Here is a 110,498-nt window from a genome sequence, read left to right on the forward strand (position 1 = left end):
ACCGCGCCGCAAACGGCCGCGCCGCCGCGCGCGGCACCGCCCCGTCAGGCCGCTCCGCCCGCGGCGAGCCCGCCGCGCCAGCGCCAGGCGGCGATCACGCCCGGCGGCGGCTCGGTCGCCAGCGAGTTCCGGCGCCAGACGGTTGCCTATAACGGCCCGCACGGGCCCGGCACGATCGTCGTCGATACCCGCCGCAAGTTCCTCTACCTCGTCCAGGAGGGCGGCACCGCGATCCGCTACGGCGTGGGCGTCGGTCGCGAGGGCTTCTCCTGGCGCGGCACGGAGCGGATCACGCGCAAGGCGGAATGGCCCGATTGGCGCCCGCCCGAGGCGATGCGCCGGCGCCAGCCCGACCTGCCGCGCTTCATGCCTGGCGGCCCGAACAACCCGCTCGGCGCGCGCGCGCTCTATCTCGGCAACACGCTCTACCGCATCCACGGCACCAACGAGCCGGGCTCGATCGGGCGGGCGATGTCGTCGGGCTGCATCCGCATGATGAACGACGACGTGATCGACCTGTACGATCGCGTCCGCGTCGGCACGCGCGTCGTGGTGATGTGAGCGCCCGCGCTCGGGAGCCGTTGCGTCGGCGTGAGATCTGACGCAACGGCGAATGGTAATACATCAAATCGACGAATCTTTTACGCATCGCAGCGCATCATCGACGCAACGAAACTCGTCGACATAGGCGTTGCGCATGCGCGGTTCCCCCTCCTCGCCCATTCGCCGGACCTTCGGTCTCGGCGCCGTGATCGCCGGCACGATCGGCGCCGTCGCCCTCCTCGCCGCCGGCCTCGTCGGCTATCTCGCCTTCGCGCAATCGCAGGCGGCGCTGCTCGAGGCGGCGCGGGAGCGACTGGAGATCGTGGCGAGCGCGCGGGCGCAGGCCTTGCAGGGGCGTTTCGACGGGGCGAGCCGCGACATCGAGGCGCTCTCGGCCAACGCCGCCGTGCGCACGGCGCTGCGCGAGCTCGCCGACGCCTTCCGGCTCAACGCCGAGCAGCGCGCGGGCTTCGTCGCCCATTTCACCGCGCCCGGCGACCGGGAGGAGCGGCTCGCGCGCACCGGCGCGGGGGACACGAGCCTCTATTCCTGGCGCCACGACGACATCCACGGGTCGTTCCGCGCCGTGATCGCCGATCGCGGCTATGCCGACATCCTCGTTCTCGACACGCGCGGCAACGTCGTCTACTCGGCGGCGAAGGGCGCCGATTTCGGCGCCAACGTCCGCGACGAGATCCTGGCCGGCAGCGGCCTCGCGCAGGCCTTCGCGGCGGCGTTCGACCATTTCGAGCCCCAGACCCTCGTCGTCGGCTTCGCGCCCTACGCCGCCGCGGGCGGGGCGCCGTCCGCCTTCCTCGCCCGCTCGGTCTTCCTGCCCGACGGCGTGGGCGACGTCGACGGCGTGCTCGTCTACCGCATCGACCTCGATTTCGTCGCCGCCGAGATCGGCGCGCGCGACGGGCTCGGCACCACCGGCCGCAGCCTGCTCCTCGGTCCCGACGGCGGGCGCATCATGCCGCAGGGCGAGCCCGCGGCGGCGCGCGGCGACACCCTCGTCGAGACCCGCGCCCTCTCCCTCCTCGACGAGCGCTTCACCCTCGTCGTCGAGCAGGCGGCGGAGGAGGCGCTCGCGCGGATCGACCGCACCCGCGACGCGATCCTGTGGGCGACGCTCGGCCTCGTCCTCGCCGCGCTCGTCGCCTCCCTCTTCGTCGGCCGCTCGATCGCCCGCCCCATCGCGGCGCTCGCGGCCGACCTGCGCGCGACCGCCGAGGGCGCCGAGGCGCAGGGCGGCGCATCCGGCGACGAGCGCCACGCCGCACGCCGCGACGAGATCGGCGAGATCGCGCGAGCGGTGGCGACGATCCGCGCGCGGGTGGCCGACGACGCGACGCGCCGGGAGGCGCAGGCCCGCGAGGCGCTCGCCCGGGAGACGCGGGCCCGCGAGGAGGCGATGCGCGCGCTCGCCGCCGATCTCGAGGCCGCCGTCGGCGCCGCGCTCGCCAATCTCGGCCGGGAGGCGGAGGCGCTCGCCCAGGCCGCCGGCGACATGGCGCGCCTCTCCGACAGCGCGCGCGGCAGCTCCGAGCGCGTGGCCGGCGCGGCCGGGGAGGCCGGCCGCTCCGTCGAGGAGGTCGCCCGATCGGCGGACGAACTCTCCTCGTCGATCGCCGAGATCGCGCGGCTCGTCGAGCGCTCGGCCGCGCTGTCGGGCGAGACCGACATCCAGGCGCGGGCCACCGGCGGCGTCGTCGCCACCCTGTCGGAGAGTGCCGCGCGGATCGGCGAGATCGTCGGCCTCATCGAGGCGATCGCGCAGCAGACGAACCTCCTCGCGCTCAACGCCACGATCGAGGCGGCGCGCGCGGGAGAAGCGGGCCGCGGCTTCGCCGTCGTGGCGGGCGAGGTGAAGGGCCTCGCGAGCGAGACCGCGCGGGCGACGGAGGAGATCGGCGCGCAGATCGCGGCGATGCGCGCCGCGACCGGGGAGGCGGTCTCGGCGATCGGCGGCATCGAGACGCGCATCGGCGAGATCGCCCGCGCGATGGGCGCGGTCGCGAGCGCGGTGTCCCAGCAGAGCGCCGCGACCCGCACCATCGCCGCCGGCGCCGCCACCGCGCAATCGGGAGCGACGGGGGTGAGCCGCGAGATCGAAGGCGTTCGCGCGGTCGTCGTCTCGACCGACGAGGCGGCCGAGCGCGTCGTCGCGGCCGCGCGCGTCGTGCGCGACGAGGCGGGCGCCGTCGAGGCGCGGGTGCGGCGCTTCCTGCAGGAGGTGAGCGCCGCGTGAGCCGAGGGCTCGCTCGGCTCGCGCGCGACCGCCTTCGGCATTGACCTCGCGCGCGCGATCCCTATTCCTGCATCGGCGCCGTCCCGGCGCCGCCGGCATGAAGGAGGCTTTCGCGCGATGTCGACCGTCTGGCCCGTCCACGGAGAGATCACCGGCCCGATCGTGATGATCGGCTTCGGCTCGATCGGCAAGGGGACGCTCCCCCTGATCGAGCGCCATTTCACCTTCGACAAGGATCGGTTCACGGTCGTCGATCCGGACGATGCGGATCGCGCGCTGCTCGACGATCGCGGCATCGCCTTCGTGCACGAGGCGGTGACGCGCGAGAATTACCGCGCGCTGCTGACGCCGCTCCTCACCAAGGGCGGCGGGCGCGGCTTCTGCGTGAACCTGTCGGTCGACACCTCCTCGCGCGACATCATGGAACTCTGCCGCGAACTCGGCGCGCTCTACATCGACACGGTGGCCGAGCCCTGGGCGGGCTTCTATTTCGACAAGAGCGCCGGCCCCGCCGCGCGCACGAACTACGCGCTGCGCGAGCGCATCCTCGACGCGCGCCGCGCCGCGCCCGGCGGGCCGACGGCGGTGTCCTGCTGCGGCGCCAATCCGGGCATGGTGTCCTGGTTCGTGAAGCAGGCGCTCGTCAACATCGCGACCGATATCGGCATCGCCTTCGAGGAGCCGACCACGCGGGCCGAGTGGGGCGCGCTGATGCGCCGCGTCGGCGTCAAGGGCATCCACATCGCCGAGCGCGACACGCAGCGCGCCCGCAATCCGAAGCCGCGCGGCGTGTTCGTCAACACCTGGTCGGTCGAGGGCTTCATCTCCGAGGGCCTGCAGCCGGCCGAGCTCGGCTGGGGCACGCACGAGAAATGGCGGCCGGACAACGCGCGCGATCACGACACGGGCTGCGGCGCGGCGATCTATCTCCTCCAGCCCGGCGCCAACACGCGCGTGCGCTCCTGGACGCCGACCGCGCAGGCGCAATACGGCTTCCTCGTCACCCACAACGAGTCGATCTCGATCGCGGACTACTTCACCGTTCGCGAGGGCGACGCGGTCGTCTACCGGCCGACCTGCCATTACGCCTACCACCCGGCGAACGATGCCGTGCTCTCGCTGCACGAGATGTTCGGGCAGGGCGGCGTCCAGCAGCCCGAGCACCACATCCTCGACGAGCACGAGATCGTCGACGGCATCGACGAGCTCGGCGTCCTGCTCTTCGGCCACGAGAAGAACGCCTATTGGTACGGCTCGCAGCTCTCGATCGAGGAGACGCGCAGGATCGCGCCCTATCAGAACGCGACCGGCCTTCAGGTGTCCTCGGCGGTGCTAGCCGGGATGGTCTGGGCGCTCGAGAATCCGGACGCCGGCATCGTCGAGGCCGACGAGATGGATTACAAGCGCTGCCTCGAGATCCAGATGCCGTATCTCGGCCCGGTGATCGGCGTCTATACCGACTGGACCCCGCTCGCCGGCCGCCCCGGCCTCTTTCCCGAGGACCTCGACGAGAGCGATCCCTGGCAGTTCAGGAACATCCTCGTCCATTGGTGAGAGGGCGGGCGCGGGCGCCCGCTCTCCTTTCCCTCAGCGGCTCGCCTTGTCGGGCGCGGCGGAGCGCTCGGGCGAGCGGGGGCCCTTGCGGTGGGGCCGCTTCTCGCCGGGCACGCCGTCCTTGCGCTTGAAGGGCGGGCGGCCCGGCTTCGCGCCGGGGCGGGCGCCGCCGGGGGCGCGCGGACCGGGGGGGCCCTCGGCCGGACGGATCGCGACGCCCTCGTCGTTCTCGCGCCGGGCCGCGCGGGCGAAGCGCTCTGCGTGCTCGCGGGCGATGCCGACGCGGGTGCGGTCCGCCTCGATACGGATCGGCCCCACCTCGTCGCGGGTGACGTGGCCGAGCCGGCAGATCAGCGGCAGCAGCCATTTCGGATCGGCGTTGTCGGCGCGCCCGACATTCAGCTCGAACCAGACGAAATCCGTCGGCCCCGCGCCGCGGCCGCGCCCGCTCTCGCGCGGCACGCGCTCCTCGCGGACATAGTCGCGGTCGCGATCGCGCTCGCGGCGCGGACGGTCGCCGGGATCGAGCGCCTCCTCGGGCGCCGGCAGACGGGCGCGCCACAGCCGCACCAGGGCGGCGGCGACCGCTTCCGGATCGCGGCTCTCGAGCAGAGCCCGTGCGGTCTCCCGCTCCTCGGGGCTCGGCTCCTCGGCGATCACGGGATCGGCGAGGAAGCGCGCGTCGTCGCGCTCGCGGATTTCTTCCGGCGTCGGCGGTCCGGACCATTCCGGCGCGATCCGCGCGATGCGGATCATGTCCTCGGCCTTGCGGCGGCGATTGACCGGCACGACGAGAACGCACATGCCCTTGCGCCCGGCGCGACCGGTGCGCCCGGAGCGGTGGAGCAGCGTCTCGGCGTCGTTGGGCAGATCGGCGTGGACGACGAGGCCGAGATCCGGCAGGTCGATGCCGCGCGCGGCGACGTCGGTCGCGACGCAGACGCGCGCGCGCCCGTCGCGCAGGCTCATCAGCGCGTTGGCCCGCTCGGCCTGGGTCAGCTCGCCCGAGAGCGCCACCGCCGCGAAGCCGCGCTCGAGCAGCGATCCGTGCAGGCGCTTGACCGCCTCGCGCGTCGCGCAGAACACCATCGCCCCGCGCGCCTCGACGAAGCGCAGGACGTTGACGACGGCGTGCTCGACCTCGCCGGGCGCCACGCGCACCGCCCGATAGGCGATGTCGGCATGCGCGCGGGCGCGGTCGATCGTGTCGATCCGCCAGGCGTCGCGCTGATAGGTGCGGGCGAGATCGGCGATCGATTTCGGGATCGTCGCCGAGAACAGGAGCGTGCGGCGCTCCGCCGGCGCCGCCTCCAGGATGAAGGCGAGATCCTCGCGAAAGCCGAGATCGAGCATCTCGTCGGCCTCGTCGAGCACGATCGCGGCGAGCCCGGAGACGTCGAGCGCGCCGCGCTCGAGATGGTCGCGCAGGCGCCCGGGCGTGCCGACCACGATGTCGGCGCCCATCTGGAGCGCGCGGCGCTCGGCGCGCGGGTCCATGCCGCCGACGCAGGAGACGACGCGCACCCGCGCCGCCGCGTAGAGCCAGCCGAGCTCGCGGTGGACCTGGAGCGCGAGTTCGCGCGTCGGCGCGATCACGAGGGCGCGCGGCGCGGCGCCCGGCTCGCGCGCGGTCTCCTGCGCGATCAGCATGTCGCCGAGCGCGAGACCGAAGGCGACGGTCTTGCCGGATCCGGTCTGGGCCGAGACGAGGAGGTCGCGGTCGCGCGCCTCCTCCGCCAGGACGGCGGCTTGGACGGGGGTCGGGTCCTCGTAGCCGCGCGCGGCGAGCGCCTCGGCGAGGAGCGGGTGGAGAGACGGGAACGGCATGGTGGCTCGTGCTTCCGAACGGTCGACGGGTGGCCTCGCGGGGACAAGCCCGAGGCGCGACGAGACGTTCCGACGCGGATGAAGGGCGAGGTGGTGCGAGGGGGCGGCGCTTCGGCGCACGCCCGGAGCGCGCGTCATAGCGCATCGCCGCCGCGAAAGCGAGGAGAATGCGTGGACGGGGCGAAGCGCGGCGGGTGACAGCGGCGCGCGCGTCGACTAGTCAGGGAGAGGCCGATCCGCAGGCGCTCTCTCGGGAGCGCATCGCGAGCCCCGATCCACGAGCCACGAGCCCACGAGCCCCGAGCCAAGAGCCCACGATGCCGAATCAGCCCGCGCCTCTCGTCGTCTTCGATCTCGACGGCACCCTCGCCGACACCGCGCCCGACCTGATCGGCACGCTCAACGTGCTCCTCGCGCGCGAGGGGCTGCCGACGATGCCGACGCACGAGGCGGGCGCGCTGATCGGCGCCGGCGCCCGGGCGCTCATCTCCCGCGGCTTCGCGGCGGCGGGGCGCGAGCTCCTGCCCGAGCGGCTCGACGCGCTGTTCGAGGATTTCCTCGTCCATTACGGCGAGAACATCTGCGTCGGCACGCGTCTCTTCCCCGGCGTCGTCGCGGCCATGGACGCGCTCTCGGCGGACGGCTTTCGGCTCGCGGTCTGCACGAACAAGATCGAGCGCCACTCGGTCGCCCTGCTCGAGCGCCTCGCCATCGCCGATCGCTTCGCCGCCATCTGCGGGCGCGACACCTTTCCCTGGTTCAAGCCGGACCCCCGCCACCTGACGCTGACGATCGAGGCGGCCGGCGGCGATCCGGCGCGCACGGTGATGATCGGCGATTCGCTTACCGACATCGCGACCGCCAAGGCCGCACGGGTGCCCGTCGTCGCGGTGCCCTTCGGCTATTCGGACCGGCCGGTGGCGGAATACGAGCCCGACATCCTCATCGACCATTTCGACGAGCTGCACGGCGCGATCGCGCGGATGATGCGCGCGGCCGCGTGAGCCGGCTGCGGACGATCGCGATTTCGGAGGAGATGATGGTGGGCGCGACAGGGATTGAACCTGTGACCCTTCGCGTGTGAAGCGAATGCTCTCCCGCTGAGCTACGCGCCCTCCGAGGCCCCGTCATTAGGCCGGCGCGCCGCGCGCGTCAAGCAGGCTGCTGCGGGAATCGCGCATGCGACGGCGCGGGCTTGCGCCGCGGCCCGATCTTCGGCTCTACGTGCGGGGCGCCGCGCCGATCGCGCGCGGGGAGAGGTCGGGCGCGGATCCCATGGCGGCACCGGAGCGGAACGACGACAGCGCGGCGGGCTTCGGCTTCGCGGTCTCCGCCTATTTCCTGTGGGGCTTCCTGCCGCTCTACATGAAGGCTCTCGCCCATGTCCCGCCGGTCGAGGTGGTGGCGCATCGGGTGATCTGGTCGATCCCGGTCGCGGGCGCGATCCTGTGGGCGACCGGCCGCACGGGCGATCTGCGCCACGCGCTCGCCTCGCCGCGCACGATGGCGATGGCGGCGCTGACCGCGGCCTTCGTGAGCGTGAACTGGGGCGTCTACGTCTGGGCGATCGGGGCGGGCTACGCGCTCGACGCCGCGCTCGGCTACTACATCAACCCGCTCTTCTCGGTCTTCCTCGGCGCGGTCCTCCTGCGCGAGCGGCTGAGCGGGCTGCAGATCGCGGCGATCGCGCTCGCCGCTCTCGCCGTCGCGGTGCTGACGTTCGAGAGCGGGCGCGTTCCCGTCGCCGCGCTCGCGCTGACGTTCTCGTGGGGCGGCTACGCCTATTTCAAGAAGTCGCTGCCGATCGGCCCAAACCAGGGCTTCCTGCTCGAGGTTTTGATCCTCTCGCCGGCCGCGCTCGCGATCATCGCGCTGATCGTCTCGCGGGGCGAGAGCCATTTCTTCGTCACGGGCGCGGCGGACGGCTGGCTCCTCCTCGGCACCGGCCTCGTGACCGCCGTGCCGCTGATTCTCTACGCCTACGGCGCCAAGGGCCTGCGCCTGTCGACGATCGGCATCCTGCAATACATCGCGCCGACCATGATCTTCCTCACCGCCGTGTTCGTGTTCGGGGAGGAATTCGGCCGCGCCGAGCGCATCGCCTTCCCGATGATCTGGACGGCGCTCGTCCTCTACACCGCCTCGCTCGTCCTCGCCGCCCGCCGGGCGCGGTCGTCGCGGGAGGGGTGAGGGACGGCGGCGTTCACAGGAGCCGCGCGATCATCGCCGCGGCGCGCGCGGCCCCGCCATCGTCGACGGGCGCCGGCGAGCGGGCACGGCCGAGCTCGGAGAGCATCGCCTCGGCGATCGCCTCCGGATGCGCCGTCGCATAGTCCATCCGTCGGCCGACGCCGTATCGCGCGAGCCGGTGCGAGACGTGGAAGCGCTGCTCGAAATGGCTGCGCAGCGGGAAGAACAGGAACGGCGTCCCGGCTGCGGCGAGCTCCATCGTCGTGCTCAGCCCGCCCTGCACGACGGCGAGATCGCAGGCGGCGAGATGGCGGTCGAGATCGGGAACGAAGGCGCGGATCTCGACGCCGGGCGGCGCCTCGAGCGCGGTCGTGTCGATCCGCGGTCCGGCGACCACCAGCATGCGCAGGTCCCGCGCCCTCTCCCGAACGAGCGGCCACGTGCGCAGGATCGTCGCGACGAACGGCGCGCCGACGCCGGACCCGCCCGCCGTGACGATGCACACGCGCTCGTCCGCCCGGTAGCCGAGCGCCTCCCTGAGCCGCGCGCGGGGGCCGAAGCGGCTCGGATGCGCGCCGATCACGTAGCCGGCGAACGCGAAATGCGCGCGCGTCCAGTCGGGGATCTCGGGCAGGCCGGGGCCGAAGGCGCGCGGCACGACGTCCTGCGGCTCGCCGACGAAGATCGCGACGTCGCGGACGCAGGGACGGGTCTCGACGTGCTCGATCATCTCCGCATTGCAATCCGCCGTCAGGGCCTCCTCGGCGCGCCCGCCCTCCGGCATCGGCAGCCAGCCGACGAAATCGGTCAGCCAGGCGAGCGGCGCGCGCTTGAGATCGGGGTGCTCGTGCCAGAAATGGTCGACCTCCCAGGCCTCGTCGGCGACGACGAGGTCGGTGCGCGTCTCCTCGACGACCTCCTGGAACTGCATGAAATTGGCGACGAGCACCTCGTCCATGCGTCGGATCGCCTGGAAGGCGTGCAATTCGTGCTCGCCGGCCTCGAGCTCGATGTGCCGGACCTCGCTAGCCAGGCGGGCGCTGCGCGGATGGATCCGCTCGCCGCTCGCGGCAAGGAGCCGGGTGACCGGGTCCTGCGCCAGCCATTCGATCTCGAGACCGGGGCAGGCCTCCCGCAGTGCCCGCGCGATCGCGATGTCGCGCCGCGCATGGCCGAGGCCGATCGGCGAGGACACGAACAAAGCGCGCCGCGTCGGCCCGGCTCTGCGCCGGCGCGGGCGGCGCCCGATGCGCAGCCGCCGCTCGAGGAACTCGGCGATCGCGGTATTGCAGCGCGCCGGGTAGCGGCCGAGCGGATTGTGCCCGCCGCCTTCGATCGTGAGGAGCTCGCCCCCGGTCGCCTCGACGACCGCCACCGCCCGCCCGTGGGGCTGGATGCGGTCGTCGTCGCCGTGGATCGCGAGGACCGGGCAGGCGATGCGCCGATACATCTGCGCGCTCGTGTCGAAGGACGGCGCGATCGCGCGCGCCTCGATCGTGCGCACGAGAACCTCGCCGCTCGTCTGCGCCGCCCAGCCGAGCGCGTCCTCGATCTGCTTCGTCGCGTGCGGCTCCGAGCAGATCTGGCGGACGAAGAAATCGGCGAAGTCGGCATAGTCGCGCAGCCAATGGTCGCGGTTGTACTTGTCCCAGCCCGAGGGATCGATGCGCTGCGCGCGGAAATGCTCGGGGCGCATGTAGGGATGGGAGGGGCCGATCGTGGCGACGGTCCCGACCAGGATCGCGGCGGCGACCCGCTCTGGATGGTGGGCGGCGAGCATGCAGGCGACGAGGCCGCCGAGCGAGAGCCCGACGAGGACGGCGCGCTCGGTTCCCGTCGCGTCGAGCACCGCGAGCGCGTCGCCGACGCAGCGCTCGAGGGCATAGGCCTCGACCGCCTCCGGCCGGTCCGAGCTGCCATTGCCCCGCGGGTCGTAGGCGATGCATCGGAAGCGCTCGCTGAAATACGGCACCTGCCCCTTGTAGATCCGGGAGTGGACGATGCTCCACGGGGGAACGAAGAGCATCGTCTCGGTGCCGGAGCCGTAGATCTCCGCGTGGATGCGCACGCCGTCGCCTGCCACGACGCTCATCGTCGCTTCGGGCTCTTTCGCGCGCATCGGACCTCTCCTTGCGATGGCGGCTCGAGGCGCGTTCAGAGCGCCCCGTCGGCACGGGGTCGGTCGTGCGCATCGGTGCGCCGGCGCAGGGGGATCAGCATCCGCACCTCGCGGCGATAGCGGCGATAGGCCTCGCCGAACTGCCTGACGAGATCGCGCTCCTCGAGCCGAATGCCGAGGAGAATGTACGCGGTCGTCGCGATCGCGAAGACGAGATGGCCGAGGCTCATCGTCGGCGTCGCCCAGAACGCCACCAGGAAGCCGAGATAGATCGGATGGCGCACCCGCTTGTAGAACAACGGCGTCCTGAGTTCGGGCTTCGGCAGGACGGCTCCGACCGCGTGCGCATGAACCTGGCGCAGGCCGAAGAGCTCGAAATGGTTGATGAGGAACGTGCTCGCGAGCACGATCGCCCAACCCGACCAGAACAGCCCGACGAGCATGGCGGCGGCGAGCGGATCCTCGACGGCCCAGACCGGCTGCGGAAGCGGGCGCCATTGCCAGAACAGCAGCGCGAGCGCGAGGCTCGCGAGGAGCACGTAGGTCGATCGCTCGATCACGGGCGGCACGACGCGCGTCCACAGCCGCTTGAAGCCGCCCCGCGCCATCACGCTGTGCTGGAGCGCGAAGAGGCCGAGCAATGCGAGGTTCACGGCGAGCGAGCCGACGAGAGGCCCAGGCGCGCCGCTGTCGATCGTCTTCGGCACCGGGAGGTTTCCCACGAAGGCGATCGCATACAGGAAAACGCCGAGAAAGAGGACGTAGGCGCCGACCCCGTAGGCCAGGGCGGCGAGCGTGGCGACGGTCTTGCGCATCTGCGTATCCTCCCTTAGAGAGAGAACGCCCCCGTTCGGTCGACCGACCGATTGACGTAGGGTGAACCTGTCGTGAAAGGATGTCAATCGTGACGGAGAGGGACCTCGCCGGCGTCGGCGAAAGCACGGACGCAGGCCCCGGCGGCGCGGGGGAGCCGGGGGCAAGGACGCGCGGGCACCTCCTCGCCGCGGCCCAGACATGCCTGCGCGAGGATGGCTATGCCCGCTTCTCGACGCGGCGCGTGGCGGAGCGCGCGGGCGTGCCGCTCAGCCAGATCCACTACCATTTCAAGTCGAAGCGCGGGCTGCTCCTCGCCGTTCTCGACGACCAGAACGCGCGCCTTCTCGCCCGGCAGGCGGCCACCTTCGCGGTGGACGCGCCCCTCTCCCGCAAATGGGATCTCGCCTGCGATTATCTCGACGAGGACCTCGCCTCCGGCTATGTCCGCGTCCTCCAGGAATTGATCGCGGCGGGTTGGTCGGACCCCGACGTCGCCGCCGCCGTGCGCCGAGACCTGCGCGGCTGGTACGAACTCCTGACGGCGCTCGCCGAGGAGGCCGGTCGACGCTTCGGCACGCTGGGCCCGTTCTCGCCGGCTGAAGTCGCCGCGCTCGTCGGCCACGCCTTCATCGGGACCGAGGCGCTCGTCCTCCTCGGCCTCGACGACGAGTCGGTGCCGGGGCGTCGGGCTCTGCGGCGGGTGGCCGACCTCGTCAGGCGCGCGGAGGCGGCGGAACGCGCGGCCGGCGAGGGCTCGGACGAAGACGGCGGCTGAGATCGGAAGTCGTGTCGCCCGCAGGAGCCCGGTCTGCACGCTGTCGGCAGCGACTCGAGCAGGACCTCGGGAATTCCGGAAGGATGGTGGGCGCGACAGGGATTGAACCTGTGACCCCTACGATGTCAACGTAGTGCTCTCCCGCTGAGCTACGCGCCCGTTCCGTCCGGCGTCTCGCGGGTGGTCGCCGCCGGTGAGGAGGGCCGTATAGCGGACCCTCGGGGGGGATGCAAGCGGGAAAACGCGACTTTGCGCAGCGCTTCCCGCAAGGTCGCCTCAGGCGGCGAGCAGCTTCTCGACCTCGTTGACGAGATCCTTGAGATGGAAGGGTTTGGAGAGGACCTTGGCGTCCTTCGGAGCCTGGCTGTCGGGGTTGAGCGCCACCGCCGCGAAGCCCGTGATGAACATCACCTTGATGTCCGGGTCGAGCTCGGTCGCGCGCCGCGCGAGCTCGATGCCGTCCATCTCCGGCATGACGATGTCGGTGAGGAGGAGCTCGAAGGGCTCCTCGCGGAGCCGATTGTAGGCGGACAGCCCGTTGTCGAAGGAGGTGACCTCGTAGCCGGCGTTCTGGAGCGCCTTGGCGAGGAACCGGCGCATGTCGTTGTCGTCTTCCGCAAGGAGAATCTTCATCTCGTCTGGTCTCGGCTGGCCCGCTTCTGCGCGGCGCGGGTTTGTCGGCGATTCGCGCGCATTCTTCATCAATGCCCGGGCGCGGTAAACAGGGCATGAAGGCGATGTCTCGATTTGACGCGATCGCCGGGCCGCGGGCGGCGCTCACGAGGCCGCGACGGGGCATGGACAGGCGGCCTCGCAGGCCCCACATTCGTCCGGCACGGCAGGCGGCATCCGGCTGCGCGCGCAGTCGCACGAGCGCCTTCTCGGCCGAGGGATCGGCCGCGGGCGGGTCGCGACCCGATGGTCCGCAACACCCAGGGTCTTCAACACCAAGGTCCGCAACATCAAGGTCGGCAACGCAAAGGTCGCATGTCCGCAAGCCTCCCTCCCGATCTCGCCGCAGAGGCCGCGCTCGATCCGGATTTCGCGCCGGCCTTCGTGGTCGAGGCGCCCGCGCGGCTGCGCACCCCGTTCGTCTTCAACGCGCCCCATGCCGGCGCGGTCTATCCGGAGGGCTTCCTCGCCGCCGCGCGCCTGTCGGGCCTCTCGCTGCGCCGCTCGGAGGACGCCCATGTCGACGCGCTGTTCGCGGACGTGGTCGGGCTCGGCGCGCCTTTGATGCGCGCGCGCTTTCCTCGCGCCTTCCTCGACGTCAACCGCGAGCCCTACGAACTCGACCCGCGCATGTTCGACGGGCGCCTGCCGGGCTTCGCCAACACCCGTTCGATGCGCGTCGCGGGCGGGCTCGGCACGATCCCGCGCGTCGTCGCCGACGGGCACGAGATCTACGCCCGCAAGCTCGCCGTCGCCGAGGGCCTCGCGCGCATCGACACGCTCTACAAACCCTATCACCGCGCCCTGCGGCGTCTCGTCGAGGCGACCTGGCGCGGTTTCGGGGTGGCGGTGCTGATCGATTGCCACTCGATGCCCTCCACGAGTCTCGCGCGCGAGCAGGTCGGGCTCGCCGACGTCGTGCTCGGCGACCGCTACGGCACGAGCTGCGCCGGCGTGGTCTGCGACCTCGTCGAGGAGGCGCTGCGGCGGCGCGGGCTCGTCGTGGCGCGCAACAAGCCCTATGCCGGCGGCTTCATCACCGAGCATTACGGCGAGCCGCCCGCCCGCCGGCACGCGCTCCAGGTCGAGATCAACCGCGCGCTCTACATGGACGAGCGCACGCTCGAGCCCCGGCCCGGCTTCGCGCGTCTCGCCGCCGATCTCGTCGGCGCCTTCGAGGAGGCGATGGGGCCGATCACCGCGGCCCTGTGCGCAGCGCCACGGCCCCAGGCGGCGGAATGAAGCCGGGCGTCGGCGCCCTCACTTGAGCCGCTTGCGGATGCGCTCGCTGAGGAAGTCGCGGGTGTCACGATAGGCCTCGAGCCTCTGGCTGCGCGAGCCCGTCGCGAGCGTCGGATCGGGGGTCGGCCAATATTCGACCTCCGCCGCGATCGTGCGCGTCAGCTCGAGGGCGGCGTGGTGCGCCTCCGGGGTGAGGGTGACGATCAGGTCGAAATTGAGCCCCTCCCATTCCTCGAGCTCCTCGAGCGTCCGGCATTTGTGGCGCGAGGCGTCGATGCCGATCTCCTCCAGAGCCGCGATCATGAACGGGTCCGTCTCGCCCCGGCGCACGCCCGCCGATTGCACATAGGTCGAGCGGCCGAAATAATGGCGCGCCAGCGCCTCCGCGGTCGGCGAGCGGACCGCGTTGAAATTGCACACGAACAGGACCGAGTGGACGCGCGCGCCGTCCGCCAAGGGCGTCAGCCTTTCCAGTGCAGGGCGAAGATCAGCGTGAAGATCCTGCGCGCGGTGTCGAAATCGACCTCGACCTTGCCGTCGAGCCGCTCGCGCAGGAGATGGGCCGCCTCGTCGTGCAGCCCCCGCCGCCCCATGTCGATCGCCTCGATCTTCTGCGGAGAGGCGGTTCGGATCGCGGCGTAATAGCTTTCGCAGACGGTGCGGTAATCCTTGATCACCTGCTTGAAGGGGGTGAGCGAGAGGTAATGCGTCATCACCGCCTCGCCGGTCTCGCGCTGGATCTCGAAGGCGAGCTTGTTCTCGACGAGGCCGAGCCGCAGGGCGTAGGGCCCGCCGGCATCCTCGGGAATGGCGAAGCGATTCGCCTCGACGATGTCCCAGATGGCGATGGCGCGCTCGTGCTCCTGATCGGGATTGCCGCGCCCGATCGAGGCCTCGTCGAGCACGACGCGAACGAGCCTGTCCTTGGTGTCCTTCGGCATGCGGGCAAACGCCTCCCCCGGCGCACGGCGCGTCGCGTGCCCCCCGAGCTTACGGCATTTGCGCTGCGATGCGAGAGGCCGAAATGGTCTCAGCGCCCTTCCGACATCGGATCGGACACGCCCCAATAGGGCGTCGCATTGTAATAGCGGTGCACGTGCTCTTCCCATTCGCGCTCGAAGGAGGGGTCGGTGCGCTCGCCGCCCTCGCGCGGGGCCTCGCGGAGCTGGTCGTCCGTCAGGTCGAGGCGGTAGGCGTCGAGGTCGGGGTCGAAATGCAGGACGCCCCAGGGAAGCGTGAATTCCTTGTGCGAGAGCCCGAGCAGGCTGCCGACCCCCATCACCGCATAGGCGACCTTGCCCGAAAGCTTGTCGATCATCACCCGCTCGATCGTGCCGATCGTCTCGCCGTTCGAGCGACGCACGGGCGTGCCCTCGACGCGGTCGGAGGCGATCAGGCGGTGCTTGGTTCGTCCGGTGCCGGTCTCCATGGCGCGCTCCTCGCGTATCCCGATGCTTCGTCGATCGTGGCCGAACTCGGCCTCTGGCGACGAACGCGGCGCGCGCGCCGAGCGTTCCGCGACGCCCCTGTGGAGGAGCGGTGGGCGGCGGTGGAATCGCGGTTGACGCGGGCGATCGTTCCTCTATTGTTCTCTCGCGAGAGCGCCATCGGGGCGTGCTCGTCGCGAACGGGAAGGGGGAGGCTTTGGCGCGCGTCTTGTCGATACCCCCCGGCGCGCCCGTCCTCGCGACCCTCGCCGACGCCCTCCTCTCCGGCCGCCTCGTGCCGGGCTTCCCCGCCCATGCGGGACCGGACGCGCTCGCGTCCGCGACCATCTATCTGCCGACGCGGCGGGCCGCGCGCGCGCTCGCCGCCGAGATCGCCGAGCGCAGCGGCGCGGAGGCGCTCGTCCTGCCGCGCATCGTTCCGCTCGGGGAGGCGGACGAGGCCGAACTCGCGCTCGCCGCCGAGGAGGGGCTCGCGGGGGAGGGCGAGGGGGCGCTGCCGCCGCCGATCGCGCCGCTCGAGCGCCGCCTCCTGCTCGCGCGCCTCATCCAGGCCTGGTCGCAGGCGATCGACCGCGATCTCGCGCGGCTCGACGCCGGAACGCCCTTCCTCGTGCCCTCCTCGCCGGCCGACGCCGTCTCGCTCGCCGGCGATCTCGAGCGGCTGATGGACGATTTCGTGCTGGAAGGCGTGCCCTGGGAGCGGCTCGGCGCCGCGGTCGACGGCGATTTCTCCCGCTATTTCGCCCTCACCCTCGATTTCCTGAAGATCGCCTTCGAGGCCTGGCCGGCGATCCTCGCCGAGCGCGGCGCGAGCGATCCGACGCGGCGCGCGAGCCTTCTCGTCGACGCGGAGGCCGCGCGGCTCGCCCGCGATCCGCCGCGCGGGCCGGTGATCGCCGCGGGCTCGACGGGGTCGATCCCCTCGACCGCGCGCCTGCTTTCGGCGATCGCGCGCCTTCCCGCCGGCGCCGTGGTGTTGCCGGGGCTCGACCGGGATCTCGACGCCTCGGCCTTCGCCGCGGTCCCGGGGGACGGCGTGCGACCGCCGCTCCACAATCATCCGCAGGCGACGATGGCGCGGCTCCTCGCGGGTCCGCTCGGGATCCGGCGCGAGGACGTGGCGATCCTCGGCGGCGAGACGCTGGGGGAGGGCGCCCGCGCGCGCGAGCGGCTCCTGTCGGAGGCGATGCGCCCGGCCGAAACGACGGATGCGTGGGCGCGCATCCCGGCCGCCGAGCGGCTCGCTCTCGCCGCGGCGGGGACGGACGGGATCGCGCTGGTCGAGGCGGCGGACGAGCGGGAGGAGGCGCTCGCGGCGGCGGTCGCCTTGCGCGAGACGCTGGCGGAGCCCGGGCGCATCGCGGCGCTCGTGACGCCCGATCGCGGTCTCGCGCGCCGGGTCTGCGCGGAGCTCGGCCGCTGGGGCGTCGTGGCGGAGGATTCGGCCGGAACGAGCCTCGCGGACGCGCCGGCCGGGCGCCTCGCGCGGCTCGCGGCCGAGGCCGTCGCCGAGGATTTCGCGCCGCTCGCCTTCCTCGCGCTCGTCGAGCACCCGAGCCTGCGCCTCGGCTTCACGGCCTCCGAGGTCGCGCGGGCGCGCGCCACGCTCGAGATCGGGCTCCTGCGCGGGCCGGAGCCGGGCGCCGGGCTCGCGGGGCTGCGCGCGGCGCTCGATCTGCGCCGGATCGAGAGCGGGCGCAGCCGCCGGGTGCCGCGCCCGCGCCGCCGCATCGCGGCCGAGGACTGGGCGCTCGCGGACGCGTTTCTCGCCCGCATGGCGGAGGCCTTCGCCGGCTTCTCCCCGAATGCGGCGGATCCGGAGGCGCGGATCGGGCTGTGCGCGCTCGCGGCCGCGCATCGCGTCACGCTCGATGCGCTCCTCGCCCGTGCGGAGGGCGAAGGAGAGGCCGAGGGGGCCGGGGACGACGACGGCGGCGATTCCGGGGAGGAGGCGCTCGCGACCCTCTTCGACGATCTCGCCCTCGTCGATCCCGACACCGCGCCGGCGGGCCGCTTCGCCGACTACCCCGCCTTCTTCGCCGCTCTCGCGCGCGAGCGGCGGGCGGACGGGGGGACCGGTCGCGCCCATCCGCGGGTGAAGATCCTCGGTCTCCTCGAGGCGCGTCTCCTGCGCGTCGACCGCGTCGTGCTCGGCGGTCTCGACGAGGGGATCTGGCCGCCGCGGGCGAAGGACGACGCCTTTCTCAACCGGCCGCTGCGCGTCGAGCTCGGTCTCGCGCCGCCCGAGCGCCGCATCGGCCAGACCGCGCACGATTTCCTCCAGGCGCTCGGCACGCGCGACGCCGTGATCACCCGCGCCGCCAAGCGCGAAGGGGCGCCGAGCGTGCCCTCCCGCTTCCTGCAGCGCATCGAGGCCTTCGCGGGCGAGACGGCGCACGCGGCGATGCGCGCGCGCGGGGAGCGCTTCCTCGCCATCGCCCGCGCGCTCGACGCCGCCGCCCCGGCGCCGCCCCTGCCGCGCCCGGCCCCGCGGCCGGACCCCGCTCTGTTCCCGCGCCGCCTGAGCGTCACCGAGATCGAGACGCTCATCCGCGATCCCTACGCCATCTTCGCGCGCCACGTGCTCGGCCTCGACGCGCTCGAGGCGATCGCCGCCGAGCCCGGTGCGGCCGATCGCGGCACCATCGCCCACGAGATCTTCAGCCGCTTCGTCGAGGAATACCCGCTTGCGCTGCCCGAGCGCGAGCGCGCGCGGGAGAGCCTGCGGCGCATCGCCGAGGACGCGTTCGCGCCCATCGCGCGCGCCTATCCCGCTCTGCACGCCGAATGGGAGCCGCGCTTCGAGCGGATGGTCGACGGCTTCCTCGATTGGGAATACGAGCGGCGCGCCGGGCTCGCCGAGATCCTCGTGGAACGGGCGGGCGCGCTCGATCTCCTCGTCGGCACGCAGACCGTCACCCTCTCCGCCCGTGCCGACCGCATCGAGCGGCGTCGCGACGGCGGCGCCACGATCGTCGACTTCAAGACCGGAACGCCGCCGTCGAAGAAGATGGTCTTCGCCGGCTTCTCGCCGCAGCTGACGCTCGAGGCCGCGATGCTCGGCGAGGGCGCGTTCACGGGCGCGGCGCCGCCCGCGGGCGAGACGGATCTCCTCTACGTGCACGCCTCCGGCGGAGCCAAGCCCTTCGTCCCCTGCCCGATCGATCCGCCGCGCGGCGATCCGCGCAGCGTGCCCGAGCTCGTGGCCGAGCACCGCGCGCGCCTCGTGGGCCTCCTCGCGCGCTTCCTCGGGGGCGAATACGCCTATCTCTCGCGCCCCTTCGCCCAATACGCGCAGCGTTATTCCGATTACGACCACCTCGCGCGCGTCAAGGAATGGTCCGCGTCGGGCGGCCTCGACGAGGGAGGCGAGCCGTGAGCGGCGAGACGGGAGCGGGCGGGCCGGTGCCGCCGATCATCGCCGAGACGACCGCGCGCCAGCGCCGCGCGGCCGATCCCGCGCGCTCGGCCTGGGTCTCGGCGAATGCGGGTGCGGGCAAGACCAAGGTTCTCGTCGATCGGGTCCTGCGCCTCATGCTCGCGGGGACGCCGCCGGGGCGGATCCTGTGCCTCACCTTCACCAAGGCGGCAGCCGCCAACATGGCGATCCGCGTCTACGAGACGCTGGCGCGATGGGTGGTCGCGGAAGACGCGGCGCTCGACGCCGCGCTCGCCGCGCTCGACGGCGCCGCGCCCGATCCCGAGCGCCGCGCGGCGGCGCGGCGCCTGTTCGCGCGCGCCGTCGAAACCCCGGGCGGGCTCAAGATCGAGACGATCCACGCCTTCTGCGAGCGCCTCCTCCACCTCGCCCCGTTCGAGGCGAACGTGCCCGCGCGCTTCTCCGTGCTCGACGACGCGCAATCGGACGAGCTCGCGGCGGACGCGCTCGGGCGCGTCCTCGCCCGCGCTCGGGGCGGCGACGCCGCGCTCGCCGACGCGTTCCGGACCGTGAGCCTCGTCGCCTCCGGCGACCGGCTCGCCGCCATTCTCGCGCAGGCGCGCCGCCATGCCGGGCTCCTCGGCGACGAGGCGGCGCGCGAGGCCGCGCTCTCCGAGATCGCGCGCGCGCTCGGGCTCGCTCCCGGCGAGGACGAGGCGAGCCTCGTGCGCGCCATGCTGGACGAGGGCATCCCTCGCGCCGAGCGTCTCGCCATCGCCGAGGCGCTCGCCGCGACCGGCAAGGCGATCGACGCCGAGCAGGCGCAGCGCCTGCGCGAGGCCGCGAGCGCGCCGGACGACGTTGCCGCGCTCGGCTTCTATCTCTGCGTCTTCTTCAAGGAGGACGGCCGCGGCGAGCCGCGCGCCGACAGCCGATTGGCCACCAAGGCCGCGGGCGCCGCGACGCTCGAGCGGCTGCGGGCCGAGCAGGCGCGGCTCGTGGCGCTCGCCGACAAGCGCAAGGCCGCCGCCGCCCTCGCGCGCACCCGCGCGCTCTTCGGCTTCGCCGCGGCGATCGAAGCCGAGATCGCCGCGGGCAAGAGACGCCTCGGCGCGCTCGATTTCGACGATCTGATCGGTCGCACCCTCGCGCTCCTGCGCCGCGGCGACGGCGCCTGGCTGCTCTACAAGCTCGACCGCGGCATCGACCACGTGCTCGTCGACGAGGCGCAGGACACCAATCCCGAACAATGGGAGGTCTTGCGCCACATCACCGCCGATTTCCACGCGGGTGCGGGCGCGGCCGGGGAGCGGGTGCGCACCATCTTCGCGGTGGGGGATCCCAAGCAGTCGATCTATTCCTTCCAGGGTGCCGACCCCCGCGCCTTCGAGGCGAGCCGGTTGCTCTGGCGCGCGCGCACGGCCGCGATCGGCCACCCCTTCGACGAGGTGCCGCTCACCGTCTCGTTCCGCTCGACGCCGCGCGTGCTGGAGGCCGTCGACGCGGTCTTCGCGCGGCCGGAGCACGCCAAGGGGCTCGATCCGAGCGATCGGCCCGTGGGCACCGTCCACCAGAGCGCGCGCCCCGGCGCGCCCGGCCTCGTCGAGCTCTGGCCGGTGGTCCGCCCGGCGGCGCGCGAGGAGCCCGACGCCTGGACGCATCCGGTCGATGCGGTCGAGGACAGCGCGCCCGCGATCGTCGTCGCGCGCACCCTCGCGCGGGCGATCCGCACCTGGATCACGACCGGGGACGCGAACGGGCGGGTGCGTCGGCCCGGCGACGTCCTCGTCCTCGTGCGCAAGCGCAACGCCGCCTTCCTCGCCACCATCAAGGCGTGCAAGGATCTCGGCATCCCGGTCGCGGGCGCCGACCGTCTGGTGATCTCCGAGCACATCGCGGTGTCCGACCTCTTGGCGGTCGGTCGCGCCGCGCTCCTGCCCGACGACGATCTGACGCTCGCCTGCGCCCTGAAGACGCCGCTCGTGGCGCTCACCGACGACGACCTCGTGCGCATCGCGGTCGGACGCGGCGAGACCTCGCTCGCGCGCGCCCTCGTGCGTGCGGCGGAAGCGGGGGACGAGGCGGCGGCGCGCGGGGCGCGCGCGCTCGCGCGCTGGCAGGAACTCGCGCCGCTCGGCCCGTTCGGCTTCTACGCGGCGCTCGTCGGGCCGGAAGGCGGCCGCCGCGCGCTCGTCGCGCGCCTCGGCGCGGAGGCGGGGGACGCGATCGACGCCTTCGTCGGCCTCGCGCGCGATTCCGAAGCGCCGCTCGCCCCGTCGCTCGGGCGTTTCCTCGCGGGCTTCGAGGGCGTCACCCGTGAGCTCAAGCGCGATCTGGAGAGCGGCGCGGACGAGGTGCGCGTGATGACGGTCCACGGCGCCAAGGGCCTCGAAGCGCCCGTCGTCGTCGTGCTCGACGATTGCGGCGCCCGCGCCGGGAGCCTCCCGGGGCTCCTCTCGGTCGCGGGCCGCGACGGGACGCCGCTGCCGGTCTGGTCGCCGGGCAAGGACCACGATTGCGCGGCCCTCGCCGCCGCCCGCGCCGCCATGCAGGAGCGACAGGCGGAGGAGACGAACCGGCTCCTCTACGTCGCGCTCACCCGCGCCAAGGACCATCTCGTCGTGGCGCCTTTCCTCAACCGCGCCGAAGGCGACGAGCCGGACGCCGCCTGGGCGGCCATGGTCCGCCGCGCCCTCGTCGAGACCTCCCTCGACGGCGCCGCCGCGGAGGAAGCGACGCTCGCCTACGGCGAGGCGCTCCTGTGGCGCGACCCTCCCGGCGCGCGCTCCGCCGCCGGCACGCAAGCGCAGACCGGCGCGGGCGGAGCGAATTCCGCCGCTGCCGATGCCCGCACCGAACTCCCGGCCTGGGCGACGCGACCCGTCGCGCCCGAGCGGGAGCCGGCGCCGCCGCTGCGTCCCTCGAGCGCGCTCGCCGCTGCCGATCGACGACCGCGGCCGGCCGATCGCCCGTTCGTCGCGCAGGCGCGCCTCGCCGGCACGCTGACGCACGCGCTGATCGAGCGGCTGCCGCGGCTCGATCCCGCCTCCCGCGCCCGGGCGGCGCAGGCCTTCGTCGCCGCGCGCGCGCCGTCGCTGCCGGAGGAGCGGCGGGCGCGCATCGTGGGCTCGGCGCTCGCGATCATCGCGGAGCCCGCGCTCGCGCCGCTCTTCGCCCCCGACGCGCTCGCCGAGGCGCCGGTCGCCGGGCGCGTCCTCCTGCCAGGCGGCGCCACGCTCGCCATTTCGGGCCAGATCGACCGCCTCGCGATCACGCCGGAGGCGGTCCATTTCGTCGACTTCAAGACCGCGGCGCGCCCGCCGGCCGAGGACGCGCCGATCCGAGAGGGCACGCTGCGGCAGATGGCGCTCTACGCGGCGCTTCTCTCGCGCGCGTTTCCGGGTCGGCGGATCGAGGCGCTGGTCGTGTGGACCGCAGGCCCTCTCGTGCGCCGCATCCCCGATCGCGCGCTCGCCGAGGCGCTCGCCCGGATCGCCGCGGACGCCGCGTGAGCGCGTCGCGTCGTCGCCCGTCTTTGCGCAGCGCCCGCGACACCCCACATCGGACGCCATGGTTCGTGTCCTGACCTACAACGTCCACAGTTTCGTCGGTACCGATCGACGGCGCGATCGCGGGCGGGTCGCGCGCGCGATCGCCGAGAGCGAGGCGCGGATCGTCGCCCTCCAGGAGGTGCGCTTCCGGGAAGCGGGCGAGGACGCGCACGCGCTCGCCCGCCTCGCCGACGATCTGAAGATGGATTTCGCCTTCCAGCGCACGGCGCGCTTCGGCGAGGACGAGTTCGGCCTCGCGATCCTCACCGATCGACCGATGCGCCTCGTCAAGGGCGGGCCTCTGCCGCGGCTCGGCCCGGCAATGCCCGAGCGGCGCTGCGCGCTCTGGTGCGCGGTCGACGTGGACGGGCGCGAGGTCGACGTCTTTTGCACGCATCTCGCGGTCCTCTCGGCGCGAGACCGGCTGGCGCAGGCGCAGGCGCTCCTCGGCCCCGACTGGATCGAGGCCGCGAGGAACCCGGCGATCCTCATGGGCGATCTCAATGCCGGCCGCAGCGCCGCCGCCTATCGCCGCCTCGCCGAGCGGCTCGTCTGCGCGCGCGCCGCGACGCCCGAGCGGCACGCGACCTTCCCCTCCTGGATGCCGCTGACCCGGATCGACCACATCATGGGCGCGAACGGCGCGCGCTTCCGCGAGCCGCAGGCGCTGCGCACCCCCACCGCGCGCGTCGCCTCCGACCATCTTCCCTTTGCCGCGAAACTCGCCTTCGAGGATCAGGACTGAGACGCGCGCGCGGCGCTCACGCGAAGAGCGCGAGCTGTGCCGGGTCGGCGGCGCGGGCGCTCGGACCGCGGGCGGGCTTCTCGAACAGGTCGGTGCGCAGGCGCAGCCGCTTGTCGCGGGCGTTGAGGCCGAGCCGCCGCGCGGCGGTCTCGAAGCGGCGCCCGATCATCCACGCGTAAGGCCCCTGGCCCGTCTGCCGCGCGCCCCAGGCGGCGTCGTATTCCTTGCCGCCGCGCGTGTCGCGCACGAGGGAGAGGACCCGCTCGAGCCGGTCCGGGCGGTGCTCGAGGAGCCAGTCGCGGGCGAGATCCTTGAGCTCGTGCGGCAGCCGCAGGAGCACGTAGCCCGCCTCCCGCGCGCCGGCCGCATGCGCCGCGTCGAGAATGCGCTCGATCTCGTGATCGTTGATCGCCGGGATCACCGGCGCGACGAGCACCGTCACGGGAATGCCCTCGTCGGTGAGCCGGCGGATCGCCTCGAGGCGCTTCTGCGGAGACGCGGCGCGCGGCTCCATCGCCCGTGCGAGCGCGGGGTCGAGCGTGGTGAGCGAAATTGCGACCTTGGCGAGCCCCGCTTCCGCCATCGGCCCGAGGAGATCGACGTCGCGCGTCACGAGGGCGGATTTCGTCACGATCCCGACCGGGTGGCGGGTCCGCGCCAGCACTTCGAGCACGCCGCGGGTGATCCGATAGCGCCGCTCGATCGGCTGGTAGGGATCGGTGTTGGCGCCGAGCGCGATCGGGCGCGGCTCGTAGGATGGCGCGGCGAGCTCGCGCGCGAGGAGCTCGGCCGCGTTGGGCTTGGCGAAGAGCTTCGTCTCGAAATCGAGTCCCGCCGAGAGGCCGTGATAGGCGTGGGTCGGGCGCGCGAAGCAGTAGAAGCAGCCGTGCTCGCAGCCGCGATAGGGGTTGATCGAGCGATCGAAGCCGATGTCGGGCGACGTGTTGCGGGCGATGATGGTGCGCGGGCGCTCCGTCGTCACCTGCGTGCGCAGCGCCGGCACGGGCTCCTCGTCGAGGGGGGCGCGCGGATCCGCGCCGTCCTCGAGGAAGGCCTCGCGCGAAAAGCGCTCGAAGCGGCCGGTCTCGTTCGTCGAGGCGCCGCGCCCCCGCCGCTCCCGCTCGGCGAGCGCATCCGGCCGCCCGTGGACGAGCGCCTTGGCCCGCCGATCGAGCTCGCGCTGGCCGCCGATCAGGACATGCCGACCGGTTCCGGTCCCGTGGGCGGGCGCACGTTGCGCGGTCTGGGCGATCGGGCTCATGCTCTCGTCTCCCTTCTGGAGAGGTGCCGCTTCTGGAGACGTCCTGCGGAATCGCGCTCCGATTCGGTTACGTTCCGCCTTCGTTCCGGGTTCCCTTCTACGAACAAAAAGGGAACTGCGCAAGTCTCATCCGGAGATCGCCCCATCTTCCGTGCCACGCGCTGCCCCAGCGGCATCGACCGCGCCGCATTCTGTTGCGCCGCAGCATCACCTCTTCACGCCGATTTTCGTTTATGAAGAGGCATGATCACGGCTCTCGTTCACCATCGCGGCGGCAACGTCGCCCTGCTCGGCGCGACGTTGTCGGCGCTCGTCACCGGCGTGGCGCAGGGCGTCGTCGCGGATGCGGTGGTGATCGCGCCAGAGGCGAGCCCGGACGTCGCGACGATCGCGGACGCTGCCGGGGCTACCTTCGTCGTCGCCGCCTCCGAGCCATGGCGGGCCGGGGCGCAGGCCGCGCGGCGGGATTGGCTCCTGTGCCTCGAGGCGGGCGACGTGCCGATCGACGATTGGCCGCGCACGCTCGACCGTTTCTGCGCGCTGGCGGGGAACGGGGCCGCGATCGGCCGCCTCGTGCGGGTGCCCGCGCGCCCGCGCGACTGGCTCGCGCTGCCCTTCGCGCGCCTCGGCTCCGGCCCGCGCGCGGGCGATCTCGCCCATCGGCGGCATCTGGAGGAGGGCGCGAGGCCGCGGATCGATCGCGTCGCCGTGCGCCTCATCCGCGAGCGCGATCTCTCCCGCGAGTAGAGGGCGCACTCAGCCCTGCGCCTTGCCGCGCCTCAGATGCTCGTCGAGGCGGGGCATGATCTCGACGAAGTTGCAGGGGCGGTGGCGATAGTCGAGCTGCAGGGCGAGAATGCCGTCCCAGGCGTCCTTGCAGGCGCCGGGCGAACCGGGGAGCACGAACAGATAGGTCGCGCCGGCGACGCCCGCGGTCGCCCGCGATTGCAGCGTCGAGGTGCCGATCTTGTCGTAGCTGATCCGGTGGAAGATCGCCGAGAACCCGTCCATCCGCTTCTCGAAGAGCGGCTCGATCGCCTCGGGCGTGACGTCGCGGCCGGTGAAGCCGGTCCCGCCGGTGGTGATGACGACGTCCACGCCCGGATCCGCGATCCAGCGGCGCACCACGCCGCGGATCTCCTCGACGTCGTCGCGCACGATGGCACGATCGGCGAGCGCGTGGCCGGCCGCCTCGAGGCGCGCGACGAGGGTGTCTCCCGAGCGGTCCTCCGCCAGGCTGCGGGTATCGGAGACCGTGAGCACCGCGATGCGCACGGGGATGAAGGGCAGGCTCTCGTCGATCGGCATACCAGGGGCTCCGCGGGACTGCGTCCCTCGCTTCTAGCCGGTTTCAGCCCGCGCCGGAACGGGCGCGCGCGTCGCGGGCGAGGCGGCGGCGGACGCGCCGCCAGATCCCCTGCTCGCGCGAATCGAGCTCGGCCCAGGCCGATCGCTCCCGCCGCGCCGCCTCGTCCTGCGCCCGGGCGCCGTGGCGCGCGCGCAAATCGTCGGCGCGGCGGCGGATCTCCTCCTCCGGCACGCGCGCGGGCGCGAGCCAGTGATCGTGGGCGAGCCATGCCGCCGCAGCGAGCGGGACCGCCCCGATCAACAACCAGAGGATAGCCGAGTCGAACATTTTCTCGCAATCAGCTAGCGAATACGCCGTGAATCAGAACTATAGTTCATCCGGCCTCACCTTCGGAACCACAGTTCATGTTCGCGGGCGCGGCAGAGCGTCACCCTGCGTCAGCATACAACGAGATGGTGTCCCGTGTCCCTCGCTGTGGTTTTCGGCGCGAACCTGAGGAACCTGCGCAAGGCCAGAGGCCTGACGCAGGGCCAATTGGCGGAGCGCGCCGCTCTGACCGCGGAGATGATCTCGAAGATCGAACGCGGCGTCGCCGCGCCGTCCTTCCCGACGATCGAGCGCCTCGCGGACGCGCTCGACCAGCCGGAGGTGGCCTTCTTCGGCATCGACCAGAGCGGGGCGCGCGGCGGCTCGCGCGGGCGGCTCGTCGTCAAGATCCACGCCACGCTCTCGCGCATGAACGAGGACGAGCTCGCGCGCGCCTCGAAGATCCTCGCCGTCCTCGCGAGCTGATCGCAACACGTGCGTCCCTCACCCGTAGGTGTGATCGCGCCATTGGTAGTGCCGCGGGGCGTGGAGCGGCCAATCGGGCCGCGCCTGGCGCACCATCATCACCTCGGCGAGGTTCTCGCGGGTGAGGAGGCCCATCAGCCGCCCCGCCCGGTCGAGCACGAAGAGCGCCGGCGCCCGGCTCGTCTGCAGGAGCGCCATGCCTTCCGCGAGCGGCAGGTCGGCGCGGATCTCGGGCACGTCGCGGATCATGATGTCGAGGACGGGCGTGTCCGGATCGCCCTTGCGCAGAGCGGGGATGAGCACGTCGCGGGTGACGAGGCCGCGCGCCCGGCCCGCCCCGTCGACGACGGGGAACTCGGTCTGCGTGGTCCGGATCAGGCAATCGACGGCGTCGTCGAGGCGGGCATTGGGCGAGAGCGTCTCGACGATGGAGATCGTCGCGGCGCCGACGCTCGTGTCGTCGGTGGCGCCCTTCATCTTGGCCTGCTCGACCTCGGCGCCCGCCGCGAGATAGACGAAGATCGCGATGACGAGCAGGATCGGGTTGTAGAGGAGGCCGACCACGGCGAAGACGACGGCCGCGAATTGCCCGATCCGGCCCGCGATCTGCGTCGCCTGCGCGTGGGGGCGGCGCATCGCGATGAGCGCGCGCAGCACGCGCCCGCCGTCCATCGGGAAGGCCGGGATCAGGTTGAAGACGACGAGGAGGACGTTCACCGCCGCGAGCCGCGCGACGAGCGAGACGCCCGGATTCTCGATCGCCATCAGCTCCTCGGGCTCGACGGTCGCGAGATCGACGCTCGCGCGCAGGATCAGGAACAGGACGGCCGCGATCACCACGTTCACGGCGGGTCCGGCGAGCGCGATGATCAGCTCCTGGCGGGGGTTCTCGGGGATGCGCTCGAGGCTCGCGATGCCGCCGATCGGCGAGAGGATCACCGAGGGGGTGCGGATGTCGTAGCGGCGCGCGGCGAAGATATGGCCGAATTCGTGGGCGGTGACGCAGGCGAAGAGCAGGATCACGAACACGACGAGATCGAGCGCGGCGAGCGGGCCGCCCTGCTGCCAGGCCATGCCCGCGAGCCAGATCAGGAAGAGGACGAAGGTGACGTGGATCTTCACCACGGTTCCCCGGATGGTGGCGATCGGAAAGGACCAGATCATCGTCGTTCGTCTCCCAAGCGCCCGCGCCCACCCGCGGCAAGGCAACGTTCTCTCGCGCGGAACCGTTGCGGAACCGTACTGGGCGAGAGCGTCGCAGCACGGCGCGCCGATCACAACACCCGTACCGCTGAAAGCGCCATAGGGGACGATCCGGATCGGACTTGCGGCACCCCGCCGCGCCTCCCATCTCAACGGCGGGCCGGTCGCTCGTGCGAGGGCCGGCCCTCACGCGTGGCGCGGTCGCGCGGGCCTCGATGGAGGACGTCGACCGTTCGGCTGGAGGAGTGCGTCCCATGAACATCGAAAAATTCACCGAGCGCGCGCGCGGGTTCCTGCAATCCGCCCAGACGCTCGCTCTGCGCGAATCCCATCAGCAATTCGCCCCCGAGCACATTCTCAAGGTGCTGCTCGACGATGCCGAGGGCATGGCGGCGGGGCTGATCGCGCGCGCGGGCGGCGATCCCAAGCTCGCCCTCCAGCTCACCGAGCAGGCGCTTTCGCGCATGCCGAAGGTCCAGGGCGGCTCGGGCCAGCTCTATCTCCAGCCGGCCACCGCGCGCGTTCTCGACGCCGCCGAGAAGGCCGCGGAGAAGGCGAAGGATTCGTTCGTCACCGTCGAGCGCCTCCTCCTCGCGCTCGCGATCGAGAAGGATTCGGAGGCCGGCCGCGCCCTCGCGAAGGCGAACGTCACGGCGGCCTCGCTCAACGAGGCGATCAACGCGCTGCGCAAGGGCCGCACCGCCGACAGCGCCACCTCCGAGAACGCCTACGAGGCGCTCAAGAAATACGCGCGCGATCTGACGGAAGCCGCCCGCGAGGGCAAGCTCGATCCGGTGATCGGCCGCGACGAGGAGATCCGCCGCACGATCCAGGTGCTCTCGCGGCGCACCAAGAACAACCCGGTCCTCATCGGCGAGCCCGGCGTCGGCAAGACGGCGATCGTCGAGGGGCTCGCCCTGCGCATCGTCAACGGCGACGTGCCCGAGAGCCTCAAGGACAAGAGCCTTCTCGCGCTCGACATGGGCGCGCTCATCGCGGGCGCCAAATATCGCGGCGAGTTCGAGGAGCGGTTGAAGAGCGTACTCCAGGAGGTCACGGCGGCGGAGGGCGGCATCGTGCTCTTCATCGACGAGATGCACACCCTCGTCGGCGCCGGCAAGGCGGACGGGGCGATGGACGCCTCGAACCTGTTGAAGCCCGCCCTCGCGCGCGGCGAGCTGCATTGCGTCGGCGCGACGACGCTGGACGAGTACCGCAAGCACGTCGAGAAGGACGCCGCGCTCGCCCGCCGCTTCCAGCCGGTCTTCGTCTCCGAGCCGACGGTGGAGGACACGGTCTCGATCCTGCGCGGGCTCAAGGAGAAGTACGAGCAGCATCACGGCGTGCGCATCACCGATTCGGCGATCGTCGCGGCCGCCTCGCTCTCGAACCGCTACATCACCGACCGCTTCCTGCCCGACAAGGCGATCGACCTCGTCGACGAGGCGGCCTCGCGGCTGCGCATGCAGGTGGATTCGAAGCCCGAGGAGCTCGATTCGGTCGATCGCGAGATCGTGCGCCTCAAGATCGAGGCCGAAGCGCTCAAGAAGGAGACGGACGCCGCCTCGAAGGACCGGCTCGCCCGGCTCGAGGGCGAGCTTTCCGGGCTCGAGCGGCGCTCGGCGGAGATCACCGAGCGCTGGCAGGCGGAGAAGTCGAAGCTCGGCCGCGCCGCCGACATCAAGAAGCGTCTCGACGAGGCCCGCACCGAACTCGCCCAGGCCCAGCGCCAGGGGCAGTATCAGCGCGCGGGCGAGCTCGCCTATGGCGCCATCCCCGATCTCGAGCGCGAGCTCGCGACCTTGGAAGCCAAGGGCGAGGCGGCGTCCGGGCTGATGGAAGAGGCGGTAACGCCCGATCACGTCGCCTCCGTCGTCTCCCGCTGGACGGGCGTGCCGGTCGACAAGATGCTGGAGGGCGAGCGCGAGAAGCTCTTGCGCATGGAGGAGGCGCTCGCCAAGCGCGTCGTCGGCCAGGCGGAGGCGGTCAAGGCCGTCTCGACCGCGGTGCGGCGCGCGCGCGCGGGCCTGCAGGATCCGAACCGGCCGATCGGCTCGTTCATGTTCCTCGGCCCCACCGGCGTGGGCAAGACCGAGCTGACCAAGGCGCTGGCGCAATATCTCTTCGACGACGAGACGGCCATGGTCCGCATCGACATGTCGGAATACATGGAGAAGCACTCCGTCGCCCGCCTCATCGGCGCGCCTCCGGGCTATGTCGGCTACGAGGAGGGCGGCGCGCTCACCGAGGCCGTGCGGCGCCGGCCCTATCAGGTCGTGCTCTTCGACGAGATCGAGAAGGCGCATCCGGACGTGTTCAACGTCCTCCTGCAGGTGCTCGACGACGGGCGCCTCACGGACGGGCAGGGCCGCACGGTCGATTTCCGCAACACGCTCCTGATCATGACCTCGAATCTCGGCGCGGAATATCTCGTCGCTCAGCCGGAAGGGCAGGATTCGGAGGCGGTGCGGGACGAGGTGATGGGGGTCGTGCGCGCCTCCTTCCGCCCCGAATTCCTCAACCGCGTCGACGAGATCATCCTCTTCCACCGGCTCAAGCGCTCGGAGATGGGGGCGATCGTCGACATCCAGCTCGCTCGCCTCGCGCGGCTGCTCGAGGATCGCAAGATCGTGCTCGACGTCGCGCCCGAGGCCCGCGACTGGCTCGCCGAGAAGGGCTACGACCCGGCCTACGGCGCCCGCCCGCTCAAGCGCGTGATCCAGAAATCGGTGCAGGACCCGCTCGCCGAGCTGATCCTCGCCGGCACCGTCAAGGACGGCGAGACCGTCCCCCTCTCGGCGGGCCCGCTCGGCCTGACGATCGGGGCCTACGCGGTGGGCGAGGCGAGCGGCGACGCGAAGCCCGCGAAGGGCGCGCCGCTGCATTGACGGGAGAGCGGCTCCTTCCGCTGAGGGGGCCGCGACGACGAGGCGACCTGCGCCGCCGCTCTCCTTCCCCTCAGGGGAAGGTGGCCCGGCGGCGGAGCCGACGGGTCGGATGGGGTCATTCGACGCGGAACGCGGCGAAGGGGCGTCGTCCTAGAGCGCCTTACGTTAGGAGAAGCCCAACGCCCCTTCGCTCCTTCGGAGCGAATAACCCCATCCGTCTCCGACCCCTGTTCGGGGTCGGAGCCACCTTCCCCTGAGGGGAAGGAGAGCGGCGCGCGACGCGTGGGCGGCGATTTGGTATCGTTCTTGCAAGACACCTTGCCCCATTCCGGAACCGGAGAGCATCAGCAGCGTTGTTCATCTGCCGTTCATGAAGGAGGAGCCCATGCAGTTCCGGCTGCCGAACCGAGACTACCTGCCGTTCCTGAGCCTGTCCTTCGTGTTCACCGCCGTCGGCGTCGCGGCGGTCGTCGCGCTCTACGCGTTGCCCACGCCCCAGCTGAGCCTCGCCGCTCTGCTTCCCTGAGAGGCAGACGCCGCGCGCGATTGCCGAAAGACGAGGCGCCCCACGGGGCGCTTTTTTTTTGCGCGGCTCGCGCTCCCGCCGCGACCTCACTCGTCGTCCGGCTTCCGAAGGTCCGGCTTGGAAAGCGTCCGTTTCGGCTCTATGACGGCCACGATGGAAGCCGACAGCGCCCGCGCGCGCGACGAGAGAGCGAGTAGAACGATGGCCGCGAAGTCCAGCCTGTTCCCCCTCGGCCCCGACGAGACCCCCTATCGCAAGCTGACCTCGGAGGGCGTGCGCGTCGAGCGCGTCGGCACGCGCGAGATCGTGGTCGTCGAGGAGGAGGCGATCCGGCTTCTCGCCGAGCAGGCCTTCGTCGACATCAACCACCTCCTCCGCCCCGGCCACCTGCGCCAGCTCGCTCACATTCTCGAGGATCCCGAGGCGACGCCGAACGACCGCTTCGTCGCCTACGACCTGTTGAAGAACGCCAACATCTCGGCGGGCGGCGTGCTGCCGATGTGCCAGGACACCGGCACCGCCATCGTCATGGGCAAGAAGGGCCGCGCGATCTGGACCGACGGCGAGGACGAGGACGCGATCGCCAGGGGCGTCATGGACGCCTACGAGAAGAAGAACCTGCGCTATTCGCAGCTCGCGCCCGTGTCGATGTTCGAGGAGAAGAACACCAAGACGAACCTGCCCGCTCAGATCGAGATCTATGCGAGCGGCGAGGATGCGTACGAATTCCTCTTCGTCGCCAAGGGCGGCGGCTCGGCCAACAAGACCTTCCTCTACCAGGCGACGCCCTCGGTGCTGACCAAGGAGCGCCTGGCGGCCTTCCTCAAGGAGAAGATCCTCACGCTCGGCACCGCCGCCTGCCCGCCCTACCATCTCGCGGTGGTGATCGGCGGGACGAGCGCCGAGCAGACGCTCAAGACCGTCAAGCTCGCCTCGACCCGCTATCTCGACGCCCTGCCGACGCAGGGCTCGGAGGCCGGGCACGCCTTCCGCGACCTCGCGATGGAGGCCGAGATCCATGCGATGACGCAGGCGCTGGGCGTCGGCGCGCAGTTCGGCGGCAAGTATTTCTGCCACGACGTGCGGGTGATCCGCCTGCCGCGCCACGGCGCCTCGCTGCCGATCGGGCTCGGCGTGTCCTGCTCGGCCGACCGTCAGGCGCGCGGCAAGATCACGCGCGAGGGCGTGTTCCTCGAGGCGCTCGAGACCAACCCGGCGAAGTACATGCCGGAGGTCGACGAGGCTTCGCTCGGCGGCGACGTCGTGCGCATCGACCTCACCCGGCCGATGTCCGAGATCCTCGGCGCGCTCACCCGCCACCCGATCCGCACGCGCCTCTCGCTGTCGGGCCCGATGATCGTCGCGCGCGACCTCGCCCATGCGAAGATCCGCGAGCGGCTCGAGCGCGGCGAGCCGATGCCGGACTATTTCAAGAACCACCCCGTCTATTACGCCGGCCCCGCCAAGACGCCCGCGGGCTATGCCTCGGGCTCCTTCGGCCCCACGACCGCGGGTCGCATGGATTCCTATGTCGACCAGTTCCAGGCGGCGGGCGGATCGATGGTGATGCTCGCCAAGGGCAACCGTTCCAACCAGGTCCGCGAGGCCTGCCAGAAGCACGGCGGCTTCTATCTCGGCTCGATCGGCGGCCCCGCGGCGCGCCTCGCGCAGGATTGCATCAAGAAGGTCGAGGTGCTCGAATATCCCGAGCTCGGCATGGAGGCGATCTGGAAGATCGAGGTCGAGGACTTCCCGGCCTTCATCGTCGTCGACGACAAGGGCAACGACTTCTTCCGGGAGCTCAACCTCGGATGAGCGAGACGAACGCGGAGCTCGAGGCTCTGGCGCAGGACGAACGGGTGACGCTCTCGCGCGACGTCCTGCGCTTCAACGATTGCGATTCGCTCGGCCACGTCAACAACGTCGTCTACGCGACGTTGTGCGAGTCCGGTCGCGTGCGCTTCCTCGAGGAGCGGCTGCGGCCGGTGCTGGGGCCGAGCCGGCTCTTCGTCATCGTCAAGCTCGCGATCGATTTCGAGGCCGAGTTGTTCTATCCCGGCGACGTCGTCACGGCGACCTGGGCGAGCCGGCTCGGCACCACCTCCTTCACGATGGACCAGGCGATCTTCGGCGCGGGCAAGCGCGCGGCCCGCGCGCAGGGCGTGTGCGTGACGCTCGACCCCGCGACGCGCCGCCCCGCGCCCGTCGAGGGCGAGGCCCGCGCGGCGCTGGAGCGCCTCCTGCGCGTCTGATCGTCGGCGCGGCGCTCCCGGAATCGGGGGATGGCGGCGTTCGGAGAAATCGGCGGGCCGAGAGCGCAACCGCGCACCGGCTCGCGCGCCGCCGACCCCTTTTCCTTCGCCGCCGCTTCTGCTTGATGGCAGGACAACGAGCGGGAGCCGAGATGAGCGACAAGACCCCCTTCTCCGTCAGGAGCCGCGTCGCCCAGGCGATGGGCCGGGTCGAGCCGACGACGCGGGCGATCGTGCCGCCGATCCACGTGGCGACGACCTACGAGCGCGACCCGGACAATTCCTATTCCTCGGGCTACGTCTACGGCCGCCCCGACAACGCGACCGTGCGCGACGCCGAGGCTATCGTCGCGGCCCTCGAGGAGGCGGGAGCGGGCGCGCTCCTCTACGGGTCCGGCATGGCGGCGGCGACGAGCGTGTTCCGCGCGCTCGAGCCGGGCGACCACGTCGTCGCGCCCAAGGTGATGTATTGGGCGCTGCGGGCCTGGCTGCTCGGCGACGCGCGCCGGGCGGGGCTCGAGGTCGAGCTCGTCGACACCGAGAACCTCGACGCGCTCGCTGCCGCGATGCGGCCGGGCCGGACCAGGCTCGTCTGGGTCGAGAGCCCGGCGAACCCGCTCTGGGGCGTCACCGACATCGCGGGCGCCGCCGAGATCGCGCATCGGGCCGGCGCCCGGCTCGCGGTCGATTCGACCTGCGCCTCGCCCTACCACACCCGGCCGCTGACGCTCGGCGCCGACATCGTGATGCATGCGGCGACGAAGATCCTCAACGGCCATTCCGACGTCGTCGCCGGCGCGCTCGCGGGACGCGAGCCGGACGCGTTCTGGGAGCGGCTCGTCGCGATGCGCAAGAGCGGCGGGGCGATTCTCGGACCGTTCGAGGCCTATCTCCTGACGCGGGGCCTGCGCACCTTCCACCTGCGCGCCGCCGCCCAGGCCGCCTCGGCGATGGCGCTCGCGCAGCGCCTGTCGGCGCATCCCCACGTCGCGCGCGTGCTCTATCCGGGCCTCCCCGACCATCCCGGCCACGCGCTCGCCGCGCGGCAGATGGAGAACGGCTTCGGCTACATGCTCTCGATCCGGGTCGCCGGCGGCGAGGCGGCGGCGGTCGCGACGGCGGCCCGCGTACGGCTGTGGACGCGCGCGACCTCGCTCGGCGGCGTCGAGAGCCTCGTCGAGCACCGCGCCTCGATCGAGGGCCCCGACACCCCCTGCCCGCCCGATCTCCTGCGCCTCTCCGTCGGCATCGAGGACGCCGAGGACCTCCACCGCGACCTCGACGAGGCCCTGCGCGCCGCGCATGCGGGGTGAGGGGGGAGGGGCGGCCTCGTGTTCCCCGTCATGCCCGGGCCGCCGACGAGGCGGCTCGTCGCCGCCGCAACAGCTTGCTACGCAAGCGTCTTACCGTGCTGGGTCCCCTTCCCCTGCGCGCCTTCGGCGCTCCGGCCGGGGATGACACGGTTGGAGCCACGAAACCGTGTCATCCCCGGCCGGAGCACGCGCAGCGTGCGCAGGGGAAGGGGACCCAGCACAGGAAGGCGCGTGCGGAGCACGCTCCCAATGCCGCCGACCAGGCGGCTCGCCGCGACCCCTTGGACGAGCCCGCGAGGACCCTGCTTGTCGCAGTCGGCGCGACCGACCCGACGACCCGCGCCGTCTCGCTCCCCCTCAATCCCACGCCCCGATCGGCGCGTCGTGGCGGGCCTCCTCAGCGCGGACGGCAGGGTCCGGGGAATGCTCGGCGAGGAACTTCTCCGCCTCGAGCGCGGCCATGCAGCCGAGGCCCGCGGCGGTGACGGCCTGGCGGTAGACGTCGTCGGCGACGTCGCCCGCGGCGAAGACGCCGGGCACGGCGGTGCGGGTCGAGCCCGGCTCCACGACGAGATAATTGCCGGCCTTCATCGGCAATTGGCCCTCGAACAGCTCGGTCGCGGGCTTGTGGCCGATCGCGACGAACACGCCGTCCGCCTTGAGCTCGGAGATCTCGCCGGTCGTGGTGTCTTCGAGCCGCACGTGCGTGACCCCGGGCGGCATGCCGCCGCCGCAGATCTCGGCGATCGTCGCGTTCCAGCGCACCGCGATCTTGGGGTGGGCGAGCAGCCGCTCCTGCAGGATGCGCTCGGCGCGCAGGCTGTCGCGCCGGTGGACGAGCGTGACCTTGGCGGCGATGTTGGCGAGGTAGAGCGCCTCCTCGACCGCCGTGTTGCCGCCGCCGACGACCACGACCTCCTTGCCGCGGAAGAAGAAGCCGTCGCAGGTGGCGCAGGCGGAGACGCCCATGCCCTGGAACTTCTGCTCCGAGGGCAGGCCGAGCCATTTCGCCTGGGCGCCGGTGGCGATGATCAGGGCGTCGCAGGAATAGGTGTCGCCCCCGTCGCCGACGAGGCGGAAGGGCCGGCTCGACAGATCGACCGAGGCGATGTGGTCGGAGACCATGCGCGTGCCGACATGCTCGGCCTGGGCGCGCATCTGCTCCATCAGCCAGGGGCCCTGGATGACGTCGGCGAAGCCGGGATAGTTCTCGACGTCGGTCGTCACCGTCAGCTGGCCGCCGGGCTGGATGCCCGAGACGAGCACGGGCTCGAGCATGGCGCGCGCGGCGTAGATCGCCGCGGTGTAGCCGGCGGGGCCCGAGCCGATGATCAGGACCTTGGCGTGGGTGTGGGCCATCATTCCTCTCCGTTCCTCGTCCCCGCGAGATGCAGGGCGGGCAGGCCGCGGCGGGCGCGGTGACGATCGAGCGCCTGCGCGATCCTCGCCGCGATCACGGGGGTGGCGTCGATCGGCGGATAGCGATCGCCGTCGAGCCGCCCCGCGAGCGGGCGCGCCACGCCCTGCTCCGTGAGCCAGGCGAGGAGCGCGTCGATCTTCCGATGCCCTCCCGTGGGCGTGAACACAAGCACCGGCGCGCCCGAGGCCGCCGCTTCCCCCAGCATATTGGTGCTGTCGGCCGTGACCACCACCGCGTCGGCGAGCGCGAGCATCGCCACGTAGGGATTCTCGCCCGCCCCGTCGTAGAAGAAGCCCTGCGTCTCCTGCGCGAGACGCGCGAGGCCCTCTGCGAGCGCAGGCGAGGTGCGCCGCGAGGGGGTGATCATCAGGCTGCCCTGCGCCGAGAGCGCGCGCAGCTGCCCGAGGAGCCGCGCCTCGTCCTCCGCCGTGAAGCGGTGGTGCCCGCTGTCGCCGCCCACCGCCACCGCGATGCGCGGCGCCGGCAGCGGAGCGAGCCGCGGATCGGGCCGCTCCCGGAAGGCGGCGAGTCGGGCAGGCGAGACGCGATGGGGCGCCGTCGGCGTGACGATCACGTTGTCGCCGCGCAGACGATCGTGGCTCTGGAGGCAGATCAGGTCGGCGGCGCGGGTCCCGATGCGCGGGTCCTTGAGGCAGACGGTGAACACCGCCCCGCCGCTCGCCCGCGAGAGCGCCCGCAGGTGGGGCATCGCGCGCCGGCCGGACGCGATCGCGAGATCGGGGAGGGGACCCGCGAGCGGTCCTCCCGCGCGGCCCGGCCGCTCGCGCGGATCGACGGGTCCGCGCGGCGCGAGCCAGCTCCAGGGCCGGCGCGGGGCGACCCGGCGCAGATCCGGCACGAGGCCGAGCGCCTCGACGACGCCGATGCACTGCACATCGTCGCCGATCTTGCCGTCGGTGATTACCCACGCGCGGACGGTCTCCCGCATCCGGTCTTCCTTCCTCAGCGTCACTCCGATGCCTCGTTTCCATCCTCGCGTCGCGCATCCCCGCTTGTGCGGCGAACACGCGCGGTCTACCTAGCACGGATCGCCCTGAGCATCGGAGCCCTCGATCGTGCGCGGACGTCTCGATTCCATCGATCTGGCGATCCTGCGCGAGCTCCAGGCCGACGGCAGCATCACCAATGTCGAGCTCGCCCGCCGGGTCGGCCTGTCCGCGCCGCCCTGCCTGCGCCGGGTGCGCGCGCTCGAGGATGCCGGCATCATCAAGGGCTACCGCGCGCTCGTCGACCCCGCCGCGCTCGGCTTCGAGGTCGTGTATTTCGCGATGGTCCAGCTCGCGAGCCAGAAGCAGAGCGACCTCGTCGCCTTCCAGGACGAGATGCGCCATTGGCCGAGCGTGCGCGAGTGCTGGACGCTCTCGGGCGACATCGACTTCATCCTCAAATGCGTCGCCCCGAGCCTCTCCGCCTTCCAGGCCTTCGTCGCGGCGATGACGGAATTGCCGAACGTGCGCAACGTGCGCACGGCGCTCACCCTCGACCTCGTCAAGGACGAGGCGCTCGTGCCGATCGAGCAGATCGAGGGCGCGCCCTCCGAGCGCCTCTGAGCGCCGCCCGCGCGCTCAGATCAGCCGCTTGCGGATCTGCGTGACGACGATCTCGGCGATCACCACGACGGCGAAGATCGCGATGAGGACGGTGGCGACGCGGGTCCATTGGAAGAAGTTCATCGCCGTGTCGAGCACGAGCCCGATGCCGCCCGCGCCGACGAGGCCGAGCACGGCCGATTCGCGCACGTTGATGTCCCAGCGGAAGAGCGCGATCGACCAGAAGGCCGGCTGCACCTGCGGCCAATAGCCCTTGAGCCAGATCGCCGGCCAGGAGGCGCCGGACGCCCTGAGCGCCTCGACGGGCCCGCGCCCGCTCTCCTCCACCGCCTCCGCGAACAATTTGCCGACGAAGCCGACCGAGCGGAAGGCGATCGCGATCGTGCCCGCGAGCGCGCCGGGCCCGAACACGGCCACGAACAGGAGCGCCCAGACGAGCGAGTTGACCGAGCGCGAGGCGACGAGGATCAGCTTCGCGAGATCGTTGAGGATGCGGAACGGGGTGATGTTGCGCGCCGCCAGGAGCCCGACCGGCACCGCCATGACGAGGGAGAGGATGGTGCCGAGCGTCGCGATGTGAATCGTCTCGATCAGCGCCCCGTGCACGGTTCGCGGATAATAGGCGAGATCGGGCGGCCACATCCGCCGCAGGAGATCCGCCATCTGGACATGGGCGTCGAACAGGAATTCGGGGATGATCTCGACGTTGCGCACGGACCAGACGAGGGCTGCGACGCAGGTCAGCCAGATCGCGAAGCGGGCGAGCCGTTCGGCGGGCGTGTGGCGCCGCCAGCGCCGCTCGATCGTCGCGGCATTCATTGGAAGCGGCTCCGCGCCCAGGTGGCGAGCACCTCGCCGACCATGATCATCGCGATGATCGAGATCAGGATCGCGGCGACGAAATCGTAGTCGAAGCGCTGGAAGGCGGAGAACAGCGTGCCGCCGATGCCGCCGCCGCCCACGATGCCGACCATGGTGGAGTTCCGCAGGTTGCTGTCGAGCTGATAGGTCGAGAAGCCGATGAAGCGCGACATCACCTGCGGCAGCACCCCCATGATCACGACGCCCATGAAGGAGGCGCCGGTGGCGCGCACCGCCTCGACCTGCTTGAGCGAGATCTCCTCGATCGCCTCCGCGAAGAGCTTGCCGACGAAGCCGATCGAGGCGAGCACGAGGGCGAGGATGCCCGCGAGCGCGCCGAAGCCGATCGCCTTGACGAAGACGATCGCCACGATGATCGGATGGAACGAGCGCGCGAAGGCGATCAGCGCCCGCGCCGGCACGGTCACGATCGCCGGCATCAGGTTGCGCGCGGCCAGCAGGCCGATCGGCAGCGACAGGAGGATGCCCGCGAAGGAGGCGATCACCGCGATCTGCAGGCTCTCGAGCAGCCCGTCGACGAGGAGGTTGGAGCGCGAGAAATCCGGCGGGATCATGCGACCGAGGAAGCGCGCGCCGTTGTCGAGACCCGTGAGGAAGCGCGCGAGGGTGAAGTCGAGCAGGCTCGCGGCGTAGATCGTGTAGAGCGCGAGCGCCGCCCAGACCGCGCGCATCGTCCAATTGGGCGCGAAGGCGCGGCGGCGGGGCGCGGCGGAGGGGGCGGGGGAGGGTGCGGGCGTCATCCGATCCAGCTCTCCTCGCCCGCGCCGTAGATCTCGTGGAGATGCGCGTCGGCGAGCGCCTCCGGCGGCCCGTCGAAGACGACGCGCCCGCCCGCCATGCCGACGATCCGATCCGCGAAGCGCTTGGCGAGCGCCACGTCGTGAATGTTGATGACGACCGGGATGCCCTGCTCGGCGGCGAGATCGCGCATGAGCGTCATGATCTCGACCGAGGTTCGCGGGTCGAGGGAGGAGGTCGGCTCGTCGGCGAGCAGCACGCGCGGCGTCTGCATCAGCGCGCGGGCGATGCCCACCCGCTGGCGCTGGCCGCCCGAGAGCGCGTCCGCGCGCCGGCTCGCGAATTCGCCGAGGCCGACGCGGTCGAGAAGGGCGAAGGCTCGGTCGATGTCGGCCTGCGGGTAGCGCCGGGTCCAGACGCGCCACAGCGGCACGTAGCCGAGCCGCCCGCAGAGCAGGTTCTCCATGACGCTCAGGCGCTCGACGAGATTGTATTCCTGGAACACCATCCCGATCTCGCGGCGCGCCTCGCGCAGCGCCCGCCCGCCGAGCTTCGTCAGATCGCGCCCGCCGAGCATCACCGAGCCGGAAGTCGGCTCGACGAGGCGGTTGATGCAGCGGATCAGCGTCGACTTGCCGGTGCCGGAGGGGCCGATGATGGCCACGACGCCGCGTCCGGGAAAATCGAGGTCGATGCCGTGGAGCACGGGCTTGCCGCGCTCGTAGGCCTTGGTCAGGTTGCGCACCGAGAGCGTGCCCGACCCCGCGTCGCTCGCCGGGCCGCGGGCGGGGGTCGGCGCGAGGCCGGCCCCCGAATCGCTCGGCACCGCGCGCGCGTTCACTGCCGCTCCCACGTGGTGCGGTTGAAGGGCGTGCCGGACGCGTCGGCGACGCGGCGCACCACCTCCCAATGCTCCTGGTAGGTGACCGGGTAGAAGCGATCCGCGCCGTCGAACTCGCGCTGCATGTCCTCGGTGTAGCGATAGTCCATGAAGCAGGCGAGGATGGTGTCGCGCAGCTCCGGCTTCAGCCGGCTGTCATAGGCGAAGGACGAGGTGGGGAAGCGCTCCGAGCGGTAGATGACGCGGAAATCGTCGGCATCGATCTGGCCGCGCCGCGCCATGCGCTCGAAGACGTCGGAGGCGACCGCGGCCGCGTCGTAATCGCCCGAGTTCACGCCCATGATCGACTGGTCGTGCTTGCCCGAGAACAGGGGCTCGTAATCGACGTCGGGGGTCAGGCCCTCGTCGGGGAAGAGCGCGCGCGGCGCGAGATTGCCCGAATTCGAGGAGGGCGAGACGTGGGCGACGCGCGCGCCCTTGAGATCGGGCAGCGTCTCGAAGGCGCTGTCGGCGCGCACGATCATGATGAGGTTGTAGCCCTGCCAATCCTCCGCATCGCCCTTCACCGCGAAGGGCACGGCGCCGGCGAGGTTGACGGCGAAGCCGGTCGGCCCGGTCGAGAAGCCGCCGACATGCAGACGGCCCGAGCGCATCGCCTCGATCTGGGCGGCGTTGGACTGGACGTTGAAATAGACCACGTTGCGGCCCGTGCACTCGCGCAGATAGTCGAGGAACGGCGAGAAGATGTTGGCGTAGACGGCGGGATCCTCGACCGGGGTATAGGCGAAGACGATCGTCGACGGGTCGCGCAGCTGGCCGGGATCGGTCGGGGTGTCGGCGACGAGATCGCCGTCGGAATCGCAGAAGATGTCGTCGAGATCGCCGCGATTGGGGCAATCGGCCGCGGCGGCGGGGATCGCGGCGAGCATCATCGCGCCGGCGAACAAGGCGGCGAGCGCGCCGGTTCCGTGGGGACGTGTCGGCATGGTCTTCCTCCCGTTTGCGAACGACTTTCGTTGCGCGTTCGCTCTTGTTCGGTCGAGACTAGCCCCTTCCCGTCGCCAGCGGCAACAGCAAACGTCACGAAATCGTCACACGATTTTCGCGCGGCCGGTGCCGAGGCGGCCCGCGACGAAAAAAAGCCCGGCGCGAGGCCGGGCTGGAGGTCGTCTGCCGGCCCGGCACGAGGCCGGGCCGGAGGTGCCCCGAAGGGCCGCCTCGGGAGGGATCAGAACTTGAAGCTGACGCCCACGCGGCCGATCTGGCCGCTGTTGTTGAAGCGGTAGGACACGTTCGTGCCGGCGAGCGGGCCCGTCGTGTTGGCGGTGACGGTCTGACGGCCGAGGTCGTAGTAGAGGTACTCGGCGCGGACGGTCAGGTTGTCGGTCCAGGCGAACTCGACGCCGCCGCCGACGGTCCAGCCGGCGCGGACGGTGTCGTCACGGCCGGTCCAGACGGTGCCGGGCACCGAGAAGGTGACGCGGTTGTCCGGGTTGCCGAAGGCGACGCCGCCGGTGGCGTAGACGAGGACGCGGTCAAAGGCGACGCCGGCGCGCAGGCGCGCGGTGCCGAGCCAGTCGAGGCCGCTGCGGACTTCCAGGGTCGTCGGCAGCGTGCCGGCCGCCGTCGTCAGCGCACCGTCGAAGGCGCTGCGGGTGCGCCCGCCCATCCACGACAGGTCGAGTTCACCGCCGAGAACGAAGGCGCCGAACTGCTGGTTGTAGCCGAGGTGGCCGCCACCCATGAACGTGCCACGGTCGCGCGGCCCGAGCGTCGCGGGAGCGAAGACGCCGAAGCCGGCGATCCCGTTGCCGTTGCCGTTATCGTTGTTGTTGTTGTTCGGATCGGGCAGGAGCGTGCCCGGCACGAACGCGCCGCGGCGCGCGCGCAGGTCCTGCCAGGCGCCGCCGGCGTGGACACCGGCGTAGAAGCCGGTCCAGGTGAAGACGGGCGCGGCGACGAACGGCGCCGGGGCGGGAGCCATGGTGCGGGCCGGCAGATCGGCGGCGACCGCAGCGGCAGACATCCCGAGCACGGCCACCGTCGAGAGGAGAAGTTTCTTCATGTGAATCACCTCGTGTTTGGAGAGCGCAACATAGCGCGCCTTCGCAGGAGATGTCTGTAGCGTCGCTGCAACAACCGCGCTCGCGAAAAGGCCGAGACATCAAACAAATGTGATGAATTTCGGCTTCGTCGTGTCAATTTCGTGACGACGCGCGATGCGGAACCGATGCGTATGCGATCGTGTACCACGATGCGCGGCCCCGTCGCGAATCCGCTAGACGTCGCGCGACCTCCCTCCGCCACGCGATTACCGGCGCGGCGAGGGGATAATCGTCCTACCAGGCATGGCCGAATCCGAGGATCGTGCCGTAGACGGCCTGGCCCACGAGCGTGATCGCGGGCGTGCGCGTCCCGTAATTCGTGCCCGCGAGGCCCGGCGGCTCGAGCCGGCGCGTGCGCGTGAGGCCGGTGCGCGGCGTCGCCATGCGCGGGTGGACGACGGCGAGGAGCGGCAGGAAGACGACGAGCAGCCACACCCCGTGCAGGAGGCCCACGACGAAGCCGAGGGGGGCGGAGGAGACGCCGATCGTCTCGAAGAGCCAGAAATAGAGGAGCGCGAACAGCCAGCCGCCGAGCGCGTAGGCGAGAAAGCCGACGAGGCTCGCCGTCGTGGAGCGCTCGGCCATCGCCGTGCCGAACAGGAAGGGCAGGCTCATACGCGACCAGTGCAGCCGCCGCGTGCCCTCGAGAATCGCCGACATCGCGAGCGTCGCGACGGCGCCCCAGACGAGCACCGCCTCGAGATCGATCGACAGGAGCGCGCTCATCGCATCGCCTCGTCTGCCGTGCCGCCGCTCGGCCCCTCGCCGCGCGCCCGCTCGATCGAGAGCGCGGCGACGACGAGCCCGGCATGGCTGAAGGCCTGCGGAAAATTGCCGAGCGCAGCCCCGGTCCCCTCCTCGATCTCCTCCGCGAACAGGCCGAGATCGTTCGAGAGGCGCAGCAGCGCCTCGAATTGCGCCGTCGCGGCCGCGACGTCGCCGCAGCGGGCTAGCGACTGGATCTCCCAGAAGGCGCAGATCGCGAAGGTGGCCTCCTGTCCGGCGGGCTCGTCGAAGCGCGCGTCGAACCGGTGCAGGAGCGGGCCCGCGCCGAGCGATTCGCGCAGCCGGGCGCGGGTCGCGACGAGCCGCGGATGGTCGGGCGGGTGGAAGCCCGTCCTGTCCATCGCGAGCACCGCCGCGTCGAGCGCGCGCCCGTCGAGGATGCCGGAATAGGCGCCGAGCTCGGGATCGAAGGCCTGCTCGATGTCGCGGCGGATCGCCTCGCGGGTGGCGGCCGCACGCGGGCGGTCTATCGCGACGACGCCGCGATCGTGGAGCGCGATCAGACGGTCGACGGCGGTCCAACACATGATCGCGGAATGGGTGTGGCGGCGCGGATCGCCGCGGATCTCCCAGATGCCCGCATCCGGCTCGCGCCAGCGCCGGCAGACGACCTCGGCGAAGCCCTCGAGATAGCCGCGCGCCTCCGGATCGAGCACGCCGCCGCGCACGACGTGGTCGTGGGCGGCGTGCACGACCGTGCCGTAGACGTCGAGCTGCATTTGGGCGCGCGCGGCGTTGCCGATGCGCACGGGGCGCGAGCCGCGATGGCCCTCGAGATGATCGAGCTTCCGCTCGGGCAGATCGAGGCGCCCGAGGATGCTGTAGACGGGCTTGAGCTCCGGCGCCGACAGCCGCGTCGAGTGCAGGAGCCAATCGATGAAGCGGCTCGCCTCCTCGGAGAAGCCGAGATCGCCGAAGGCGTGCAGGCACAAGGAGGCGTCCCTGAGCCAGCAATGGCGGTAATCCCAGTTGAGATCCCCGCCGACCACTTCGGGGAGCGAGGTCGTCGCCGCCGCGAGGAGGGCGCCGGAGGGGGCGTAGGTGAGGAGCTTCAGGGTGATCGCGCTGCGCAGCACGGCCTCCCGGTATGCGCCGCGATAGGTGCAGCGTCCGCTCCAGCCGCGCCAGAAGGCGAGGGTCTCATCGAGCGCCTCCGCGACGGCGTCGAGCGGTGTCGCGACCGCCGGCTCGTCGGCGCTGAAGGTGAGCGAGAAGGCGCGCCGCTCGCGCGCGGCGAGACGCTCGCGTCCGTGGACCGTGCCCGCCTGCGCGTCGAGATGGAATCGCGCATCCGTGAGGAAGTGCACCGCGCCGCTCGAGGCCTCGCAATGGACGCCCATCGGCGGGCGCTGCGACAGGCGGGGCGGGCGCGTCGCCCAATCGGGACGCGGCGCGTAGACGAAGCCCATCTCCGGGCGGCCCTCCACCGCCTCGACGATCCGCACGATCTCGCGCAGCGGCGCGAGGCGCTCCTCGTCGCGCACGGGCATGAAATCGGTGAGCCGCAGGACCCCCTCCGCCGTCTCGAAGGTGGTCTCGATGACCGCGGTCTCGGGCACGTAGCGGCGGCTCGTCTCGAGCGCCCGGCCCGCCGGACCGATCCGAAAGCGCCCGCCGCGGCGACGATCGAGGATCGCGCAGAACAGAGCGGGGCTGTCGAAATCGGGCCAGCACAGCCAATCGAGCGAGCCGTCGGTGTCGACGAGCGCGCAGGCGCGACCGTCGCCGATGAGCCCGTAGGCCCCGATCGGCACGTAGGCGGGCCGCTGCGCGGCGAGCGCGTCGGGCCGGGGGGCGCGCGTCTCGTCGGGCGGGACGGGCGCTGCGAGGGCGGACGCGGACGGCGCTGGCAAGGGGCGGGCTCTCCGGCGAGGACGGGGTGTCTCGTCGGGGACAATGCGCCGCTCGCCCGAGCGGTTGCGTGAGCCGTCGTCGCGCCCGGTCCTCAGCGCGCCGAGGTGTGGCGTGCCGTGCCGCCGAAGGTGACGTTCGCGGCCTCGATCACGCTCATGCCGATCTGCGTGCGCACCTCGATGCGCATCGGGAACAGCGAGCGGCTGCCCTCGACCGGCGCGAGCCAGACCGCCATGTCCTCGTTCGCCTCCATGAAGCGCAGCGCCTCGCGATCGGGGCGGTGGCCGGAGATCGCGCGGAAGCGGGCGCGGCAGATCAGCACGTCGCCCGAGAAGCCGGGCTTCTCGAAGCGGCGGGTGCCGCCGTAGCTCAGCGCGATGTCGAAGCGCGAGGCGCCGTCGAAGACCGGGATGGTGCGCTCGCACTGGCGCGGATCGTCGGCGGGGAGGCGCCCGCGGGCGGGGAAGACGAAGGCCGAGACCGGATCGACGATGCCGCGGCGGTCGGCGTTGCGCACGGGAACGCGGTCCGGATATTCCTCGAGCGGAGGCAGGATCTCGACGGCGGCGACGCTGCCGCCGCGCATGCCCATGCGCACGGTACGGCTCGCGCGGCTCGTCGAGGAGACCACGGCGAAGCTCGTCGGCGCGATCCGCTCGCCCTCCACCTGGCCGGACGCCGTCGCCGCGCCGCGCCCGTCGATGAAGACGCCCGCGAGGCCCACGAGCCGCGCCTGCACCTCGATCGCATAACGGCGCCCGTCGAAGGTCGAGGTGACGTCCGCCTCGCCGATCGGGAGCCCCGCGACGTAGATGCCGTAGGTCGCATCGAAGCTCGCGCTCGCCACCGCGCGCTCGGGCGCGAGAGCGGCGCCGGCCAGGAAGGCGGCCGCGGCGGCCAGGGACTTGACGTGTGCACGCATCGCGATGCGTCTCCGGATCTGTGGCGCCCGTATCGCGCCGTGCGCTCTCGCCGAACCCTCGGCTGCGATTCGGGCGCCAAATGGGCAGGATCGACCTTCACCCCTCCTGGTTAACGCACTCCTATCCTTGACGCACCCCTTCCTCCTCGCTTATAGGCTCCCACCTTCAAGGGACAAAGGTGTCCGGTCGCCCCGGCTCTCGCGCGTGCGAGCTGCCCCGGGGATCGTAGTCGAGCGGCCACACCAGACGAACAGGACGTGAAGACCATGTCGCGCCGTTGCGAACTGACCGGCAAGGCCGTAATGAGCGGCCATCTCGTGAGCCATTCGAACCGCAAGACGAAGCGGAAATTCCTGCCCAACCTCGTCAACGTGACGCTGCAATCCGACTCGCTCGGCCGCTCGGTGCGGCTGCGCATCTCGGCGCACGCGCTGCGCTCGGTCGAGCATCGCGGCGGTCTCGACGCGTTCCTCGCCAAGGCGAAGGACGACGAGCTGTCGCAGGGCGTGCGCGCTCTCAAGCGCGAGATCGAGAAGAAGCAGATCCTGGAGCAGGCCGCGAGCTGAGGCTCGCGACGCCACGCGACGCGCTCGGGCCCAGGTGAGCCCGCGGGGGCGGCTTCGGACACGGAGCCGCCCGATGCCGTTTGGCGCGTCGCTCGACCGTGAGAACGCGAGAGATCGAGAACCCGCATGACCGCGCGCATCGAAAGCCGCCGCCCGTTCCTCGTCGCCATCCTCGCGATGGCGGCGATCGTGCTCGCCTCGAACATCCTCGTCCAATATCCGGTCGAGCCGTTCGGGCTCGCGGATTATCTCACCTGGGGCGCCTTCACCTATCCCTTCGCCTTCCTGGTGACGGATCTCGCCAATCGCCGGTTCGGCCCGGCTCTGGCGCGCCGCGTCGTGCTCGTCGGCTTCGCGGTCGCGGTGGTCCTGTCGATCTATTTCGCGACGCCGCGCATCGCGATCGCCTCCGGCACGGCCTTCCTCGCCGCCCAGCTCCTCGACGTGCAGATCTTCGAGCGGCTGCGCGGGGCGATGTGGTGGGTGGCGCCGCTCGTGTCCTCGGTGATCGCCTCGGCCCTCGACACGGCTCTGTTCTTCTCGATCGCCTTCCATTGCGGCCCGGTGATCGGCGATGCCGGCATCTCCGACCTGCTGGCCCGCGTCGGCATCGCCGATGTCTGCGAGCCGCTGCCCTGGCAGACCTGGGCGGTGGTCGACTATCTCGTCAAACTCGCCATCGCCGCCCTCGCCCTCCTGCCCTACGGCGCCATCCTCGCGATGATGCCGCGCGGAGAGGACGAGGGGGACGCGCCGGCGGGGGCGTGAGGGGGGCGGTCGCTCCCGGTCAGCTCGGAAGTCGCGGGCGCCGGCTCGGCGGATCGCCGTCTCGCGTCGTCGTCAGGTGGTTGGCGACGATGAGGTCGGGGGCCGTGTCCATCACGATTTCCTCGAACTCGTCCAAGGTCGCGGCCTCGACGTGGAGGCCGAGGATGTCGCTCTGCGCGTAGAAGACCTTCGCGTCGTCGTCCCAGACGGCGCGCACCGAGAAGCACCGGTTCGTCATGTCGCCTGCCACTCCCATCTGGCATCCGGACGGAGCCTGATGAATGATGGTGCGCGGGGCTCGGTCGTGCAAGCGCCCCTCACCGCCCCGCCCGCAACACCCCCATCATCGCCCCGCCCGCCAACAATCCCCAGAACGGCGCGCCGATGCCGAGGAAGGCGGCGCCCGACGCGGTGACGAGGAAGGTGACGAGCGCGGGCAGGCGCGCGTCCTCGTTCGCGAGCGCCGCGCCGATCGCGGCGCCGAGGCTCGCGACGAGGGCGAGGCCCGCCACCGCCTCGATCAGGATCGGCGGGGTCGCGGCGATGAAGGCGGCGGCGATGCCGGCGCCGAGGCCCAGCACCACGTAGGCCGCGCCCGCCGCCGCGGCCGCGATCCAGCGCCGACCGGGATCGGGATGGGCGTCGGGCCCGGCGCACAGGGCCGCGGTGATGGCGGCGAGGTTGACGAGATGTCCGCCCGCGACCGAGGCGATCGCGCTCGCGATGCCGGTCGCCACGAAGATCGGCCCCGCATCCGGGCGGTAGCCGTTCGCGGCGAGGACCGCGAGTCCCGGCACGTTCTGCGAGGCCATGGTGACGAGAAAGAGCGGCAGCGCGAGCCCGATCGTCGCCTCGAGCGTGAAGGCCGGCGCGACGAAGACGGGCCGCGGCGCGAGCGCGGCGAGGTCGGCGATCGGCAGGGGGCTCGTCGCCACGACGATCACTCCGGTGACGACCACCGCGAGCGGCACGGCGAATGGCCGCGCGACGCGAAGCGCGACCGCCCAGGTGACGACGATCGGCAGGGCGAGCGCCGGCTCGACCATCACCGCCTGCGCCGGCGCCAAGCAGAGCGGCAGGAGGATGCCCGCGAGCATCGCGCTCGCGAGCGGCAGCGGAATGCGCTCGACCGCGCGGCCGAACGGGCGCACGAGCCCGGCGAGCACCACGAGCCCCGCCGCCGTCAGGAAGGCGCCCACCGCGACCGGGAAGCCGCCGGCGAACGTCCCCGTCGCGACGAGGAGCGCGGCGCCGGGCGTCGACCAGGCGATCGAGATCGGCAGGCGCGTGCGCGCCGAGAGCAGGATCGCGAGGAGGCCCTTGACGACGCAGACCGCGAGAAGCCCCGAGGCCGCCTGAGCCGGGCTCGCGCCGACGGCGACGAAGCCCGCGAGCACGAGCGCGAAGGTCGAGGCATAGCCGACGAGCGCGGCGACGAGGCCCGCCGAGATCGGCTGCGCGATCGGCGCGGCGAGCGCGGGCGAGCCGCTCACGCGGCGCGCTCCCCGACAAGCGCGAACTCGAGCAGGAGCGTGCGCTGGAGGAGCGAGTAATTGTCGTCGGAGATCATCACGATGCGGACCTCGCCGCCCGCCGCGACGTGGACGGAGAGGCCCTCCATGTTGTCGATCGGATCCTGCCAATCGGCCTCGAAGATCACCGGGCCGTCGAGGAGGGCGCCGGGTGCGACGCTGGCGCCGGGAATGCGCCGGATGCGCGCGGCGACGCCGCTGAGGACGCGGAATCGGCGCTCGAGCAGGAGGAGGTCCCCGTTCGGCAGGATCGCGGCGTCGGTAACGTCGAACCCGTCCGTGCGCGCCACGTCGAAGGCGGCGCCGGCGCGCGGGCCGGTGACGACGAAGCCCTGCGTCGGCGCGTCGTCGCCCGGCCGCGCCCGCTCGGCGATCGCGATCAGCGCACCCGCGAGCGGGGAGGGGCGGGCCAGCACCGCGAGCGCCTCGAGCCCCTTGTTGTTCGGCCAGAGCCGCGCCTCCTCGGGCAGGCGGATCAGCCGCCCGTGGCCGGCGACGTCGTGACGCGCGAAATCGTAGGCGTAGACCTCCTCGACCGTCTCGATGCCGACATAGGCCGTGTCGCCGTCGAAGGCGATCGCCTCGGCGTCGAAGCGCCGGTTGCGCCACAGGAGCTCGCCGTTCGGGCCCAGAAGCGGCGCCATCCGGACGTCGCCGAGCCCCGCGATGGCGCCGCTCGGATCGCGGAGGAGGCGCGCGTCGAGCCAATAGCCGTGGTCGGACACCGCGACGAGCCGGCGCCCGCCCTCGCGGACGCGCAGGCCCGAGAAGCCCCCGAAATGGCGGTCGCCGGATTGCAGCTCGACGCCCGAGCGGAAGACGAGATCGCCGACGCGCCCCGCCTCGTTGCGGAAGAACGGCACGGAATAGGCGCGCACCTCGAGCGCGCGCTCCTCGAGGAGATCCGCGCGCGCTCCACCCGCCGGAGCGAGCGCGGCGGCGGCGAGCCCGAGGAGGATTGCGCGGCGATCGAGCGTCAACGAAGGCCTCGGCGGCTCGGCGCGCGGCGTGCCGGCATCGCCGGCGGCCCCTTGTCCTCGAACAGTTCCGCGAGCTTCTCCGTCATCACCCCGCCGAGTTCCTCCGCGTCGACGATGGTCACCGCGCGGCGATAGTAGCGGGTGACGTCGTGGCCGATGCCGATCGCGATCAGCTCGACGGGCGAGCGGGTCTCGACCTCCTCGATGACGGCGCGCAGGTGCCGCTCGAGGTAATTGCCCGGGTTGACCGACAGGGTCGAATCGTCGACGGGCGCGCCGTCCGAGATCACCATCAGGATCCGGCGCTGCTCGGTGCGCCCGAGAAGCCGCTTGTGCGCCCAATCGAGCGCCTCGCCGTCGATGTTCTCCTTCAGCAGCCCCTCGCGCATCATCAAGCCGAGATTGCGCCGCGCGCGCCGCCAGGGCTCGTCGGCCGCCTTGTAGACGATGTGCCGCAGATCGTTGAGGCGCCCGGGATTGGCGGGCTTGCCGGCCTGCAGCCAGGCCTCGCGCGATTGCCCGCCCTTCCAGGCGCGCGTCGTGAAGCCGAGGATCTCGACCTTGACGCCGCAGCGCTCGAGCGTGCGCGCCAGGATGTCCGCGCAGGTCGCGGCGACGGTGATGGGGCGCCCGCGCATCGAGCCGGAATTGTCGAGGAGCAGCGTCACCACGGTGTCGCGGAATTGCGTGTCCTTCTCCTGCTTGAAGGAGAGGGCCGACATCGGGTCCATGATCACGCGCGGCAGGCGGGCGGGATCGAGGATGCCCTCCTCGAGGTCGAAGTCCCAGGAGCGGCTCTGCTGGGCGAGGAGGCGGCGCTGGAGGCGGTTGGCGAGGCGCCCGACCACGCCCTGGAGATGCGCGAGCTGCTTGTCGAGATAGGCGCGCAGCCGGGCGAGCTCCTCGGCGTCGCAGAGGTCCTCGGCGTGGATGATCTCGTCGAACTTCGTCGAATAGGGCTTGTAATCGACGCCGCGCGCCTCGTTGCGCATCGGGGGCGGGCGGCGGCTCTCGTTCGCCTCCTCCGAATCCGCCTCGTCCGCGTCGTCGGGGAGCTCGCCCGAGGGGCCGTCCGCGGCCTGCTCGGCGCCCTCCTCCATGTCGTCGGTGGCGTCGTCGGAGATCTCGATGTCGGCGCGCTCGCCCTGCGCGTCCTCCTCCACCTCGCCGCTCTCGGACTGGTCGCCGTCGTCGGGGCCGTCCTCCTGCTGCTCGTCCTCGCTCTCCTCGGGCTCGAGCTCGGCCTTGTCGGCCATGTCGAGCGAGACGAGGAGGTCGCGCACGGCGCGGGCGAAGTCGCGCTGGTTCTCGATCGACCCGATGAGCTGGTCGAGATCGGTGCCGGCCTTCTCCTCGATCGCCGGTCGCCACAAGTCGACGATCCGCTCCGCCGCCTTCGGCGGGCGGCGCCCGGTCAGGCGCTCGCGCACCATCAGGGCGAGCGCGTCCTCGATCGGCGCGTCGGCGCGATCGGTGATGTCCTCGTACTTGCCGCCGCGATGATAGCGGTCCTCCAGCATGGCGCCGAGATTGTCGGCGACGCCGGCCATGCGGCGCGCGCCGATCGACTCGACGCGGGCCTGCTCGATCGCGTCGTAGACGGCGCGGGCCTGCTGGCCGTCGGGCGCGAGGCGGCGATGCACGGAGGCGTCGTGGCAGGCGAGGCGCAGCGCCATGGAATCGGCGTGGCCGCGCAGCACCGCGACGTCGGCCGAGGAGAGCTTGCGCGGCGGCTCGGGCAGCCGCGCCTTGTCGCCCATCAGCAGCGGGCGATCGGTGGCGAAGCTCACCTCGAATTCGGGCTTCTTGGCGATGGCGCGCAGGCAGCCCGCGATCGAGCGCTTGAGCGGCTCGTTGGGGCTCTCGCGCTTCTCGCCCGGCTTGCGGTTGGAGATCGCCATGCGCGCTTTCGTCTCCCGATGCTCGCGCCGTCAGCTCAGCGCGACGTTGGCGGAGCTCTCCGGCAGGTCCTTGCCGAACGAGCGCTGGTAGAACTCGGCCACGAGATTGCGCTCGAGCTCGTCGCACTTGTTGAGGAAGGTCAGGCGGAAGGCGAAGCCGATATCGCCGAAGATGTGCGCGTTCTCCGCCCAGGTGATCACCGTGCGCGGGCTCATCACCGTCGACAGGTCGCCGTTCACGAAGGCGTTGCGCGTCAGGTCGGCGACGCGGACCATCTTGTCGACGTTGTCGCGCCCGGCCTGGCTCTCGCGGAAGGTCTTCACCTTCGAGAGCACGATGTCGACCTCGCGATCGTGCGGCAGGTAATTGAGCGTGGTGACGATCGACCAGCGGTCCATCTGGGCCTGGTTGATCTGCTGCGTGCCGTGATACAGCCCCGACGTGTCGCCGAGCCCGATCGTGTTGGCGGTGGCGAACAGGCGGAAGGACGGATGCGGCCGAATGACGCGGCTCTGGTCGAGGAGCGTCAGCCGCCCCGAGCTCTCGAGCACGCGCTGGATCACGAACATCACGTCGGGCCGGCCGGCATCGTACTCGTCGAAGACGAGGGCGACGTTGTGCTGGTAGGCCCAGGGCAGGATTCCGTCGCGGAACTCCGTGACCTGCTTGCCCTCCTTGAGCACGATCGCGTCCTTGCCGACGAGGTCGATGCGGGAGACGTGGCTGTCGAGGTTGACGCGCACGCAGGGCCAGTTCAGGCGCGCCGCCACCTGCTCGATATGCGTCGATTTGCCGGTGCCGTGATAGCCCGTGACCATGACGCGGCGGTTGTAGGCGAAGCCGGCCAGGATCGCGAGCGTGGTCTCGCGGTCGAAGAGGTAGTCCGGATCGAGCTCCGGCACATGCTCCTCGCCCTGCGAGAAGGCCGGGACCTCGAGATCGGACTCGATCCCGAACACCTGGCGCACGGACACGGTCATGTCCGGCACGCCCGTCATCGCTTCGTTGTTGCCCTGCATGAATGCCTCTTCGTCGCGGACCGAGCCGGCGTCGCGCTCGGGGCGCGCGCCCGTTCCGTCCTGGTTAAGATGCCGCGCGGCGACTTGCAACGCGCGATCCTCTCGCTCCCGTTCTCGTCCCTCAGCAGAGGCCCGCCGCCTTCAGCGTGTCGTGGGCGCGGATGATGTCGCGCAGCCGGTCCTCGTAGGCGCGGTCCCCGCCATGCGCGTCCGGATGGAAGCGCTTGACGAGGCCCTTGTAGGCCGCCTTGATCGCCGCGGCGTCCGCGTTCTCGTCGAGGCCCAGCGTGTCGAGCGCGTCGCGGACCGGGCCCGGTCGGCGCGGGCGCGGCGGCTCTGGCGCCCGCTTCGTCTCGCCGACGCCCTCCCGGCGCAGAACGTCGAAGGGATCGTGATAGCTCCAATCGCGCTTCGCCGAGCGCGCCCCTCGCGACTTGCCGGCGGCGCCTGCGGCGCGGGCGCGCGCGGCGGCGTTGGCGCCCATCGACCAGGTCGGCCGATGGCCGATGATCGAATCCTTCTGGTAGGCGGCGACCGCGTCCTCGGACATGCCCTTGAAGTAATTGTAGGACGCGTTGTAGGCGCGCACGTGGTCCATGCAGAAGCGCCAGTACTTCCCCTCCTGTCCGCGACCCTTCGGCGCCCGGTGGATGCCCGGCTGGGTGCAGCCCGGATGCTCGCAGCCGGGCCCCTCCGCGGAACTCGGCTCCTCGGCGCGGGGCTTGATGCGGATTCGATCGAACAGAGGCGAGTTCACATCCATGACCGTGTGATTATGAGTGTTGATCGCGCGCGGGCAAGGCCCAAACGCGCCGGCCGGACCCGACGCCCTTGCAGGGCCCCGAAGGCATTCGGCCGCAGGCCCCGATAACGGCCCTCCGCGCGAGGGCGAGGAGGAGGACGAGATGAGCGAGACGACGGCAGCGCGGCTGCCGATGAAGGATCTGATCGAAGCGCGCCTCACCGAGGCGCTTCGTCCGACGCGCCTCGTCGTCACCGACGAATCGCATCTGCATGCCGGGCATGCGGGCTGGAGGGAAGGGGGCGAGACGCACTTCCGGGTGGATGTCGTCTCCCCCGCTTTTTCGGGGAAGACGCGGGTGGAGGCTCACAGGCTCGTCAACGCCGCCCTCGCCGAAGCGTTCGCCCGTGGCCTGCACGCGCTCGCCGTGAAGGCGGAGGCGCCGACGGGCTAGATATGGGGAGCCGTGCGGGCGGTGTCATCCGTCTGCGCGGCGGGGAAGACCGGTCGCTCGGCGTGGCTGCCGATCTCGTCCATGCCGATCGGCGGGGCGCCGGCCCCGGCGAGCGCATCGGCGAGCGCGGCCGGCGCGACGTCTCCCGGCAGCGCGATCACGGCCGAGAGCGCGCCGCCGTCCGCGGCGGTGCACACGACCTCGCCCCCGAGCGCCGCCGCCGCCTCCGCCGCGCCCTCGCGCCAGCGCTCGACGCGGACCGCCCGCAGCACGACGTCGCGCACGGCGGCGTCCGCGAGCGGCTGGGCGAGGACGAAGACCGGCGTGCCGGCGGGGTGGTCGGGACGCTCGACGAAGGGCAGCCGCGCGATGATCTTCGGCGCGGCCGGCGCCACGAGCGCCCGCCACCAGGCGCCCGCCGAGGCGCCCTGGTCGATGCGGAAGATGCCCAGATCGCCGCGGCTCTCGGCGACCGCGCGGATCACGGCGGCCGCCGAGGGCAGCGGGCGGTAGGGCACGGTGAAGCCGAAATGGAAGCGCGCCGAATCGCGCATCGGCGCGTCCCCGCCCGAGACGTCCGCATGGACCGCATAGGGCGCCTGGACATAGGTGAAGGTGCCGATGATCACCCGCCAGATCGATTCGACCGTGTCGAGCGGCAGGATTCCGTGATGGCGCTCGAGGATCGTGCGCATCACCGCCGCCTCGCGGCCGGGGCGAAAGGCGGAGCCCGATTCGGAGGTGCGCTTGACGGCGATCAACCGCTCGATGATCTCGCCGCGCTCCATCAGGCGCGCATGCATCTCGCCGTCGAGGCGGTCGATTTCCGCGCGCAGGGCGGCGAGATCGAGGGGCTTGTCGGTCATGTCGGGTCTCCGCTCGGGCGCATCGTGACGCTGGGGCAGGGGTCGCGCAAGGGCGGCCGAGCCGCTCATCGGGTCGGCGGCCGCGCACGCACGAGCCCGAGCCGCTCGCGGGAGAGCCAGCGGTGCAGGAGGAGCACCGCGACGATCGCGAGGCCCGCGGCGAGCCCGAGCCAGACGCCGACGCCTTCGAGGCCGAGCGGGAAGGCGAGGATCGCCGCGAGCGGCAGCCCGATCACCCAATAGCCGAGCCCCGCGAGCAGCATCGGCACCCGCGTGTCCTGGAGGCCGCGCAGCATGCCCGCGCCGACCGCCTGCGCCCCGTCGACCACCTGGAAGAGGGCCGCGAGCAGCAAGTACGTGACGGCGAGCGAGACGACCGGGGCGATCGCCGGGTCGGCGAGGTCGAGGAACAGGCCCACCAGCACCTGCGGGATCGCGACCATCACGAGCGCCATCGCCGCCATGAAGCCGGTGCCGAGGCCGAACGCGATCCAGCCCGCGCGCGCCACCGCCTCGCGATCGTCCGCGCCGTAGCCGAGCCCGACGCGCACGGTCGCCGCCATGCCGATGCCGAGCGGCACCATGAAGGAGAGGGATGCGATCTGGATCGCGATCGTGTGCGCGGCGAGCGCCTCCTGCGAGATGAGCCCCATGAGCAGGAGCGCGGCGGAGAAGATCGTCACCTCGAACAGGATGATCGCCGCGATCGGCAGCCCGAGCCGCCAGAGCTGGAGGAAACGCGGCCAGTCCGAGCGCCAGAAGCGGCCGAACAGGCGATAGCGGCGCACCCGCCGGTCGGCCATCGCGAGCGCACCGATGGCGAGGCACATCGCCGTCGAGGTCAGCGCGCTCGCGATGCCCGCGCCCACGAGCCCGAGCGCCGGCGCGCCGAAATTCCCGAAGATGAGCGCCCAATTGAGGAGCGCGTTGAGCGCCACCGCGCCGATGCCGACGATCAGCGCGAGGATCGGCCGCTCGAGCGCGGCGACCGTCGAGCGCAAGGAGGCGTAGAGGAGGATCGGCAGGAGCCCCCACATCATCGCGCGCATGTAGTGCCCGGCCTCGCGCGCGAGGTCCGGGTCCTGGCCCAGCAGGAGGAGAACCTCGCGCGTGTTCCAGAGCACGATCCACAAAGGCAGGGCGAGCGCGACCGCGCTCCACAGCCCCGCGCGCGCCGTGCGACGGACCTCGCGCACGGCATGGCGGCGGCGCCCGCGCTCGGCGGCGATCATCGCCGAGACGCCGGAGAGGAGGCCCACGCCCCCGATGAAGCAGACGTAGAACAGGTTCGCCCCGAGCGCGCCCGCCGCGAGCGCCTCCGGCGAGAGCCAGGACAGCATCAAGACGTCGGTCGCGCCGAGCGCCGTCTGGGCGAGATTGGTGAGGATCAGCGGCCAGGCGAGCGCCAGCGTCGCGACGAGCTCGCGCCGCCACGCTCCGGGCCGCGGCGCCCGGGCGGCGCCGAATGTGTCGATCGCCTGCGTCATGACCGCGCTCGTTCGGGGGAGCCGTTCATAAGCGAGCCGCGCGCGATAGGATAGCCCCGCATGCCCGCATGCCGGAGGGGCTGAACGCCCGTCGGGAGTGCCTGCGCGCATCGCATGCGCATCCGCGCTCTTCCCCCGCCCCGTCGCCGCGCCTATCCTCCCGCTCATGACCCGCGACAATGCCATCGAGCGGGCGCGCGCCAAGATCGATGACGGCTCCTTCGCGGAGGTCCTCGCGCGGCGCGTCGCCTATCCCACCGAGAGCCAGAACCCGGAGCGCGCCGGCGCGCTCGAGGCCTATCTCGCCGACGAGCTCGCCCCCGCCTTCGCGCGGATGGGTTTTACGAGCCGCATCGTGCGCGAGGAGGGCGTCCCGGCGCCGTTCCTGATCGCGCAGCGCATCGAGGACGAGGCGCTGCCGACCGTGCTCGGCTACGGCCACGGCGACGTGATCCGCGGCCAGGATGCCGATTGGGAGACGGGGCTCTCGCCCTGGCGCCTCGTCGAGCGCGACGGCAATTGGTACGGCCGCGGCACCGTCGACAACAAGGGCCAGCATACGATCGGCATGGAGGCGCTCGCCGCCGTGCTCGAGACGCGCGGGCGGCTCGGCTTCAACGCCAAGTTCCTGATCGAGACCGGCGAGGAGATCGGCTCGCCGGGCCTGCGCGCGGTGGCGCGCCGAGAGCGCGAGGCGCTCGCCGCCGATCTCCTCGTCGCCTCCGACGGGCCGCGGCTCTCGGCGGAGCGGCCGACCCTGTTCCTCGGCGCCCGCGGCGCGCTCGCGATGGACATCTGGATAGACGCGCGCGAGGGCGCGCATCATTCGGGCAATTTCGGCGGGCTCCTGTCCAATCCCGGCATCGAGCTCGCCCACGCGCTCGCCTCGATCACGACGCCGACGGGCGCGATCCGCATTCCGGAATGGACGCCCGGCACGGTCCCCGATTCGGTGCGGCGCGTGCTCGCCGATATCGAAGTCGGCGATCCGGACGGGCCGGCGCTCGACCCCTGGTGGGGCGAGCCGGGCCTGAGCCCGGCCGAGCGCGTCTTCGCCTGGTCCTCGTTCGAGATCCTGGCCTATGCCTGCGGCAAGCCCGAGGCGCCGGTCAACGCCATTCCGGGCCGGGCCTTCGCGCGCGGGCAATTGCGCTTTCCCGTCGGCGTCGATCCGGAGGCGATCCTGCCCGCCTTGCGCCGCCATCTCGACGCGCACGGGTTCACCCGCGTCGAGATCGCGGCGGCGCGCGACGAGATCTTCCCCGCGACCCGCCTCGACCCCGATCATCCGGCGGTCGCCTTCGCCATGGCGAGCCTGACGCGCACCTGCGGCGCGAAGCCGGCGCTCCTGCCCAATCTCGGCGGCGGATTGCCCAACGACGTCTTCGCCGACATCCTGGCGATGCCGACGATCTGGGTGCCCCATTCCTATCCCGGCTGCTCCCAGCACGCCCCCGACGAGCACCTGCCCGTCGCGGTCGCGCGCGAGGGGCTCGGCATCATGGCGGGCCTGTACTGGGACCTCGGAGAGAACCCGCCGGTCTAGCGGCGGGCGGGCCTCACCCCGCCGCGAACTGGGAGCGCTGGGCCCAGCCGGTCATGCGGCGCTCGATGAGAGCGGTGGCGAGATACATGATCACGCCGAGGATCGCGAGCGCGATGAGCGCCGCGAACAGGAGAGGCACGTTGAAATCCGCGCTCGCGCGCGCCATCAAATTGCCCACGCCGACGTTCGAGGCGTTGTACTCGGCGATGACCGAGCCGACGTAGGCGAGCGTGATCGCGACCTTGAGCGAGCCGAAGAAATACGGCATCGCGCGCGGAATGCCGACCTTGACGACGATGTCCGTCTTCGAGGCGCCGAGCGCGCGCAGCACGTCCTCGGTCTCGGGCTCGATCGTGGCGAGGCCCGTCGCGACGTTCACGACGATCGGGAAGAACGAGATCAGGAAGGCCGTGAGCACCGGCGGCAGCCAGCCGACGCCGAACCAGATCACCAGAATCGGAACGACGGCGACCTTCGGGATCGCGTTGAAGCCGACGAGCAGCGGATAGGTGCCCGCATGCACGATCCGGGAGGCGCCGAGCGCCATGCCGAGGAGGAGCCCGAAGGCGACCGCGAGGCCGAAGCCCGCGAGCGTCATCCAGGCGGTGTGCCAGGAATGGAACAGCAGCTGGCCGCGATAGGTGATCATCGCATCGAGGATCAGCGTCGGCGCCGGCAGCACGAAGCTCGAGGTGCCGGTCGCCCGCACCCAGATCTCCCAGATCGCGAAGAAGCCGAACGTGAACAGCCAGGGCGCCGCGACGAGACCCCAATTGGTTTTCTTGCGCTTGATCACGGGCGTCGTCCTCAGGCGGCCGCGCGCGCGTCGGCGATGTGGCCGCGCAGCTCGTGGACGATGTCAATGAATTGCGGAGTGTAGGTGATCTCGAGGTCGCGCGGACGCGGCAGGTCGATCTCGCGCTCGGCGATGATGCGCCCGGGCCGCGCCGACATGCAGAACACGCGATCGGCGAGGAAGACCGCCTCGCGCAGATCATGGGTGACGAGCACCACCGTGAACTTGTTCTGCGCGTGCAGGTCGCGGATGATGCACCACAATTCCTCGCGCGTGAACGCGTCGAGCGCGCCGAAGGGCTCGTCGAGCATCAGGAGCTTCGGCTCGTGGATGAGCGCGCGGCAGAGCGAGGCGCGCTGCTGCATGCCGCCGGAGAGCTGCCAGGGGTATTTGGAGCCCTGGCCCTTGAGGCCGACCTGCGCGAGCAGGCTCTCGGCGCGGGCGACGTATTCCGCCTTGTGCTTGCGCAGGCGCGAACGGTGCGGCTGCACGATCTCGAGCGGCAGGAGCAGGTTCTGCAGGGTGGTCCGCCAGGGCAGCATCACCGGGTTCTGGAAGGCCATTCCGGCGAGCTTGACGGGCGCGCTCACCTCCCGCCCGTCGACGACGACGGAGCCGCGGGTGGGGAATTGCAGCCCGGTGGCGAGCTTCATCACGGTGGACTTGCCGCAGCCGGACGGGCCGACGATCGCGGCGAATTCGCCCTCGTGCACGCGGATCGTCATGCCCTCGACCGCGGGCGCGCCGTCCTCGGCGCCGGAATAGACGTGGGTCACGTCGTGGATGTCGACGAAGGCCTTCACCGGTTACTCGCCCCTTCAGTCTCTACTGTCTTCTGAGTCTCGCGCGATCGCCCTCCCCGGAGAGGAGGGCGGCCTCCGAGCGCCGAGCGCCGGAGGCCTCGTGGGGCCCGAATCCTGTCGGACGTGTCGCGAAGCGTCGGGCCCCACCCGGCCGCTCTCGTCGGCGCTCGCGCGTCCGCCCCTCCCCGGGCGGGGAGGGACGATCCCGTTCAGTTCAGGCGACGGTCGTCCAGCGGCGGCAGGAAGGCGTCGGTGAAGACGTCGTCGAGCGAGGGCCGGTTCTGGAAGTCGAAGGTGAGATCGATCTGCTCGAGGGCGCGCTCGAAGCGCTCCGGATCGATGCCGCCGAAGCCCTTCTCGGCCGTCTCGTCGGTGAGGATGTTGTTCTCCACCGTCATGACCCAGCGGTCGCGCTCGACCTCCTGGCGGGCGACGTCGTTGTACTTGACGACGTAGGCCGCGCCCTGGTCCGGATCCTCGATCACCGCCCGAAGCCCGCGCATGAAGGCGCGCAGGAAGCCCTCGACGGCCTCCGGGTTCTCCTCCATGAACTGGGGCTTGGCCATGATCGCGTTGCCGTAGAGCTCGACGCCGTAATCGCCCATCAGCAGCACGACGATGTCGTCCGCCGGCACGCCGCGGGCGGCGAGGTTGATCGCCGAGGACATGGCGAAGCCGAACACGGCGTCGACCTCGCCCTGGGCGAGCATCGGCTCGCGGACGGGGAAGCCCACGTTCTCGAAGGTCATCTCCCAGGCCGCCTCGTCGATGTCGTTGACCTCCTTGAAGATCGGCCACTGGGCGAAGGCCGCGTCGGCGGCCGGCGCGCCGAAGCGCTTGCCGCGCAGGCTCTCGATATCGGTCGTGATGCCGCGCGAGGCGCGCCCGACGATCGCGAAGGCCGGCTTGTTGTAGACCATCATCACCGCCTTCACGCCGACCGAATCCGGCGAGGAGCGGTAGCGGATCAGCGAGTTGAAGTCGCCGAAGGCCATGTCGTAGGGGCCCGAGGAGACGCGGTTGATCGCCTCGACCGAGCCGTTGCCCGCGTCGATCGTGACGTCGAGCCCCTCCTCGCGGAAATAGCCGCGCTCGAGCGCCGCCAGGAACGGCGCGGACGGGCCCTCGAAGCGCCAGTCGAGCGAGAAGCGCACGGGCGTGAGGTCCTGGGCGTGCGCCGGGGCGACGCCGAGGCCGGCGGCGGAGGCGAGAAGGGCGAGCGCCGCGACGGCGCCGCGGCGGGTGATCGTAGCGAGAGAAAGGGTACCGGACGGCATGAAGACGCTCCTCGGGACGCGCGACGAAACGGCCATTCGGCCACGGCCGCCCATGGCAAGGGCCGTGCCGAACGTCGCTCTCGGTTCCATGCAAGCAGAAAGTCCCCGTGCGTCAAGCGCGCTCGCGGTTCTCTGCCGATTTCTTGTGCACTTTTCCGCGAGCCGCCGCAAATCCGGGCGGCGTTGCCCGCACGCGGCGCAGCCCGCCTTGATCGCGCCACCGGATTGGCCTAGCTCGGCCGCACCGCCGAAGACACGGGAAGCCCCGCCGATGCTCGACCGCCGCGCCCTCCTCGCCGCCCTCATCGCGACGCCCGCGCTCGGGGGCGTGCTTCGCGCCGAGGACACGGCGCCCGGCGAGGAGACGCTGCCGCTCGAGGCGGGCGAGCGCGTCGTGCCGCGGCGGGTGCCGACCGAACTCGCCGAGCGCGCCCTCGCCTTCCCGGCCGCGCCGGACGTGGGCGGCGACGCCCGCGACGTCGTCTTCCTCGAGTTCTTCGACTACAATTGCCCTTGGTGCCGCGCCTCGGCGCGCCAGATCGCCGACCTCGTCGCGGAGACGCGGGTGTCCTACCGGCTCGTCAACTACCCGATCCTGAGCGCGGCCTCGCGGGAGGCGGCGGCGATCGCGCTCGGCTTCCTCGCGCTCCACGGCGCGGATGCCTATCGCGCGCTGCACCTTGCGATCTTCTCCGCGCGCGGGCTGATCGACGGCGCGCGCGTGCTCTCGATCGCGGAGGAGCTCGGCCACGACGTCGAAGCGATCGGACGGGCGGCGGCGCTGCCGGGCATCGAGCCGGCGCTCGACGACATGCTCGCGGTCGGCCGCTCGCTCGGTCTCGACGCGACGCCCTCGACGCTCGTCGGCCCCGTCGCCTTCGACGGCTATCTGACGCCCGCCCGCAAGCGCGCCATCGTCGCCGATCTCCGAGCCTGACGCGCGTGAGCGTCCGGGCGACGAGCCTCGTCTCCGCCTCGGCCGCGCTCTCGCGGGTGCTCGGCTTCGTCCGCGACGTGCTCGTCGCCGCAGCGCTCGGCGCGGGGCCGATCGCGGACGCGCTCCTCGTCGCGCTCCGGCTGCCGAACCTCGCCCGCCGCGCGCTCTCGGAAGGGGCGATGATCGCCGGCTTCGCGCCGCTCCATGCCCGCCTCGCCGCCCGCGAGGGGGAGGAGGCGGCGGCGCGCTTCGCCGGGCGCGCCGCGAGCGCGCTGGGCCTCGCGCTCCTCGCCCTCGTCGGCCTCGCCCACCTCGCGGCGGGCCTTCTCGTGCTCGGGGTGGGCGCCGGGCTCGCGGGAGACGCGGCGGCGCGCGCGCTCGCCGCGGACCTGAGCCGGCTCGCCTTTCCCGCGATCGCGTTCCTCGGCGTCGCCGGGCTCGCGGCGGCGGCGCTCGCCGCGCGCGGGCGCTTCGCGGCGCTGGCGCTCGCCCCGCTCGCCATGAACGCGATCCTGATCCTCGCGCTCCTCGTCCTGCCGCGCCTGACCGCCGATCCGGGGGCGATCGCGGCCGGGGTTGCGCTGTCGACGAGCGTCGCGGGCGCGGTCCAGCTCGCGATCGTCGCCGTGGCAGCGCTGCGGGCCCGCGTCGTCGTCTGGCAATGGCCGCGGCGCGATCCCGAACTCGCGCGCTTCGCCCGCCTCGCCGGGCCCGCCTTCGTCGTCGCCGCCGCGCCCCAGCTCGTGCCGATCGCGGCGATGCAGGTCGCCTCCTTCACGCCGGGCGCGGTTTCCTGGCTGCATTACGCCGAACGGCTCGTGCACCTGCCCTTGTCGATCCTCGCGGTCGTCGTCGGCGCCGTGCTCCTGCCGGCGATCGCCGCGCGCCGCCTCGCGGGCGACGGGCCGGGCGCGGCGAAGGCGACCGCGGACGCGCTCGCGCTCTCCGCGCTCGTCGCCTGGCCCGCGACCGCCGCCCTCGTCGTCCTCGCCGAGCCGATGGCGCGCACGCTGTTCGAGCGCGGCGCCTTCACGAGCGCCGACACCGCCGGCACGGCGGCGATGATCGCCGGTCTCGCGGTCGGCCTGCCCTTCGCCATGGCGGCCAAGGTGCTCGCGCTGGAGGCGCAGGCGCGCGTGGCGTTGCGGCCGGGCCTGGTGTCGCCCGCGGCCGCGCTCCTCGCGACGCTCGCCGCCTGCGCGCTCCTCGCCCCGGTGCTCGGACCCGTCGGCATCGGGCTCGGGGCGAGCGTCGGCTTCGTCGCGCAGGCGGTAATCACGGCCGTGCACGCGCGGGCCGCGGGCGGCTTCGCGCTCTCGGCGGCGCTGGCGGGGCGCCTCGCGCGCATCCTCGCGGCGAGCCTCGCGATGGCGGGCGGCCTCGCGCTCGCCGCGCCGGCCGTCCGCGACCTGCCGGACCCGATCGGGCTCGCGCTCCTGTGCCTCGGCGGTCTCCTCGCCTACGCGGCCGCCTGCCTGCTCCTCGGCGCGGTGCGTCGCGAGGATCTGGCGGCGATGCGGCGGGGGCGGCAAGCTTCGCAGTAAAGCGGGGATCGAAACGCTTGAAACGGCGCCCCGATCTCAGCTTGACCTTAGGGAAGGCGCGATTCGGCGCCTTTTCGGCTTGATCTAAGCGATTGTCGGGGGTCGTCGCCTTCGGTATAAGGAGCGCCGTCACGGGCTGGGAGCGCCCGGGACATGGGGAGTGAGAAGGGCCACAATGTCGAATTCCCTCATCGACCAGGGCTATCGTCCCACCGAGGACGAGCCCTTCATGAACGAGCGGCAGCGCGAGTTCTTCCGGCGCAAGCTGCTCCAGTGGAAGCAGGACATCATCCGCGAGGCGCACGAGACCCTCGCGACCCTCCAGAGCGAGAACGAGAACCATTCCGACATCGCCGATCGTGCATCGTCGGAGACCGACAGGGCGATCGAGCTGCGCGCCCGCGACCGCCAGCGCAAGCTGATCGCCAAGATCGACGCGGCGCTCGCGCGTATCGAGGACGGTTCCTACGGCTATTGCGAGGAGACGGGCGAGCCGATCTCCCTCAAGCGCCTCGAGGCCCGCCCGATCGCGACCCTGTCGCTCGAGGCGCAGGAACGCCACGAGCGCAACGAGCGCGTCCACCGGGACGACTGAGCCGCCGAAGGGCGGCTTTTTTTGTGCGCCGAGGGGTGCGAGCCGGATCGAGGGCGCGTCCCTCCCCGGAGGGGAGGGTGGCCTCGGAGCCGAAGGCGAACGAGGTCGGGTGGGGCCCGACGCTCGCAGAACATTCTCCACCCGGGCCCCACCCGGCCTTTCTCGGCTCACGCCTCGAAAGTCCACCCTCCCCTCCGGGGCTGAGGAGTGCACCCATCGTCGCATCAGCATGTGATCGACGTCGACGAAGGCCGCACTTGTCCTTCCCCCTTGGGGGAAGGTGGCTCCGAGCGAAGCTCGGAGACGGATGGGGGTCGTCGCGGTGGCACTCGATCGCTCGATCCTGCACGGGGGCCCCCCCCCCCCGCCCCTCCCCCAAGGGGGAGGGGAGACCGTCGAGCTCCTCGGAAACCTCGAGGATCTCCAGGAAGTCCAGTCGGAAGAGCTGTGTGAATCTCGTAGCCCTCCGGGGGGGAGGGAGGGGCGCGCGCTGCGAAATCCGCAACCGCGATCAAACCGGATCGGGCATGCTCCTCTTCGTTCGGAGGATGTCATGAAGCGCCGAGCCACTCGCCTCGACTATGCCGCACGCATCGCCCGCGTGCTCGCCTACATGGACGCCCATCTCGACCGCGACCTCTCCACGGCGCGGCTCGCGGAGGTGGCCTGCTTCTCGCCCTACCATTTCCACCGGATCTTCCGGGCGGTGACGGGCGAGACGGTCGAGGAGGCGGCGCGCCGCATGCGGTTGCACGCGGCCGCGGTGGCGCTCGCGCGCGGGACGGAGCCGATCGCGCGGATCGCGCGGCGGGCGGGCTACGGCTCGCTCGCGGCGTTCGGGCGCGCCTTCGCCGCCGCCTACGGCCTGCCGCCTGCCGCGTTCCGGCGCCGCGGCGTCGCGATGTCCTCTCCCGTTCGCGCCATCCTGGAGGACGACACCATGCAAGACCCCGTCATCAAGACCATGCCCCCGCTTCGGCTCGCGGCCATTGCGCATCGGGGCGCCTACGACACGATCGGCGCCACCTTCGACCGCCTCTTCGCCTGGGCCGGCCCGCGCGGGCTGATCGGGCCGCAGACGCGCTCGATCGGCGTCTATCTCGACGATCCCGAAAGCGTGCCGGAGGGCGAGCTGCGCTCCTATGCGGGCATGAGCGTCGACGCCTCCTTCGTGCCCGACGGCGAGATCGAGATCGTCGAGATCCCCGGCGGCGAGGTGGCGTGCCTCGTCCACAAGGGGCCCTATGCGGAGCTCGAGCCGATCTATCGCGCGCTCTACAAGGGCTGGCTGCCGGCGAGCGGGCGCGAGCCGGCGGACGCGCCGTCCTTCGAGGATTATCTCAACGACCCGCGCACGCTGCCGCCGACCGAATGGCTGACCAAGGTCTGCGTGCCCCTGCGGCCCGTCTCCGGCGGATGAGTCCGCTCAGCCGCCGCGATCCTCGCGGGCGAGCTTGGCCAAGAGCGCGAGGAAGAGGCGCGCCTCTTCCTCGGCGAGCGGCGCGAGGGTGCGCGTCGAGACCTCCTCGGCGATCGCGCGCATGCGCCGCGCGGCCGTCTCGCCCTCCGCCGTCAGCGCCACCGCGACGAGGCGGGCGTCCTCGGCGACGAGGTGCTGGCGCACGTAGCCGCGCTTGGCGAGGCGCCCGACGACGCCCGACAGCGTCGCCGGGTCCATCGCGGTCAGCCGTCCGAGCTGCGCCTGCGGCGTCGGTCCGCGGTCGATCAGCGTGACGAGTGCGGCGAACTGCGTCGGGGTCACGCCGTGCTCGCCCATAACGGCGGCGAAGATCTCCGTGTTGCGCTGATGCGCGCGGCGCAGGAGATGGCCGACCTGGGTCTCGAGGCGGAAATGCGGATCGTCCGGCTCCGCCGCCAGGCTCTCGGGCTCCTCGCGCGCGCTCACGAAAAACCTCCCTCGAGCACGCCCTCGCGATGCGCCCGCTCGGCGGCGGGCGTAAAGCGTCCGTCGGCCTCGTGGAGCACGATCGCGGGCAGGATCGCGAGCGGCGTGCGCGCGCCCTTCACCGCCTCGATCAGGACGCGCGTCGCGGGCCGCTCGGCACGCGGATGGATGCAGGCGAGGCGCACGGCGCCGAAGGCGGGGGCGAGCGCGGCGAGGCAGGCGGCGAGCTTGTCGGCGCGCTGGATCAGCGTGAGCCGCCCGCGCCGCTTCAGGAGCCGCGCGCAGGCGTCGATCCAGGCGCCGAGCGTTGCGCCGCGGAGCACGTGCGCGCGCGCCCGCCGCGGATCGGGGGAGGCGGGCGTGTCGGCGGCCTCGAAGAAGGGCGGATTGGTCGCGACCGCGTCCGCGAGGCCCGGCGCGATCGCGGGGCCGGCGAGATGGTCGGCGCAGAGCGCGAAGACGCGGGCACCCATGCCGTTCTCCGCCGCGTTGCGGGCGCCGAGCGCGGCGAGGTCGGCATCGCGCTCGAGGAGCGCGACGCGGGCGCCGTCCACCCGCGCCGCGATCATCAGCCCCACCGCCCCGCTCGCCGCGCCGACATCGACGAGGAGCTCGCCCGGCGAGAGCCGCGTCGCCGCGGCGAGCAGCACCGCGTCGGTGCCGGCGCGATGTCCGCCCGCCTGCTGATGGAGGACGAGGCGCCCGTCGAGCAGGCGGTCGCGCGTCGTCTCGGCGCGGGCCTCAGGGCGCATCGCGCAGCTCCGCGCCGAGCCCGGCCTCGACGAGGAAGCGGCGGGCGGCGAGGGCCTCGTCCTCGACGACCAGGATCCGGCGCTGGATCATCCCGATCGAGCCCTCCATGACGCTCGTGTAGCCGTCCGCGACGAAGATCGAGAAACCGGCGCTCTCGAGGAGCGATTCGGCGTAGCCGATCAGCACCACGTCGTTGGTTCTTATCAGCTCGACCATGGAATGGAACGTTTGCCTCTTGCGTCAACCATGCGCGTTGCGCCACAGCATAGCCCGTGCGACGGTGACGTCCATCGCACGCCCCGTCGCGGGGTTTGGGGCATTCAACAGAGAGGTCGTGCGCGTGGGACTCGTCCTGCCCTTCGGCGAGAAGCCGTCCGAGCCCGGTATCGAGGCCCTGGTGGGTCTCGTCAAGGACGACATGAACCGCGTCAACGCGCTCATCCTGTCGCGCACCGGCTCGGACGTCGCGATGATCCCGGAGGTGGCCAACCACCTGATCTCGTCGGGCGGCAAGCGGCTGCGCCCGATGCTGACGCTCGCGATGGCGCAGCTCGTCGGCTACGGCGCGGACGATCCCGAGCGCTCGGGCCACGTCAATCTCGCCGCCGCCGTCGAATTCATGCACACGGCGACGCTCCTGCACGACGACGTCGTCGACGAGAGCGACATGCGCCGCGGCCGCGTGGCGGCGCGGGTCAAGTGGGGCAACGAGGCCTCCGTCCTCGTCGGCGACTTCCTGCTCGGCCAGGCCTTCCGGATGATGGTCGAGGTCGGCAGCCTGCGCGCGCTCGAGATCCTCTCGGACGCCGCCGCCATCATCGCCGAGGGCGAGGTGATGCAGCTTGCCGCCGCCAAGAACATCGAGACGACCGAGGACGCCTATCTCGCCATCATCCGCGCCAAGACCGCGGAATTGTTCGGCGCGGCCTGCGAGGTCGGCCCCGTCATCGGCGAGCGCCCCGCCGCCGAGGCCGCCGCCTGCCGCTCCTACGGCATGAATCTGGGCGTCGCCTTCCAGCTCGTCGACGACGCGCTCGATTACGGCGGCGCCGCGGCGAAGCTCGGCAAGAACACCGGCGACGATTTCCGCGAGGGCAAGATCACGCTCCCCGTCGTCTTGTCCGTGCGCCGCGGCTCGGAGGCCGATCGCGCCTTCTTCCGCCGCACGCTCGAGCGCGGGGAGATCGCGGAGGGGGACCTCGAGGAGGCGCTCGCGATCATGCGCCGCAACCGCGCTCTCGAGGACACGCTCGAGCGCGCCCGCCATTACGGCGCGGTGGCGCGCGACGCGCTGGCCATCTTCCCCGACGGGCCGATGAAGCGCGCGCTGCTCGAGGCGATCGACTTCTGCATCCGCCGCGCTTACTGATAGTTTTCCCATCGCCCTTGCGCAAAATGCGGTCGAGCGCCGATGACGGCTCGGCTTCATGAAGAATTGTCAAGGGTGACGGAAAGTATGTCTCGTTTGCGAAATTATTGCAAAGCTGGAACGCGAATCCTCTTCGCCCGTTCGGATCGGCATTCCCGATTCGAACCTGAGAAAGGGACTACGCAGATGATTCGCACTTCCATGATTTCGGCGGCCGCCTTCGCGCTCGCCTTCGCCGCCCCGGCGGCCGCCCAGCAGACCGGCATGCCCGGGATGGGCATCGACCGCGAGCAGGTCAAGGAGCGTCTCGGCGAGGCCGAGATCGAGAACACGCGCGACCTCCAGGGCCGCCTGTTCCGCGCTCAGATCGAGGGCGAGACCGTGTTCATGATGGTCGCGCCGAGCGATCTCGGCGAGGGCGAGGTCGACATCGAGATCGACCAGCTGCGCGAGCGTCTGACGGATGCCGGCTTCACCGGCGTCCAGGAAGTCGCCGAGGCCGAGCTCGTCGCGGGCGACCTCGAGGACTATTCCATCATCGTGATGCGCGGCCGCGACGTCGAGGATCCGATGGCGACCGGCGCGGTCGGCGGCCCCGGCATGCAGCCGGGCGCTCCGGGCGGGATGCAGCCGGGTGCGCCGGGCGGCATGCAGCCGGGTGCTCCGGGCGGCATGGACCAGCCGGGCGGGCCGGGTGCCCAGCCGGGCGCTCCGGGCCTCCCGCCGACCCCGGGCGCTCCGGGTGCTCCGGGTGCGGCGCCGCAATAATCGGGCGAGCGATCGCCGACGAGGCGAGCGGGGAGCGGCGTTGCCGCTCCCCGTTTTCGCATGCGCGCCCGCGCGCGCCTCCCCTCGCCCCTCATCGTTCACGACCCGTTAAACCGCCATAATCTACGTCTTTGACGGGGGACACGACAGGCGAGGGAATCCGGTCGGACGGGGGACGCATGGCTCTGTGGGATCGAGGCGGGCGGGGACACCGCGACCGGCGCGAGCCGGTCTTCGAGGCGCCCGTCGCTCCGCGCGACCATCTCGACCTGCGCCTGTCTCCGGAGGACCGTGCCGGCGGCCCCAGAGGGGGCGCGACGGGAGACGAGATGGCACGCGCGCGCGCCAAGACGGGACGTTCGGGGAGCGGTCGCGCCTCCGGCCATCGCGGGCAGGATCGCCCCCCCGCGCGCGGGCGCGGCGGAAGCGGCGGAGGCGGCTCGGGCGGCGGTGGACGCGGCAAGCGGCCGCGGCGGCGGCGCTCGCTGATCGGGTCGCTGTTCTATTCCGGCCTCGTGCTCGGCCTGTGGGCGACGATCGCGGTCGCGGGCGTGATCGCCTATCACGCCATGCAATTGCCGCCGATCGACCAGCTCGAGGTGCCCAAGCGCCCGCCCAACATCGCGATCCTCGCCGCCGACGGCTCGCTTCTCGCCAATCGCGGCGAGACCGGCGGGCAGAACGTGCCGATCCGCGAATTGCCGCCGCACCTGCCGAACGCCTTCATCGCCATCGAGGACCGGCGCTTCCGCTCGCATTTCGGCATCGATCCCGTCGGCATCGGCCGCGCGCTCGTCTCGAACCTGCGCGGCGGCAACCTGCAGGGCGGCTCGACGCTCACCCAGCAGCTCGCCAAGAACCTCTTTCTCACGCAGGAGCGCACCGCCTCGCGCAAGATCCAGGAGGCGATCCTCGCGGTCTGGCTCGAGCGCAATTATTCGAAGGACGAGATCCTCGAGCTCTACATGAACCGCGTCTATTTCGGCGCCGGCGCCTGGGGCGTCGAGGCGGCGGCGCGGCGTTATTTCGACAAGTCCGCGCGCGACGTCACGATCGCGGAGGCCGCCATGCTCGCGGGCCTCGTCCAATCCCCCTCGCGCCTCGCGCCGACCCGCAATCCGGAGGGCGCCCGCGCCCGCGCCGCCCTCGTCCTGCGCGCCATGCGCGAGGAGGGGATGATCGACGAGGGCCGCCTGCGCACCGCGCTCGCGAGCCCGGCCGAGGTCAACCGCCCGCAGGGCAGCGGCACGGCGAACTACGCCGCCGATTACGTGATGGACGTGCTCGACGACTTCATCGGCGCGGTCGACGAGGACATCGTGGTCATGACCACGCTCGAACCCGCGATCCAGCGCGCCGCCGAGGATGCGCTCGTCGGGCTCCTCGCGGCGGAGGGCGAGCGCTTCGGCGTCGGCCAGGGCGCCGTGGTCTCGATGCGGCCGGACGGGGCGATCGTCGCGCTCGTGGGCGGCAAGAACTACGCGCGCAGCCAGTTCAACCGCGCCACCACCGCCCGCCGCCAGCCGGGCTCCTCCTTCAAGCCCTTCGTCTATCTCGCCGCGCTCGAGCGCGGGCTCACGCCCGAGACGATCCGCGAGGACGCGCCGGTGCGCATCGGCAATTGGGCGCCGGAGAACTTTTCCCGCGATTTCCGCGGGCCGATCTCGTTGCGCGAATCGCTCGCGCTCTCGCTCAACACGGTCGCCGCGCGGCTCATCGCGGAGGTGGGCGTGCGCGAGGTGATCAACGTCGCGCAGCGGCTCGGCATCGCCTCGCCGATGGCGCCCAACGCCTCGATCGCGCTCGGCACCTCCGAGGTGAGCGTGCTCGAGATGACGGGCGCCTTCGCGCCCTTCGCCAATGGCGGCGAGGGGGTGATCCCGCACATCATCGCGGAGGTGCATGCCGCGCGCGGGCCGGTCATCTATCGCCGCGGGGAGCTCTCGCTCGGGCCCGTCGTCGAGCCGCGCATGGTCGCGATGATGAACTCGATGCTCAAGGACACGCTCTCGATCGGCACCGGGCGGCGCGCGGATCTGCCGGGCTGGGAGGCCGCGGGCAAGACCGGCACGAGCCAGGGCTTTCGCGATGCCTGGTTCGTCGGCTACACGAGCGCGCTCGTCACCTCCGTGTGGGTCGGCAACGACGACAATTCGCCGACCCGGCGCGCCTCGGGCGGCAATCTGCCGGTCGACATCTGGAGCCGGTTCATGCGCGCGGCCCATGCCGGCATGAGCCCGATGCCGCTGCCCGGCGGCGGCTGGTGGCAGCCCGAGCCCGCCGCCCCCGAATGGCTCGGCGCCGCCGCCCCGGCCGCCCCCAGCATCGCCAACGAGAACAACGCCTGGGAACGCCCCCGCGAGCCGGGCTTCATCGAGCGGTTGTTGGGGATCTATTGAGGGGGGAGGGGAGCGATCCCGTCCCTTCGCGATATTCCCAGGTTGTCATCCCGGGCCGCGAAGCGGACCCGGGACCCATACGCGCGACGACAAGTCCGAGCGCGCATGCCGCGCTCGTCACGCACCCGTCGAGCAGCCTTCGCCGGAGAAACGCAGCCTACAGGCTGCGACCGACACGTCGTGGATATGGGTCCCGGGTCCGCTTCGCGGCCCGGGATGACACCAATCCCCCGCCCCCCTCAATGCAGGCTCACCGTGCGCAGATCGTTCGCCCAGGCGGTCGCCTCGGCGGCGTCGCGGGTGCCGGCGACGAGGATGGGGGTGCCGCTCGCCGACAGGAGGGCGAAGAGGGTCGTCCCGGGCTGGAGCGCGGGCGCCTGCGGGAAGAGCGCGCGCACCTGCGCGGCGTCGACCGGGCGGACATAGGCGATCTGCCCCTCGCCGAGGAGCGCGAGCGCGCGAGGGTCGGTCTCGAAATGCGTGTCGTTCGTCGTCTGGTTCGTCATGGCGCGCCCTCCTTCGAGCGGTGCGGTCTCCGCCGCGCGCCGGCCCTCGAACGAGGCGCCGCCGGGGCGGATCTCTGTCGACGACGTCGTCGTGCGGCGGGGTCTCACCCCTTGGCCGGCGCGGCGATGTCGATCTTGCGGATCACGCGCTCGGGCTCCGGCCGCGCGAGATCGATGGACAACAGGCCGTTCGTCAGATCCGCGCCCAGCACCTCCATGCCGTCGGCGAGGAGGAAGGAGCGCTGGAACTGGCGGGCGGCGATGCCGCGGTGCAGGTAATGGCGCGTCTTGTCGTCGTTCTGGCGCCCGCGGATGACGAGCTGGCTCTCCTCCAGCGTCACCTCGAGCTGATCGCGCGTGAACCCCGCGACCGCGAGCGTGATGCGCAGCTTCTCCGGCTCGTCGGCCGTGCGCGGCAGCCGCTCGATATTGTAGGGCGGATACCCGTCCCCGGCCGCCTTGGCCACCCGGTCGAGCGCCTGCTCGATCTCGTCGAACCCGAGCAGGAACGGATGCGCGAACGGCGATTGACGCGACATGTACGAAGCCCTCGATCGGCACTTCAACAGACGAGCCCGCCGACAAGCGCGGCTCTGAGGGGAATATGTGGGGGGTGGGGGTGGGGATCAAGAGGGGTTTGGGGCCTCAGGCGGCGGCGCGCCGGAAGGCCTCCTCGGGGGCGTCGACCTCGATGACGCGGCCCGCTTGGGCGAGGATGGCGTGGTGCTTGCCGAGATCGGCCGTGCGCGCGACGACGCCGACGAGAACCGGAGGGTCGTCGAGGCGGGCGAGATCGTGGAAGGCGGCGCTCGCCTTGAACACCGATACCGGGTGGCTCGCCACCGCCTGAAACACCGCTTTGTGCCCGTCGACCCGCGCGAGCGCCGTGACGTCCCACTCGATCGCGGAGGCGCCGACGAGCTTGCAATCGTGCTCGACGGCGCCGGGGAAAGCCCGCTCCAGCCGCTCGCGCAGAGCAGCGGAGATCTCGAATTCGGTCTCCTGCGGGAGACCGGCCACGATGCGCTCGGCGACCGCCTTCGACGCCGCGCTGACGTCGAAGATCGCGCGCTCGACCTCGTCGACCGGCACGTCGACGAAGATCGCCCGACGGTCGACCTCGACGCCGTACCCCTCGGCGACGGAACGCGCGGTGTTCGCAAACGACCGCCCGGCCCCGAAACTCTCCGTCTCGCGATAGGCGAACCCCCCGTCGCTCACACGAATGCCGTCCGGCGCATAGCTCAGGCTCACCGTCACGAACGACCCGCTCGGATAGACGAGCGGCAGGCTGATATAGCTCGCGTCGCCCCAATGGCGCGTCGACACCAGCGATCCCGCGATCGCGGCGGAGATCTCCGAGAGGGGTTTTACGGCCGCCATGACATGTCATCCGGGGTAAAGAGATCATAGAGCCATGGGGGCTCCGATACAATCGAGATGTCGCTGATCCGAAGGCGCTGTCCGATGTAGGTCAGGACGTCAGTGTAACACTCCAAAGGGATTTCGACGTCGCGCGCTGTAGACAAGCCGCCGCTTCGCATTCGCTGCTCCGTTTCCGACCAGTTGAGCCAGAAATCGCGCAGATGGGTGTTCCAGACGCGCTTGCCCGACCACTCCGATCGCGGCCGCCGAGGATTGGAGTGACCGCCTTCCAGTGAAAGCCAGTCCAGACGCTCGATCGGCAAGGAGTTCCGGCCGGGTGTTCGAGCCAATCGCAGTTCGAACGTCACGTTCGCTTCGGGGCGATTCGCGTAGCAGCCGCTGTGCAGAACGAGCCCGGTCTCCGTGATGCCGTCGATTGCGAGGTGGGCATCGAACCAGACGTAGCGGGTCTCCCGCTCCACCCGCGTCCAGCCGGGAAAGGCGCCGATTCGCTTCTCGGACAGGAAGAGCTGCTTGATGCTCGCCATGAGCGAGCCTTAGCAATAACGCGACGACCAGGCAAGCCAAGCGTGTGGCTCGCCTCGATTGCGCGCGGGCTCGGCTTCGCCGCCCCGGAATGACGGGCGCCGAACCGAACCCCGATCCCCCTCACATATTCGGATAAACCGGCCCGCCGCCGCCCTCCGGGGTCACCCAGTTGATGTTCTGGGCGGGGTCTTTGATGTCGCAGGTCTTGCAGTGGACGCAGTTCTGCGCGTTGATGACGAATTTGGGGTCGGTCTTCTTTTCGGTGTCGGAATAGACCACCTCGTAGACCCCGGCCGGGCAGTAGAGCCGCGCGGGCTCGCCGTATTTGGGCAGGTTGTGGGTGATCGGGATCTTGGGGTCCGACAGGACGAGGTGGCTCGGCTGGTCTTCCTCGTGGTTGGTGTTCGAGAGGAAGACCGAGGAGAGCTTGTCGAAGGTGAGCACGCCGTCGGGCTTCGGGTAGGTTTTGGGCTTCACCTTGTCGATCGGCGAGAGGCATTCGTGGTCGGGCTTGCCGTGGCCCATGGCGCCGAAGATCGGCGTGCCGAAGAGCTGGGCCGCCCACATGTCGAGCCCGCCGAGCGCCACGCCGCCGAAGGTCCCGAACTTGGACCAGAGCGGCTTGACGTTGCGCACGCGCTTCAAGTCCTCGGCGATCGCGGAGGAGCGCCAGGCCTCCTCGTAGCTCGTCAGCTCGTCGTTGGCGCGCCCGGCCGCGAGCGCCTCCGCGATGTGCTCGGCGCAGAGCATGCCGGACAGGATCGCGTTGTGCGAGCCCTTGATGCGCGGCACGTTGACGAAGCCCGCCGCGTCGCCGACGAGCACGCCGCCGGGGAAGCACAGCTTCGGCACCGATTGCCAGCCGCCCTCGACGATGGCGCGCGCCCCGTAGGCGATCCGCTTGCCGCCCTCGAAGGTCTCGCGGATGAGCGGATGCGTCTTGAATTGCTGCATCTCGTCGAAGGGCGAGAGCGTCGGGTTCGTGTAGTTGAGGTGCACCACGAAGCCGACGGAGACGAGGTTCTCGCCGTAATGGTAGAGCCAGGAGCCGCCGCCGGTGGCGTTGTCGAGCGGCCAGCCGAAGGAATGCTGCACGAGGCCGGGGCGGTGCGCGTCCGGCGTCACCTCCCACAATTCCTTGACGCCGATGCCGTATTTCTGCGGCTCGCGGCCATAGTCGAGGTTGTAGCGGTGGATCGCCTTCTTGGCGAGGTTCCCGCGCGCGCCTTCCGCGAGGACGACGTATTTGGCGCGCAGCTCCATGCCGCGGGTGAAGTTCGGGCCGGGCTTGCCGTCCTTGCCGATGCCGAGATCGCCGGTCGCGACGCCCACGACGACGCCCTTCTCGACGAGGAGCTCGGCCGCCGCGAAGCCCGGATAGATCTCGACGCCGAGCGCCTCGGCGCGGGGCGCGAGCCAGCGCGCGACGCGGCCCAGGGAGCCGATGAAATTGCCGTGGTTCGACATCAGCCCCGGCATCAGCATGTTCGGCAGGCGCACGCCGCCGGCGGGGCCGAGGAAGAGGAACTGGTCCTCGGTCACCGGCGTCTCGAGCGGCCGCTCGGGATCCTCGCGCCAATCGGGCACGAGCCGGTCGAGGCCGACGGGGTCGATGACGGCGCCCGAGAGGACGTGCGCGCCCACCTCCGCGCCCTTCTCGACGACGACGACCGAGATCTCCGCCCCGCGCTCGGCCGCGACCTGCCGCAAGCGCATCGCGGTCGCGAGCCCGGCCGGACCGCCGCCGACCACGACGACGTCGAAATCCATCGATTCGCGAGGGGGCAGGTCCTGCGCCACGGCGTCGGCGGGCTTCTTCGGATCGTCGGTCACGCGCGTCACTCCTCACGGCTCGCGGCCGGGCCTCTCGCTCCGGCACCCACGCTCGTTCAGATACGAACGTTTCGAGCCTGCGGCAAGCTTCGCGCGACGAGAGGGCGCGCCGCGACGCGCCTCGCCGCGCGGGGACGCTAGCGCGAGGGCTCCTTGGCGAGGTCGGCGAGGATCGGGCAGTCGGGGCGGGAGTCGCCGGCGCAGCACTCGGCGAGGTCGCGCAGCGTGTCGGCCATGGCGCGCAATTCGGCGATCTTGGTCTCGAGCGCGGCGACGTGGTCGAGCGCCACGCGCTTGACGTCGGCGCTCTGGCGGGAGCGGTCCTGCCAGAGCGCGAGGAGGTCGCCGATGCCCTCGACGGAGAAGCCGAGATCGCGGGCGCGGCGCACGAAGCGCAGAACGTGCACGTCCGCCTCCGTATAGGTGCGGTAGCCCGAGGCGGTGCGCGCGGGCGCCCGGATGAGCCCGATCTCCTCGTAATAGCGGATCATCTTGGCCGACACGCCGGACGCCGCGGAAGCCTCGCCGATATTCATCGCGCGCCCTCCGCGCCTGCCGCGAAGGGGGGCCGGAAGCCGCGCAGGCGAAGCGCGTTGCCGAGTACGAAGACGCTCGACAGCGCCATCGCGCCCGCCGCCAGCATCGGCGAGAGCAGGATGCCGAAGGCCGGCCAGAGCACGCCGGCGGCGACCGGGATGAGCGCCGTGTTGTAGGCGAAGGCCCAGAACAGGTTCTGGCGGATGTTGCGGATCGTCGCCTTCGAGATCGCGATCGCGTTCGGCACGCCCTCGAGCCGCCCCGACATCAGCACGACGTCCGCCGCCTCGATCGCGACGTCGGTGCCGGTGCCGATCGCGATGCCGACATCGGCGGCGGCGAGCGCGGGGGCGTCGTTGATGCCGTCGCCGACGAAGGCGAGCCGGCCGTGCTCCGCCTTCAGGCGCTCGACCGCCGCGACCTTGCCGTCCGGCATCACCTCGGCGACGACCTCCTCGATGCCGAGCCGGCGCGCGATGGCGTGCGCGGTGCGGCGATCGTCGCCGGTGATCATCGCCACGCGCAGGCCGAGCCCGTGCAGGGCGGCGATCGCGGCCGGCGTCGTCTCCTTGATCGGATCGGCCACCGCGACGATCGCCGCGAGGCGCCCGTCGATCGCGGCGTAGAGCGGCGTCTTGCCGGCCTCGCCGAGCTCCGTCGCCGTCTCGCGGAAGGCGGAGACGTCGACGCCGATGCTCTCCATGAAGCGCTGGGCGCCGATGGCGACGCGCCGGCCCTCGACGCGTGCCGAGACGCCGTGGCCGGTATGGCTTTCGAAACCGTCGGCCTCGCGCGCGGGCAGCCCCTCCTCCTGCGCCGCGGCGACGATCGCGCGGGCGATCGGATGCTCGGAGCGCGCCTCGACGGCGGCCATCGCGGCGAGGATGTCGGCGCGCGCCATGCCTGGGGCCGGCACGAGATCGGTGAGCGCCGGGCGGCCGAGCGTCAGCGTGCCGGTCTTGTCGAGGGCGACGATCCGCGCCTCGCGCAGGAGCTGCAGCGCCTCGCCCTTGCGGAAGAGGACGCCCATCTCCGCCCCGCGCCCCGTGCCGACCATGATCGAGGTCGGCGTCGCGAGCCCCATCGCGCAGGGGCAGGCGATGATGAGCACCGCGACCGCGTTCACGAGCGCGAAGGTGAGCGCCGGAGCCGGCCCGAAGACGAGCCACGTCGCGAAGGACAGGAGCGAGACGCCGATCACGACGGGCACGAAGACGAGCGTCACGCGGTCGACCATCGCCTGGATCGGCAGCTTGCCGCCCTGCGCCTCCTCGACCATGCGGATGATCTGGGCGAGCACGGTGTCCGCGCCGACGGCCTCCGCGCGCATGACGAGCGCGCCCGTGCCGTTGACGGTGCCGCCGACGAGGCGGGCGCCGGCCGCCTTCTCGACCGGGATCGGCTCGCCGGTGATCATCGATTCGTCGACGAAGCTCGTGCCCTCGACCACCGCACCGTCCACCGGGATGCGCTCGCCGGGGCGGATCTCGACGAGATCGCCCGCGACGACCTCCGCGATCTCCACCTCGACGAGCCGTCCGCCGCGGCGCACGCGGGCGCTCTTCGGCTGGAGGCCGACGAGGCGGGCGATCGCCTGCGACGTGCGCCCCTTGGCGCGCGCCTCGAGATAGCGGCCGCACAGGATGAGCGTGACGATGACGGCGGCGGCCTCGAAATAGACGTGCGCGGTGCCCGCCGGCAGGAGCTGTGGCGCGAACAGGGCGACGACCGAGAAGAGATAGGCCGCCCCCGTGCCGATCGCGACGAGCGAGCTCATGTCCGGCGCGCCGCGCAGGAGCGCGGGAAAGCCGTGGCGGTAGAAGCGAAGCCCCGGCCAGAACAGGACGAGCGTGGTCAGCGCGAACTGGATCTGCCAGGACGCGCGCATGCCGATCGTGTCCATGATCAGATGGTGCATGCCCGGCACGACGTGCGAGCCCATCTCGAGCACGAAGACGGGCAGCGTCAGGACGGCCGCGATCAGCGTGTCGCGCCGCAGCCGCGTCTCCTCGACCGCGCGTCGATCCTGCGCCTGCGCGATCGCGGGCGCTCCGCCGACGACCGGCCGGGCAGCGTAGCCCGCCTCCCCGACCGCCGCCGCGAGCGCTGCCGCGTCGAGACCCACGCCGACCACCTGCGCGCGCTCGGTGGCGAGATTGACGCTCGCGCGCATGACGCCCGGCATGCCCGCGAGCGCTCGTTCGACGCGACCGACGCAGGAGGCGCAGGTCATGCCGTCGATCGCGAGGTCGAGGGTCGCCGGCACCACGGTGAAGCCGGTGCGCTCGACCGCCTCGACGATGGTGCTCGGGTCGATGTCGCGCGCGACGACGAGGTCGGCGCGTTCGGTGGCGAGGTTGACGCGCGCGTCGCGCACCCCCGGCACCCCGGCGAGCGCGCGCTCGACGCGGCCGACGCAGGAGGCGCAGGTCATTCCCTCGATCGGCAGCGCGAGCCTGCGCTCCGCGCCGGAGGCATCGTCCACGATCGCCGTGCGCTTCATGTCCATCCGGTGGTCTCCCCGGTCGTCTCGCGTGGTCCCGTCTCGGATATGGACCTTCCCATCATGGCAGGGTCAAGGGCGCGCGGACGGAAAACGCCGGCACGACCTCGAGGCTCCCATCGACCACGGGAGCGCGTGCGGCGCCTTGCGAGAAGTCAAGCGAGGGGAGGGGAGGCGTGCCAATCGGGCTCGCACGGCTCGTCCTGCCAGGCGAAGGCCGCGAGGATGCGGGCATGGCTCTCGCTCGCGCGGGCGGCGAGACCGGGCGGATCGGTGATGGTGAGCCGCCCGCGCGTATAGGCGATGAGCCCCGCATCGCGCAGCGCGCCCCAGACGGCGCCGACGGTCACGCGCCGCAGGCCGAGCACCTCCGCGAGCACGTCCTGCGTCAGCGCGAAGCTGTCCGATGCGAGCCTCGCGCGGGCGAAGAGCAGCCAGTCGATCACCTGCTTGTCGGCGTGATCGAGCCGCGCGCCGGTCACCGTCTCCATCAGCTGGACGACGATCGATTGATTGTAGCGCCGGAAGGTGTTGTCGATACAGGGGTAGCGGCGGGCCGCCTCGAGCAGGATCTCCATCGGCACGAACGTCGCCGCGCCCTCGATCCGCGTCACCGACCGGCTGAGCGCCTGCCGCTTGCCCACCAGGACGGCGCTGCCGATGAAGCCCTCGCAGCCCACCGACATCTTCTCCGACGAGGCGCCGGATTCGCGCCTGGCCATGAGGGAGATCACCCCGGCTTCCGGAAACACCGCGTGCGTGAAGAAGGCGCCGTCCTCGTAGATCACCTCGCCCGGCGAAATCGGCCGGGTGACGGCGTATTGCGTGAGGAATTCCGCAGCCCCGGGCGAGAGCCGTCGCAGCAGACGGTTCGCCCAGCGCGCGGCGGCGGCGTGATCGCCCATCCGCGTCTCGCTTTCGTGGCCCGTATCGGATTGGAGCGGCACAGTACGGCCGAGCTGACGGGGGAAGCGTCTGCGAAATTTCGGATGGGGCTTTGCACGAATTCGATCGTCCTGCCACAATTGACGTAAGGTCCGCGCAGGAAACGCCTTCGAGGCGCACGGGACAATAGCATCCACTCAGAACAACACGAAGAAAGTGGCGTGAAATACCGCCAGGAATGCACGCTTATGTTTCGGCTTCCGCATAGGAATTAATGTAAAATTAAGAACTCAGATATGCAAAATAGGGTACATAAGAAAGAGAAAAGCACAGCAGACGCGGGTTGTTTCCAGCAGACGAGCCGAGGGGCCAAATGCGTTTATTCCCAAAATTCGCCACAGCGAACCGGTCGGGCCAACAAACACAAGAAGACACGCAGGCCACGGTGGCGCTCGGCGAGCTTTTCGACCACGTGCCGGTCAACGTTCTCGCGCTGGACCCCGCGACGGGCGTGATCACCTACGCGAACGCGACCAGCATCCGCACGCTCGAAGGCATTCGCCATCTCCTGCCGGCCTCCTTCGAGCCGCGCAAGGTGGTCGGCTCGAGCTTCGACGTCTTCCACAAGAACCCCGGACGCCAGCGCGCGATCGTCGCCGATCCGAGCCGGCTGCCGTGGCGGGCCAAGATCAAGCTCGGCACCGAGACGATGGATCTCAACATCACGCCGGTCTATGCGGGCGGCCGGTACGTCGCGGCGGCGCTGACCTGGTCGGTGATCACCCGTACCACCGACGCGGTCGCGCGGTTCGATGCGGCGATCGGCAACGCGATGGGCAGCGTGCGGCGCTCGAACGCGGCGATGCGGGCCGCCGCCGAAAGCGTGCTCGCTCAGACCCACGAGGCGCGCGACAAAGCCGCCACCGCCGCGACCGGCGCGGACGAGACGAGCGCCAACGTCCGCTCGGTCGCCGCCGCGGCCGAGGAGCTGCACGCGTCCATCGCGGAGATCTCGCGGCAGGTGGACCAGTCGCGAGCCGTGACGCAGACGGCGGTGCGGGAGGCGCGGGAGACCTCGACGAGCGTCCAGGCGCTCGCGGAGGCTTCCCAGCGCATCGGTCAGATCGTGTCGCTCATCCAGAGCATCGCCGGGCAGACGAATCTCCTCGCGCTCAACGCCACGATCGAGGCGGCGCGTGCGGGGGAGGCCGGCAAGGGCTTCGCCGTCGTCGCCCAGGAGGTGAAGACGCTCGCCGCGCAGACGGCCCGCGCGACCGAGGAGATCTCCGAGCAGATCGCCGCGATCCAGGAGGCCACCCAGGCGACCGTCGCCGCCATCGGCCGGATCTCCACGACGATCGACGCGATCGACGGCACCTCGGTCGCCATCTCCTCGGCGGTGGAGGAACAGGCGGCGACGACGAGCGAGATCTCCCGATCGGTCACCGAGGCGGCGACGGGAAGCGCCTCGGTCAGCCGGTCCATGGCGGGGGTGCTCGATGCGGCGGCGCGCTCGTCGAGCGCCGCGAGCGGGATGACCGCGAGCGCCACGGATGTCGACGGCCAGGTCGAGACCGTCGCGGACGCCGTGCGCGTCTTCCTCGAGGAGATCGCGAAAGCCTGAGGAGAGGCCCCGCAAGCCGGACCAGGATTGCCGTCATGAAGCCCGAATCCGTCAAGCGTCTCGCGCTCGCGCCGGCTGCCGGCGACGAGAGCGCCCGAGAGGAGATCGCCCGCATGGTGCGTGCGGCGTCCCGGCTCGGCGGTCTCGATCCCGAGGAGGGCGCCGTGCGCCGCGCGCTCGACGAGCACGTCATCGTCGCGACCACCGACGCGCGCGGGGTGATCGTCTCCGTCAACGAGCCCTTCTGCCGGATCAGCGGCTATGCGGCCGACGAGCTCGTCGGGCGCAGCCACGCGGTCGTGAATTCCGGCCGCCATCCGCGCGGCTTCTTCGCCGAGATGTGGCGGAGGATCCGCGCCGGCGAGGTCTGGCGCGGCGAGATCTGCAACCGCGCCAAGGACGGCCGGACCTATTGGGTCGACACGACGATCGTGCCGATGCGCGACCATGCCGGCGCGATCGTCGGATACGTCTCGCTGCGTATCGACATCACCGACCGCAAGGTGGCGGAGGAGGCGCTCGCGCAGGAGAACGCCCGACGGATCGCGGCCGAGACCCTCCTGCGCGACGTGCTCGACGCGCTCCCCGACGGCGTCGCCGCCTTCGACAGGCAGGACCGTCTGATCCTCTGGAACGAGGCCTTCCTCGAGACCTATCCCAAGGCCGCGGCCATCGTCCGCGAGGGCCTGCCCTTCGAGGAGCTCCTGCGCTACGCGGTCGCCGCCGGCCAGTTCCCGCAAGCCGGCACGAGCGCGGCGACGCGGGAGGCGTGGCTGCAGGCGCGCCTCCACGAGCATTCCCGACCGGGGGAGGCGCATCTGCGCGCGCTCGGCGACGCCCGCTGGGTGCAGGTCCGCGAGCGCCGCTCGCGCTCGGGCATCGTCGTGGGCGTGCGCACCGACATCAGCGCCCTCAAGAACGCCGAGCGGACGATCAAGCGGCAGAGCGAGCAGGACGCCCTCACCGGGCTCGGCAACCGCAAGGTCCTGCTGCGCCGGCTCTCTTCGGCGATGCTCGCGCGCCAGCGCCGGGGCGGGGTCGGCGCGCTCTTCTTCCTCGACCTCGACAATCTCAAGGCGGTCAACGACACCTACGGGCACGATGTCGGCGACCAGCTGATCGTCGCGCTCGGCCGGCGCCTCGCCGAGGCGGTCGATCGCTCGGCGAGCGTCGCGCGCATCGGCGGCGACGAGTTCGCGATCGTCGTTCCGCGCGTCGGCGGCGAGGCGCAGGCGCTCGCCTTCGCGCAGGATCTCCTCGCGGGGCTCGAGCAGCCCGAGCGCATCGCCGGTCGCGCGATCGCGCCGCGTTGCAGCCTGGGTCTCGCTCTGTTTCCGGACGAGGAGCGCACCGCGAAGGAAATCCTCAAACACGCCGACATCGCGCTCTACGAGGCCAAGGCTCGCGGCCGCGGCTCGGCCTGTCTGTTCGACCCCGCGATGCGCGCGCGGCTGGAGGAGCGCCGCAAGCTCGCCGAGGATCTCGGCCTCGCGCTCCTCGCGCGGGACATCGACATCGCGCTCCAGCCGAAGGTCGCGATCGCCGACGGGGCGCATGTCGGCTTCGAGGCGCTGGTGCGCTGGACTCTCGCGGGCCGCGCCGTTCCGGCGGATGTCGTCGTCGCGGTGGCGGAGGAGAACGGCCTCGTCGCGCTCCTCGGAGAGCAGGTGCTCGAGCGCACCTTGCGCACGATCCGCTCGCTGCGCGACCGCGGCCTCGAGCCCGGGCGCGTCGCCGTCAACGTGGCGGCGGCGCAGCTGCGTCGGGAGGGCTTCGCGCGATCGGTGACGCGCCTCCTCGCGAGCCACGGCGTCGAGCCGGCGGCGCTCGAGATCGAGGTCACGGAAGGCGTGCTCCTCGATCGCGTCGGAGACGGCATCGGCGAGACGCTGGCGGAACTGCGCCGCGCGGGCATCCACGTCGCCCTCGACGATTTCGGCACGGGCTACGCCTCGCTCGCCCATCTCAAGCGCTTCCCCTTCGACACGCTCAAGATCGACCGCAGCTTCGTGCGCGATCTCGAAACGAATTCGGAGAGCGCCGTTCTGGTGCGTGCGATCGTCTCGCTCGCGCACAATCTCGGCAAGTCGGTCGTGGCGGAGGGCGTGGAGACGCTCGGCCAGCTCGCCTTCCTGCGCGAGCAGGGCTGCGACGTCGCGCAAGGGTATCTGTTCGCGCGCCCGATCATGCGCGCGGACGTCGCGTCCTATCTCGAAGGGCTCGGCGGCGCCGGTCGCGCCCGCGCCTGAGCGATTCTTCGCGCGCGTCAGCCTGGGACGAGGGCGGCGACGACGGCGAGCGCCGCGAGGCCGATCGCGGCGAGCGCGGCGGCGTCGCCGATGGCGCCGGTCCGCGCCGGCGCGGTCGCGGCGATGGTCGGGTGTCGCTTCGGCCAGGCGAGGAGACTGGCGAGCCCGATCGCGGCGATCGGCGGCAGGAGCGCGCGCAGCGAGAGCTCCGCGCCCGGAACCGCGGATGCCGGAAGGGCGGAGGCGGCGAAGGGCGCGCCGTCGAGCACGGTGCGCGCGACGTCCTCCGCGCGCATCGCGTGGAGCGCGCCGCGCGCGACGCTCTCGTCGAGGCCCGCGAGGCCCGGCAGCAGGCCCGCGCCGACGAGGAGCGCGGCGACGATCGCGAGACCGAGCCCGTTGCGGCCGGGCGCGAGGGCGGGCAGCGCGATCGGCGGCGGCTCGTCCGGAGCGCCGCGCGCGAGGCCGATGCGCAGCGTGGCGGCGAGGATCGCGGCCCCCGCAAGCACGCCGCTCGCCTCCGCGACGAGGCCGAGCGCCGGGAGCCCCGCCGCGTCGGCGGCCTCCTCGATGGCGCCCTTGCCGCGATAGGCGAGCCCCGGCGGCGCGCCCGCGATCGCGAGAGCGCCGAGGCCGAGGAGCACGACCGCCGTCATGCCGCCGCGGCCGAGATCGCGGGCGCGCGCGGCGAGCGCGGCGAGATCGCTCGTGCGCGCATGGGCGACGAGCACGCCCGCCGCGGCGAACAGGCCCGCCTTCACGACGGCGTGGCCGAGCCCGTAGAGGCTCGCCCCGCCGAGCGCCTGCGGGTCGGCCAGCCCGAGCGCGACGAGCACGATCCCGACATGGGCGCTCGTGGTGAGCGCGAGGATGCGCTTGAGGTTGGGCTCGACGAGGGCGAGCGCGGCGGCGGCGAGGGCGGTCGCGACCCCGACCGGCAGGAGGATCGCGCTCGCCAGCGCTTCCGGCACCGAGCCGAAGGCGAACACGCTCGAGAGCACCCGCGCGAGGCCGAACAGGCCGAAGGTGACGGAGGCGCCGCCGAACAGGACGCAGACGGGCGCGGGCGCGCCCGCATAGGCCTCCGTCAGCCACAGGTGGAACGGCAGCGCCGCCGCCTTGATCAGGAAGCCTGCGACGACGAGGACGAAGCCGAGCCGGACCGCCGGCCCGTCGCCCTCCTCCGCGAGCGCGCGGCCCAAGGCCGAGAGATCGACGCTGCCGCCGACGGCGTAGAGGGTGCCGATCCCCGCGAGCAGGAGGATGCTCGCCAGCGTGTTGACCACCGCGAACAGGAGTGCGCCGTGGAGCGCGTCGTCGTCCATGCGGTAGGCGGTCAGCACGAACGTGGTGACGCCGATGAGCTCGAAGAAGACGTAGAGGTTGAACAGGTCCCCGGTCAGCGCGAATCCCGCGCCGGCGCCGAGCACCACGAGGAGCAGCGCCTGATAGAGCCCCTCGACCGCGCCGAAGAACAGGCGGCCGTAGACGATCACGACGGCGACGAGCCCGGCGATCAATGCCGCGAAGCCGCCGCCGAGCACGTCGGCGACGAGCGCGATGCCGATCTGCGCCCCGTCCTCCGGCGCCCATCCGCCGAGGAAGGCGACGAGCGGCCCCTCGCGCGCCGCGCCCGCGACCGCGAGCGCCCCGCCGCAGCAGGCGAGCGCGACGAGAAGCGCGATCGCGTCGAGGACGAGGCCCGGCACGAAGCGGTGCAGCGCGGCGACGAGCGCGGCTGCGGCCAGCGGGCCCGCGACCAGGAGGGGAAGCGCCTCGCTCATTTCCGACGCGGGACCAGATCGCGCGGATCGACGCTGCCGCGCCGGCGCACGAACTCGACCGCGAGCGCGAGGATCAGCGCCGTGATCGCAGCGCCGATGACGACGTCGACGAGGACGAGGGCCTGCACGACGGGATCGACCGTCGCGGTCGCGGGCTCCCCGCCCTCGACGATCGGCGCGGCGGCCGGCGCCCGGTAGCCGATGGCGACGAGGTGGACGGCGGTCGCGGATTTCGCGACGTTGAGGCAGGCCACCGCGCCGATCACGCTGCGGCTGGCGACGAGGCCCCAGATGGCGGAAAAGAGCAGGGCGACGATCGTCGCGTGGGCGAGGAGGCTCATCGCTCCCCCCTCGTATCCTCGGCCTCCTCCTGCGCGCGCGCGCCGGGTTCGACCTCGGTGAGGAACTCGTGGGCGAGGAGGACGAGGCCGGCCGCGACCCCGATGCCGGAGGCGAGATTGAGGAGCGGGATCGTGCCGGCCGAGCCGAGCCCGCCGCGCGCGCCGAGCGGCAGCACGTTCTCGAGATAGGCGCCGCCCGCCAGGAGCCCGAGGAGGCCGATGCCGGCATAGGCGAGCGCGGCGAGCGCCTTCGTCACGTCGAGCGCGGCGGGCGGCGTCGCGCGCCGCCAGGGCTCGAACCCGCCGGCGAGGAAGATCGCGAGGACGGCGCTCGCGAGGATCGCGCCGCCCTGGAAGCCGCCGCCGGGGCTCAGATGCCCGTGCACCGTGACGTAGACGCCGAACACGATCCCCACCGGCAGGAGAAAGCGGGCGAGCGCCGCGCTCGCAGCGCTGCGCGACGCGTCGCGGCCGGTCATCACCGTGCGGGTGAGGGGCTTGCGCTCGTAGCCGCGCACGTCGCGGAAGAGGAGCGCGACGCCCATCACGGCGGCGAGGAGCACGAATTGCTCGCCGAGCGTATCGAAGCCGCGATAGTCGAACACGACCGCCGCGACGAGGTTCGGCGTCTCGCGCTCCTCGAGCGCCCGCTCGGCGATGCGGGCTCCGAGCGCGGGGATCTCGGCGCCGAGCGGCGGCAGCGAGGCGAGGCCCACGAGCGCGAGCGGCGCGGCGAGGATCGCCGCGACGAGGACGAGGATCCGGCAGGCCGCGTCACCCATCGCGCGCGCCCTGTCGCGTCTCCTCCTGCGCCTCCTCCTGCGCCTCCTCCTCCGCCTCCTCCTGGCGCACGCCGCGCTTGTGCAGATTGGCGATCGCCGCGAGGAACATCAGCGGCACGATCGCGCTGCCGACCGCGATCTGCGCGAGCGCCACGTCCGGCGCGCGCAGGGCGAGGAACAGGAGCGCGAGGCACAGGCCGTGCACCCCCAGCATGAGCACCTGCGCGACCGAGGCGCGCATCGCGCAGACCGCGATCCCGCTCCCCGCGACGAGGACGAGGAGGCCGGCGAGGAGGATCTCGACCGCATCCGGGCTCACGTCTGCCCTCCCGCCCGCGCGTCCGAGGACGTCTCGCGGGTCTCCTTCTCGAGCACGCGGCGCAGGTGGAGCGCGCGGGCGATCGCGTGCGTGCCGATGCCGGTCGTGGCGAGCGCGATCGCGAGGAAGATCGCGATCGTCGCGCTTGCGAGCGCATCGGCGAAGGCGAGGCTCGCGGCGATCGCGGCGCCGGTCGGCGCGACGGCTCCGATCAGGCTCGCCGCGTGCAGCCGCGCGAAGGCGTCGCGCATCGACAGGAGGCCCAGCGCGCCGACGAGCGCGAGGGCCGCCGTCGCGACGAGCGCGACGCCCGCGATGAGACCGAGCGCCCCGCTCACAGCCAGCGCTCCAGGAAGCGCGCGACGATGAGCGTGCCGATCCCGCCCGTCAGCGACAGCGCGATGGCGAGATCGAGATAGTTCGGTTCGGCGAGCGCGGCGGCGAGCACGACGATCAGGCTCGCGGCGAGCGCGCTCGCGGCCTGGAAGGCGACGACGCGCTCCTCCATCGCGCCGCGCGCGAGCGCGAGCCCGGTCGCGGCGAGCGCCGCGAGGAGGCCGAGGCTTCCGATCAGCCAGAGCATGCTCATGGGGAGGCTCCCTCCTCGTGCGATCCGTGCCGCGTCGCGGGCGGCGCCGCGAGGCGATGGCCGAGCATGCCCTCCTCTCGTGTCGCGACGATGTAGGTGTTGGGCGGCAGCGAGTGGCGGAGGATGTCGAGCGGGCGGGCGTCGCCGACGACGGCTTCGAAGCGTCCCGCAGGCGCGCGCCCGGCGAGGAGCCCGTGGGCGATGGTCGCCGCGACGAGGACGCAGTCGCGCGCCGTCGCGCGAAGCGTGCCCGCGACGAGCCGCGCCGCCGCGAGCATCGGTCGTCCGTCGCGATCGGCCGGCTCGACCCCGGGATCGTGCGCGAGACGCATCGCGCCCCACGCCCCCGAGGCGGCGAGCGCGCCGACGGCGGTTTCGATCGGGGCGATCGTGCCGGCGAGCGTGAGGAACAGGGCGAGGAGGCCCGAGAGAAGGCAGAGGTGTAGCGCCGCGTCGCGAGCGATCCGCCGCTTGCGTGAAGCGGGGGCGGGCATGGCGATCTCCTCCGTCTCGGTGGGGCTCTCCCGGCCTCAATGAAGCGGCGGGGCGAACCGTTCCCTCGACGGGGATCAGCGCCGCACGGCGCGCGTCAGCACGATGACCGGCAACAGCCCGACGAGGACGATCGCGAGCGAGCCGGTGGCGGCCTGGGCGAGGCGCTCGTCGGCGGCGAGGTTGTAGACCCGCACCGCCAGCGTGTCGAAGCCGAATGGCCGCACGATCAGGGTCGCGGGGACCTCCTTCAGCACGTCGACGAAGACGACGAGCGCCGCCGTCGCGATCGGCCCGCGCAGGAGCGGCAGGTGGATGCGCGTGGCGAGCGTGGCCGTGCCGCGCCCGAGGCAGCGCGCCGCGTCGTCGACGTTGCGCGAGATCTTGGCGAAGCCCGACTCGACCGCGCCGTAGGCCACCGCGAGGAAGCGCACGAGATAGGCGAGGATCAAGGCCGCGATCGTGCCCGACAGGATCAGCCCCGTCGAGATGCCGAAGGTCGCGCGCAGGAAGCCGTCGATCGCATTGTCGAAGGCGCCGAGCGGGGCGATCACGCCGATGGCGATCACGGTGCCCGGCACCGCGTAGCCGATCGTCGCGACGCGCACGAGCCCCGCGAGCCCGCTCTGCGGCGCGTGGCGCAGCGCGCTCGCGAGCAGGAGCGCGACCGCGACGACGACGAGCGCGGCGATGCTCGCGACGAGGACGGCGTTGCCGGCGTGCCGCAGGAAGACGTCGCCGAGGAGCGCGTCGCCCCCGCGCAGATGAAGCCGCACGAGGATCGCGACCGGGAGGAGGAAGCCGAAGGTCACCGGCGCCGCGCAGGCGGCGACCGCGAGCCAGGCCCTCCAGCCGCGCAGCGGGAAGGCGGGCGCGGGCCGCTTCTGTCGGCCGACCCCGCCGAAGCGGCGACGGCCCCGCGCCCAGCGCTCGAGCACGACGAGGAGGAGCACGAAGCCGAGCAGCATCGTCGCGAGCTGGGAGGCGGCGATGCGGTCTCCGAAGCCGAACCAGGTGCGGTAGATCGCCGTGGTGAAGGTGTTCACGCCGAAATATTGCACGGTCGCGAAATCGGCGAGCGCCTCCATCAACGCGAGCGCGAGCCCCGCCGCGATCGCCGGGCGCGCGAGGGGCAGCGCGACGCGGAAGAAGGCCGACCACGGCCCGTGCCCGAGCGCGCGCGCGGCGTCGAAGCCGGTGCCCGCCTGCTCGAGGAAGGCCGCGCGCGCGATCAGATAGACGTAAGGGTAGAGCACGAGCGAGAAGAGAACCCCCACGCTCCAGGGATCGTGCAGCGTCGGAAACCAGTAATCGCCCCGGCGCCAGCCGAACGTCTCGCGCAGGCCGCTCTGCAGCGGGCCCGCGAAGGCGAGGAAATCGGCATAGGCGTAGCCGATGATGTAGGCCGGCATCGCGAGCGGCAGGACGAGCAGCACCGCGAAGGCCCGCGAGCCGGGGAAGCGGCATTGCGTCACGAGCCAGGCGCCGGCGACGCCCATCGTCGTGGCGAGCACGCTTACGACCGCCACGATGGCGAGGCTGTTATAGAGCACGGTCGGCAGGATCGTCGCCGACAGATGCGCCAGCACCTCGGTGCGCGGGGAGAGCACGCTCGAGACGACGTAGAGGATCGGCAGGACGACGATGCCGGCGACGAGGGCCGTCGCCACGACGAGCGCGCGCGGCGCCGGCGTGGCCCGTCGGCCCACCGGCACCACGCGACGGCGCAGGATGTCGAGGAATCCCGGCGCGCGCAGGTGGCGCGCCGGGGGGGACGCTCCGCCGAGGCTCACGGCCAGCCGGCCCGGTCCATGATCATGAGCGCCTGGGCGTTGTTGCGCGCGAAGACGGAGGCGTCGAGCGTGTCCTCGCGGAATTCGCCGAACGCCGCGATGTGCTCGGCCACCGGCACGCCCTCGACGACCGGATACTCGCTGTTGCCTTCGGCGAAATAGGCCTGCGCCGAATCCGAGGCGAGATATTCGAGGAAGAGCTGCGCCGCCTCGCGGTTGGGCGCATGACGGGCGATGCCGCCGCCGGAGATGTTGACGTGCGTGCCGCGATCGCCCTGGTTGGGGAAGATCACGCCGATCCTGTCGGCGACGGCGCGATCGTCCGCGTTCTCCGAGCGCTTGAGATTGCCGAGATAATAGGTGTTCGAGATCGCGATGTCGCCCTCGCCTGCGGCGCAGGCGCGGATCTGGTCGGTGTCGCCGCCCTGGGGCGGACGGGCGAGATTGGCCGCGATGCCGCGCGCCCACGCCTCGGTCGCCTCCTCGCCGAGAGCGGCGAGCACCGAGCCCGTCAAGGACTGGCTGTAGATGTTGGTCGAGGAGCGGGTGAGCAGGCGCCCGCGCCAGGCCTCGTCGGCGAGCTCCTCGTAGGTCGAGATCTCGTCGCCGGAGAGGGCGTCGCGGTTGTACATGATCACGCGGGCGCGCTTCGAGAAGCCGAACCAATGGCCGTCCGCGTCGCGCAGATAGGAGGGGATGCGGCTCGCCAGCACCTCGGACGCGAGCGGCTGCAGGAGCCCGGCGTCCTGCGCGCGCACGAGGCGCCCGGCATCGACCGTGATGAGGATGTCGGCGGGGCTGTTCGCGCCCTCGCTCGTCATGCGCTCGATCAGCGCGTCCGCGCCGGCCTCGATCCGGTTGATCGTGATGCCGGTCGCCTGCGTGAACTCCGCGTAGAGCTGCTCGTCCGTGTCGTAATGGCGCGAGGAATAGAGGTTCAGCTCGCGCGCCTGGGCGCGCAGGATCGCGGGCGCGGCGAGAAGGCCGGCGGCGGCGGCCGAGCCCATCAGGAACGTGCGGCGGTCGAGAAGGAAGGTCATCGCGTCTGTCTCCCGTCCGGGCGGTCAAGGCACCCGGCGTGTACGTCGTGGTCGCCCCCAGGCGACGTGCCCGCTTATTCCGTGCTTTTCGGCCGAGGTCAATAGTGTTCGATAATATTGGAACGCTTCTAAATTGGAGTTTTAGAGTAGTTCTGAAATGGAGATCGGCGGTCGCGAGTGTGGAGATCAACGTGTCGGCGGCCGAGCCGACCTCCATGCTCCCGAGGCGGAAAGACGCCCCCCAAAGCGCCCTGGGCTGGACAGCCACACCCGCCCCTTCCATTGTTCACGCGATGACGCATAAACCCGAGCGGGCATACCGCGGGGGCTGTTGACTTGAATGTCAATTCGCGATGAGCCAGATTTGAGGCTCTGGGCGCCTTCGATAGCCTGCAATGGCGTCGGGCGAGACGGCACGCGCTCGCACAATGGCGTGGCCTGTTCGCGACGTGGCCGCCTCACAGGGGAGAACATCTCGATGACTACCTCACGAACGCCGTTGAGCTTTGAGGAGCTTGCGTCGGCAACGACGCTGTCGCCTTATCAGATCGCCTACTTTCAGGGGCGTACGCGCAACCGCGTCCACGAGGCCGTCCTCGAAGCCTTTCGGGAGCGGGTCGAGCGAGACGCGCTGACGCGCGCAGAGCTCGCGCGGCGGCTCGGCCGGCGGCCCGAGCAAGTCACCCGCTGGCTCGCCTCGCCCGGCAACTGGACGCTCGACACGGTGAGCGACCTCCTGCTCGCGCTCGGTTACGAACTCGAGATCACGGCAAGACCTCTCGCTCGTCCGCAGAGCGCAGAGCCGGCGGCGCGGGCGCCGGTCCCGGCTGCTCGCCCCGCCGTGCTCAGCAGACAGCGCCGCACCCGCCGAGCCGGGCGCGCGGCGCTTCGGGCATGAGAGGGTTGTTGCCCCGCCCCCACCCTCTCCTCTAGGCTTCGCCGTCTTCTCCACCGCGAGGCCCCGATGCGCCGCCACACGCCCGACACGATCCGCCCGCCTTTCGCCAATTACGCCCATGCCGTCGCCGTGCCGGCCGGCGCGCGGCTCCTGTTCGCGTCAGGGCAGCTCGGGATCGGGCCAGACGAGCACGTGCCGGAGGATGCGGGCGCGCAGGCGGATCTGTGCTTCGCCAACATCGCGGCCGTGCTCGCCGATGCCGGCATGGCGCCCGCCGACATCGTGCGCATCAACGCCTTCGTCTCCGATCGCGCCTATCTGAAGGCGTATATGGAGGCGCGCGACCGTTTCGTGGCGGGCTTTCCGGCGCCGGCCTCGACGCTGATGATCGTGTCGGGCTTCGCGCGGGAAGCCTTCAAGGTCGAGATCGAGGTGATCGCGGCGAAGGCGGAGGCGGCGTGATGGGCGCGCGCGACTGGCTCTCCCTCTCGACCGCGGAATTCGCCGCGCGCGACATGGGCCGCACGATCGCGGTTCTGCCGGTCGCGGCGATCGAGCAGCACGGGCCGCACCTGCCGGTGGGCGTCGACACGCTGATCGCCGAGGGCTATCTCGCCCGCGTGCGCCCGCTCGTGCCCGATGCCCTCGACGTGCTGTTCCTGCCGATCCAGACGATCGGCAAGTCGAACGAGCACCTCGCGTTTCCCGGCACCGTCACGCTGTCCGCCGAGACCGCGCTCGCCGCCTGGCGGGAGATCGGCGAGAGCGTGCACCGGGCCGGCGTGCGCAAGCTCGTCCTCGTCAATTCCCACGGCGGCAACGTCGCGGTGCTCGACATCGTCGCGCGCGAATTGCGGGTGCGGCTCGGGATGATGTGCGTGACGAGCGCCTGGCACCGGCTCGGCTATCCCGACGGGCTGTTCTCCGCGGAGGAATTGCGCCACGGGATCCACGGCGGGGAGATCGAGACGTCGCTGATGCTCGCCTTCCGCCCCGACCTCGTCGACATGGGCGCCGCGCGCGATTTCACGCCGGCGACGAAGCGCATGGCGCGCGAGAACGTGCATCTCTCCGCGATCCAGCCCGTCGGCTTCGGCTGGATGGCGCAGGATCTGAACCCCGCCGGCGCCATCGGCAATGCCGCGGCGGCGACGCGCGAGGCGGGGGAGGCGGCGGCCGATCACGGCGCGCGCGAATTCGTGCGCCTGCTCGAGGAGGTCGACCGGATGGAATGGCCGCCCGCTCCCTGAGCGGACGGCCCTGCATTCGCGGCCCTCAAGCCATGTATTGACCGCCGTTGATCGACAGGGTCGAGCCCGTGATGAAGCCCGCCTCGTCGGAGGCGAGGAAGGCGACCGCGCGGGCGATCTCCTCGGCCTCGCCGAGACGGCCGACCGGGATCTGCGGCAGGATCTTCGACTTGAGCACGTCTTCCGGCACGGCCTTGACCATCTCGGTCGCGATGTAGCCCGGCGCGATCACGTTGACAGTGATGCCCTTGGCGGCGTTCTCCTGGGCGAGCGCCTTGGCGAAGCCGACGACGCCGGCCTTGGCGGCGGAATAGTTCGCCTGCCCGGCCTGACCCTTCTGGCCGTTGATCGAGGAGATGATCACGATCCGCCCGAAGCCGCGGCTCTGCATGCCCTCGATGAGCGGGCGCGTCATCGTGAACATCGAATCGAGATTGGTGCGGATGACCTGCGACCACTGCTCCCAGGTCATGCGGTGGAACATCTTGTCGCGGGTGATGCCCGCATTGTTGACGAGCACGTCGATCGGCCCGAGCGCGGCTTCCACCGCCTTGATGCCCTCTTCCGCGCCGGCCGGATCGGCGACGTCGAACTTGAAGACCGGGATGCCGGTCTCCGCCTTGAAGGCGTTGGCAGCCTCGTCGTTGCCGGCATAGTTCGCCGCGACGTTGAACCCGGCCTCCTTCAGGCCCTTCGAGATCGCGGCTCCGATGCCGCGGGTGCCGCCGGTGACGAGTGCGACGCGCGCCATGACGTTTCCTCTCCTGATTTCGTTGAAGCGAGACGATGTTGCGGATCGATCATGACGCAACGACGCGGCTCGCGCGATCCGTCGCAATCCAGACCCGTCCGGGGAAGAGCCCGGCGCGCCGTCGCGCGCCGGGTCGATCTCGTCGGATGCCTGTCCGCGCGCCTCAGCGCTCGAGGCACATGGCGACGCCCATGCCGCCGCCGATGCACAGCGTGGCGAGGCCGCGCTTGGCGTCGCGCCGGCCCATCTCGTAGAGGAGCGTGGTGAGCACGCGCGCGCCCGACGCGCCGATCGGGTGGCCGATGGCGATCGCGCCGCCGTTGACGTTCACGCGGTCGGTATCCCAGCCCATGTCCTTGTTGACGGCGATCGCCTGGGCGGCGAAGGCCTCGTTGGCCTCGACGAGGTCGAGATCGGAGACCTTCCAGCCCGCCTTCTCGAGCGCCTTGCGCGAGGACGGGATCGGGCCCGTGCCCATGATCGCCGGATCGACGCCCGCCGTCGCCCAGGAGGCGATGCGCGCGAGCGGGGTGAGCCCGCGGCGCTCGGCTTCCGCGGCGCTCATCAGGACGAGCGCGGCGGCGCCGTCGTTGATGCCCGACGCGTTGCCCGCCGTCACCGAGCCCTCCTTCGAGAAGGCCGGCTTGAGCTTGGCGACCGCCTCCAACGTGGTGCCGTGGCGCGGATATTCGTCGGCGTCGAACACCGTGTCGCCCTTGCGGGTGGAGACGGTGACGGGCGCGATCTCGTCGGCGAAGCGGCCGGCCTTCTGGGCGGCCTCGGCCTTGTTCTGCGAGGCGACCGCGAAGGCGTCCTGCTCCTCGCGCGAGATCTGCCATTTCTGGGCGACGTTCTCGGCCGTCGTGCCCATGTGGTAGCCGTGGAAGGCGTCGAGCAGGCCGTCGCGCAGCATGGTGTCGACGAGCTTCAACTCGCCCATCTTGGTGCCCGCGCGCATATAGGCGGCGTGCGGCGCCTGGCTCATCGATTCCTGGCCGCCGGCGACGATCACGCGCGCGTCGCCGTTGGCGATCTGCTGCATGCCGATCGCGACCGCGCGCAGGCCCGAGCCGCAGAGCTGGTTGAGGCCCCAGGCGGTCGCCTCCTGCGGGATGCCGGCCTTCATCGCCGCCTGGCGGGCCGGGTTCTGGCCCTGGCCGGCGGCGAGGATCTGGCCGAGGATCACCTCGTCCACGTCCGCCGGGTCGACGCCCGCGCGCTCGAGCGCCGCCTTGATCGCGATCGCGCCCAATTCGTGGGCGGGCATCGCGCCGAATGCGCCGTTGAAGGCTCCGACCGGGGTGCGCGCGGCGGAGACGATGACGATGTCCTGCGTGGCCATGGTGTCCTTCCCTATGTGCCCTCGAGGTGCTTCCTCGGCCATCCCGCGAGCGCCCGACGCCGCGGCGGCGAGCGGGCGATGCGTCGGCGGTGCCTCGCGGGCGTTGCCTGAGTGTCGATCAAGCCGAGGCCTCCCGGCAAGTCAAGGCCGCGCAAACCCGGAGTCGCCGCGCCGCAGCATCGCTCCGCTGCCGCGCGAAAATGCTGTTTCCGGTTTGAAGGGAAGCGCTTAAGGTCGAGGCCGGGAGTGGAACAGAGCCGCTCGCCTCCGCCGAATTGGCGAGGCGGCCGGCAAGCGAGGAACGAGCGACGCCATGGCGAGCGAGAAAGAACCGACCACCATCAAGAAATACGCCAACCGCCGCCTGTATCACACCGGCACCTCGACCTACGTCACGCTCGAGGATCTCGGTCATATGGTGCGCGCCGGCGAGGACTTCGTCGTCACCGACGCGAAGACCGGCGAGGACATCACCCGCTCGGTTCTCACGCAGATCATCTTCGAGCAGGAGAACAAGGAGGGCACGCAGAACATGCTGCCGGTGGCCTTCCTGCGGCAGCTGATCCGGCTCTACGGCGACAGCATGCAGGCTCTGGTGCCGCCCTATCTCGAATATTCGATGGAGACGCTCGTGCGCGAGCAGCAGAAGCTGCGCGAGCAGATGACCCAGACCTTCGGGCCCAAGACCTTCCAGGCGCTCGACGACCAGGTGCGCATCAACATGTCGCTCTTCGCCGACGCGATGCGCATGTTCTCGCCCTTTCCCGGCGTGCGCGCGGAGGCGATGAAGCGCCACACCGAGCGCGCCGAGGCGCAGGAGGCCGCCGCCCCGACCGCCGAGAGCGCCGACGAGATCCGCCGCCTGAAGGCGCAGATGGCGGAAATGGAAGCCAAGATCTCGGCGCTCGCCAAGAAGGATTGAGGAGAAGAGCGGCCGAGAGTTCGAAAATCGGCTCGTGCGGTGTCATCCCGGACGCCAAAGGCGATCCGGGACCCATAGCCGCCACGTCTCAGTCGCAGCCTGTAGGCTGCGTTTCTCCGACGAAAGCTGCCCGACGGTCGCGGCACGAGCGCGGCATGCGCGCTCGGACTTGTCCTCGTGGGTATGGGTCCCGGGTCCGCTTCGCGGCCCGGGATGACAACTTCGGAAAGGTTCACGAATCCCGAGGAGGCGATGCGCCCGCGATCCGGGTCTCGACCCGGCGCGCGGCCCGCGTTATGCCCTGTCACGGCGCGCGCCCCGGCAGTCGCGCGCGACGCGAGGAGCCGAGAGACCGCATGACCGTTCGCTACCACCGCGGGGACCTTCCCGCCGATTACGATCCCGGCCCCGCGATCGCCGTCGACACCGAGACGCTCGGGCTCGTTCCGTCCCGCGATCGCCTGTGCGTCGTCCAGATCTCGCGGGGCGACGGGGACGCGGACGTCGTCCAGATCCTGCGCGAAGGCGGGCGGCCGGAGAACCTCGCCCGCGTCCTCGGCGATCCGTCGGTCGTGAAGATCTTCCACTATGCGCGCTTCGATCTCGCCGTCCTGTTCCAGGCGCTCGGCGTGACGGCGACGCCCGTCTACTGCACCAAGATCGCCTCTCGGCTGACGCGGACCTATACCGACCGGCACGGCCTCAAGGATCTCTGCCGCGAGCTCCTCGGCATCGAGCTCTCGAAGCAGCAGCAGAGCTCGGATTGGGGGGCGGACACGCTCACCCAGGCGCAGCTCGACTACGCCGCCTCCGACGTCCTGCACCTGCACGCCTTGCGCGACGCGCTCGACCTGCGGCTCGCCCGCGAGGGCAGAACCGAGCTCGCGCAGGCCTGCTTCGCCTTCCTGCCGACCCGCGCGCGCCTCGACCTCGCCGGCTGGCCCGACACCGACATCTTCGCCCACAGCTGAGCGCGAGGCTCGCCTGCGACGGCGCCGCCCGCTCTCCTTCCCCTCAGTCAGAGTTTGTGAATCTTTCTCCTAGCACCTCCACGCCGTCATTCCGGGCTCGCTTCGCGCCCCGGAATGACGGGCGCGGATAGATTTTTCAAACTCTGAGGGGGAGGAGAGCGGCGGCGCCTTCGGGTCGCGAATCCGTCTCCGGGCTGTCGCCCGGAGACGCCTTTCCACGAGGGGGGGAGGACACGCTGGCGCTCGTCACGAGCGTCGCGCGCGTTATGTGAACGGGATAGCCGGCGACGGGGATTTGCGCCGGGGGGCTCGACACCCCATAAGTATGCGGCGCGCGTCGGGCATGGTCGCGCGCGAGGATCAGGGAGCGAGCGTGGGGACGGGGAGCATCGGCGAGGAGGCCGACGGGTGGCGGGCCGGAGGGGGGCGCGACGCGCGCCGCTCCTATCGGCACGCGCGCGCGCATTCGCGCCGCGTCCGCCTGCTCAAATGGGCGATCCCCGCCGGCGCCGTGATCGCGGTCGCGGTGACGATCGTCATCGCCTTCTTCAACCCCTTCGCCTCCATCGGCGGCCTGACGCTCGGCCCCGTCAGCGTCTCGGGCACGCGCATCGTGATGGACAGCCCCCGCCTCACCGGCTTCCAGGGCGAGGGGCGCCCCTACGAGGTGACCGCGACCGAGGCCTCGCAGGACGTGCGCACCCCCCATCTCATCGATCTGCGCGACCTGCGGGCGCGCATCACCATGGATCAGACCGGCAACGTCGTGCGCGTCGAGGCCGAGACCGGGCGCTTCGACACCGCAGCCGAGCTCCTCCTCCTCGAGCGGGACGTGCGCGTGACCTCGAGCCTCGGCTACGACGCGGACCTGCGCTCGGCCCTCGTCGATTTCCAGGCGGGCTCGGTCGTGTCGGAGGAGCCCGTGCGGGTCGGCATCGGCAGCGGAATCGTGGAGGCCGACACGATGACGATCACGGAAGGCGGCGCGGTCGCCACCTTCGTCGGCTCGGTACGCTCGACCTTCGTCCTCGACCAGGGAGGCCTCGCGCGCCCGCCATGACGATGCCGAGATCGCGCGCGACATCCGCCGCCCGTCCCCGTTCTCCCCTCACGACGCCTCGGAGGCGCCGCTTGCGCACGCTCGTTCCCGCCCTCGCCTTGACGGCCCTCGTCCTCTTCGCCCCCCCGATCCTCGCGCCCGCCGCGGCGCAGCAGGGGACCGGCGCGTTCTCGGGGCTCGGCTCCGGCTCCCAGGAGCCGATCCGCATCGACGCCGATCGCCTCGACGTGTTCGAGCGCGAAGGCCGCGCGGTCTATGCCGGCAACGTCGTCGCCGTGCAGGGCGACACCACGATGCGCTGCTCGACCCTGTCGATCTACTTCACCCGCGGCGACGCGGAGGCCGGGGCCGAGGGCGGCGACCAGATCGACCGGATCGAGTGCGACGGCCCGGTCACCATCCTCTCTCAGGACCAGGTGGCGACCGGCAATCGCGCGGTCTACGAGCGCCTCCAGGCCCGCGTCGTGCTCACGGGCGACGTCGCGCTCAGCCAGGGCCAGAACGTCACCCGCGGGGAGCGCCTCGTCTACGACATCGATGCGGGCGTCGCGAATATCGAGGCCGGCGCACAGCAGCGCGTGCGCGGGCTGTTCGTGCCGGGCCAGAGCCAGTAAGAGACGTCGCGCGGTAATTCGGAGGCACGGGGTGGATCGGAGGCTCACGGACGAGGCCGGACGGGACGCGCGCGGGGACGATCCGCGGGCGCCGGGCCGGGTCGATCGAGGCCGCGCGGCGCGCGTCGGCGGCCCGCTCGCGCGCCTCGCCGGGCTGTTCTCGCGCGGGCGCGGCGCCGATGCGCAGGGGCACCTCTCGGATCGCGACGTGCAGGACCCTCTGCCGACGATGCTCGGCGGCCCGGGCATCCTCGCGGTGTCCGGGCTGCAGAAGAGCTATCGCGGGCGGCGCGTCGTCAACGACGCCTCGCTCGACGTGCGCAACGGCGAGGCGGTCGGGCTGCTCGGGCCGAACGGCGCGGGCAAGACGACGATCTTCTACATGATCACCGGCCTCGTCGCCGCCGATCGCGGCATGATCAGCCTCGACGGCAACGACGTCACGCGCATGCCGATGTATCGCCGCGCCCGCCTCGGCATCGGCTATCTCCCGCAGGAGGCCTCGATCTTCCGCGGGCTCAACGTCGAGGACAACATCCGCGCGGTGCTCGAGCTCGTCGAGCCGAACCGCGACGCCCGCGAGGCGAAGCTCGACGCGCTCCTCGACGAGTTCTCGATCGCGCGGCTGCGCAAGGCGCCCTCGATCGCGCTCTCGGGCGGCGAGCGGCGGCGCTGCGAGATCGCCCGCGCGCTCGCCTCCGACCCGTCCTTCATGCTGCTCGACGAGCCCTTCGCCGGCATCGACCCGATCGCGGTCGGCGACATCCAGAATCTCGTGCGCCATCTCACCCGCCGCGGCATCGGCGTGCTGATCACGGACCACAACGTGCGCGAGACGCTCGGCCTGATCGACCGCGCCTACATCATCCATTCCGGCCGCGTGCTGACCGAGGGCTCGCCCGACGAGATCGTCGCCAATTCCGAGGTGCGCAAGCTCTATCTCGGCGAGGATTTCCGGCTCTGAGCGGGGCCTCCCGGCGCGCCGTCAACGCTTCGTTAACCGTGTCGGCCGAATCTGCGGACATCCCGCGCGGCGATCCCGCCGCGCCGGTTCGTCGTCGGAGGAGAGCCATGCCGGGCCGTGCGTCCAGAAGCCTCGTCGCGGGCCTCGCCGCCTGCCTCGCCGTCTCGGGCCTCGTGCCGGGGGCGATCCTCGGGGCGTTCCTCGGCGCCGGGGAGGCGCAGGCGAGCGCCTTCGACTTCATGCCCGCGCCGCAGACCGACCTCAACCGGCTGTATCGGATCGACCGCGTCACCGGCGCGGTCTCCTCCTGCCAATTCGCCCTCAAGGAGGGCACCGTCGGCGTGACTCTGTGCTTCGGCCCGGGGGAGGGCGCCGGCGCGCAGGCTCCGGGAGAATACGGGCTCGTCGCCTCGAATCACGAGCGCGAGGGGGGCGTCTTCCGGGTCAATCGTCGCACCGGCGAGATGAGCGTCTGCTACGTCTTCGAGGAGAAGGTCGTGTGCACGCCCCCCGAATCGGTCTCGCCCGCCGCCACGGCGCAGGCGCCCGCGACGCCCGACACCACCGCCGCCACCCGCTGAGGCGTCCCGGCGGGCCCTCGGGCGAGGCGCGCGCGGGCGATCCGTCCTTTGCGCACGCGCCGTCCCGGTGCTAGGAACCTCCCGTCCTGATACGGGAGGCGCGGATGGACGCGGAACAGCTCAAGCGCGCGGCGGCCGAGCGGGCGCTCGCGGCCGTCTCGAGCGGCATGAAGGTCGGGCTCGGAACGGGCTCGACCGCGCGCCATTTCGTCGCGCTGCTCGGCGATCGCGTCCGCGCCGGCCTCGACGTCGTCTGCGTGCCGACCTCGGAGGCGACCCGCGCGCAGGCCGAGGCGGAGGGCATCCGCCTCGCGACCCTCGACGATCTCGGCGCGCTCGACGTCACGATCGACGGCGCCGACGAGCTCGACGGGGAGCTGCGCCTGATCAAGGGCGGCGGCGGCGCCCATCTGCGCGAGAAGATCGTCGCCTGCGCCTCGCAGCGCATGATCGTGATCGCCGACGGCTCGAAGCGGGTCGCGACCCTCGGCCGCTTCCCGCTGCCGATCGAGGTCGTGCCCTTCGGGCTCGAGGCGACGCGGCGCGCGGTCGCCCGCGCGATCGAGGCCTCCGGCGCGACGGGAGAGCTCGTCCTGCGCAGCGGCCCCGAAAACGCCCCGTTCGTCACCGACGGGGGGCACTTCATCCTCGACGCCCATCTCGGTCGAATCGATGCGCCCGACGCGCTCGCGGCGGCTCTGGCCTGCGTGCCGGGGGTCGTCGAGCACGGCCTGTTCATCGGCATCGCGACGGGCGCCGTGCTCGCGACCGCAGAGGGCCTCGTCGTCCTCGGCGACGTCTGATACGACGTGTCCTGATTCTCGGAGCCACCACCTCATGAACCGTCACTTCCTCGCCGTCACGATGCTCGCCGCCGCCCTCGCGCTCGGCGCTCCGTTGCCCGCAGCGCACGCCCAGGACCAGGCCGCCGGCGCCGCCCGCGAGTTCTCGCAGCGCCACATCGCGGTCGCGCGCGACGTCGTCCGCCTGTCGGGCATGGCCCGCTCGTTCCAGGCGGTCATCCCGCAATTCCAGGAGATGGCCCTGCGCCAGTTCGGCGGCTCCACGCCGCAGATGGCGGAGGAGGTGCAGGAGATCCTGCGCGAGCTGCGCCCGGAACTGGAGCTGCAGGAGCGTGCCATGATGACCCGCGCGGCGCGCGTCATGGCCGAGCGGCTCACGGAGGCGGAACTCGACGAGGTCGCCGCCTTCTTCGCCACCGATGCCGGGCGCCGCTACGTCGAGACGCAGCCCGCCGTGCTCGACGGCGTGATCGGCGAGATGCAGGTCTGGTCGGAGGAACTCGCGGAATACATCGACATCCGCGTGCGCGCCAAGCTCCTCGAGCGCAATCCCGGCACCACGAACCCGATCCCGATGCCGCTGCCCGGCGTGCCCCAGCAATGAGTCGCGGCGGTCGCCGCGGACGAGGTGAGCGATGAGCGCGTTCGATGTCGACCTGTTCGTGATCGGCGGCGGTTCGGGGGGCGTGCGCGCGGCGCGGATCGCGGCCACCTACGGCGCGCGCGTCATGATCGCCGAGGAGTTCCGGTACGGCGGCACCTGCGTCATCCGCGGCTGCGTGCCGAAGAAGCTGATGGTGCTCGCCGGCCGCTTCGCCGACGATTTCCGCGACGCCGCCGGCTACGGCTGGAGCGTCGGCGAGACGCGCTTCGACTGGCGGGCGCTGATCGCCGCGAAGGATCGCGAGATCGCCCGGCTCGAGGGCGTCTATCGCGGCAATCTCGAGCGGGCGGGCGTAACCGTTCGCGACGGCCGCGCGGTGATCGAGGGCCCGCACGAGGTCCGCCTCCTCGCGACCGGCGAGCGCATCCGCGCGGCCCACATCCTCGTCGCGGTCGGCGCGCGGCCCTCGCTCGAGCCGACGATCCCCGGCGGCGAGCTCGGCATCACCTCGAACGAGGTCTTCGATCTCGCCGAGCAGCCCCGGCGCGTGCTCGTCATCGGCGGCGGCTACATCGCGGTCGAGTTCGCGGGTATCTTCGCGGGGCTCGGCAGCGAGACGGCGCTGCTCCACCGGGGCGACAAGCTCCTGCGCGGCTTCGACGAGGAGCTGCGCGACAAGCTCGGCGCGGCTTATGCGCGGCGCGGCGTCGAGCTCCTGCTCGGGCGCACCGCCGAGGCGATGGAGCGCACGGGGGACGGCATCGCGGTGCGGCTCTCGAGCGGCGAGACGCGGGTGTTCGACCAGGTCCTCGTCGCCACGGGCCGGCGCCCCAACACCGCCGGCCTCGGCCTCGAGACGGCGAACGTGGCCCTCGACGAGGGCGGCGCCATCGTGGTCGACGCCTATTCGCGCACGCTCTGCCCCTCGATCTACGCGGTCGGCGACGTGACGAACCGCGCGAACCTCACCCCCGTCGCGATCCGCGAGGGGCACGCCTTCGCGGACACGGTCTTCGGCGGCAAGCCGACGATGGTCTCGCACGAGATCATCCCCACCGCCGTGTTCTCGACGCCGGAGATCGGCACCGTCGGCTGCTCGGAGGAGCTCGCGCGCGCGCGCGGCGGCGAGGTCGCGATCTACAAGACGTCGTTCCGCTCGATGCGCGCGACCCTGTCGGGCCGCGACGATCCGGTCTTCATGAAGCTCGTCGTCGACAAGCCGTCCGACCGGCTCCTCGGCGCGCATCTGATGGGCCCCGAATCGGGCGAACTGATCCAGCTCCTCGGCACGCTCGTCACCATGGGCGCCACCAAGGCCGATCTCGACCGCACCATCGCCGTCCACCCGACGGCGGCGGAGGAACTCGTGACGATGCGCACGCCCGTGGCGTGAGCCCCCTGCTCGACCGACGTCGGCGCCCCATATGGGCTGCGACGCTCGAAGAACCGCGTGAGGACCCCCGATCATGCATTATCGCCCCCTCGGGCGCACCGGCCTCGAGGTCAGCGCGCTCTGTCTCGGCACGATGACCTACGGCGAGCAGAACAGCGAGGCCGAGGGCCACGCGCAGCTCGACTACGCCTTCGAGCGCGGCGTCAACTTCGTCGACACCGCCGAACTCTATCCGATCCCGCCGAAGGCGCAGACGCAGGGGCGCACCGAGGAGATCCTCGGCACCTGGATGAAGGCGCGGCGCAACCGCGCCGACGTGATCCTCGCGACCAAGGTGGTGGGGCGCTCGGGCAATACCTGGTTCCGCGACGACGGAGCGCCGGCCGAGCTCTCGCGCGCGCAGATCAACGAGGCGATCGACAAGAGCCTGCGGCGGCTGCAGACGGATTACATCGATCTCTACCAGGTCCATTGGCCCGACCGCGCGGTGACGCAGTTCGGCTCCGTGCCGACCGTCTATCGCCGCCCGGATCCCGCACCCGAGCATCCGATCGAGGAGACGCTGGAGGTGCTCGACGGGCTCGTGCGCGCGGGCAAGGTGCGCCATGTCGGCGTCTCGAACGAGAGCCCCTGGGGGGTGATGGCCTATCTGAAGCATGCGGAGACGAAGGGGCTCGCCCGCATCGCCTCGATCCAGAACGCCTACAGCCTCGTCAACCGCACCTTCGAGAGCGGGCTCGCCGAGATCGCGATCCGCGAGGATGTCGGCCTCCTCGCCTATTCGGCGCTGGCGCAGGGCTATCTCACGGGCAAGTACGAGGGCGGCGCACGGCCGCCCGGTGCCCGCAAGACCCTGTTCGACCGCCTGCAGCGCTACGAGACGCCCGGCGCGCCGGCGGCGATCACGGCCTATGTCGCGCTTGCCCGCGATCTGGGGTTCGACCCGGCGCAGCTCGCCCTCGCCTTCGCTACCTCGCGGCCCTTCACCACCGCGACGATCGTCGGCGCCACGAGCCTCGCGCAGCTGCGCATCGCGATCGATTCGCTCGAGCTGCGCATCGATCCCGCGATCGAGGCCGCGATCGACGCGATCCATCTTCGGAACGCCAATCCCTGTCCGTGAAATTTATCACCGAATCGGGCGATGCCGCGCGGTCGGATTCACGGTCGCTTAGCGCCTGCCAGTCACCATGTGGCTGGAAGTCGCAACAAGAAGCGATGCGCAGATGGACGGGGCAGGATTCTTCGGACGGGACGGCGAGACCGCTGCGGGCCGTCTCGCGCTCGCCCGTCCGGGAGAGCGCGCCGCGCCGCTCGCCGCCCATGCGGCGCGCCTCGTCGGCATCGGCGGCTTCCGCTGCCTCGGCGAGGCGGCCGAGTGGACCCGCGAGACCGCCGACGTCCTGCGCCTGCCCGATTGCGCCGAGCCGACCGTCGAGAGCCTTCTCGCCGCTTTCCCGGCGGAGGCGCGGGCCGAGGTCGCCGAACATCTCGCCGCCGCCGCGCGGGGCATCCCGTTCGACGCCGAGATCCTGCTGCGCCGCGACGCGAACCGCCCGCTCTTCGTGCGCCTCGTCGGCGAGCCGGATCCGGAGCGTGCGGGCGGCGTTCGCGGCGCCGTGCAGGACGCGAGCCGCCGGCCCGTCGAGGAAGGCGCGCTCTGGACGCTCGCCAATGTCGACGACCTCACCGGCCTTTGGAACCGCAAACGCTTCGGCGAGCTCGTCGCGGCCGCCTGCGCCCGCCCCGATGCGGGGCTCCTGTTCGTCGACGTGGACCGGATCAAGGACGTCAACGACACCTGGGGCCATTCGATCGGCGACGCCCTGATCGCGGCCATCGGCGCGCGGATCGCGGCCCGGCTCGGGCCAGACGCCCACGCCGCGCGCCTCGGCGGGGATCGCTTCGGGATCGTGCTGACGCAGGGCGCCGACGCCGCGCGCATGGCCGAGATCGCGGCGCGCCTCCTCGGCGCCTGCGATGCCGAGATCACGCTGCCGGGCGGCCACGCCCTCGTCGCCTCCGTCTCGATCGGCGGCGCCCTCGCCGCCGATGCGGAGGGACCCGACGGGCTGCGCATCGCCGCCGACACCGCGCTCGACGAGGCCAAGTCCTCGGGGCGGGGCTGCTACGTTCCCTATCGTCCGGCGATCCGCATCGCCCAGGCCCGCCGCCTCGAGGAGGTGCGGGAGGCCGCTTCCTATCTCGAGAGCGGCGCCGTCGAGCCGCGCTACATGCCGGTGGTGCGGCTGTCGGACCGCTATCTGTGCGGCTTCGAGGCGCTCGCGCGCTTCGTCGACGGCGAGGCCGCCCATTCTCCCGCGCAATACCCCGCCGCGCTCGCCGATGCCCGGCTCGGGCACCAGCTCACCACCCGCATGCTGGAGGGCGTCGCGCGCGATCTCGCCGCCTTCGCGCGCGAGGGAATCGTGTTCGACAAGGTCGGCGTCAACGTCACCCTCGCCGATTTCCGGCGCGGCGACCTCGAGGAGCGGATCGCGCGCATCTTCGGCGAGGCCGGCGTGGCGCAGGAAAAGCTCGTGATCGAGGTGACCGAGCAGGTCTTCCTCTCCGGCGAGGCCGATTGCGTGGCGCGCACGGCGGCGCGGCTGCGCGAGAAGGGCGTGCGCATCTCGCTCGACGATTTCGGCACCGGCTTCGCGTCGCTGACCCATCTGCGCACCTTCCCGCTCGACACGATCAAGATCGACCGCTCCTTCGTCTCGCGGATCACCGAGGACGCGCCGAGCCTCGCCATCGTCGGCGGTCTGATCGAGCTCGCCTCGCGGCTCTCGATCGATCTCGTCGCGGAGGGCATCGAGACGCGCGCGCAGCTCGAGCTGTTGGAGCGGCTCGGCTGCCCCTTTGGCCAGGGCTACCTGTTCGCGCCCCCGCTCGCCTACGCGCAGGCCGGCGCCTTCGTGCGCCGAGCGGGCGCGGAGATGCGCACGCCGCTCGCCGCGTAGACGTAGCCGTTTCCCGCGCGCGCCGAATGGGTTAGCTATCGGCCACGCGATCGCGGGAACGGGAGCGGCGGCCATGGCCAAGATCATCGACGAATTCAAGACCTTCGCCCTGCGCGGCAACGTGGTCGACCTCGCGGTCGGCGTGATCATCGGCGCCGCCTTCTCGCGGATCGTCTCCTCGCTCGTCGACGACGTCTTCACGCCGGTGCTCGGCGCCGTCACCGGCGGGCTCGATTTCACGAATTACTTCATCGCGCTGTCCTCCGACGTCACGGCGACGACGCTCGCCGAGGCGCGGGCGCAAGGGGCGGTGATCGCCTACGGCGCCTTCCTGACGGCGACGATCAACTTCCTCATCGTGGCCTGGGTGCTCTTCCTCCTCATCCGCGGCATCAATCGGCTTCGCGCCGCGCAGGACCGCCGGGTCGAGACCCCGCCCGCGCCCCCGGAGATTCCCGCCGACGTGAAGCTCCTCTCCGAAATTCGCGACCTTCTCGCAACAGGCGGCGAGGCAACGCGAAAAAAATCGGCCGAGGGTCCAAAAACCGATTGAAGCGGGGGCGAATCGGTCCTATCTACGCCTTGCCCAATTTCGCACGTGCCTGTGGTCGCGTGCCGGTCGGTGGGCATCCGGACAAGAGGCCGGACAGCCGCCCGGGGGATCCTACCCCCGATACCCCTGACCGGCAGCCGGAGGCGAAACCGGCGCACTCCGCTCTCAAGCGGGGAACGCGGCTTAAAGCAACGACGACACGGGCTTTTTTGGTCTCGGCCGCCCTCCAAAGGCGGCCACCGAAGAGGCTTGTCTCATCTTTGCCGGCCGTGCGGTTCGGGATCTCCCCGTACCAATCCATGGCAGCTACGTCGGGTCGATCGACCGTCGCTCTGCGCGCGTCTCCAAAGCGTGCGCCGCGCGAGCGGGCGATACCCATCCTAGCTACGCGATCGCTGCGCGCGATCGCGGTCGTGTTCACGCGGGTGGCCTAGACGCCGCCCACTCGACCTATGGGGAGGGCGCCATGACCGAGCGCATCCGTGAGTTTCTGCGCCACCGCCGCGAGGACGGGCCCTGCCTCGTCGTCGATCTCGACGTCGTGCGCGACAATTACGCCAAGTTCGCCCGTGCGCTGCCGGACACCCGCGTGTTCTACGCGGTGAAGGCGAACCCGGCGCCGGAGCTGCTCGCCATGCTCGCGCAGCTCGGCTCGTGCTTCGACACGGCGTCCGTCGTCGAGATCGAGCTCGCGCTCGCCGCCGGCGCCACGCCCGACCGGATCTCCTTCGGCAACACCATCAAGAAGGAGCGCGACATCGTCCGTGCGCTCGAGTACGGCGTGCGCCTCTTCGCGGTCGATTGCGAGGCGGAGGTCGACAAGATCGCCCGGGCGACGGCGCTCGTCGGTGCCGAGGGCGTGAAGGTCTTCTGCCGCATCCTGTGCGACGGCGCGGGCGCCGAATGGCCGCTCTCGCGGAAGTTCGGCTGCGAGCCGGAGATGGCGGTCGAGGTGCTCGAGCACGCCCACCGGGCGGGCCTCGAGGCCTATGGCGTGTCCTTCCACGTCGGGTCGCAGCAGGGCAATGTCGGCGCCTGGGACCAGGCGCTCGCCTCCTCCTCGGCGATCTTCCAGACGCTCGCCGAGCGCGGGATCGTGCTCTCGATGGTCAATCTCGGCGGGGGCTTCCCGACGCGGTACCTGAAGGACATCCCCGCGGTCGAGGCCTATGGCCAGTCGATCTTCGAGGCGCTGTCGCGGCATTTCGGCAACCGCATCCCGGAGACGATCATCGAGCCGGGTCGCGGCATGGTCGGCAATGCCGGCATGATCGAGGCCGAGGTGGTGCTCGTCTCCAAGAAGAGCCGCGCCGAGGGCGAGACGCGCTGGGTCTATCTCGACATCGGCAAGTTCGGCGGCCTCGCCGAGACGATGGACGAGTCGATCCGCTACGCGATCCGCACGGACCGCGACGGCGACGAGATGGAGCCCTGCGTGCTCGCCGGCCCGACCTGCGATTCGGCGGACGTCCTCTACGAGAAGACGCCCTATCCGCTGCCGGTCTCGCTCGCGATCGGCGACAAGGTGCTGATCGAGGGCACGGGCGCCTACACGACGACCTACGCGGCCGTCGCCTTCAACGGCTTCCCGCCCTTGAAGAGCTACGTGATCTGATCCCGGCTGCGCCGGGCAGAGAGAAGCCGAGACGAAAAGCCCCTCCCGGCGACGGGAGGGGCTTTTTTCGTGCGCGCGGTCTTGGGGCTTTGCCGCGAAGCGCCTCAGCCGCTGCGGGCGGCGGTCTCGATGCGGGCGCGCTCGGCGTCGCCGAGGTCCATGCGCTCGGCGAGGATCTGGAGGAAGGCGCGCTCCTGCATCGTGTCGGGCTCGATGGCGAGGCGGGCGGCGGCATAGGCGCGCGCGGCCGCCTCGGGAGTGGCGACGCGGTCGGCGATCTCCTCGATGTCCATCGGCCAGCGCATCTCGTTCTCGAGCCAGGCGGCATCGTCGGGGTCGAGACCCGCATCGCGCATGCCCTCGATGAGGCGCGCGCGCTCCTCGGCTGTGACGACGCCCTCGGCCGCCGCGGCGGCGACCATCACCCGCACGAGAAAGGTCGCCTCGTCCTCGTCGAGCCGGCCGAGATCGAGGATCGCGTCGGGGGAGGGGGCCTTGCCCTCGGCGACCGCGCCGGGCTCGGCTGCGCCGCGGCCGAGAACCCGCGCGGCGGCCGCGCCGATCCGTCCCGTCGCCGCGGACAGGGCGTCGAGCATGCGTCTTGCGTCCATACGATGGTCCTTCCCTCGCCACGTGCCTGTCGCGAGGGACGAACGCGGCTCAGCCGACGCTCGTTCCGGACGCGGCGGCTCCAGCAGCCCCGGCGGCGCGCGGCAGCGCGGCGGCGGCCTCGGCCAGCGTCCGGATCGCGGCGACGTCGCGGGCGGCGAGGGCGTCCTTCGGCGTGATCCAGGTCCCGCCGACACAGACCACGTTTGGACAGGCGAGATAGTCCCCCGCATTCGCCGCGGTGATCCCGCCCGTCGGGCAGAAGCGCAGGCTCGGCAGCGGGCCGTGGACGGCCTTGAGGAAGGCCGGCCCGCCGACCACCGAGGCCGGGAAGGCCTTCACGAACGAAAACCCGTGCTCCATCAGCGCGAGCGCCTCGCTCACGCTCGCGCAGCCCGGCAGAGCGGGCACGGGGGCGCTCGCGAGCGCCTCGGCGAGCCGCGCGGAGGTGCCCGGCGTGACGAGGGCGCGCGCGCCGGCGTCCACCGCCTCGCCGATCTGGCTCGGCGCGGTGATCGTGCCGGCGACGAGATAGGCGTCGGGCACCTGCCGCGCGATGGCGCGGATCACGTCGAGGGCGTGCGGCGTGCGCAGGGTCACCTCGATCACCGGCAGTCCGGCATGGACGAGCGTCGAGGCCAGAACCGGCGCGAAACCGACGTCGTCGAGGCTCACCACGGGGATCACCGGCGCGCGCGAAGCGGCCGCGAGGAGAGCGTTGGTCCTGTCGCGCATGTCTCGGTCCTCGTCCTCGCCGTCGGTGCGGGTCGATTCCGGCGGAGGGCGCACGATCGACCGGGGACGCGGGCGCCGTCAACCCGGTTCAGAAGGTCGCGCGCAGGAGAATCGCCGTCGCGTCGTCGCTGCGTTTGAAGCGCGGGTGGAGGCGCCCCTGCGGGTCCTCGACCTCCTCCACCGCGCGCAGCCGCGCGCCGATCTCCGCGAGCCCCTCGTCGAGCGCCTGCGCGATCAGACCCTCCGCGTCGGTGCGCTCGTAGAGCTCGACATAGGCCGAGAAGCCGTCGGAGGCGAGGAGCACGTGGCCCTCCCCGGAGAGCGCGACCTCGCCGCGCTCGGCGAGCGCGGCGGCGTCCCGGTGCAGGCCGAAGGCCGCGGGGGCGCCCTCGACGAGCGCGCGCCGCCGGGCGGCCATCTCGGTCTTGAAGGCGTCCGTCTCGCGCACCGCGTCGCATCCCGTGCCGGTCTCGCGCATCAGCCGCTCGGCGAGCGCCCGCTCCTCGATGCGCAGAGCCGGCGCCTCGCCGAGCGTGTAGACCGCGCCTTCGGCGTCGCGGACATAGGCGATCGTGTCGGCGAGCGTGTAGGTGACGAGGCGCCCCGGGCCGAATTCGGCGAGGGTGAGGGCGGCGGCGGGCCAGGTCGCGGGATCGCGCCGCGCCGTCGCGCCCCTCTCCTCGATGCGGGCGAGGAAGGTGGCGCGCGCCTCCTCGATCACGGCGGCGATCAGGTCGCGCGCGTCCTGCGCCTGCGGGGCGCGGGCGGCGAAGCGCGCGCTCGCGAAGGCGGCGAGCCAGGCGGCGTCGCTCGGCGCGTCCATCAGCGGCGGGTGGCCGGCGAGGACGTAGCCGTCGATCACCCAGGCGAAGCGCCCGGCCGCGCCGCACGAATCCTCGTTGGGGCGCGCGGGCGACCCGGGCAGGGAGAGGCTGTCGAGGATCTCGGGCATCTGGCGTTACGCTCCGTTTTCTGCTCAAGCTGCGCGCCGTCGAGACGAGCGTGGGGGGCGAGACGAGCGATGGTGGACGCGGATTTTCTCACGGCGGCGCTCGTCACGCTGCTCGTCACCGTCGACCCGCCGGGCCTCGCGCCGCTCTTCCTCTCGGTGACGCAGGGCATGGACCGCGAGCAGCGCCGCCGCGTCGCGGTGCGCGCCTCGCTGATCGCCTTCGCCATCCTGGTCTTCTTCGGGTTCGCGGGCGAGATCCTGCTCGGGGCGCTCGGCATCTCGCTGCCGGCGTTCCGCATCGCCGGCGGGCTCCTCCTGTTCACCATCGCCTTCGAGATGATCTTCGAGCGCCGCGAGAAGCGCAAGCGCGAGACGGCGGAGACCGCGATCACCCTCGACCACGTGCGCAACGTCGCCGCCTTTCCCCTCGCGATCCCGCTGATGGCGGGGCCCGGCGCGATCACCGCGATGATCCTGCTCGCGGGGCGCGCGGCGGGCGAGCCCGTGATGCAGGGCGCCCTCGTGGGCGTCGTCGCGATCGTGGTGGGCCTGTCCTTCCTCACCTTCCTCGTGGCCGAGCGCGTCTCGCGCCTCCTCGGCGTCACCGGCAACGTCGTCCTCACCCGCCTCCTCGGCGTGATCCTCGCGGCGCTCGCGGTGCAGTTCGTGGTGGACGGGATCCGGCAGGCGTTCGGGGTGGGGTGATCAACACCGCCCCCGCCCATCCGGAAAGTACAGCCCGCGCTCGAAGCGGTAGCGGGCGTTGAGGATGCCTTGGCTGCCGTCGGCGAGGAAGTTGCGCTGGATGGTGACGAAGCGCGGGGGATTGCGGTCGTGCTCGATGCAATACGAGCCGATCACGTCGAAGGACAGGCGCCAGCGGCCGCGATTGGACAGGAACACGGTCGTGCGGCAGCCGACCGGGTCGCAATGCATCGA

Annotated in this window: 106 protein-coding genes and 2 tRNA genes (1 of these 108 running past the window's edge); 48 read left to right on the forward strand and 60 right to left on the reverse strand. The window is 71.7% G+C overall.

Translation table 11 applies throughout. The features are described 5' to 3' along the window. From ACK4UM_RS03280 to ACK4UM_RS03290, 3 genes are all read left to right on the forward strand, one after another. Positions 1 to 561 (forward strand): L,D-transpeptidase (locus ACK4UM_RS03280; protein WP_409795580.1); only part of this gene is annotated, 561 nt, incomplete at its 5' end. Positions 562 to 697: 136 nt separating this feature from the next. Continuing rightward, positions 698 to 2,794: a methyl-accepting chemotaxis protein gene (locus tag ACK4UM_RS03285; protein WP_409795583.1), complete on the forward strand. Its 2,097-nt coding sequence runs from the start codon at positions 698 to 700 to the stop codon at positions 2,792 to 2,794. Between the two features lie 117 nt (positions 2,795 to 2,911). Then, complete coding sequence (locus ACK4UM_RS03290) at positions 2,912 to 4,348, forward strand: homospermidine synthase (protein ID WP_409795586.1); 1,437 nt, start codon at positions 2,912 to 2,914, stop codon at positions 4,346 to 4,348. 33 nt (positions 4,349 to 4,381) lie between these two features. Here the strand turns inward: ACK4UM_RS03290 and ACK4UM_RS03295 are convergent, their stop codons facing one another. Next, complete coding sequence (locus ACK4UM_RS03295; RefSeq protein WP_409795588.1) at positions 4,382 to 6,175, reverse strand: DEAD/DEAH box helicase; 1,794 nt, start codon at positions 6,173 to 6,175, stop codon at positions 4,382 to 4,384. 317 nt (positions 6,176 to 6,492) lie between these two features. Here ACK4UM_RS03295 and ACK4UM_RS03300 point away from each other — a divergent pair, with 317 nt between their 5' ends. Next, entirely contained in the window at positions 6,493 to 7,179 is a 687-nt protein-coding gene (locus ACK4UM_RS03300) for an HAD family hydrolase (protein WP_409795591.1), read from the forward strand. A 36-nt stretch (positions 7,180 to 7,215) separates the two neighbouring features. On the opposite strand, the gene ACK4UM_RS03305 is transcribed toward ACK4UM_RS03300, so the two are convergent. Further along, positions 7,216 to 7,290: transfer RNA gene (locus ACK4UM_RS03305), tRNA-Val, on the reverse strand. A 160-nt stretch (positions 7,291 to 7,450) separates the two neighbouring features. Between ACK4UM_RS03305 and rarD the strand changes: the two genes are divergently transcribed. Continuing rightward, positions 7,451 to 8,365, forward strand: a complete 915-nt coding sequence (gene rarD, locus ACK4UM_RS03310; protein WP_409795594.1) for an EamA family transporter RarD — start codon at positions 7,451 to 7,453, stop codon at positions 8,363 to 8,365. Between the two features lie 13 nt (positions 8,366 to 8,378). Here the strand turns inward: rarD and ACK4UM_RS03315 are convergent, their stop codons facing one another. Together ACK4UM_RS03315 and mddA are read right to left on the reverse strand one after the other, a co-directional pair. Then, positions 8,379 to 10,484: an alpha/beta fold hydrolase gene (locus ACK4UM_RS03315; protein WP_409795596.1), complete on the reverse strand. Its 2,106-nt coding sequence runs from the start codon at positions 10,482 to 10,484 to the stop codon at positions 8,379 to 8,381. A 35-nt stretch (positions 10,485 to 10,519) separates the two neighbouring features. Next, positions 10,520 to 11,299, reverse strand: a complete 780-nt coding sequence (gene mddA, locus ACK4UM_RS03320) for a methanethiol S-methyltransferase (protein WP_409795599.1) — start codon at positions 11,297 to 11,299, stop codon at positions 10,520 to 10,522. 89 nt (positions 11,300 to 11,388) lie between these two features. Between mddA and ACK4UM_RS03325 the strand changes: the two genes are divergently transcribed. Then, positions 11,389 to 12,075 (forward strand): TetR/AcrR family transcriptional regulator, encoded by a 687-nt coding sequence (locus tag ACK4UM_RS03325; protein ID WP_409795602.1) that lies wholly within the window; start codon positions 11,389 to 11,391, stop codon positions 12,073 to 12,075. A gap of 84 nt (positions 12,076 to 12,159) precedes the next feature. Here ACK4UM_RS03325 and ACK4UM_RS03330 read toward each other — a convergent pair. Next, positions 12,160 to 12,234 (reverse strand) — tRNA-Val (locus ACK4UM_RS03330). A gap of 117 nt (positions 12,235 to 12,351) precedes the next feature. Next, entirely contained in the window at positions 12,352 to 12,708 is a 357-nt protein-coding gene (gene cpdR / locus ACK4UM_RS03335; RefSeq protein ID WP_409795605.1) for a cell cycle two-component system response regulator CpdR, read from the reverse strand. 354 nt (positions 12,709 to 13,062) lie between these two features. Here cpdR and ACK4UM_RS03340 point away from each other — a divergent pair, with 354 nt between their 5' ends. After that, positions 13,063 to 13,989 (forward strand): N-formylglutamate amidohydrolase, encoded by a 927-nt coding sequence (locus ACK4UM_RS03340; RefSeq protein ID WP_409795608.1) that lies wholly within the window; start codon positions 13,063 to 13,065, stop codon positions 13,987 to 13,989. Positions 13,990 to 14,007: 18 nt separating this feature from the next. Here the strand turns inward: ACK4UM_RS03340 and ACK4UM_RS03345 are convergent, their stop codons facing one another. The 3 genes from ACK4UM_RS03345 to ACK4UM_RS03355 all read right to left on the reverse strand — a co-directional run bounded on the left by ACK4UM_RS03345 (position 14,008) and on the right by ACK4UM_RS03355 (position 15,418). Continuing rightward, a complete protein-coding gene (locus ACK4UM_RS03345) occupies positions 14,008 to 14,445 on the reverse strand; it encodes a low molecular weight phosphatase family protein (protein WP_409795611.1) in 438 nt (145 codons plus the stop codon). Positions 14,446 to 14,450: 5 nt separating this feature from the next. Beyond that, positions 14,451 to 14,930 (reverse strand): UPF0262 family protein, encoded by a 480-nt coding sequence (locus ACK4UM_RS03350; protein ID WP_409795613.1) that lies wholly within the window; start codon positions 14,928 to 14,930, stop codon positions 14,451 to 14,453. Between the two features lie 89 nt (positions 14,931 to 15,019). Beyond that, positions 15,020 to 15,418 (reverse strand): PRC-barrel domain-containing protein, encoded by a 399-nt coding sequence (locus ACK4UM_RS03355; RefSeq protein ID WP_409795616.1) that lies wholly within the window; start codon positions 15,416 to 15,418, stop codon positions 15,020 to 15,022. A 227-nt stretch (positions 15,419 to 15,645) separates the two neighbouring features. On the opposite strand from ACK4UM_RS03355, the gene addB reads away from it, so the two are divergent. From addB to ACK4UM_RS03370, 3 genes are read left to right on the forward strand one after another with little or no spacing between them, the layout of a single operon-like run. Further along, positions 15,646 to 18,816: a double-strand break repair protein AddB gene (gene addB / locus ACK4UM_RS03360; RefSeq protein ID WP_409795619.1), complete on the forward strand. Its 3,171-nt coding sequence runs from the start codon at positions 15,646 to 15,648 to the stop codon at positions 18,814 to 18,816. After that, positions 18,813 to 22,328 carry a double-strand break repair helicase AddA gene (addA, locus tag ACK4UM_RS03365; protein WP_409795621.1) on the forward strand — a complete coding sequence of 1,172 codons (3,516 nt, stop codon included), beginning with the start codon at positions 18,813 to 18,815 and terminating at the stop codon, positions 22,326 to 22,328. Before addB ends, addA begins: the two co-directional genes overlap by 4 nt. A gap of 58 nt (positions 22,329 to 22,386) precedes the next feature. Beyond that, complete coding sequence (locus ACK4UM_RS03370; protein WP_409795624.1) at positions 22,387 to 23,112, forward strand: endonuclease/exonuclease/phosphatase family protein; 726 nt, start codon at positions 22,387 to 22,389, stop codon at positions 23,110 to 23,112. Positions 23,113 to 23,128: 16 nt separating this feature from the next. Here the strand turns inward: ACK4UM_RS03370 and ACK4UM_RS03375 are convergent, their stop codons facing one another. Beyond that, positions 23,129 to 24,373, reverse strand: coding sequence for a PA0069 family radical SAM protein (locus ACK4UM_RS03375; RefSeq protein WP_409795627.1), 1,245 nt, complete (start codon positions 24,371 to 24,373; stop codon positions 23,129 to 23,131). A 243-nt stretch (positions 24,374 to 24,616) separates the two neighbouring features. On the opposite strand from ACK4UM_RS03375, the gene ACK4UM_RS03380 reads away from it, so the two are divergent. Beyond that, on the forward strand, positions 24,617 to 25,120 hold the full coding sequence (locus ACK4UM_RS03380) for a hypothetical protein (protein WP_409795630.1): 504 nt from the start codon (positions 24,617 to 24,619) through the stop codon (positions 25,118 to 25,120). A 9-nt stretch (positions 25,121 to 25,129) separates the two neighbouring features. Here ACK4UM_RS03380 and moaB read toward each other — a convergent pair whose 3' ends face one another. Together moaB and ACK4UM_RS03390 are read right to left on the reverse strand one after the other, a co-directional pair. Continuing rightward, complete coding sequence (gene moaB, locus ACK4UM_RS03385; RefSeq protein ID WP_409795633.1) at positions 25,130 to 25,681, reverse strand: molybdenum cofactor biosynthesis protein B; 552 nt, start codon at positions 25,679 to 25,681, stop codon at positions 25,130 to 25,132. Positions 25,682 to 25,724: 43 nt separating this feature from the next. Then, a complete protein-coding gene (locus ACK4UM_RS03390) occupies positions 25,725 to 26,009 on the reverse strand; it encodes a hypothetical protein (protein WP_409795636.1) in 285 nt (94 codons plus the stop codon). A gap of 135 nt (positions 26,010 to 26,144) precedes the next feature. On the opposite strand from ACK4UM_RS03390, the gene ACK4UM_RS03395 reads away from it, so the two are divergent. Continuing rightward, positions 26,145 to 26,474, forward strand: a complete 330-nt coding sequence (locus tag ACK4UM_RS03395; protein WP_409795639.1) for a helix-turn-helix domain-containing protein — start codon at positions 26,145 to 26,147, stop codon at positions 26,472 to 26,474. Between the two features lie 18 nt (positions 26,475 to 26,492). On the opposite strand, the gene ACK4UM_RS03400 is transcribed toward ACK4UM_RS03395, so the two are convergent. Further along, complete coding sequence (locus tag ACK4UM_RS03400) at positions 26,493 to 27,638, reverse strand: site-2 protease family protein (protein ID WP_409795642.1); 1,146 nt, start codon at positions 27,636 to 27,638, stop codon at positions 26,493 to 26,495. Positions 27,639 to 27,931: 293 nt separating this feature from the next. Here ACK4UM_RS03400 and clpB point away from each other — a divergent pair, with 293 nt between their 5' ends. The 5 genes from clpB to ACK4UM_RS03425 all read left to right on the forward strand — a co-directional run bounded on the left by clpB (position 27,932) and on the right by ACK4UM_RS03425 (position 34,656). Continuing rightward, positions 27,932 to 30,565, forward strand: a complete 2,634-nt coding sequence (clpB, locus tag ACK4UM_RS03405) for an ATP-dependent chaperone ClpB (RefSeq protein WP_409795645.1) — start codon at positions 27,932 to 27,934, stop codon at positions 30,563 to 30,565. 385 nt (positions 30,566 to 30,950) lie between these two features. Further along, positions 30,951 to 31,091: a hypothetical protein gene (locus ACK4UM_RS03410; RefSeq protein WP_409795648.1), complete on the forward strand. Its 141-nt coding sequence runs from the start codon at positions 30,951 to 30,953 to the stop codon at positions 31,089 to 31,091. 201 nt (positions 31,092 to 31,292) lie between these two features. Beyond that, positions 31,293 to 32,906, forward strand: a complete 1,614-nt coding sequence (locus tag ACK4UM_RS03415) for a fumarate hydratase (RefSeq protein ID WP_409795651.1) — start codon at positions 31,293 to 31,295, stop codon at positions 32,904 to 32,906. Then, positions 32,903 to 33,343, forward strand: a complete 441-nt coding sequence (locus tag ACK4UM_RS03420; RefSeq protein WP_409795653.1) for an acyl-CoA thioesterase — start codon at positions 32,903 to 32,905, stop codon at positions 33,341 to 33,343. Before ACK4UM_RS03415 ends, ACK4UM_RS03420 begins: the two co-directional genes overlap by 4 nt. Positions 33,344 to 33,495: 152 nt before the next feature. Next, positions 33,496 to 34,656, forward strand: a complete 1,161-nt coding sequence (locus tag ACK4UM_RS03425) for a trans-sulfuration enzyme family protein (RefSeq protein WP_409795656.1) — start codon at positions 33,496 to 33,498, stop codon at positions 34,654 to 34,656. 357 nt (positions 34,657 to 35,013) lie between these two features. Here the strand turns inward: ACK4UM_RS03425 and trxB are convergent, their stop codons facing one another. Continuing rightward, the gene (gene trxB / locus ACK4UM_RS03430; RefSeq protein WP_409795987.1) at positions 35,014 to 36,015 is read right to left on the reverse strand and encodes a thioredoxin-disulfide reductase; all 1,002 of its coding nucleotides are present in this window, start codon (positions 36,013 to 36,015) and stop codon (positions 35,014 to 35,016) included. Continuing rightward, entirely contained in the window at positions 36,015 to 37,025 is a 1,011-nt protein-coding gene (locus ACK4UM_RS03435; RefSeq protein ID WP_409795659.1) for a mitochondrial fission ELM1 family protein, read from the reverse strand. The genes trxB and ACK4UM_RS03435 overlap by 1 nt, the downstream gene beginning before the upstream one ends. A 127-nt stretch (positions 37,026 to 37,152) precedes the next feature. Here ACK4UM_RS03435 and ACK4UM_RS03440 point away from each other — a divergent pair, with 127 nt between their 5' ends. Further along, positions 37,153 to 37,647 (forward strand): Lrp/AsnC family transcriptional regulator, encoded by a 495-nt coding sequence (locus ACK4UM_RS03440; RefSeq protein ID WP_409795661.1) that lies wholly within the window; start codon positions 37,153 to 37,155, stop codon positions 37,645 to 37,647. A 15-nt stretch (positions 37,648 to 37,662) separates the two neighbouring features. Here the strand turns inward: ACK4UM_RS03440 and phnE (ACK4UM_RS03445) are convergent, their stop codons facing one another. From phnE (ACK4UM_RS03445) to ACK4UM_RS03480, 8 genes are all read right to left on the reverse strand, one after another. Next, positions 37,663 to 38,466: a phosphonate ABC transporter, permease protein PhnE gene (gene phnE / locus ACK4UM_RS03445; protein WP_409795664.1), complete on the reverse strand. Its 804-nt coding sequence runs from the start codon at positions 38,464 to 38,466 to the stop codon at positions 37,663 to 37,665. Next, positions 38,463 to 39,269, reverse strand: coding sequence for a phosphonate ABC transporter, permease protein PhnE (phnE, locus tag ACK4UM_RS03450; RefSeq protein ID WP_409795667.1), 807 nt, complete (start codon positions 39,267 to 39,269; stop codon positions 38,463 to 38,465). Before phnE (ACK4UM_RS03450) ends, phnE (ACK4UM_RS03445) begins: the two co-directional genes overlap by 4 nt. Then, entirely contained in the window at positions 39,266 to 40,108 is an 843-nt protein-coding gene (phnC, locus tag ACK4UM_RS03455) for a phosphonate ABC transporter ATP-binding protein (RefSeq protein ID WP_409795670.1), read from the reverse strand. The genes phnE (ACK4UM_RS03450) and phnC overlap by 4 nt, the downstream gene beginning before the upstream one ends. Then, positions 40,105 to 41,094, reverse strand: coding sequence for a phosphate/phosphite/phosphonate ABC transporter substrate-binding protein (phnD, locus tag ACK4UM_RS03460; protein ID WP_409795673.1), 990 nt, complete (start codon positions 41,092 to 41,094; stop codon positions 40,105 to 40,107). Before phnD ends, phnC begins: the two co-directional genes overlap by 4 nt. Before the next feature lie 242 nt (positions 41,095 to 41,336). Continuing rightward, positions 41,337 to 42,173 (reverse strand): outer membrane protein, encoded by an 837-nt coding sequence (locus tag ACK4UM_RS03465; RefSeq protein WP_409795676.1) that lies wholly within the window; start codon positions 42,171 to 42,173, stop codon positions 41,337 to 41,339. A 274-nt stretch (positions 42,174 to 42,447) separates the two neighbouring features. Further along, positions 42,448 to 42,939 (reverse strand): hypothetical protein, encoded by a 492-nt coding sequence (locus tag ACK4UM_RS03470; RefSeq protein WP_409795679.1) that lies wholly within the window; start codon positions 42,937 to 42,939, stop codon positions 42,448 to 42,450. After that, the gene (locus ACK4UM_RS03475) at positions 42,936 to 44,852 is read right to left on the reverse strand and encodes a glycoside hydrolase family 15 protein (RefSeq protein WP_409795682.1); all 1,917 of its coding nucleotides are present in this window, start codon (positions 44,850 to 44,852) and stop codon (positions 42,936 to 42,938) included. Before ACK4UM_RS03475 ends, ACK4UM_RS03470 begins: the two co-directional genes overlap by 4 nt. Before the next feature lie 92 nt (positions 44,853 to 44,944). Beyond that, positions 44,945 to 45,775 carry a DUF3108 domain-containing protein gene (locus ACK4UM_RS03480; RefSeq protein ID WP_409795684.1) on the reverse strand — a complete coding sequence of 277 codons (831 nt, stop codon included), beginning with the start codon at positions 45,773 to 45,775 and terminating at the stop codon, positions 44,945 to 44,947. Positions 45,776 to 46,042: 267 nt separating this feature from the next. Between ACK4UM_RS03480 and rpmB the strand changes: the two genes are divergently transcribed. Together rpmB and ACK4UM_RS03490 are read left to right on the forward strand one after the other, a co-directional pair. Beyond that, positions 46,043 to 46,342: a 50S ribosomal protein L28 gene (rpmB, locus tag ACK4UM_RS03485; RefSeq protein WP_409795687.1), complete on the forward strand. Its 300-nt coding sequence runs from the start codon at positions 46,043 to 46,045 to the stop codon at positions 46,340 to 46,342. Between the two features lie 126 nt (positions 46,343 to 46,468). Further along, on the forward strand, positions 46,469 to 47,110 hold the full coding sequence (locus tag ACK4UM_RS03490; RefSeq protein WP_409795690.1) for a queuosine precursor transporter: 642 nt from the start codon (positions 46,469 to 46,471) through the stop codon (positions 47,108 to 47,110). Between the two features lie 19 nt (positions 47,111 to 47,129). On the opposite strand, the gene ACK4UM_RS03495 is transcribed toward ACK4UM_RS03490, so the two are convergent. From ACK4UM_RS03495 to ACK4UM_RS03520, 6 genes are all read right to left on the reverse strand, one after another. Beyond that, positions 47,130 to 47,348, reverse strand: a complete 219-nt coding sequence (locus ACK4UM_RS03495) for a DUF1902 domain-containing protein (RefSeq protein ID WP_409795693.1) — start codon at positions 47,346 to 47,348, stop codon at positions 47,130 to 47,132. Between the two features lie 79 nt (positions 47,349 to 47,427). Next, complete coding sequence (locus ACK4UM_RS03500) at positions 47,428 to 48,603, reverse strand: benzoate/H(+) symporter BenE family transporter (RefSeq protein WP_409795696.1); 1,176 nt, start codon at positions 48,601 to 48,603, stop codon at positions 47,428 to 47,430. Beyond that, positions 48,600 to 49,622: an esterase-like activity of phytase family protein gene (locus tag ACK4UM_RS03505; RefSeq protein ID WP_409795698.1), complete on the reverse strand. Its 1,023-nt coding sequence runs from the start codon at positions 49,620 to 49,622 to the stop codon at positions 48,600 to 48,602. The genes ACK4UM_RS03500 and ACK4UM_RS03505 overlap by 4 nt, the downstream gene beginning before the upstream one ends. Further along, a complete protein-coding gene (gene cobT / locus ACK4UM_RS03510; RefSeq protein WP_409795700.1) occupies positions 49,619 to 51,523 on the reverse strand; it encodes a cobaltochelatase subunit CobT in 1,905 nt (634 codons plus the stop codon). Before cobT ends, ACK4UM_RS03505 begins: the two co-directional genes overlap by 4 nt. Positions 51,524 to 51,553: 30 nt before the next feature. After that, complete coding sequence (cobS, locus tag ACK4UM_RS03515) at positions 51,554 to 52,543, reverse strand: cobaltochelatase subunit CobS (RefSeq protein ID WP_409795702.1); 990 nt, start codon at positions 52,541 to 52,543, stop codon at positions 51,554 to 51,556. 121 nt (positions 52,544 to 52,664) lie between these two features. Then, on the reverse strand, positions 52,665 to 53,306 hold the full coding sequence (locus ACK4UM_RS03520; RefSeq protein WP_409795704.1) for a DnaJ domain-containing protein: 642 nt from the start codon (positions 53,304 to 53,306) through the stop codon (positions 52,665 to 52,667). 142 nt (positions 53,307 to 53,448) lie between these two features. Between ACK4UM_RS03520 and ACK4UM_RS03525 the strand changes: the two genes are divergently transcribed. After that, a complete protein-coding gene (locus tag ACK4UM_RS03525; RefSeq protein WP_409795707.1) occupies positions 53,449 to 53,739 on the forward strand; it encodes a BolA family protein in 291 nt (96 codons plus the stop codon). Here the strand turns inward: ACK4UM_RS03525 and ACK4UM_RS03530 are convergent. After that, positions 53,736 to 54,605: a chorismate mutase gene (locus tag ACK4UM_RS03530; RefSeq protein ID WP_409795710.1), complete on the reverse strand. Its 870-nt coding sequence runs from the start codon at positions 54,603 to 54,605 to the stop codon at positions 53,736 to 53,738. The genes ACK4UM_RS03525 and ACK4UM_RS03530 overlap by 4 nt on opposite strands. Positions 54,606 to 54,670: 65 nt before the next feature. Continuing rightward, positions 54,671 to 56,092 (reverse strand): MATE family efflux transporter, encoded by a 1,422-nt coding sequence (locus ACK4UM_RS03535; RefSeq protein ID WP_409795713.1) that lies wholly within the window; start codon positions 56,090 to 56,092, stop codon positions 54,671 to 54,673. A 166-nt stretch (positions 56,093 to 56,258) separates the two neighbouring features. On the opposite strand from ACK4UM_RS03535, the gene ACK4UM_RS03540 reads away from it, so the two are divergent. Continuing rightward, positions 56,259 to 57,638 (forward strand): M20 family metallopeptidase, encoded by a 1,380-nt coding sequence (locus ACK4UM_RS03540; RefSeq protein ID WP_409795716.1) that lies wholly within the window; start codon positions 56,259 to 56,261, stop codon positions 57,636 to 57,638. A gap of 13 nt (positions 57,639 to 57,651) precedes the next feature. On the opposite strand, the gene ACK4UM_RS03545 is transcribed toward ACK4UM_RS03540, so the two are convergent. From ACK4UM_RS03545 to ACK4UM_RS03555, 3 genes are all read right to left on the reverse strand, one after another. Continuing rightward, entirely contained in the window at positions 57,652 to 58,434 is a 783-nt protein-coding gene (locus ACK4UM_RS03545; RefSeq protein ID WP_409795719.1) for an ABC transporter permease, read from the reverse strand. An 11-nt stretch (positions 58,435 to 58,445) separates the two neighbouring features. Beyond that, positions 58,446 to 59,237 (reverse strand): ABC transporter ATP-binding protein, encoded by a 792-nt coding sequence (locus tag ACK4UM_RS03550; protein ID WP_409795722.1) that lies wholly within the window; start codon positions 59,235 to 59,237, stop codon positions 58,446 to 58,448. A gap of 209 nt (positions 59,238 to 59,446) precedes the next feature. After that, positions 59,447 to 60,514, reverse strand: coding sequence for an ABC transporter substrate-binding protein (locus ACK4UM_RS03555; protein ID WP_409795725.1), 1,068 nt, complete (start codon positions 60,512 to 60,514; stop codon positions 59,447 to 59,449). 271 nt (positions 60,515 to 60,785) lie between these two features. Here ACK4UM_RS03555 and ACK4UM_RS03560 point away from each other — a divergent pair, with 271 nt between their 5' ends. The 4 genes from ACK4UM_RS03560 (at position 60,786) to ACK4UM_RS03575 (ending at position 65,010) form a co-directional block, all read left to right on the forward strand. Continuing rightward, positions 60,786 to 61,451, forward strand: coding sequence for a DsbA family protein (locus ACK4UM_RS03560; RefSeq protein WP_409795727.1), 666 nt, complete (start codon positions 60,786 to 60,788; stop codon positions 61,449 to 61,451). Positions 61,452 to 61,456: 5 nt separating this feature from the next. Further along, entirely contained in the window at positions 61,457 to 62,995 is a 1,539-nt protein-coding gene (gene murJ / locus ACK4UM_RS03565; RefSeq protein ID WP_409795730.1) for a murein biosynthesis integral membrane protein MurJ, read from the forward strand. A gap of 175 nt (positions 62,996 to 63,170) precedes the next feature. Continuing rightward, positions 63,171 to 63,590: an RNA polymerase-binding protein DksA gene (dksA, locus tag ACK4UM_RS03570; RefSeq protein WP_409795732.1), complete on the forward strand. Its 420-nt coding sequence runs from the start codon at positions 63,171 to 63,173 to the stop codon at positions 63,588 to 63,590. A gap of 553 nt (positions 63,591 to 64,143) precedes the next feature. Continuing rightward, entirely contained in the window at positions 64,144 to 65,010 is an 867-nt protein-coding gene (locus tag ACK4UM_RS03575; RefSeq protein ID WP_409795735.1) for a GyrI-like domain-containing protein, read from the forward strand. Positions 65,011 to 65,016: 6 nt separating this feature from the next. Here the strand turns inward: ACK4UM_RS03575 and ACK4UM_RS03580 are convergent, their stop codons facing one another. Genes ACK4UM_RS03580 through ACK4UM_RS03590 form a run of 3 tightly spaced genes read right to left on the reverse strand, consistent with a single transcriptional unit; the run spans position 65,017 to position 66,465 of the window. Further along, entirely contained in the window at positions 65,017 to 65,496 is a 480-nt protein-coding gene (locus ACK4UM_RS03580; RefSeq protein WP_409795738.1) for a MarR family winged helix-turn-helix transcriptional regulator, read from the reverse strand. Continuing rightward, positions 65,493 to 66,248 (reverse strand): tRNA1(Val) (adenine(37)-N6)-methyltransferase, encoded by a 756-nt coding sequence (locus ACK4UM_RS03585; RefSeq protein ID WP_409795741.1) that lies wholly within the window; start codon positions 66,246 to 66,248, stop codon positions 65,493 to 65,495. The genes ACK4UM_RS03580 and ACK4UM_RS03585 overlap by 4 nt, the downstream gene beginning before the upstream one ends. Next, positions 66,238 to 66,465, reverse strand: coding sequence for a DUF2007 domain-containing protein (locus tag ACK4UM_RS03590; protein ID WP_409795744.1), 228 nt, complete (start codon positions 66,463 to 66,465; stop codon positions 66,238 to 66,240). The genes ACK4UM_RS03585 and ACK4UM_RS03590 overlap by 11 nt, the downstream gene beginning before the upstream one ends. 124 nt (positions 66,466 to 66,589) lie before the next feature. On the opposite strand from ACK4UM_RS03590, the gene ACK4UM_RS03595 reads away from it, so the two are divergent. The 3 genes from ACK4UM_RS03595 (at position 66,590) to ACK4UM_RS03605 (ending at position 70,785) form a co-directional block, all read left to right on the forward strand. Continuing rightward, complete coding sequence (locus ACK4UM_RS03595; RefSeq protein ID WP_409795747.1) at positions 66,590 to 67,618, forward strand: polyprenyl synthetase family protein; 1,029 nt, start codon at positions 66,590 to 66,592, stop codon at positions 67,616 to 67,618. 186 nt (positions 67,619 to 67,804) lie between these two features. Then, positions 67,805 to 68,386 (forward strand): hypothetical protein, encoded by a 582-nt coding sequence (locus ACK4UM_RS03600; RefSeq protein WP_409795750.1) that lies wholly within the window; start codon positions 67,805 to 67,807, stop codon positions 68,384 to 68,386. 179 nt (positions 68,387 to 68,565) lie between these two features. Beyond that, complete coding sequence (locus ACK4UM_RS03605; RefSeq protein ID WP_409795752.1) at positions 68,566 to 70,785, forward strand: transglycosylase domain-containing protein; 2,220 nt, start codon at positions 68,566 to 68,568, stop codon at positions 70,783 to 70,785. Between the two features lie 239 nt (positions 70,786 to 71,024). Here the strand turns inward: ACK4UM_RS03605 and ACK4UM_RS03610 are convergent, their stop codons facing one another. The 8 genes from ACK4UM_RS03610 to ACK4UM_RS03645 form a co-directional block, all read right to left on the reverse strand. Beyond that, positions 71,025 to 71,291: a DUF1150 family protein gene (locus tag ACK4UM_RS03610; RefSeq protein WP_409795754.1), complete on the reverse strand. Its 267-nt coding sequence runs from the start codon at positions 71,289 to 71,291 to the stop codon at positions 71,025 to 71,027. Between the two features lie 104 nt (positions 71,292 to 71,395). Further along, positions 71,396 to 71,830, reverse strand: coding sequence for an Hsp20 family protein (locus ACK4UM_RS03615; RefSeq protein ID WP_409795757.1), 435 nt, complete (start codon positions 71,828 to 71,830; stop codon positions 71,396 to 71,398). A gap of 106 nt (positions 71,831 to 71,936) precedes the next feature. Continuing rightward, positions 71,937 to 72,674, reverse strand: a complete 738-nt coding sequence (locus ACK4UM_RS03620) for a hypothetical protein (RefSeq protein ID WP_409795760.1) — start codon at positions 72,672 to 72,674, stop codon at positions 71,937 to 71,939. After that, on the reverse strand, positions 72,662 to 73,204 hold the full coding sequence (locus ACK4UM_RS03625) for a hypothetical protein (protein ID WP_409795763.1): 543 nt from the start codon (positions 73,202 to 73,204) through the stop codon (positions 72,662 to 72,664). The genes ACK4UM_RS03620 and ACK4UM_RS03625 overlap by 13 nt, the downstream gene beginning before the upstream one ends. Positions 73,205 to 73,325: 121 nt before the next feature. Then, positions 73,326 to 74,975: an electron transfer flavoprotein-ubiquinone oxidoreductase gene (locus ACK4UM_RS03630; protein WP_409795990.1), complete on the reverse strand. Its 1,650-nt coding sequence runs from the start codon at positions 74,973 to 74,975 to the stop codon at positions 73,326 to 73,328. A 200-nt stretch (positions 74,976 to 75,175) separates the two neighbouring features. Beyond that, positions 75,176 to 75,574 (reverse strand): Cu(I)-responsive transcriptional regulator, encoded by a 399-nt coding sequence (cueR, locus tag ACK4UM_RS03635; protein ID WP_409795765.1) that lies wholly within the window; start codon positions 75,572 to 75,574, stop codon positions 75,176 to 75,178. After that, positions 75,571 to 78,084, reverse strand: coding sequence for a heavy metal translocating P-type ATPase (locus ACK4UM_RS03640; RefSeq protein ID WP_409795768.1), 2,514 nt, complete (start codon positions 78,082 to 78,084; stop codon positions 75,571 to 75,573). Before ACK4UM_RS03640 ends, cueR begins: the two co-directional genes overlap by 4 nt. A gap of 149 nt (positions 78,085 to 78,233) precedes the next feature. After that, complete coding sequence (locus ACK4UM_RS03645) at positions 78,234 to 78,983, reverse strand: Crp/Fnr family transcriptional regulator (RefSeq protein WP_409795771.1); 750 nt, start codon at positions 78,981 to 78,983, stop codon at positions 78,234 to 78,236. A 353-nt stretch (positions 78,984 to 79,336) separates the two neighbouring features. On the opposite strand from ACK4UM_RS03645, the gene ACK4UM_RS03650 reads away from it, so the two are divergent. Further along, a complete protein-coding gene (locus tag ACK4UM_RS03650) occupies positions 79,337 to 80,587 on the forward strand; it encodes a methyl-accepting chemotaxis protein (protein WP_409795773.1) in 1,251 nt (416 codons plus the stop codon). A gap of 35 nt (positions 80,588 to 80,622) precedes the next feature. Beyond that, positions 80,623 to 82,836, forward strand: a complete 2,214-nt coding sequence (locus tag ACK4UM_RS03655) for a putative bifunctional diguanylate cyclase/phosphodiesterase (RefSeq protein WP_409795776.1) — start codon at positions 80,623 to 80,625, stop codon at positions 82,834 to 82,836. Between the two features lie 17 nt (positions 82,837 to 82,853). Here the strand turns inward: ACK4UM_RS03655 and ACK4UM_RS03660 are convergent, their stop codons facing one another. The 9 genes from ACK4UM_RS03660 to ACK4UM_RS03700 form a co-directional block, all read right to left on the reverse strand. Next, positions 82,854 to 84,620 carry a complex I subunit 5 family protein gene (locus ACK4UM_RS03660; protein WP_409795778.1) on the reverse strand — a complete coding sequence of 589 codons (1,767 nt, stop codon included), beginning with the start codon at positions 84,618 to 84,620 and terminating at the stop codon, positions 82,854 to 82,856. Then, on the reverse strand, positions 84,617 to 84,961 hold the full coding sequence (locus ACK4UM_RS03665; protein ID WP_409795781.1) for a sodium:proton antiporter: 345 nt from the start codon (positions 84,959 to 84,961) through the stop codon (positions 84,617 to 84,619). Before ACK4UM_RS03665 ends, ACK4UM_RS03660 begins: the two co-directional genes overlap by 4 nt. Beyond that, positions 84,958 to 85,743, reverse strand: a complete 786-nt coding sequence (locus tag ACK4UM_RS03670) for an MnhB domain-containing protein (protein WP_409795784.1) — start codon at positions 85,741 to 85,743, stop codon at positions 84,958 to 84,960. The genes ACK4UM_RS03665 and ACK4UM_RS03670 overlap by 4 nt, the downstream gene beginning before the upstream one ends. Further along, entirely contained in the window at positions 85,736 to 86,062 is a 327-nt protein-coding gene (locus ACK4UM_RS03675; RefSeq protein ID WP_409795786.1) for a DUF4040 domain-containing protein, read from the reverse strand. Before ACK4UM_RS03675 ends, ACK4UM_RS03670 begins: the two co-directional genes overlap by 8 nt. Beyond that, on the reverse strand, positions 86,059 to 86,400 hold the full coding sequence (locus ACK4UM_RS03680) for a monovalent cation/H(+) antiporter subunit G (protein WP_409795790.1): 342 nt from the start codon (positions 86,398 to 86,400) through the stop codon (positions 86,059 to 86,061). Before ACK4UM_RS03680 ends, ACK4UM_RS03675 begins: the two co-directional genes overlap by 4 nt. After that, positions 86,397 to 86,651: a monovalent cation/H+ antiporter complex subunit F gene (locus ACK4UM_RS03685; protein ID WP_409795792.1), complete on the reverse strand. Its 255-nt coding sequence runs from the start codon at positions 86,649 to 86,651 to the stop codon at positions 86,397 to 86,399. Before ACK4UM_RS03685 ends, ACK4UM_RS03680 begins: the two co-directional genes overlap by 4 nt. Then, positions 86,648 to 87,145 (reverse strand): hypothetical protein, encoded by a 498-nt coding sequence (locus ACK4UM_RS03690; RefSeq protein ID WP_409795795.1) that lies wholly within the window; start codon positions 87,143 to 87,145, stop codon positions 86,648 to 86,650. The genes ACK4UM_RS03685 and ACK4UM_RS03690 overlap by 4 nt, the downstream gene beginning before the upstream one ends. 75 nt (positions 87,146 to 87,220) lie before the next feature. Then, positions 87,221 to 88,936 (reverse strand): ABC transporter permease, encoded by a 1,716-nt coding sequence (locus ACK4UM_RS03695; RefSeq protein ID WP_409795798.1) that lies wholly within the window; start codon positions 88,934 to 88,936, stop codon positions 87,221 to 87,223. After that, positions 88,933 to 89,976 (reverse strand): Fe(3+) ABC transporter substrate-binding protein, encoded by a 1,044-nt coding sequence (locus ACK4UM_RS03700; protein ID WP_409795800.1) that lies wholly within the window; start codon positions 89,974 to 89,976, stop codon positions 88,933 to 88,935. The genes ACK4UM_RS03695 and ACK4UM_RS03700 overlap by 4 nt, the downstream gene beginning before the upstream one ends. Positions 89,977 to 90,454: 478 nt before the next feature. Here ACK4UM_RS03700 and ACK4UM_RS03705 point away from each other — a divergent pair, with 478 nt between their 5' ends. The 3 genes from ACK4UM_RS03705 to ACK4UM_RS03715 all read left to right on the forward strand — a co-directional run bounded on the left by ACK4UM_RS03705 (position 90,455) and on the right by ACK4UM_RS03715 (position 92,124). Then, the gene (locus tag ACK4UM_RS03705; protein ID WP_409795803.1) at positions 90,455 to 90,874 is read left to right on the forward strand and encodes a helix-turn-helix domain-containing protein; all 420 of its coding nucleotides are present in this window, start codon (positions 90,455 to 90,457) and stop codon (positions 90,872 to 90,874) included. A gap of 66 nt (positions 90,875 to 90,940) precedes the next feature. Next, positions 90,941 to 91,336 (forward strand): RidA family protein, encoded by a 396-nt coding sequence (locus ACK4UM_RS03710; RefSeq protein ID WP_409795806.1) that lies wholly within the window; start codon positions 90,941 to 90,943, stop codon positions 91,334 to 91,336. Continuing rightward, positions 91,336 to 92,124, forward strand: coding sequence for a creatininase family protein (locus tag ACK4UM_RS03715; RefSeq protein ID WP_409795809.1), 789 nt, complete (start codon positions 91,336 to 91,338; stop codon positions 92,122 to 92,124). The genes ACK4UM_RS03710 and ACK4UM_RS03715 overlap by 1 nt, the downstream gene beginning before the upstream one ends. 25 nt (positions 92,125 to 92,149) lie before the next feature. Here ACK4UM_RS03715 and phbB read toward each other — a convergent pair whose 3' ends face one another. Further along, complete coding sequence (phbB, locus tag ACK4UM_RS03720) at positions 92,150 to 92,875, reverse strand: acetoacetyl-CoA reductase (RefSeq protein WP_409795811.1); 726 nt, start codon at positions 92,873 to 92,875, stop codon at positions 92,150 to 92,152. A 163-nt stretch (positions 92,876 to 93,038) separates the two neighbouring features. After that, positions 93,039 to 94,217, reverse strand: a complete 1,179-nt coding sequence (locus tag ACK4UM_RS03725) for an acetyl-CoA C-acetyltransferase (protein ID WP_409795814.1) — start codon at positions 94,215 to 94,217, stop codon at positions 93,039 to 93,041. Between the two features lie 313 nt (positions 94,218 to 94,530). On the opposite strand from ACK4UM_RS03725, the gene phaR reads away from it, so the two are divergent. From phaR to ACK4UM_RS03790, 13 genes are all read left to right on the forward strand, one after another. Next, complete coding sequence (gene phaR, locus ACK4UM_RS03730) at positions 94,531 to 95,139, forward strand: polyhydroxyalkanoate synthesis repressor PhaR (RefSeq protein WP_409795817.1); 609 nt, start codon at positions 94,531 to 94,533, stop codon at positions 95,137 to 95,139. A 356-nt stretch (positions 95,140 to 95,495) separates the two neighbouring features. Continuing rightward, complete coding sequence (locus tag ACK4UM_RS03735; protein WP_409795820.1) at positions 95,496 to 96,110, forward strand: ribonuclease D; 615 nt, start codon at positions 95,496 to 95,498, stop codon at positions 96,108 to 96,110. A 373-nt stretch (positions 96,111 to 96,483) separates the two neighbouring features. Continuing rightward, positions 96,484 to 97,170 carry an LPS export ABC transporter periplasmic protein LptC gene (lptC, locus tag ACK4UM_RS03740; RefSeq protein WP_409795823.1) on the forward strand — a complete coding sequence of 229 codons (687 nt, stop codon included), beginning with the start codon at positions 96,484 to 96,486 and terminating at the stop codon, positions 97,168 to 97,170. A gap of 71 nt (positions 97,171 to 97,241) precedes the next feature. Continuing rightward, on the forward strand, positions 97,242 to 97,784 hold the full coding sequence (locus ACK4UM_RS03745; RefSeq protein ID WP_409795826.1) for an LptA/OstA family protein: 543 nt from the start codon (positions 97,242 to 97,244) through the stop codon (positions 97,782 to 97,784). Between the two features lie 31 nt (positions 97,785 to 97,815). After that, the gene (lptB, locus tag ACK4UM_RS03750; RefSeq protein ID WP_409795829.1) at positions 97,816 to 98,748 is read left to right on the forward strand and encodes an LPS export ABC transporter ATP-binding protein; all 933 of its coding nucleotides are present in this window, start codon (positions 97,816 to 97,818) and stop codon (positions 98,746 to 98,748) included. Between the two features lie 107 nt (positions 98,749 to 98,855). Then, a complete protein-coding gene (locus tag ACK4UM_RS03755; RefSeq protein ID WP_409795832.1) occupies positions 98,856 to 99,329 on the forward strand; it encodes a hypothetical protein in 474 nt (157 codons plus the stop codon). 104 nt (positions 99,330 to 99,433) lie between these two features. After that, positions 99,434 to 100,132, forward strand: coding sequence for a ribose-5-phosphate isomerase RpiA (rpiA, locus tag ACK4UM_RS03760; RefSeq protein ID WP_409795835.1), 699 nt, complete (start codon positions 99,434 to 99,436; stop codon positions 100,130 to 100,132). Between the two features lie 34 nt (positions 100,133 to 100,166). Continuing rightward, entirely contained in the window at positions 100,167 to 100,736 is a 570-nt protein-coding gene (locus tag ACK4UM_RS03765; RefSeq protein ID WP_409795838.1) for a DUF2059 domain-containing protein, read from the forward strand. Between the two features lie 31 nt (positions 100,737 to 100,767). Beyond that, the gene (gor, locus tag ACK4UM_RS03770; RefSeq protein ID WP_409795840.1) at positions 100,768 to 102,129 is read left to right on the forward strand and encodes a glutathione-disulfide reductase; all 1,362 of its coding nucleotides are present in this window, start codon (positions 100,768 to 100,770) and stop codon (positions 102,127 to 102,129) included. Between the two features lie 73 nt (positions 102,130 to 102,202). Beyond that, complete coding sequence (locus ACK4UM_RS03775) at positions 102,203 to 103,252, forward strand: aldo/keto reductase (RefSeq protein WP_409795843.1); 1,050 nt, start codon at positions 102,203 to 102,205, stop codon at positions 103,250 to 103,252. Positions 103,253 to 103,355: 103 nt separating this feature from the next. Further along, the gene (locus tag ACK4UM_RS03780) at positions 103,356 to 105,095 is read left to right on the forward strand and encodes a putative bifunctional diguanylate cyclase/phosphodiesterase (protein WP_409795845.1); all 1,740 of its coding nucleotides are present in this window, start codon (positions 103,356 to 103,358) and stop codon (positions 105,093 to 105,095) included. 82 nt (positions 105,096 to 105,177) lie between these two features. Further along, positions 105,178 to 105,648: a large conductance mechanosensitive channel protein MscL gene (mscL, locus tag ACK4UM_RS03785; RefSeq protein ID WP_409795993.1), complete on the forward strand. Its 471-nt coding sequence runs from the start codon at positions 105,178 to 105,180 to the stop codon at positions 105,646 to 105,648. 466 nt (positions 105,649 to 106,114) lie between these two features. After that, entirely contained in the window at positions 106,115 to 107,263 is a 1,149-nt protein-coding gene (locus ACK4UM_RS03790; protein ID WP_409795848.1) for a type III PLP-dependent enzyme, read from the forward strand. Positions 107,264 to 107,367: 104 nt separating this feature from the next. On the opposite strand, the gene ACK4UM_RS03795 is transcribed toward ACK4UM_RS03790, so the two are convergent. From ACK4UM_RS03795 to ACK4UM_RS03805, 3 genes are all read right to left on the reverse strand, one after another. Continuing rightward, positions 107,368 to 107,874 (reverse strand): DUF533 domain-containing protein, encoded by a 507-nt coding sequence (locus tag ACK4UM_RS03795; protein ID WP_409795851.1) that lies wholly within the window; start codon positions 107,872 to 107,874, stop codon positions 107,368 to 107,370. A gap of 49 nt (positions 107,875 to 107,923) precedes the next feature. Beyond that, complete coding sequence (gene eda / locus ACK4UM_RS03800; protein WP_409795853.1) at positions 107,924 to 108,607, reverse strand: bifunctional 4-hydroxy-2-oxoglutarate aldolase/2-dehydro-3-deoxy-phosphogluconate aldolase; 684 nt, start codon at positions 108,605 to 108,607, stop codon at positions 107,924 to 107,926. Positions 108,608 to 108,695: 88 nt separating this feature from the next. Next, positions 108,696 to 109,559, reverse strand: coding sequence for a protein phosphatase 2C domain-containing protein (locus tag ACK4UM_RS03805; RefSeq protein ID WP_409795856.1), 864 nt, complete (start codon positions 109,557 to 109,559; stop codon positions 108,696 to 108,698). Between the two features lie 69 nt (positions 109,560 to 109,628). Here ACK4UM_RS03805 and ACK4UM_RS03810 point away from each other — a divergent pair, with 69 nt between their 5' ends. Beyond that, positions 109,629 to 110,264, forward strand: coding sequence for a MarC family protein (locus ACK4UM_RS03810; protein WP_409795859.1), 636 nt, complete (start codon positions 109,629 to 109,631; stop codon positions 110,262 to 110,264). Here the strand turns inward: ACK4UM_RS03810 and ACK4UM_RS03815 are convergent, their stop codons facing one another. Continuing rightward, positions 110,265 to 110,498 carry the end of a hypothetical protein gene (locus ACK4UM_RS03815; RefSeq protein WP_409795862.1) on the reverse strand. 264 nt of this gene lie beyond the right edge of the window, so 234 of the gene's 498 nt are visible here — the last part of the coding sequence; its start codon lies beyond the right edge, outside the window; it ends in the stop codon at positions 110,265 to 110,267.

This window comes from Salinarimonas sp., assembly GCF_046292825.1.
Taxonomy (GTDB): Bacteria; Pseudomonadota; Alphaproteobacteria; order Rhizobiales; family Beijerinckiaceae; genus Salinarimonas.

What these genes read in the sequence shown, in the direction of transcription:
- ACK4UM_RS03615 (WP_409795757.1), bottom strand. Translation starts at nt 71,830, where the DNA reads ATGTCGCGTCAATCGCCGTTCGCGCATCCGTTCCTGCTCGGGTTCGAC.
- ACK4UM_RS03480 (WP_409795684.1), bottom strand. Translation starts at nt 45,775, where the DNA reads ATGCGTGCACACGTCAAGTCCCTGGCCGCCGCGGCCGCCTTCCTGGCC.
- ACK4UM_RS03585 (WP_409795741.1), bottom strand. Translation starts at nt 66,248, where the DNA reads ATGCGCCCTGAGGCCCGCGCCGAGACGACGCGCGACCGCCTGCTCGAC.
- ACK4UM_RS03470 (WP_409795679.1), bottom strand. Translation starts at nt 42,939, where the DNA reads ATGAGCGCGCTCCTGTCGATCGATCTCGAGGCGGTGCTCGTCTGGGGC.
- ACK4UM_RS03725 (WP_409795814.1), bottom strand. Translation starts at nt 94,217, where the DNA reads ATGGCCACGCAGGACATCGTCATCGTCTCCGCCGCGCGCACCCCGGTC.
- ACK4UM_RS03490 (WP_409795690.1), top strand. Translation starts at nt 46,469, where the DNA reads ATGACCGCGCGCATCGAAAGCCGCCGCCCGTTCCTCGTCGCCATCCTC.
- ACK4UM_RS03355 (WP_409795616.1), bottom strand. Translation starts at nt 15,418, where the DNA reads ATGGAGACCGGCACCGGACGAACCAAGCACCGCCTGATCGCCTCCGAC.
- ACK4UM_RS03525 (WP_409795707.1), top strand. Translation starts at nt 53,449, where the DNA reads ATGAGCGAGACGACGGCAGCGCGGCTGCCGATGAAGGATCTGATCGAA.
- ACK4UM_RS03350 (WP_409795613.1), bottom strand. Translation starts at nt 14,930, where the DNA reads ATGCCGAAGGACACCAAGGACAGGCTCGTTCGCGTCGTGCTCGACGAG.
- ACK4UM_RS03650 (WP_409795773.1), top strand. Translation starts at nt 79,337, where the DNA reads ATGCGTTTATTCCCAAAATTCGCCACAGCGAACCGGTCGGGCCAACAA.
- ACK4UM_RS03555 (WP_409795725.1), bottom strand. Translation starts at nt 60,514, where the DNA reads ATGCCGTCCGGTACCCTTTCTCTCGCTACGATCACCCGCCGCGGCGCC.
- ACK4UM_RS03285 (WP_409795583.1), top strand. Translation starts at nt 698, where the DNA reads ATGCGCGGTTCCCCCTCCTCGCCCATTCGCCGGACCTTCGGTCTCGGC.
- rpiA (WP_409795835.1), top strand. Translation starts at nt 99,434, where the DNA reads ATGGACGCGGAACAGCTCAAGCGCGCGGCGGCCGAGCGGGCGCTCGCG.
- ACK4UM_RS03410 (WP_409795648.1), top strand. Translation starts at nt 30,951, where the DNA reads ATGCAGTTCCGGCTGCCGAACCGAGACTACCTGCCGTTCCTGAGCCTG.
- moaB (WP_409795633.1), bottom strand. Translation starts at nt 25,681, where the DNA reads ATGCCGATCGACGAGAGCCTGCCCTTCATCCCCGTGCGCATCGCGGTG.
- ACK4UM_RS03710 (WP_409795806.1), top strand. Translation starts at nt 90,941, where the DNA reads ATGCGCCGCCACACGCCCGACACGATCCGCCCGCCTTTCGCCAATTAC.
- ACK4UM_RS03625 (WP_409795763.1), bottom strand. Translation starts at nt 73,204, where the DNA reads ATGGCGAGCATCAAGCAGCTCTTCCTGTCCGAGAAGCGAATCGGCGCC.
- ACK4UM_RS03575 (WP_409795735.1), top strand. Translation starts at nt 64,144, where the DNA reads ATGAAGCGCCGAGCCACTCGCCTCGACTATGCCGCACGCATCGCCCGC.
- clpB (WP_409795645.1), top strand. Translation starts at nt 27,932, where the DNA reads ATGAACATCGAAAAATTCACCGAGCGCGCGCGCGGGTTCCTGCAATCC.
- ACK4UM_RS03735 (WP_409795820.1), top strand. Translation starts at nt 95,496, where the DNA reads ATGACCGTTCGCTACCACCGCGGGGACCTTCCCGCCGATTACGATCCC.
- ACK4UM_RS03380 (WP_409795630.1), top strand. Translation starts at nt 24,617, where the DNA reads ATGATCACGGCTCTCGTTCACCATCGCGGCGGCAACGTCGCCCTGCTC.
- cpdR (WP_409795605.1), bottom strand. Translation starts at nt 12,708, where the DNA reads ATGAAGATTCTCCTTGCGGAAGACGACAACGACATGCGCCGGTTCCTC.
- ACK4UM_RS03300 (WP_409795591.1), top strand. Translation starts at nt 6,493, where the DNA reads ATGCCGAATCAGCCCGCGCCTCTCGTCGTCTTCGATCTCGACGGCACC.
- dksA (WP_409795732.1), top strand. Translation starts at nt 63,171, where the DNA reads ATGTCGAATTCCCTCATCGACCAGGGCTATCGTCCCACCGAGGACGAG.
- ACK4UM_RS03670 (WP_409795784.1), bottom strand. Translation starts at nt 85,743, where the DNA reads ATGGGTGACGCGGCCTGCCGGATCCTCGTCCTCGTCGCGGCGATCCTC.
- ACK4UM_RS03425 (WP_409795656.1), top strand. Translation starts at nt 33,496, where the DNA reads ATGAGCGACAAGACCCCCTTCTCCGTCAGGAGCCGCGTCGCCCAGGCG.
- ACK4UM_RS03795 (WP_409795851.1), bottom strand. Translation starts at nt 107,874, where the DNA reads ATGGACGCAAGACGCATGCTCGACGCCCTGTCCGCGGCGACGGGACGG.
- ACK4UM_RS03780 (WP_409795845.1), top strand. Translation starts at nt 103,356, where the DNA reads ATGGACGGGGCAGGATTCTTCGGACGGGACGGCGAGACCGCTGCGGGC.
- ACK4UM_RS03415 (WP_409795651.1), top strand. Translation starts at nt 31,293, where the DNA reads ATGGCCGCGAAGTCCAGCCTGTTCCCCCTCGGCCCCGACGAGACCCCC.
- ACK4UM_RS03605 (WP_409795752.1), top strand. Translation starts at nt 68,566, where the DNA reads ATGGCTCTGTGGGATCGAGGCGGGCGGGGACACCGCGACCGGCGCGAG.
- trxB (WP_409795987.1), bottom strand. Translation starts at nt 36,015, where the DNA reads ATGGCCCACACCCACGCCAAGGTCCTGATCATCGGCTCGGGCCCCGCC.
- ACK4UM_RS03620 (WP_409795760.1), bottom strand. Translation starts at nt 72,674, where the DNA reads ATGGCGGCCGTAAAACCCCTCTCGGAGATCTCCGCCGCGATCGCGGGA.
- cobS (WP_409795702.1), bottom strand. Translation starts at nt 52,543, where the DNA reads ATGCAGGGCAACAACGAAGCGATGACGGGCGTGCCGGACATGACCGTG.
- ACK4UM_RS03640 (WP_409795768.1), bottom strand. Translation starts at nt 78,084, where the DNA reads ATGGACATGAAGCGCACGGCGATCGTGGACGATGCCTCCGGCGCGGAG.
- ACK4UM_RS03690 (WP_409795795.1), bottom strand. Translation starts at nt 87,145, where the DNA reads ATGCCCGCCCCCGCTTCACGCAAGCGGCGGATCGCTCGCGACGCGGCG.
- ACK4UM_RS03540 (WP_409795716.1), top strand. Translation starts at nt 56,259, where the DNA reads ATGACCCGCGACAATGCCATCGAGCGGGCGCGCGCCAAGATCGATGAC.
- ACK4UM_RS03755 (WP_409795832.1), top strand. Translation starts at nt 98,856, where the DNA reads ATGCCGGGCCGTGCGTCCAGAAGCCTCGTCGCGGGCCTCGCCGCCTGC.
- mddA (WP_409795599.1), bottom strand. Translation starts at nt 11,299, where the DNA reads ATGCGCAAGACCGTCGCCACGCTCGCCGCCCTGGCCTACGGGGTCGGC.
- ACK4UM_RS03390 (WP_409795636.1), bottom strand. Translation starts at nt 26,009, where the DNA reads ATGTTCGACTCGGCTATCCTCTGGTTGTTGATCGGGGCGGTCCCGCTC.
- phbB (WP_409795811.1), bottom strand. Translation starts at nt 92,875, where the DNA reads ATGGCGCGCGTCGCACTCGTCACCGGCGGCACCCGCGGCATCGGAGCC.
- cobT (WP_409795700.1), bottom strand. Translation starts at nt 51,523, where the DNA reads ATGGCGATCTCCAACCGCAAGCCGGGCGAGAAGCGCGAGAGCCCCAAC.
- ACK4UM_RS03465 (WP_409795676.1), bottom strand. Translation starts at nt 42,173, where the DNA reads ATGAAGAAACTTCTCCTCTCGACGGTGGCCGTGCTCGGGATGTCTGCC.
- cueR (WP_409795765.1), bottom strand. Translation starts at nt 75,574, where the DNA reads ATGAATATCGGCGAGGCTTCCGCGGCGTCCGGCGTGTCGGCCAAGATG.
- ACK4UM_RS03790 (WP_409795848.1), top strand. Translation starts at nt 106,115, where the DNA reads ATGACCGAGCGCATCCGTGAGTTTCTGCGCCACCGCCGCGAGGACGGG.
- ACK4UM_RS03805 (WP_409795856.1), bottom strand. Translation starts at nt 109,559, where the DNA reads ATGCCCGAGATCCTCGACAGCCTCTCCCTGCCCGGGTCGCCCGCGCGC.
- gor (WP_409795840.1), top strand. Translation starts at nt 100,768, where the DNA reads ATGAGCGCGTTCGATGTCGACCTGTTCGTGATCGGCGGCGGTTCGGGG.
- ACK4UM_RS03700 (WP_409795800.1), bottom strand. Translation starts at nt 89,976, where the DNA reads ATGACCTTCCTTCTCGACCGCCGCACGTTCCTGATGGGCTCGGCCGCC.
- ACK4UM_RS03400 (WP_409795642.1), bottom strand. Translation starts at nt 27,638, where the DNA reads ATGATCTGGTCCTTTCCGATCGCCACCATCCGGGGAACCGTGGTGAAG.
- ACK4UM_RS03370 (WP_409795624.1), top strand. Translation starts at nt 22,387, where the DNA reads ATGGTTCGTGTCCTGACCTACAACGTCCACAGTTTCGTCGGTACCGAT.
- ACK4UM_RS03600 (WP_409795750.1), top strand. Translation starts at nt 67,805, where the DNA reads ATGATTCGCACTTCCATGATTTCGGCGGCCGCCTTCGCGCTCGCCTTC.
- ACK4UM_RS03660 (WP_409795778.1), bottom strand. Translation starts at nt 84,620, where the DNA reads ATGAGCGAGGCGCTTCCCCTCCTGGTCGCGGGCCCGCTGGCCGCAGCC.
- phnD (WP_409795673.1), bottom strand. Translation starts at nt 41,094, where the DNA reads ATGCCGACACGTCCCCACGGAACCGGCGCGCTCGCCGCCTTGTTCGCC.
- ACK4UM_RS03630 (WP_409795990.1), bottom strand. Translation starts at nt 74,975, where the DNA reads ATGGATTTCGACGTCGTCGTGGTCGGCGGCGGTCCGGCCGGGCTCGCG.
- phnE (WP_409795667.1), bottom strand. Translation starts at nt 39,269, where the DNA reads ATGACGCCCGCACCCTCCCCCGCCCCCTCCGCCGCGCCCCGCCGCCGC.
- ACK4UM_RS03315 (WP_409795596.1), bottom strand. Translation starts at nt 10,484, where the DNA reads ATGCGCGCGAAAGAGCCCGAAGCGACGATGAGCGTCGTGGCAGGCGAC.
- ACK4UM_RS03495 (WP_409795693.1), bottom strand. Translation starts at nt 47,348, where the DNA reads ATGACGAACCGGTGCTTCTCGGTGCGCGCCGTCTGGGACGACGACGCG.
- rpmB (WP_409795687.1), top strand. Translation starts at nt 46,043, where the DNA reads ATGTCGCGCCGTTGCGAACTGACCGGCAAGGCCGTAATGAGCGGCCAT.
- ACK4UM_RS03685 (WP_409795792.1), bottom strand. Translation starts at nt 86,651, where the DNA reads ATGAGCATGCTCTGGCTGATCGGAAGCCTCGGCCTCCTCGCGGCGCTC.
- ACK4UM_RS03715 (WP_409795809.1), top strand. Translation starts at nt 91,336, where the DNA reads ATGGGCGCGCGCGACTGGCTCTCCCTCTCGACCGCGGAATTCGCCGCG.
- ACK4UM_RS03375 (WP_409795627.1), bottom strand. Translation starts at nt 24,373, where the DNA reads ATGAGCCCGATCGCCCAGACCGCGCAACGTGCGCCCGCCCACGGGACC.
- ACK4UM_RS03765 (WP_409795838.1), top strand. Translation starts at nt 100,167, where the DNA reads ATGAACCGTCACTTCCTCGCCGTCACGATGCTCGCCGCCGCCCTCGCG.
- eda (WP_409795853.1), bottom strand. Translation starts at nt 108,607, where the DNA reads ATGCGCGACAGGACCAACGCTCTCCTCGCGGCCGCTTCGCGCGCGCCG.
- ACK4UM_RS03655 (WP_409795776.1), top strand. Translation starts at nt 80,623, where the DNA reads ATGAAGCCCGAATCCGTCAAGCGTCTCGCGCTCGCGCCGGCTGCCGGC.
- ACK4UM_RS03810 (WP_409795859.1), top strand. Translation starts at nt 109,629, where the DNA reads ATGGTGGACGCGGATTTTCTCACGGCGGCGCTCGTCACGCTGCTCGTC.
- ACK4UM_RS03535 (WP_409795713.1), bottom strand. Translation starts at nt 56,092, where the DNA reads ATGACGCAGGCGATCGACACATTCGGCGCCGCCCGGGCGCCGCGGCCC.
- ACK4UM_RS03705 (WP_409795803.1), top strand. Translation starts at nt 90,455, where the DNA reads ATGACTACCTCACGAACGCCGTTGAGCTTTGAGGAGCTTGCGTCGGCA.
- ACK4UM_RS03645 (WP_409795771.1), bottom strand. Translation starts at nt 78,983, where the DNA reads ATGGGCGATCACGCCGCCGCCGCGCGCTGGGCGAACCGTCTGCTGCGA.
- ACK4UM_RS03520 (WP_409795704.1), bottom strand. Translation starts at nt 53,306, where the DNA reads ATGGATGTGAACTCGCCTCTGTTCGATCGAATCCGCATCAAGCCCCGC.
- rarD (WP_409795594.1), top strand. Translation starts at nt 7,451, where the DNA reads ATGGCGGCACCGGAGCGGAACGACGACAGCGCGGCGGGCTTCGGCTTC.
- phnE (WP_409795664.1), bottom strand. Translation starts at nt 38,466, where the DNA reads ATGAATGCCGCGACGATCGAGCGGCGCTGGCGGCGCCACACGCCCGCC.
- ACK4UM_RS03590 (WP_409795744.1), bottom strand. Translation starts at nt 66,465, where the DNA reads ATGGTCGAGCTGATAAGAACCAACGACGTGGTGCTGATCGGCTACGCC.
- ACK4UM_RS03610 (WP_409795754.1), bottom strand. Translation starts at nt 71,291, where the DNA reads ATGACGAACCAGACGACGAACGACACGCATTTCGAGACCGACCCTCGC.
- ACK4UM_RS03775 (WP_409795843.1), top strand. Translation starts at nt 102,203, where the DNA reads ATGCATTATCGCCCCCTCGGGCGCACCGGCCTCGAGGTCAGCGCGCTC.
- ACK4UM_RS03290 (WP_409795586.1), top strand. Translation starts at nt 2,912, where the DNA reads ATGTCGACCGTCTGGCCCGTCCACGGAGAGATCACCGGCCCGATCGTG.
- ACK4UM_RS03560 (WP_409795727.1), top strand. Translation starts at nt 60,786, where the DNA reads ATGCTCGACCGCCGCGCCCTCCTCGCCGCCCTCATCGCGACGCCCGCG.
- phaR (WP_409795817.1), top strand. Translation starts at nt 94,531, where the DNA reads ATGGCGAGCGAGAAAGAACCGACCACCATCAAGAAATACGCCAACCGC.
- ACK4UM_RS03420 (WP_409795653.1), top strand. Translation starts at nt 32,903, where the DNA reads ATGAGCGAGACGAACGCGGAGCTCGAGGCTCTGGCGCAGGACGAACGG.
- ACK4UM_RS03530 (WP_409795710.1), bottom strand. Translation starts at nt 54,605, where the DNA reads ATGACCGACAAGCCCCTCGATCTCGCCGCCCTGCGCGCGGAAATCGAC.
- ACK4UM_RS03665 (WP_409795781.1), bottom strand. Translation starts at nt 84,961, where the DNA reads ATGAGCCTCCTCGCCCACGCGACGATCGTCGCCCTGCTCTTTTCCGCC.
- ACK4UM_RS03295 (WP_409795588.1), bottom strand. Translation starts at nt 6,175, where the DNA reads ATGCCGTTCCCGTCTCTCCACCCGCTCCTCGCCGAGGCGCTCGCCGCG.
- ACK4UM_RS03435 (WP_409795659.1), bottom strand. Translation starts at nt 37,025, where the DNA reads ATGCGGGAGACCGTCCGCGCGTGGGTAATCACCGACGGCAAGATCGGC.
- ACK4UM_RS03340 (WP_409795608.1), top strand. Translation starts at nt 13,063, where the DNA reads ATGTCCGCAAGCCTCCCTCCCGATCTCGCCGCAGAGGCCGCGCTCGAT.